General features: G+C 50.7%; 105 protein-coding genes and 1 other annotated feature (2 of these 106 running past the window's edge). Of the genes, 20 read left to right on the forward strand and 85 right to left on the reverse strand.

Features of this window, described 5'->3' with window-relative positions; translation table 11 throughout:
- The 5 genes from MKY59_RS22350 to MKY59_RS22370 form a co-directional block, all read right to left on the reverse strand.
- Positions 1-87, reverse strand: partial view of an SbcC/MukB-like Walker B domain-containing protein gene (locus tag MKY59_RS22350; protein ID WP_339273869.1) — the 5' end (the start) only. 3,330 nt of this gene lie to the left of the window's left edge; 87 of the gene's 3,417 nt are visible here — the first part of the coding sequence; its start codon is at positions 85-87; its stop codon lies beyond the left edge, outside the window.
- Positions 84-1,268 carry an exonuclease SbcCD subunit D gene (locus MKY59_RS22355; protein ID WP_236416698.1) on the reverse strand — a complete coding sequence of 395 codons (1,185 nt, stop codon included), beginning with the start codon at positions 1,266-1,268 and terminating at the stop codon, positions 84-86. Before MKY59_RS22355 ends, MKY59_RS22350 begins: the two co-directional genes overlap by 4 nt.
- Before the next feature lie 222 nt (positions 1,269-1,490).
- Positions 1,491-5,993, reverse strand: a complete 4,503-nt coding sequence (addA, locus tag MKY59_RS22360; RefSeq protein WP_339273870.1) for a helicase-exonuclease AddAB subunit AddA — start codon at positions 5,991-5,993, stop codon at positions 1,491-1,493.
- Entirely contained in the window at positions 5,990-9,493 is a 3,504-nt protein-coding gene (gene addB / locus MKY59_RS22365; RefSeq protein WP_339273871.1) for a helicase-exonuclease AddAB subunit AddB, read from the reverse strand. Before addB ends, addA begins: the two co-directional genes overlap by 4 nt.
- Before the next feature lie 205 nt (positions 9,494-9,698).
- The gene (locus tag MKY59_RS22370; protein ID WP_236416701.1) at positions 9,699-11,078 is read right to left on the reverse strand and encodes a class I SAM-dependent rRNA methyltransferase; all 1,380 of its coding nucleotides are present in this window, start codon (positions 11,076-11,078) and stop codon (positions 9,699-9,701) included.
- A gap of 179 nt (positions 11,079-11,257) precedes the next feature.
- On the opposite strand from MKY59_RS22370, the gene MKY59_RS22375 reads away from it, so the two are divergent.
- Positions 11,258-12,259 (forward strand): Na/Pi symporter, encoded by a 1,002-nt coding sequence (locus MKY59_RS22375; protein ID WP_236416702.1) that lies wholly within the window; start codon positions 11,258-11,260, stop codon positions 12,257-12,259.
- Positions 12,260-12,316: 57 nt separating this feature from the next.
- Here the strand turns inward: MKY59_RS22375 and MKY59_RS22380 are convergent, their stop codons facing one another.
- The 18 genes from MKY59_RS22380 to gpr form a co-directional block, all read right to left on the reverse strand.
- Entirely contained in the window at positions 12,317-12,751 is a 435-nt protein-coding gene (locus MKY59_RS22380) for an NUDIX domain-containing protein (RefSeq protein ID WP_236416703.1), read from the reverse strand.
- A 116-nt stretch (positions 12,752-12,867) separates the two neighbouring features.
- Entirely contained in the window at positions 12,868-14,214 is a 1,347-nt protein-coding gene (mtaB, locus tag MKY59_RS22385) for a tRNA (N(6)-L-threonylcarbamoyladenosine(37)-C(2))-methylthiotransferase MtaB (protein ID WP_236416704.1), read from the reverse strand.
- Between the two features lie 2 nt (positions 14,215-14,216).
- Positions 14,217-14,981 carry a 16S rRNA (uracil(1498)-N(3))-methyltransferase gene (locus tag MKY59_RS22390; protein WP_236416705.1) on the reverse strand — a complete coding sequence of 255 codons (765 nt, stop codon included), beginning with the start codon at positions 14,979-14,981 and terminating at the stop codon, positions 14,217-14,219.
- Positions 14,982-15,126: 145 nt separating this feature from the next.
- Positions 15,127-15,804, reverse strand: a complete 678-nt coding sequence (locus tag MKY59_RS22395; RefSeq protein ID WP_236416707.1) for a site-2 protease family protein — start codon at positions 15,802-15,804, stop codon at positions 15,127-15,129.
- Between the two features lie 3 nt (positions 15,805-15,807).
- Positions 15,808-16,773, reverse strand: a complete 966-nt coding sequence (prmA, locus tag MKY59_RS22400) for a 50S ribosomal protein L11 methyltransferase (RefSeq protein ID WP_339273872.1) — start codon at positions 16,771-16,773, stop codon at positions 15,808-15,810.
- Positions 16,774-16,947: 174 nt separating this feature from the next.
- A complete protein-coding gene (locus MKY59_RS22405; protein ID WP_236416710.1) occupies positions 16,948-17,340 on the reverse strand; it encodes a hypothetical protein in 393 nt (130 codons plus the stop codon).
- Positions 17,333-17,512 (reverse strand): YfhD family protein, encoded by a 180-nt coding sequence (locus MKY59_RS22410; RefSeq protein WP_236416712.1) that lies wholly within the window; start codon positions 17,510-17,512, stop codon positions 17,333-17,335. The genes MKY59_RS22405 and MKY59_RS22410 overlap by 8 nt, the downstream gene beginning before the upstream one ends.
- A gap of 41 nt (positions 17,513-17,553) precedes the next feature.
- Positions 17,554-17,922 carry a hypothetical protein gene (locus MKY59_RS22415; protein ID WP_236416714.1) on the reverse strand — a complete coding sequence of 123 codons (369 nt, stop codon included), beginning with the start codon at positions 17,920-17,922 and terminating at the stop codon, positions 17,554-17,556.
- A 189-nt stretch (positions 17,923-18,111) separates the two neighbouring features.
- Positions 18,112-19,227: a molecular chaperone DnaJ gene (dnaJ, locus tag MKY59_RS22420; RefSeq protein ID WP_236416716.1), complete on the reverse strand. Its 1,116-nt coding sequence runs from the start codon at positions 19,225-19,227 to the stop codon at positions 18,112-18,114.
- Positions 19,228-19,366: 139 nt separating this feature from the next.
- A complete protein-coding gene (dnaK, locus tag MKY59_RS22425) occupies positions 19,367-21,205 on the reverse strand; it encodes a molecular chaperone DnaK (protein WP_236416718.1) in 1,839 nt (612 codons plus the stop codon).
- 152 nt (positions 21,206-21,357) lie between these two features.
- Positions 21,358-21,936, reverse strand: a complete 579-nt coding sequence (grpE, locus tag MKY59_RS22430; protein WP_236416720.1) for a nucleotide exchange factor GrpE — start codon at positions 21,934-21,936, stop codon at positions 21,358-21,360.
- Between the two features lie 51 nt (positions 21,937-21,987).
- The gene (gene hrcA, locus MKY59_RS22435) at positions 21,988-23,019 is read right to left on the reverse strand and encodes a heat-inducible transcriptional repressor HrcA (protein WP_339273873.1); all 1,032 of its coding nucleotides are present in this window, start codon (positions 23,017-23,019) and stop codon (positions 21,988-21,990) included.
- A 629-nt stretch (positions 23,020-23,648) separates the two neighbouring features.
- The gene (locus MKY59_RS22440; RefSeq protein ID WP_236416724.1) at positions 23,649-24,122 is read right to left on the reverse strand and encodes an N-acetyltransferase; all 474 of its coding nucleotides are present in this window, start codon (positions 24,120-24,122) and stop codon (positions 23,649-23,651) included.
- Between the two features lie 124 nt (positions 24,123-24,246).
- Complete coding sequence (gene hemW / locus MKY59_RS22445) at positions 24,247-25,431, reverse strand: radical SAM family heme chaperone HemW (RefSeq protein ID WP_339273874.1); 1,185 nt, start codon at positions 25,429-25,431, stop codon at positions 24,247-24,249.
- A 218-nt stretch (positions 25,432-25,649) separates the two neighbouring features.
- Entirely contained in the window at positions 25,650-27,464 is a 1,815-nt protein-coding gene (lepA, locus tag MKY59_RS22450; RefSeq protein WP_236416727.1) for a translation elongation factor 4, read from the reverse strand.
- A gap of 152 nt (positions 27,465-27,616) precedes the next feature.
- Positions 27,617-27,988, reverse strand: coding sequence for a hypothetical protein (locus MKY59_RS22455; protein ID WP_339273875.1), 372 nt, complete (start codon positions 27,986-27,988; stop codon positions 27,617-27,619).
- A gap of 34 nt (positions 27,989-28,022) precedes the next feature.
- Positions 28,023-29,330: a stage II sporulation protein P gene (locus MKY59_RS22460; RefSeq protein WP_339273876.1), complete on the reverse strand. Its 1,308-nt coding sequence runs from the start codon at positions 29,328-29,330 to the stop codon at positions 28,023-28,025.
- A gap of 227 nt (positions 29,331-29,557) precedes the next feature.
- On the reverse strand, positions 29,558-30,562 hold the full coding sequence (gene gpr / locus MKY59_RS22465; protein WP_236416731.1) for a GPR endopeptidase: 1,005 nt from the start codon (positions 30,560-30,562) through the stop codon (positions 29,558-29,560).
- Between the two features lie 176 nt (positions 30,563-30,738).
- Here gpr and rpsT point away from each other — a divergent pair, with 176 nt between their 5' ends.
- The gene (gene rpsT / locus MKY59_RS22470; protein WP_236416732.1) at positions 30,739-31,011 is read left to right on the forward strand and encodes a 30S ribosomal protein S20; all 273 of its coding nucleotides are present in this window, start codon (positions 30,739-30,741) and stop codon (positions 31,009-31,011) included.
- A gap of 88 nt (positions 31,012-31,099) precedes the next feature.
- On the opposite strand, the gene holA is transcribed toward rpsT, so the two are convergent.
- The 3 genes from holA to MKY59_RS22485 form a co-directional block, all read right to left on the reverse strand.
- Entirely contained in the window at positions 31,100-32,116 is a 1,017-nt protein-coding gene (gene holA, locus MKY59_RS22475) for a DNA polymerase III subunit delta (RefSeq protein ID WP_339273877.1), read from the reverse strand.
- Between the two features lie 263 nt (positions 32,117-32,379).
- Positions 32,380-33,654 carry a zf-HC2 domain-containing protein gene (locus MKY59_RS22480; protein ID WP_339273878.1) on the reverse strand — a complete coding sequence of 425 codons (1,275 nt, stop codon included), beginning with the start codon at positions 33,652-33,654 and terminating at the stop codon, positions 32,380-32,382.
- Complete coding sequence (locus tag MKY59_RS22485; RefSeq protein WP_236421296.1) at positions 33,651-34,199, reverse strand: sigma-70 family RNA polymerase sigma factor; 549 nt, start codon at positions 34,197-34,199, stop codon at positions 33,651-33,653. Before MKY59_RS22485 ends, MKY59_RS22480 begins: the two co-directional genes overlap by 4 nt.
- Positions 34,200-34,670: 471 nt before the next feature.
- On the opposite strand from MKY59_RS22485, the gene MKY59_RS22490 reads away from it, so the two are divergent.
- Complete coding sequence (locus tag MKY59_RS22490; protein ID WP_236421295.1) at positions 34,671-34,973, forward strand: hypothetical protein; 303 nt, start codon at positions 34,671-34,673, stop codon at positions 34,971-34,973.
- 113 nt (positions 34,974-35,086) lie between these two features.
- Here MKY59_RS22490 and MKY59_RS22495 read toward each other — a convergent pair whose 3' ends face one another.
- Both MKY59_RS22495 and MKY59_RS22500 read right to left on the reverse strand, forming a co-directional pair.
- Positions 35,087-37,126, reverse strand: coding sequence for a copper amine oxidase N-terminal domain-containing protein (locus MKY59_RS22495; protein ID WP_339273879.1), 2,040 nt, complete (start codon positions 37,124-37,126; stop codon positions 35,087-35,089).
- Positions 37,127-37,214: 88 nt separating this feature from the next.
- Positions 37,215-37,844 carry a copper amine oxidase N-terminal domain-containing protein gene (locus MKY59_RS22500; RefSeq protein ID WP_339273880.1) on the reverse strand — a complete coding sequence of 210 codons (630 nt, stop codon included), beginning with the start codon at positions 37,842-37,844 and terminating at the stop codon, positions 37,215-37,217.
- Positions 37,845-38,175: 331 nt separating this feature from the next.
- Here MKY59_RS22500 and MKY59_RS22505 point away from each other — a divergent pair, with 331 nt between their 5' ends.
- On the forward strand, positions 38,176-38,964 hold the full coding sequence (locus MKY59_RS22505; RefSeq protein WP_339273881.1) for a DeoR/GlpR family DNA-binding transcription regulator: 789 nt from the start codon (positions 38,176-38,178) through the stop codon (positions 38,962-38,964).
- A 200-nt stretch (positions 38,965-39,164) separates the two neighbouring features.
- Here the strand turns inward: MKY59_RS22505 and MKY59_RS22510 are convergent, their stop codons facing one another.
- Positions 39,165-39,542: a VOC family protein gene (locus tag MKY59_RS22510; RefSeq protein WP_339273882.1), complete on the reverse strand. Its 378-nt coding sequence runs from the start codon at positions 39,540-39,542 to the stop codon at positions 39,165-39,167.
- 64 nt (positions 39,543-39,606) lie between these two features.
- Complete coding sequence (locus MKY59_RS22515) at positions 39,607-40,449, reverse strand: helix-turn-helix transcriptional regulator (protein WP_339273883.1); 843 nt, start codon at positions 40,447-40,449, stop codon at positions 39,607-39,609.
- A gap of 462 nt (positions 40,450-40,911) precedes the next feature.
- Here MKY59_RS22515 and MKY59_RS22520 point away from each other — a divergent pair, with 462 nt between their 5' ends.
- A complete protein-coding gene (locus MKY59_RS22520) occupies positions 40,912-41,274 on the forward strand; it encodes a DUF3221 domain-containing protein (protein ID WP_339273884.1) in 363 nt (120 codons plus the stop codon).
- Positions 41,275-41,474: 200 nt separating this feature from the next.
- On the opposite strand, the gene MKY59_RS22525 is transcribed toward MKY59_RS22520, so the two are convergent.
- From MKY59_RS22525 to MKY59_RS22535, 3 genes are all read right to left on the reverse strand, one after another.
- Positions 41,475-44,399 (reverse strand): ComEC/Rec2 family competence protein, encoded by a 2,925-nt coding sequence (locus MKY59_RS22525; protein ID WP_339273885.1) that lies wholly within the window; start codon positions 44,397-44,399, stop codon positions 41,475-41,477.
- Positions 44,400-44,524: 125 nt separating this feature from the next.
- Positions 44,525-45,046: a dCMP deaminase family protein gene (locus MKY59_RS22530; protein WP_236421287.1), complete on the reverse strand. Its 522-nt coding sequence runs from the start codon at positions 45,044-45,046 to the stop codon at positions 44,525-44,527.
- A gap of 41 nt (positions 45,047-45,087) precedes the next feature.
- Positions 45,088-45,675 (reverse strand): helix-hairpin-helix domain-containing protein, encoded by a 588-nt coding sequence (locus MKY59_RS22535; protein WP_339273886.1) that lies wholly within the window; start codon positions 45,673-45,675, stop codon positions 45,088-45,090.
- Between the two features lie 181 nt (positions 45,676-45,856).
- Here MKY59_RS22535 and comER point away from each other — a divergent pair, with 181 nt between their 5' ends.
- The gene (gene comER, locus MKY59_RS22540; protein WP_339273887.1) at positions 45,857-46,702 is read left to right on the forward strand and encodes a late competence protein ComER; all 846 of its coding nucleotides are present in this window, start codon (positions 45,857-45,859) and stop codon (positions 46,700-46,702) included.
- On the opposite strand, the gene leuS is transcribed toward comER, so the two are convergent.
- From leuS to MKY59_RS22560, 4 genes are all read right to left on the reverse strand, one after another.
- Positions 46,683-49,127, reverse strand: a complete 2,445-nt coding sequence (gene leuS, locus MKY59_RS22545) for a leucine--tRNA ligase (protein WP_339273888.1) — start codon at positions 49,125-49,127, stop codon at positions 46,683-46,685. The genes comER and leuS overlap by 20 nt on opposite strands.
- Positions 49,128-49,197: 70 nt before the next feature.
- Positions 49,198-49,464, reverse strand: a binding site (T-box leader).
- 75 nt (positions 49,465-49,539) lie between these two features.
- Entirely contained in the window at positions 49,540-50,496 is a 957-nt protein-coding gene (locus MKY59_RS22550; protein WP_339273889.1) for an aminoglycoside phosphotransferase family protein, read from the reverse strand.
- Positions 50,497-50,596: 100 nt separating this feature from the next.
- Positions 50,597-51,907 carry a HAMP domain-containing sensor histidine kinase gene (locus MKY59_RS22555; protein WP_236421282.1) on the reverse strand — a complete coding sequence of 437 codons (1,311 nt, stop codon included), beginning with the start codon at positions 51,905-51,907 and terminating at the stop codon, positions 50,597-50,599.
- A gap of 122 nt (positions 51,908-52,029) precedes the next feature.
- On the reverse strand, positions 52,030-52,722 hold the full coding sequence (locus tag MKY59_RS22560) for a response regulator transcription factor (RefSeq protein WP_236421281.1): 693 nt from the start codon (positions 52,720-52,722) through the stop codon (positions 52,030-52,032).
- A gap of 205 nt (positions 52,723-52,927) precedes the next feature.
- On the opposite strand from MKY59_RS22560, the gene MKY59_RS22565 reads away from it, so the two are divergent.
- Entirely contained in the window at positions 52,928-53,677 is a 750-nt protein-coding gene (locus MKY59_RS22565; protein WP_236421280.1) for an ABC transporter ATP-binding protein, read from the forward strand.
- A 68-nt stretch (positions 53,678-53,745) separates the two neighbouring features.
- Complete coding sequence (locus tag MKY59_RS22570; protein ID WP_339278456.1) at positions 53,746-56,226, forward strand: FtsX-like permease family protein; 2,481 nt, start codon at positions 53,746-53,748, stop codon at positions 56,224-56,226.
- A gap of 47 nt (positions 56,227-56,273) precedes the next feature.
- Here the strand turns inward: MKY59_RS22570 and MKY59_RS22575 are convergent, their stop codons facing one another.
- The 16 genes from MKY59_RS22575 to MKY59_RS22650 all read right to left on the reverse strand — a co-directional run bounded on the left by MKY59_RS22575 (position 56,274) and on the right by MKY59_RS22650 (position 69,537).
- Positions 56,274-57,044 (reverse strand): class I SAM-dependent methyltransferase, encoded by a 771-nt coding sequence (locus tag MKY59_RS22575; protein ID WP_236421279.1) that lies wholly within the window; start codon positions 57,042-57,044, stop codon positions 56,274-56,276.
- Between the two features lie 212 nt (positions 57,045-57,256).
- A complete protein-coding gene (locus MKY59_RS22580) occupies positions 57,257-58,162 on the reverse strand; it encodes a S1-like domain-containing RNA-binding protein (RefSeq protein WP_339273890.1) in 906 nt (301 codons plus the stop codon).
- On the reverse strand, positions 58,159-58,506 hold the full coding sequence (gene rsfS, locus MKY59_RS22585; protein WP_236421277.1) for a ribosome silencing factor: 348 nt from the start codon (positions 58,504-58,506) through the stop codon (positions 58,159-58,161). The genes MKY59_RS22580 and rsfS overlap by 4 nt, the downstream gene beginning before the upstream one ends.
- A complete protein-coding gene (gene yqeK, locus MKY59_RS22590; protein WP_236421276.1) occupies positions 58,503-59,090 on the reverse strand; it encodes a bis(5'-nucleosyl)-tetraphosphatase (symmetrical) YqeK in 588 nt (195 codons plus the stop codon). The genes rsfS and yqeK overlap by 4 nt, the downstream gene beginning before the upstream one ends.
- On the reverse strand, positions 59,074-59,664 hold the full coding sequence (locus MKY59_RS22595; RefSeq protein WP_339273891.1) for a nicotinate-nucleotide adenylyltransferase: 591 nt from the start codon (positions 59,662-59,664) through the stop codon (positions 59,074-59,076). The genes yqeK and MKY59_RS22595 overlap by 17 nt, the downstream gene beginning before the upstream one ends.
- Positions 59,665-59,676: 12 nt before the next feature.
- A complete protein-coding gene (yhbY, locus tag MKY59_RS22600) occupies positions 59,677-59,967 on the reverse strand; it encodes a ribosome assembly RNA-binding protein YhbY (protein ID WP_236421274.1) in 291 nt (96 codons plus the stop codon).
- Between the two features lie 87 nt (positions 59,968-60,054).
- Positions 60,055-60,933, reverse strand: a complete 879-nt coding sequence (gene aroE, locus MKY59_RS22605) for a shikimate dehydrogenase (RefSeq protein ID WP_339273892.1) — start codon at positions 60,931-60,933, stop codon at positions 60,055-60,057.
- 45 nt (positions 60,934-60,978) lie between these two features.
- Positions 60,979-62,106: a ribosome biogenesis GTPase YqeH gene (gene yqeH / locus MKY59_RS22610; RefSeq protein ID WP_236421272.1), complete on the reverse strand. Its 1,128-nt coding sequence runs from the start codon at positions 62,104-62,106 to the stop codon at positions 60,979-60,981.
- Positions 62,103-62,630 (reverse strand): YqeG family HAD IIIA-type phosphatase, encoded by a 528-nt coding sequence (locus MKY59_RS22615; RefSeq protein ID WP_236421271.1) that lies wholly within the window; start codon positions 62,628-62,630, stop codon positions 62,103-62,105. Before MKY59_RS22615 ends, yqeH begins: the two co-directional genes overlap by 4 nt.
- Before the next feature lie 110 nt (positions 62,631-62,740).
- Positions 62,741-64,954 (reverse strand): transglutaminaseTgpA domain-containing protein, encoded by a 2,214-nt coding sequence (locus MKY59_RS22620; protein ID WP_339273893.1) that lies wholly within the window; start codon positions 64,952-64,954, stop codon positions 62,741-62,743.
- Positions 64,951-66,186, reverse strand: coding sequence for a DUF58 domain-containing protein (locus tag MKY59_RS22625; protein ID WP_236421300.1), 1,236 nt, complete (start codon positions 66,184-66,186; stop codon positions 64,951-64,953). The genes MKY59_RS22620 and MKY59_RS22625 overlap by 4 nt, the downstream gene beginning before the upstream one ends.
- 16 nt (positions 66,187-66,202) lie before the next feature.
- Entirely contained in the window at positions 66,203-67,159 is a 957-nt protein-coding gene (locus tag MKY59_RS22630; protein ID WP_236421269.1) for a MoxR family ATPase, read from the reverse strand.
- Between the two features lie 195 nt (positions 67,160-67,354).
- The gene (spoVAE, locus tag MKY59_RS22635) at positions 67,355-67,705 is read right to left on the reverse strand and encodes a stage V sporulation protein AE (protein ID WP_236421268.1); all 351 of its coding nucleotides are present in this window, start codon (positions 67,703-67,705) and stop codon (positions 67,355-67,357) included.
- Between the two features lie 3 nt (positions 67,706-67,708).
- Positions 67,709-68,725 carry a stage V sporulation protein AD gene (gene spoVAD / locus MKY59_RS22640; RefSeq protein ID WP_236421267.1) on the reverse strand — a complete coding sequence of 339 codons (1,017 nt, stop codon included), beginning with the start codon at positions 68,723-68,725 and terminating at the stop codon, positions 67,709-67,711.
- Positions 68,722-69,228, reverse strand: coding sequence for a stage V sporulation protein AC (gene spoVAC, locus MKY59_RS22645; protein ID WP_236421266.1), 507 nt, complete (start codon positions 69,226-69,228; stop codon positions 68,722-68,724). Before spoVAC ends, spoVAD begins: the two co-directional genes overlap by 4 nt.
- A 171-nt stretch (positions 69,229-69,399) precedes the next feature.
- Positions 69,400-69,537, reverse strand: a complete 138-nt coding sequence (locus MKY59_RS22650; RefSeq protein ID WP_339273894.1) for a hypothetical protein — start codon at positions 69,535-69,537, stop codon at positions 69,400-69,402.
- Between the two features lie 234 nt (positions 69,538-69,771).
- Between MKY59_RS22650 and MKY59_RS22655 the strand changes: the two genes are divergently transcribed.
- From MKY59_RS22655 to MKY59_RS22665, 3 genes are all read left to right on the forward strand, one after another.
- Positions 69,772-70,845 carry a M42 family metallopeptidase gene (locus tag MKY59_RS22655; RefSeq protein ID WP_236421264.1) on the forward strand — a complete coding sequence of 358 codons (1,074 nt, stop codon included), beginning with the start codon at positions 69,772-69,774 and terminating at the stop codon, positions 70,843-70,845.
- Between the two features lie 156 nt (positions 70,846-71,001).
- Positions 71,002-71,331: a hypothetical protein gene (locus MKY59_RS22660; protein WP_236421263.1), complete on the forward strand. Its 330-nt coding sequence runs from the start codon at positions 71,002-71,004 to the stop codon at positions 71,329-71,331.
- Between the two features lie 28 nt (positions 71,332-71,359).
- Positions 71,360-71,485 carry a hypothetical protein gene (locus tag MKY59_RS22665; RefSeq protein ID WP_290371509.1) on the forward strand — a complete coding sequence of 42 codons (126 nt, stop codon included), beginning with the start codon at positions 71,360-71,362 and terminating at the stop codon, positions 71,483-71,485.
- A gap of 122 nt (positions 71,486-71,607) precedes the next feature.
- Here the strand turns inward: MKY59_RS22665 and MKY59_RS22670 are convergent, their stop codons facing one another.
- A complete protein-coding gene (locus tag MKY59_RS22670; RefSeq protein ID WP_236421262.1) occupies positions 71,608-72,318 on the reverse strand; it encodes a metal-dependent hydrolase in 711 nt (236 codons plus the stop codon).
- 331 nt (positions 72,319-72,649) lie between these two features.
- On the opposite strand from MKY59_RS22670, the gene nirB reads away from it, so the two are divergent.
- The 4 genes from nirB to MKY59_RS22690 all read left to right on the forward strand — a co-directional run bounded on the left by nirB (position 72,650) and on the right by MKY59_RS22690 (position 77,210).
- Positions 72,650-75,079 carry a nitrite reductase large subunit NirB gene (nirB, locus tag MKY59_RS22675; protein ID WP_339273895.1) on the forward strand — a complete coding sequence of 810 codons (2,430 nt, stop codon included), beginning with the start codon at positions 72,650-72,652 and terminating at the stop codon, positions 75,077-75,079.
- A gap of 73 nt (positions 75,080-75,152) precedes the next feature.
- Positions 75,153-75,479: a nitrite reductase small subunit NirD gene (gene nirD, locus MKY59_RS22680; RefSeq protein WP_236421260.1), complete on the forward strand. Its 327-nt coding sequence runs from the start codon at positions 75,153-75,155 to the stop codon at positions 75,477-75,479.
- Positions 75,480-75,545: 66 nt separating this feature from the next.
- Positions 75,546-76,334: a formate/nitrite transporter family protein gene (locus MKY59_RS22685; RefSeq protein WP_339273896.1), complete on the forward strand. Its 789-nt coding sequence runs from the start codon at positions 75,546-75,548 to the stop codon at positions 76,332-76,334.
- 246 nt (positions 76,335-76,580) lie between these two features.
- Entirely contained in the window at positions 76,581-77,210 is a 630-nt protein-coding gene (locus MKY59_RS22690) for a YfbR-like 5'-deoxynucleotidase (protein ID WP_236421258.1), read from the forward strand.
- 12 nt (positions 77,211-77,222) lie between these two features.
- Here MKY59_RS22690 and MKY59_RS22695 read toward each other — a convergent pair whose 3' ends face one another.
- Entirely contained in the window at positions 77,223-78,023 is an 801-nt protein-coding gene (locus tag MKY59_RS22695) for a response regulator (RefSeq protein WP_236421257.1), read from the reverse strand.
- A gap of 2 nt (positions 78,024-78,025) precedes the next feature.
- Complete coding sequence (locus MKY59_RS22700) at positions 78,026-79,909, reverse strand: histidine kinase (protein ID WP_339273897.1); 1,884 nt, start codon at positions 79,907-79,909, stop codon at positions 78,026-78,028.
- Positions 79,910-80,088: 179 nt separating this feature from the next.
- Here MKY59_RS22700 and MKY59_RS22705 point away from each other — a divergent pair, with 179 nt between their 5' ends.
- The 3 genes from MKY59_RS22705 (at position 80,089) to MKY59_RS22715 (ending at position 83,157) form a co-directional block, all read left to right on the forward strand.
- Positions 80,089-81,390: an ABC transporter substrate-binding protein gene (locus MKY59_RS22705; protein WP_339273898.1), complete on the forward strand. Its 1,302-nt coding sequence runs from the start codon at positions 80,089-80,091 to the stop codon at positions 81,388-81,390.
- A 69-nt stretch (positions 81,391-81,459) separates the two neighbouring features.
- Entirely contained in the window at positions 81,460-82,332 is an 873-nt protein-coding gene (locus MKY59_RS22710; RefSeq protein WP_236421254.1) for a sugar ABC transporter permease, read from the forward strand.
- Positions 82,333-83,157, forward strand: a complete 825-nt coding sequence (locus MKY59_RS22715) for a carbohydrate ABC transporter permease (protein WP_236421253.1) — start codon at positions 82,333-82,335, stop codon at positions 83,155-83,157.
- A gap of 430 nt (positions 83,158-83,587) precedes the next feature.
- On the opposite strand, the gene MKY59_RS22720 is transcribed toward MKY59_RS22715, so the two are convergent.
- Together MKY59_RS22720 and MKY59_RS22725 are read right to left on the reverse strand one after the other, a co-directional pair.
- The gene (locus tag MKY59_RS22720; protein WP_339273899.1) at positions 83,588-84,871 is read right to left on the reverse strand and encodes an MFS transporter; all 1,284 of its coding nucleotides are present in this window, start codon (positions 84,869-84,871) and stop codon (positions 83,588-83,590) included.
- Positions 84,872-84,898: 27 nt separating this feature from the next.
- A complete protein-coding gene (locus MKY59_RS22725; RefSeq protein WP_339273900.1) occupies positions 84,899-85,117 on the reverse strand; it encodes a hypothetical protein in 219 nt (72 codons plus the stop codon).
- A gap of 420 nt (positions 85,118-85,537) precedes the next feature.
- On the opposite strand from MKY59_RS22725, the gene MKY59_RS22730 reads away from it, so the two are divergent.
- Both MKY59_RS22730 and MKY59_RS22735 read left to right on the forward strand, forming a co-directional pair.
- Entirely contained in the window at positions 85,538-85,963 is a 426-nt protein-coding gene (locus MKY59_RS22730; protein ID WP_339273901.1) for an Rrf2 family transcriptional regulator, read from the forward strand.
- A 110-nt stretch (positions 85,964-86,073) separates the two neighbouring features.
- Positions 86,074-86,928: an SDR family oxidoreductase gene (locus MKY59_RS22735; RefSeq protein WP_339273902.1), complete on the forward strand. Its 855-nt coding sequence runs from the start codon at positions 86,074-86,076 to the stop codon at positions 86,926-86,928.
- Between the two features lie 126 nt (positions 86,929-87,054).
- Here MKY59_RS22735 and MKY59_RS22740 read toward each other — a convergent pair whose 3' ends face one another.
- From MKY59_RS22740 to MKY59_RS22870, 27 genes are all read right to left on the reverse strand, one after another.
- Positions 87,055-87,594: an RNA 2'-phosphotransferase gene (locus MKY59_RS22740; RefSeq protein ID WP_339273903.1), complete on the reverse strand. Its 540-nt coding sequence runs from the start codon at positions 87,592-87,594 to the stop codon at positions 87,055-87,057.
- A gap of 54 nt (positions 87,595-87,648) precedes the next feature.
- Positions 87,649-88,089, reverse strand: coding sequence for an Imm48 family immunity protein (imm48, locus tag MKY59_RS22745; protein WP_339273904.1), 441 nt, complete (start codon positions 88,087-88,089; stop codon positions 87,649-87,651).
- A 153-nt stretch (positions 88,090-88,242) separates the two neighbouring features.
- Complete coding sequence (locus tag MKY59_RS22750; protein ID WP_339273905.1) at positions 88,243-89,142, reverse strand: nucleotidyl transferase AbiEii/AbiGii toxin family protein; 900 nt, start codon at positions 89,140-89,142, stop codon at positions 88,243-88,245.
- A gap of 33 nt (positions 89,143-89,175) precedes the next feature.
- Positions 89,176-89,775 carry a hypothetical protein gene (locus MKY59_RS22755; RefSeq protein ID WP_339273906.1) on the reverse strand — a complete coding sequence of 200 codons (600 nt, stop codon included), beginning with the start codon at positions 89,773-89,775 and terminating at the stop codon, positions 89,176-89,178.
- Positions 89,776-89,880: 105 nt separating this feature from the next.
- On the reverse strand, positions 89,881-90,426 hold the full coding sequence (locus tag MKY59_RS22760; RefSeq protein WP_339273907.1) for an SUKH-4 family immunity protein: 546 nt from the start codon (positions 90,424-90,426) through the stop codon (positions 89,881-89,883).
- 45 nt (positions 90,427-90,471) lie between these two features.
- Positions 90,472-90,909, reverse strand: a complete 438-nt coding sequence (locus MKY59_RS22765) for a hypothetical protein (protein WP_339273908.1) — start codon at positions 90,907-90,909, stop codon at positions 90,472-90,474.
- Between the two features lie 286 nt (positions 90,910-91,195).
- Positions 91,196-91,729, reverse strand: a complete 534-nt coding sequence (locus tag MKY59_RS22770) for a SecY-interacting protein Syd (RefSeq protein WP_339273909.1) — start codon at positions 91,727-91,729, stop codon at positions 91,196-91,198.
- A 186-nt stretch (positions 91,730-91,915) separates the two neighbouring features.
- Positions 91,916-92,356 (reverse strand): hypothetical protein, encoded by a 441-nt coding sequence (locus tag MKY59_RS22775; protein WP_339273910.1) that lies wholly within the window; start codon positions 92,354-92,356, stop codon positions 91,916-91,918.
- A 54-nt stretch (positions 92,357-92,410) separates the two neighbouring features.
- The gene (locus tag MKY59_RS22780) at positions 92,411-92,848 is read right to left on the reverse strand and encodes a hypothetical protein (protein WP_339273911.1); all 438 of its coding nucleotides are present in this window, start codon (positions 92,846-92,848) and stop codon (positions 92,411-92,413) included.
- A gap of 58 nt (positions 92,849-92,906) precedes the next feature.
- On the reverse strand, positions 92,907-93,446 hold the full coding sequence (locus MKY59_RS22785) for a SecY-interacting protein Syd (RefSeq protein WP_339273912.1): 540 nt from the start codon (positions 93,444-93,446) through the stop codon (positions 92,907-92,909).
- 124 nt (positions 93,447-93,570) lie between these two features.
- On the reverse strand, positions 93,571-94,083 hold the full coding sequence (locus MKY59_RS22790) for a hypothetical protein (RefSeq protein ID WP_339273913.1): 513 nt from the start codon (positions 94,081-94,083) through the stop codon (positions 93,571-93,573).
- A gap of 68 nt (positions 94,084-94,151) precedes the next feature.
- Positions 94,152-94,640 carry a hypothetical protein gene (locus MKY59_RS22795; protein WP_339273914.1) on the reverse strand — a complete coding sequence of 163 codons (489 nt, stop codon included), beginning with the start codon at positions 94,638-94,640 and terminating at the stop codon, positions 94,152-94,154.
- A gap of 270 nt (positions 94,641-94,910) precedes the next feature.
- Positions 94,911-95,405 carry a hypothetical protein gene (locus tag MKY59_RS22800; protein WP_339273915.1) on the reverse strand — a complete coding sequence of 165 codons (495 nt, stop codon included), beginning with the start codon at positions 95,403-95,405 and terminating at the stop codon, positions 94,911-94,913.
- 234 nt (positions 95,406-95,639) lie between these two features.
- Positions 95,640-95,978 carry a hypothetical protein gene (locus tag MKY59_RS22805; RefSeq protein ID WP_339273916.1) on the reverse strand — a complete coding sequence of 113 codons (339 nt, stop codon included), beginning with the start codon at positions 95,976-95,978 and terminating at the stop codon, positions 95,640-95,642.
- Between the two features lie 32 nt (positions 95,979-96,010).
- On the reverse strand, positions 96,011-96,838 hold the full coding sequence (locus MKY59_RS22810) for an RHS repeat-associated core domain-containing protein (RefSeq protein ID WP_339273917.1): 828 nt from the start codon (positions 96,836-96,838) through the stop codon (positions 96,011-96,013).
- A 270-nt stretch (positions 96,839-97,108) separates the two neighbouring features.
- The gene (locus MKY59_RS22815) at positions 97,109-97,588 is read right to left on the reverse strand and encodes a hypothetical protein (RefSeq protein ID WP_339273918.1); all 480 of its coding nucleotides are present in this window, start codon (positions 97,586-97,588) and stop codon (positions 97,109-97,111) included.
- Positions 97,589-97,601: 13 nt separating this feature from the next.
- Positions 97,602-105,047, reverse strand: coding sequence for an RHS repeat-associated core domain-containing protein (locus MKY59_RS22820; RefSeq protein WP_339278457.1), 7,446 nt, complete (start codon positions 105,045-105,047; stop codon positions 97,602-97,604).
- Positions 105,048-105,093: 46 nt separating this feature from the next.
- Positions 105,094-105,570 (reverse strand): DUF4280 domain-containing protein, encoded by a 477-nt coding sequence (locus MKY59_RS22825; RefSeq protein ID WP_339273919.1) that lies wholly within the window; start codon positions 105,568-105,570, stop codon positions 105,094-105,096.
- On the reverse strand, positions 105,563-106,102 hold the full coding sequence (locus MKY59_RS22830; RefSeq protein WP_339273920.1) for a DUF1629 domain-containing protein: 540 nt from the start codon (positions 106,100-106,102) through the stop codon (positions 105,563-105,565). The genes MKY59_RS22825 and MKY59_RS22830 overlap by 8 nt, the downstream gene beginning before the upstream one ends.
- Positions 106,103-106,140: 38 nt before the next feature.
- On the reverse strand, positions 106,141-107,274 hold the full coding sequence (locus MKY59_RS22835) for a pentapeptide repeat-containing protein (RefSeq protein WP_339273921.1): 1,134 nt from the start codon (positions 107,272-107,274) through the stop codon (positions 106,141-106,143).
- A gap of 44 nt (positions 107,275-107,318) precedes the next feature.
- Positions 107,319-108,845, reverse strand: a complete 1,527-nt coding sequence (locus MKY59_RS22840; protein WP_339273922.1) for a contractile injection system protein, VgrG/Pvc8 family — start codon at positions 108,843-108,845, stop codon at positions 107,319-107,321.
- Positions 108,842-109,468 carry a hypothetical protein gene (locus MKY59_RS22845; RefSeq protein ID WP_339273923.1) on the reverse strand — a complete coding sequence of 209 codons (627 nt, stop codon included), beginning with the start codon at positions 109,466-109,468 and terminating at the stop codon, positions 108,842-108,844. The genes MKY59_RS22840 and MKY59_RS22845 overlap by 4 nt, the downstream gene beginning before the upstream one ends.
- A gap of 22 nt (positions 109,469-109,490) precedes the next feature.
- On the reverse strand, positions 109,491-110,267 hold the full coding sequence (locus MKY59_RS22850) for a DNA and RNA helicase (protein WP_339273924.1): 777 nt from the start codon (positions 110,265-110,267) through the stop codon (positions 109,491-109,493).
- Between the two features lie 38 nt (positions 110,268-110,305).
- On the reverse strand, positions 110,306-112,951 hold the full coding sequence (locus MKY59_RS22855) for a molecular chaperone (RefSeq protein WP_339273925.1): 2,646 nt from the start codon (positions 112,949-112,951) through the stop codon (positions 110,306-110,308).
- A gap of 47 nt (positions 112,952-112,998) precedes the next feature.
- Positions 112,999-113,688, reverse strand: a complete 690-nt coding sequence (locus MKY59_RS22860; protein WP_339273926.1) for an iron-dependent peroxidase — start codon at positions 113,686-113,688, stop codon at positions 112,999-113,001.
- A complete protein-coding gene (locus MKY59_RS22865) occupies positions 113,685-114,941 on the reverse strand; it encodes a normocyte-binding protein (protein ID WP_339273927.1) in 1,257 nt (418 codons plus the stop codon). The genes MKY59_RS22860 and MKY59_RS22865 overlap by 4 nt, the downstream gene beginning before the upstream one ends.
- 96 nt (positions 114,942-115,037) lie before the next feature.
- Positions 115,038-115,343 carry the end of a serine/threonine protein phosphatase gene (locus tag MKY59_RS22870; protein ID WP_339273928.1) on the reverse strand. It continues 1,548 nt past the right edge of the window, so the window shows 306 of its 1,854 coding nt (coding positions 1,549-1,854); its start codon lies off the right edge, out of view; its stop codon occupies positions 115,038-115,040.

A 115,343-nucleotide genomic window follows, 5' to 3' on the forward strand; every position in this document is an offset into this window, starting at 1 on the left:
TCCCGTCTCCGTCAGCACCGTGAAATCGATCTCCTGCGGCTCTCGGTAGCTCTGCAGACCCGCCACTTTCAACCAAATCGGTTTCATCTTGCTTCGACCTCCTCACGAACGCCGGGCTCGTCCTCGTCCACGAGCTCCAAAAACAGCTGGACCAGCCGGTCCTCAGGCTGCGCCCCTCCGGTCTGCCGCTGGTAAAACTTGCGGAACAGCTCATGCACAGGCAATTCCGCGCGCTGCTCCAGCAAGCCCGCCGCCTCCATCTCCGGATATACCGGACGAATGTGAATGATGCCGTCATGCGCCCGCCGCAGCGTCTGGATCTCTTTGAGCGACATCGCGTCGTCCAGCCATACTTCCAGATCCACGAAAGCCTGCGCATCCCTGCCCTCGTCCAGCCAGCGCTGAATTTCGGCCAACCCGCCGCGCGCTTTCCAGCGCACCAGCGGCCGTCCGCAGGACAGCAGCACTTCTTCAACTTGAGCAGGTTGTCCTGGTACGACGTCCACCATAGTGACCGACTTGCTCTGTCCCGCCTCCGAAAAGCTATATGCAAGCGGTGACCCGCTATAACGAATGATCCCGTCACCTTTCACTGCCTGGGCCCGGTGAAGATGGCCCAGCGCTGTATATTGCGCGCCAACAGCCAATGCGGACGGGTCTACGGTGTATGCACCCCCCACCTGAATCGGACGCTCCGAATCTGTCTCCACGCCGCCGAGCACGTAAATATGGCTCATCGCCAGATTGACCGTATCCGGGCGGAAAGAAGCTGCAAGCCGCTGCATCAGCATGCCGACGCGGCGGCTGTATGCCTGGCGAAGCACGCGTTCATCGCTATCCGCGCTGAGCAATTCATTCAGTCGTGATTCGGAAGGATAAGGCAGCGCCGCAATATGCGCCGTCTCTCCGGTCCGCTTGGCATGGATGGTTACCGTCTCGGCGGTCGGCGTTCCGATCAACGTAATCCCATGCCTGTTCACCAGCGGCGTGACCGACGATACCCGCTCAGGCTGATCGTGATTGCCTGCAATGACGATCAGCGGCCTGCCCTTTTCCGTCAGTCTGGCCGCAGCCTCATAGAACAGCTGTTCCGCAGCCGCCGGCGGATTGACGGAGTCGTACACGTCCCCTGCCATCAGCACCGCATCGGCCTGTTGCTCGTCGGCTAACCTGACGAGCTCGTCCACAAAATCCTCCTGCTCCCGAAGTCGGCTCCGACCCTCCAGCGTTTTTCCGAAATGCCAATCTCCCGTGTGCAACATACGCATCGCCCGTTCATCCCCTCTCCATGGAAACCCTCGCGGCCGCGAGGAGAAAAATGCTCTGTACAAACCTGCTTTCCCCGTACGCTACCCTCGTCCCGTCCACCCGGGTTTCCTTTGTGTTTCTGCATTCATCTATTGCTGAGCCCTCGTGATCAAGGCACTCATACAGGCAGCACTGCCTCTTTTATCTTTCGTGGACCGCCTCCCGCACTCGGCCGTGGTGGCCTATAAGCGAACGGCATGCCCGCCATCAAAGAAATACAACCATTTCCGCGAAACCTTCCGGCCCAATATATCTTCGATGGCCTGAGCATACAGGTTCAGTTGGAAGCTGTAATTCGCTACCAGCGCATCGACGCCGCCCCGATGTTCAAGCACGCGGTCCGTCTTGTAATCGAGCAGAACCAACTCTCCGTCCACCTCATAAAGACAATCGATGATCCCCTGAACCAGCACCGTTTCTTGTTCCAGAACCGCGCTCTGTTTCGCGTCAAAGTCCACCGTTCCCTCTCCGGCGTTTGCAGTACGATCGTTCACCCACCGCGCGGGCGTAAGATTCGCCGGAAGCCCGTAAACAAACGGAATCTCCCGTTGAACACGATCGGCACGCAGCAGCTCGGAGCCGGGCTCCGTCTCGAAGAACGCCATAAGCTCCGCAGCTTCAACGACGTCCGCCTGCTGCTGGGTCAGCAATTGCCGCTGAACGAGATTGGCGACCGTTTGTTCCAGGACGGCAACGTCAATCACGGTACCATCAAACGGTACATGCTGCATCACCGTATGATACACCGTTCCTCGCTCAGCCCCTGTCAATTGCTTCTCTTCCATGAATTTCGGACGACGAAGATGAAGCTTGAACGAGGCATCTGCGGCATGGCCGCCTCCGTTATCGGCATTCCGGACCGGAACATTTCTGCGGATTTCATCGCTTTTCCTGCCATTGCGCAAATCCGGCGCCTGACCGGCGCCTTGTCGGGCGTGGACCGGTTTTCCGTCGCCCGCTTCTGCCGTCTCGTCACCCGATCCCGGGTTTTCCGTGTCCACTTGCCCTGCTTCTCCGTCAGGCTTGTATCGATTCCGCACAAACAGCTCCTCCATCACCTGCAGGGATTCGTCCCCAAGGGAGAAAAAACGGCTTTTCAGTTCGGATACGGATGTGCTCGCAGCAACTCGCGTGGCTGCCTCATGAGCATAAGACCATGACAGCCGCCGATCCACTTCCTGCATCAGATTGCTGCTTGCCTGGTCGTCGATCTGCACTAATCCGTCTCGATCATCAGTTCGCTGCTCCGGCAGTTCCAACGCTTCCTCCGTTTCGATCCGATCATCCATGCGCAGTTTGGGCCGCAAAGATACCGGTTGTTTCGCCGCCAAGGCAGACATCCGTTCCTCACGGATCAGCGACAACCCTTCCTGGTTCTCTTGCGCCGAACCAACCATGACCTCCTTGGATATGCGGTCAGCGTTTACTACCGCAATATTCCAGCGTGATTCATCATCGGTCAGGCATGCAGCGTAAGCATCGCTTCCACCCGCAAGCTGCCGCAGCAGGGTCGCATCCGGATGACGGACCAGCGAAGGTCCGATCCAGTCGAGATAACTTCTGCCGGCGGCGAGCAGGTAATCCGGGAGATTCAGTTCGGGACTGTCCTTGACCTGTGCCCAGGCAGCCGCTTTTTTGGCCGCGTCTTTCACCGTGCCGACCAAAATCATTTTTTCCTTCGGCCGTGTCAGTGCCACATACAGCACGCGCATCTCCTCCGCGAGGAGTTCGAAACGGGCGCGGCGGCGAATGGCCAGATTGGCCAGCGTCGGATAGGTTACCCGATTGTCGCGATCCACGAACCGCGGGCCGAATCCAAGCTCCTTGTGCATCAGAAACGGTGCGTTCAGGTCCTGCTGGTTGAACATTTTGGATATGCCTGCCACGAACACGACCGGAAACTCCAACCCTTTACTTCGATGAATGGTCATGATGCGCACCGCGTTATCCTGCTCCCCGGACGCGCTCATCGCCCCCAAATCCCCGCCATTTTCCCGAAGTCTGGACACGTATGTCAGGAAACGGAACAATCCGCGGTTCGCGGTCGCTTCTTCATATTGCCGTGCACGATCGTACAATGCCTTAAGATTGCTCTGTCTCTGCATGCCTCCGGGAAGGCCGCGCACCCAATCCAAATATCCCGTTTCGCGGTATATACGCCAGATCAATTCGCTCAAGCTTCCTTGACGCGCTTCCCGTCTCCACTGCTGCAGCTGGCGCAAAAAACGCGCCAGTTTTTGCCGCAACAAATCCGCTTCATCACTTTCATGCTGAACGAAATGCTCCTGATGTCCGTTGGATAGACCGGCATAGAACTGACCATCTGCATGACCCTCTGCTCCAACGAAGCTTTGATCGGGATCGTCGTTTTCCAAAACCGGTTCAGGCAGTTCAAGCTCCGCCGTCGCCGCGGTTTCCCCCAGCGCCTGTTCCAGCTCGCTCCATGCCTCGGACCATTCCACCTGAGTGGGGTCGTCTTTCCCTTTCCCCATCGAATCTGCTAAACGAATCGAAGGTTCCTCAAGACTACCAGCAGCCATTATCACTGCATCATAGAAGGATTGTCTCTGATCGCCAAGGCGTATGAGCGCAAGTTCCTCTTCATCCAGTCCCACGATCGGGGAACGAAGCACCGAAGCAAGCGGGATGTCCTGACGCGGATTGTCCACGATCTGCAGCAAGGATAACATCACTTCGACCTCGGTCGCCTGAAAATAACCCTTGCTCTGTTCCCCGCCAGCCGGAATGCCCTGCTGCCTGAATTCTTCGATCATGAGCGGAGCCCACATCGCCGCGGAACGAAGCAGAATGACGATATCGCCGTAACGCGCCGGGCGCATCGTTTTGAGCGCTTTGTCGTATACCTGCAGCGCAGGTTTGTCCCCGTCACCCAAAAGCTCGCGAATCCGTCCTGCGATCGCCCGTGCTTCCAATTGGGCCGTCTCCAGCTCTGCGCTCTCCAATTCCGCGAGCGGTTGGCCTTCTCCCGTCTCGCTTTCGGCATCCGCCCAATCCGCGCCGTCGCCCTGGCGGTCGATCAGCAGCAGTTCAGGCGTGTAGGACGCCGTGCCCAGCGATTCTTCCGGAAAAGTCGCGCCATAGGCAAGCTGTGCTCGCTCGTCATACGCGATTTCGGCAACACTTTCGTTCATGATTTGGCGAAACAGCATGTTCACGGCATGCACGACTTCGGAACGGCTGCGGAAATTGCGCGCAAGGTCGATCCGTTTCCCTGCCCGAAGCGGCAGCGCTTGATCTTCCCTATCGCCCGCGTCCGTCCGATACTGTCGGTATTTGCTCAAGAACAATCCAGGCTCCGCAAGACGGAAACGATAGATGCTTTGCTTCACGTCCCCGACCATGAAGCGGTTCCCCGGGGCTTCCCTCGAAATCAACCGCACGATGTCTTCCTGCACCGTATTGGTATCCTGGTATTCGTCCAGCAGCACTTCATCAAAGCGCTCCCGGTATTCCATCGCAGCATCGGAAGGCAACGCCTGGTCCGGCGTGGAATCCTCATGCCGCAAAATCTGCAAGCAGTAATGCTCCAAGTCGTTAAAATCGACCTGTCCGCGCTCCTGCTTTGCGCTGCGGTACAGCTCGGCGAACTCGCTGACCAGACGGGACAGCTCTTGCATGAGCGGAGCAGCCTGCTGCAGCTCCTGCCAAAAGGAAAATGCGCTTCTGCCGAACAGCGAAGCTTTCAGATCCGAGACCGCTTTTTTCGCAGCCTCGCGCAATTCCTTGACCTGCTCCTGCAAATCGGGATCGGTCTGGTCCTTCTTGCACGGTTTCAGCTTGCCGAAAGCCACCGTTTGAAAAGCCTCCGGCTGGCGCTCCCATGGCACGACCTGCACCGCGGACAACAACTCTTCGACCATGGCAAGGTCTGCTTTCAATGTATCGGCGTATGGGGCCGGTCCTCCCGGCTGCAGCGCAATCGCGATCCCCTGGCGCAGCAATCCGGCTGCCCCGCTCAATGTCAGTGCCGCATCTTGCAAAATGCTTCGCACCCAAGGCGATTGTCCCAAAGCTTCCACGCTTTCGACCTGAAATGCGTCTGCCATCTGGGCAAGCCAATGCTCCGGCCAGGAATGGCTGCGCGAAAAATCGTACAGCCGCTGGACCAGCCTGTGCATCGCATCATCGCTGCGTTCGCCGCTGAACCAGTCGACCAGTTCGCGGAACGTGCTGCCTTCCCCCTCTTGGCCATACTTTTCTTCGAACAGCTGCTCGAGCAGCTCCTGACGCATCAGTTCCGCTTCGTTTTCGTTCAGGATGCGGAACGCTGGATTCAGCGGAATAAGCTGATAATAACGGCGAATGACTTCCATGCAGAAGGAATGCAGCGTCGTGATCGACGCCCGCCCGAGCAGCGAAAGCTGCGTGCGCAGATGCTCTTCCTCCGGATTCTGTTCCAGCGCCTGTTCCAGCGCTTCCCGAATCCGCTGCTTCATTTCGGAAGCTGCCGCCTTCGTAAACGTGGCCACGAGCAGGCGATCCACGCTGAACCCCAGGGAAGGATCGGCAATTTTGCGAATGATGCGTTCCACCAGCACCGCCGTTTTCCCGGACCCGGCCGCAGCCGCCACCAGAATGTCTTCCCCGCTTTGCGAGATGGCGCTCCACTGGTCATCGCTCCAGAAACTTCCCTCCGGTTTGGGTATGCTATGCAACTTCGTCATGTCGTCTCCCCTCCCTTGTGATGGGATAACAGGTCCCACATTTGCTGTTTGCCCGGTTTGGGCAGCAGCTTGTATTCGTTGCCTTCGATATTTTCGTCAAACTGGCAGACCGGCTTGTACGGGCAAAACGTGCAGGCCACCTCCTGCTGGATGCGGTAAGGCTCGATGGCCACATCGCCCTCGGTAATGCGCGTTCCAATCTCGCGAATGTTATGGCGCACGGATGACAGCAGCGTATCCCATTGCTCCGGCGTCGCCACGGCCGCACTGCTGTAGAAGCTTCCATCCGCCTTCAGCGCAACCGGAATTATGGCCGAATGACCCTTATCGAGGGTGTGGTCCATCTGAGCAATCGCATCCCGATCCGCAAGCAGCAGCCCTTTCATCTTGAATTTCTTCAACAGCTCCTGCCCCGCCTGCTCGGGAGTCATGCCGTTGGAGGATTGCAACAGCGGGTTATGCACGTGGAAATACAATGTTCCGCCAGGCAATGCAGGTTCTCCAAGCCATTCTTCGGCAGCGCTCAGCAGCACTTCAAGGTAAGTGAGCATCTGCAAAGAAAGGCCATAATACACTTCATGCAGCTTGAGATCCGTCTGGCTTGATTTGTAGTCGATGACGCGCAGCAGCAATCCGTTCTCGCCTTCTGCAACGTCAACGCGGTCGATCCGGCCCACGATTTCCAGCACGCAGCCGTTCTCCAGCTCGAAACGCAGCGGCGGCAGCGGTTTGTCGGGGCCAAAGTCCAGCTCCAGCCCGATCGGCTCGAAGCTCCCCCGCCGCGATTGCTCGCCGAGGATGACCGAGGCACGGCCGACGACTTCTTTCAACTTGCGGAAAATGTATCCGTACCGCTTCGTGCTGAGCAAAATTTCGCCCTGAAGCTGCGGAGCGATCTGCTCTACCGTATGCTCGGCTTCCTGCCTGCACTCGTCGGGCGAAAGGCTTCCCCAGCTTCGGTTTTGCTCGCGCAGCCGAATCGCAAGCTGGCTGAGCGCAGCGTGGAACAATTGTCCGATGTCAGGCGCCTGCAAGCGATACGTCTGACGTTCTTTCAGGCGCAGCCCATGGGAGGCAAAATGCGAGAAAGGACATGCCACAAAGCGTTCCATGCGCGAGACGCTGGTCCTGACTTGCGTTCCGTACAATTTGCGGCTTGTCGACGTACGCAGGGGCAGTGCGCGATTCTGATAAAACACCGACCCGAGCAGGCGTTCCAGCGGAAGCCTTGTCTCCATGCGGGACAGATGCCAATTGTATACCGCCCACCACAGTTCAGGTATTTCTTCTCCCCGCCGCCATCTGCGCAGCTGCGCGATCAGGCTGGACAGGCTTTGTCCGGAATGAAGCACATGGGCCCAATGGCTCTGCTCGTCGTCCACGTTTTGCGGCTCCGCGAGCAGCGGTGAAATTTCAAGACCGAACATTTTGCGCACATGCCTTACGATTTCCGAGGGCAGCAGCGTTTTGCCTTCTTCATCGGCAACCGGATAACTGAGCCATAACCGGTGACTCGCCGAGGTGAGCGCAGTATAGATCAGGAAGCGTTCATCCAACATTTTACGGGTGGCATTCGGTCCGAGGGAAAGGCCGCGATCCGTCAGCCAGAGCCGCTCCTGCTCCGTCAATACGCCGTCGTCCTGAGGAACGGCAGGCAGTTCTCCATCCACGGCGCCCAGCACGAACACGTAACGGATATCCCTTAGACGGGTCCGGTCCATGGAGCCGAAGAGGACCTGATCCAGCGCCGGGGGAATCAGGCCGAGCTGCAGCTCGGCCAGTCCGGTCTCGACCATGCCTGCAAACAGGTCGAGCTCCAACCGTTCGCTGCCGAGCATGTCCACCGTCTGGTCCAGCAAATCCAGCACGGCGCCCCAGATCTGGCGATGCTCGCGCGATCGTTCCGGATCGCCTTCAGCCTCCGCACGGGCCGACATGGCATCCAGCTTCCACGGAACTTCCGCGTCCTCCAACAGCTGGTACAGAGCAACGCAGCGTTCCTTGGCGGTCTTGGCTTTGTTCATTCGTTTCTCGAATGCGCCCAGCGGGCCTGTAATCGTCGATCTGCACGTCTCCATCAGGGCCAACATCTGCTCACGCCCCAGGTTGCGGCGCTCCTGGCCCGGATCTTCCAGCGACAGGCTTGGCGCAGCCCGCCATGGCTTGCCGTCCGTCCAACGATATCCGTGAATGCCGCTGGCAAGCACGTAATTTTCAAGCTGATCCATGTCTTCGCGCGTAACGGAGCCGTCCCGGGGAAGCAGCAAATCCGTTTTGACGCAGCGAAATACGTCCTCGTACCTCCACCGACGGCGAACGATGTCCAAGGCGGAACGAACGAATTCCGCAAGCGGGTGATGCAATTCGTTTCTTCTTCGGTCAAGGAACACAGGCACGTCGTAATCCCGGAAAAGCGGTTCGGCCATATCGGCATAGGCATCGAGATTGCGGACGAGCACGGCCATGTCCCGATAGCGCACGCCTTCTTCCTGTGCCAGGCGACGCATTTCCCGGAGCGCGCCTTCCAATTCGGTACGGCGGTTCTCCGCCGCGTACAGCCGAATGCCCGGATCTCGGCCATCGCTTCTCCAGCGGACGCGCCGATCGAATCCCGCTTCCAGATGAGCCAGCCCCGGACTGTTCACGAAGCGAGGCAAGACGTCCGCATGAAGCACCTGCGTTTCGGTTGCCACGCCTCTCTCGTCGGCCATGCCTTTTAACTTGGCATACGCTCCCGCCGTAGGGAAGAACAGATCCAGTTCCCCAGGCAGTGCGCCTTGATCGTAAGGACGGTCAAGCGTCAGTCCGATGGTGACGGACTCCGCCCGAGACATCAATCCTCCGATCACGCCAAGCTCCAGCGGTGTAAAACTTTGAAAACCGTCGATCCAGACCTGCGCGCCATTCAGCAGCTCGCTCTCCGGCATGCGTTCCGAAAGCTCGGACAGCGTGTCTTCATCGTCAATGTACAAACCGCTCAATTCCTGTTCGAAATCGCGGTATACGAGAAGCAGGTCATGCAGCTTGTCGCCCAGAATCGGAGCCGACGAAGATGCATCCCATGCGGCTAGGCCCTCCTCCAACGAAGCCGGAGCCAGCTCATGGCGCTTGAACTCGCCGTACAGGTCATTCAAGTGGCCAATGAATCCCAACTGGCTGCCTGACGCGCCGAACAGCTTCAACTCTTCATGCCGACGCTGCAGCACTTTGTAGAGCAGCATTTTTTTGCCTTCGCTGCCGATGGGCGTGCGCGCGGAACCGCCGATTTCCTGCATGACCCGGTGGGCCAAACGACGGAAGCCGTACACTTCTGCGCGCATCGCGCCTTTGACGCCCCCGTACGCAAACAACGCCTGTCCGGCACGGAACGAGCTTTGTTCGGGAACCAGCATGATCAGCGGCTTGCCTTGCGGGTCCTGCTGAAGCAGGGAAGCCATCTCCCGGGTGAACAGCGTACTTTTGCCGCTGCCTGCCCGGCCTATCACAAAACGTACGGACATGTTCCTTCCTCCAAACATCACGATCAAGATTTTAATTTCCAGTATACCATACCGGGAGCGCTTCGGAACATACGTTTGCCACAATCCGGCAAAGTGCCGCTTCCATATCCATACATGGCAAAAAGCCCGCAGCTTTCCCAGCATTGGGCTTTTTGCAAATACGTTTCGTTATATCCATCATCACCCGGCGATTCACAATTCCGAATTACTTCGTTTTGCTGCGCACCTCAAAGATCGCAAATTTCAAATAGTGCCCTTCATCCACGCCAAGAATTTGCGGGTGGTCCTTGCCTGCCGCCTTCCACTCGATCAAACGCAGCACTTTGCCTGCATCTTTCGCGGCATCGGCGATCGTTTCGAGGAACAAGTCGGGACGCATGTGGTACGAACAGCTTGCCGTTACGAGGTACCCTCCCTCGTTCACCAGCTTCATGCCGTGCAGGTTGATGTCCTTGTAGCCGCGGCAGGCCCCTTTGACGGCCGACTTTGTTTTGGCGAACGCCGGAGGGTCCAGAATGACGACGTCAAATGTTTTTCCGCCTCCGGCGGCCAGCGCCTTGGACGTATCCACTTTTTCTTCCCCGGCACGGGAGCGTGCCGCCCGTTCATCCAATCCTTTGACTTGGTCACGCAAATATTGAAAAGCGTCTGCAACGACAAACTCCACCCGGTCCGTGAAACCGTTCAGTTCCACATTGGTGCGCGCGCTTTCGATCGCATGCTCGGAAATGTCCAGGCAAGTTACCTTTTTCGCGCCGTATTTGCATGCATTCAGCGTAAAGCTGCCGGTGTGGGAGAAGCATTCGAGCACGGTTGCTCCGTCCCAATACGGGAATGTGACCACCTTGCCGCTTTTGTTGACCGGAAGCATTTGCTTCTCGCCATCCTGATCAACCTCTTCCAGCCTAATGCCGCTTTTGTAACCCCAGCCCTTCATAAGCGGCGCAATGGCGGCACGATTCTCGCGCTGATCGAAGAAATAACCGGTTTTCTGCCCTTCCACGATGTCCACTTTGATCAACAGACCGTTCTCGGTCACCGTCACATGTCTTGGACAATCGCCGTAAAGCGGCCCTTTGGTTTGCTCCAGGCCTTCGAGCTCGCGAATCGGCACGTCGCTGCGTTCGTAGATGCCCTCAGGCTGCAGCACTTCGATCAATGCCTGCACGATCGCCTCGCGGCAGCGGTCCATGCCGAGCGTCAGCAACTGCACCACCAGGATGCTGCCGAAGCGGTCCACGATCAGTCCGGGCAGGAAATCGGCTTCACCGTAGACGAGTCGATACGCCTCGCCATCCTGGATGAACCGCTCCCGATGACGCAAACAGTCACGGAACCGGTCTGCGAAAAAGGCGATATCCATTTGGTTGTATTCCAGCGGTTCGTAAGATACGACCCTTACCGTAATTTGTGAAGCCGGGTTATAATACCCGGTCGCCAAATACCGGCCCTGATGATTCAGCACCTGAACCAGGTCGCCTGGCTCGGGATTGCCGTCCACCGAAGCAATTTCATTGTTGTAAATCCACGGGTGGGATTGTTCGAGCCGCTTTTTGCGGCTGCGTTCCAGTGTAACCGATGGCAAGTCAATGCACTTCCTTTTTTGGTATTTTATATTTCGCTTGTCCATACAAACATGCTGTGCCCCGTTCCGTTCCTGTCGCCACGACGTTTTTCATGCTCCATCTCTTGTGCTTGTCATGGTTGTCCGCCGTCGTTCATAAGATGAATGAAGGAAAGGTACGGAAGGAATGATGCAGAACGATGTTTAGGGATGTTCTATTTCCGCTCCTGTATGGATTGCTTATTTTTTTGGCCGGCATGAAATGGATGGAGACGGCATTGCAGCGCATGGCCGGTCCATCGCTCGCCACTTGGCTGGGGCGAGCCACGTCCGCTCCCTGGAAAGGCATGGCTTTTAGTGCAGGAGCAACGGCATTGCTCCAAAGCAGCACTGCCGTCACCGTCCTCACGATCGGCCTTGCCAATGCGCGCCTGATCACATACGGGCGTACCCTTGGCATTATTTTGGGAACCAATATCGGGACATGCCTGACCACCGAGCTGGTCGGATTGCAGCTTGGCCGCTTCGGCCTGCCTTTGCTTATGCTGTCATTGCTCGGCTGGGCCCTCTTCGTTGTTCTAAGCGAGCTCAATCCATTCGCACCGACGCGTACGCGAAACATATTGCTGGGTGCACAATACGGCTTTCTTGCCGTCGCCGGTTTCGCACTGATCATGATCGGCATCCAGGTCATGCAATCGATTGCCGTTCCACTGCGCAGCATGGGGGTGTTCCAGTGGTTTCTGGACCGGGCGGCGGACAGCCTCTGGTGGGGGTTCCTCGCCGGTGCCTGTCTGACGGCGCTCATTCACAGCAGCGCCGCCGTGATCAGCATGGCGATCACGCTTGCGGCCACGGGGGTTCTGCCCGTGGAAATCGGCATCGCCATCGTGATCGGGTCCAACGTCGGGACCTGCATCACCGCCGTGATTGCAGCCGCGGGCGGAGCATCGGCCGGCAAGTTCGTCGCCGCCTCGCACGTTGTGCTCAACGTGGCAGGCGCGCTGCTGTTCATGCCGCTGATCAGCCTGCTTCAGGCCGCCTCGGCCTGGATATCAGCGGACCTCGGGGCACAGATTGCACATGCCCAGACCCTTTTTAACGTGATCAGTTCCCTGCTTGCCCTGCCCTTCTGTTATTTGCCCATCTGGCACAAAAGGCCACCGGCGTCCCGCCCATCGGCGAAATCACCTGCGGCCTGATATGATGTCTGCACACGGCTTTGCTGGTACATCATCCCGGGCTGACACCAATTACGGTTAAACGTCAATGCCAAGCTTGTTCAGTGCCGTACGCAAAATGCTGTCATTGTTGTCGTATCCGCTCTGCTGCTGTCTCGTCCAGGCTTCCTCCGGGGTGTACCAATCCACCCCTTTGATTTCCTCGATCTGGGGTTGCAGATCACCGCTTTCGGCTTCGACCAAATAATAATGTACCTCTTTGTCCACCGGACCAAACTCTGCATGCTGGTACGTATACGCAATAATGTCCACAGGCTCGACGATGCGGCCCACCATGCCGGTTTCCTCCAAAATTTCGCGCAGCGCGGTTTGTTCCACCGTTTCGCCCGGCTCCATTTTGCCTTTGGCCAACGTTGTTTTTCCATAGCGGTCCACGATCAGCTGAATTTGCAATTGACCGCCCTCTCCCGTGCGATAAACAACACCGCCTGCCGAAATTTCCTTTTTGTTCATCCCGATTTCCCCCAGTTCACGATAATGATCCCGCCTGTATTAGCAAAAGAAGGATTTCAATTTCCCCGGACACGGATGTGCCCAGGGTCTTGAAATCCTTGATCCCTGCCGCCCGATTACATCGCTGCGGATTTCAGATTTTCTTCCAGCACGCGGACAAGCGTCCCTTGGCTCTCGTTTACGCCGGCTTCCGTCAATTTGACGCGGCATACTTTGCCGATCATGTCCGGCGTTCCGTCAAAGACAAGCTGAATGTAGTTGTCGCTGTAGCCATGCAGCTTGCCGCTGCCTTCGCGGCCTTTCGCTTCGCCTTCAGGAATGACTTCCAGCACTTGTCCCACGAATTTTTGCGCATACTCCAGCTGCATTTTTTCGGATAAATCGATCAGCTCGTGCACGCGGGCATTTTTCACGTCCTCGTCCACCTGGTCTTCCATGCGCGCAGCCGGCGTTCCGGTCCGTTTGGAATAAGGGAACACATGCATTTCGGAGAAGCCGATTTTTTGCATCAGCTCATAGCCGTTGCGGAACATTTCGTCCGTTTCGCCCGGGAAACCAACAATGACGTCGGTCGTAATGGCCACGTCCGGCATCGCCTCGCGAATGCGGAGCATTTTGTTGTAGAATTCTTCGGTCGTGTACTTGCGGCGCATCCGTTTGAGCACCGTGTCGTCACCGGCCTGAAGCGGAATGTGGAAATGACGCACGAGTTTGTCCGAACGTTTGATCACGTCCAGCATGCGGTCGTCAATCTGGCTTGCTTCGATGGAACTGATGCGGATCCGTTCCAGTCCTTCCACTTTGTCCAGATCCCACAGCAGGTCGGTCAGGTCGTAATTCTCCATGTCGTCGCCGTATCCGCCGGTATGGATGCCCGTCAGGACGATTTCCTTGTACCCGGCATGCACCAGCTGTTTCGCCTGCTGGATGATGCTGCTTGCTTCCCGGCTGCGGGACAATCCGCGCGACCACGGAATGATGCAGAACGTGCAGAAGTTGTTGCAGCCATCCTGGATTTTCAGGAAAGCGCGGGTACGGTCCGCGAAATCCGGCACGTCCATTTCTTCGAACACGCGTGTTTTCATAATGTTGCGCACCGCGTTCACCGGCTGACGGGATTCCTGGATTTCCTTGACGTAAGGCAGGATTTTATCCCGGTCCTGCGTACCGATGACGAGATCGACGCCCGGAATGTCCATGATTTCGGCCGGGGACGTCTGTGCATAACATCCGGTTACTGCCACGATCGCGTCCGGGTTGCGGCGGATGGCACGGCGAATGATCTGGCGGCTTTTTTTGTCGCCCGTATTCGTCACTGTACATGTATTGATCAAATAAACGTCTGCGGTCTGTTCATCGAAGTCGACCTGGTCGTAGCCTTCGTTTTTGAACAGCTGCCAGATCGCCTCCGTATCGTAAAAGTTCACTTTACATCCCAAGGTGTAAAACGCCACGGATGGCATAATTACATTCCTCCCATTTCTCCGGATTCATATAAAATGCAGGTCAGCGCCGCCATGCCAGCGGTCTCGGCACGCAAAATGCGTTTGCCCAGACCAACGGATACGGCTCCCGCCTGCTCGGCCTCCAGCGCCTCCTTTTCGGAGAAGCCGCCTTCCGGCCCAACGACTACCAACACGTCCGCAGCCGCCTCAGGGGCAAGCTGCTCCACAAACGGCTTGACTGCATCCCTTAGCTGCAAGCCGTCTTCTTTCTCATAACAATAGCATACCAGACCATAGCCCTCAAAAGAAGACAGCAGCCCTTTCCAGGAAAGCGGCTGCTCGATGGATGGAATGCGGTTGCGGTGGCTCTGCTCGGCGGCTTCCTTGGCGATTTTGCGCCACCGTTCAAGACGTTTGCCCTCTTTTTTGCCGTCGTACTGCACGATCGTGCGCTCTGACTCGAAAGGGACAAATGCCACCGCCCCGATCTCGGTGCATTTCTGAATGACTGTTTCCATCTTGTCGCCCTTCGGCAAGCTTTGGGCCACCGTTACGCGTATACGCGCCTCGTGATCCATGGCCAGGGATTCCACGATATGTGCCGTCACCTGACCGGCCTCTATGCTTTCAATTTCCACCAGAGCTTCCCTTGCTTGTCCGTCACTGACGATCACCTGATCTCCAGGCTTGCCTCGCATCACTTTGCCGATATGGCGGGCATCGTCACCCTGAATCACGACAGAATGCTCGGTAAATTGTTCCGTGGATACGAAATATCGCTGCATGGGTCCATCCACCATTCTTTCCTGTTATGATCGGCATTCATCCCGCCTGCCGGCAGGCATGAACCCAATCGCCACAGATGATCATACAACTTTTATGTCCTTCTGACCAGTATTTCAATCCAAAAAACGTGCAGTGGTACCGATTCTAGAAAAAGGACAGGATCAATTTGGCCAGATCAACGTACATGTTTTGCGCCAGCTCATAGAGCGGTTGGATCGTGACGTTCCTAAGTGCTGGAATGACCAGAATCAAAAGGAAAATAAAAATGGACCATTGCTCCACGCCCCGCAGCTTGCTGCTTACGGAAGGCGGCAGTACATCTTCCAAAATACGATACCCGTCCAATGGCGGCAGGGGAATCAAGTTAAACAGGAACAAGAAAAAGTTCGTTAGGTTAAACATAACGAAGAACATTTGCACCGCCGTCAATAACCGTTCGTTTTCGATCCCACCCAACGTTCCTGAACCGACCAGGACCGCATATATGATCGTGCCCACGATCGCAAGCAGCAGGTTGCTGAGCGGTCCGGCAAGAGATACAATGGCGCCCATCAGCCTCGGCTTGGCGAAGTTGGCGCGATTGACAGGCACGGGACGAGCCCAGCCGAAGCCTGCAATGAGCAGCAGAAGCACGCCGAGAAAATCGAAGTGCACGACCGGATTCAACGTCACCCGGCCAAGCAGTTTGGCCGTGGGGTCGCCGAATTTGTTCGCGAAATAGGCGTGGGCAAATTCATGCACCGTGAACGCGATGATGATCGTCAGCAGAAAAAAAGGCAGCTGATCGAGCGGATAACGAAAAAACGAATTCAGAAAGTCCATGCGTTACCTCTTTCTGGCCACATACGCCAGCCAGTCCTCGTCGCGGTGCACCGCTTCAATTTCAAAACCGGCCGCCAGGAGTGCATCATGCACGACCTGCTCCTTGTTTTTCCAGATGCCCGATGCGATATATACACCATCGGCTTCTAGAGCGTTGTAGACATCATCAATGAACAGCAAAATGATCTCCGCCAAAATGTTGGCCACGATCACTTTGACCGGCAGGGCAACTCCGAGAGCCGGATCCTTGCTGCCGAGCACGGACAACAGATCGCTTTCTTTCACGGTAATGCGCTGCTCCAATCCGTTCAGACGCACGTTCTCGGTTGCACTCGATACGGCTACCGGATCGAGGTCGAGGGCCAGCACATGCTTCGCGCCAAGCCGAACGGCACCGATGGCGAGAATGCCGGACCCTGTACCCACGTCAATCACTTCCTCGCCGCCTTGAATGACGGTTTCCAGCGTGCGCAGGCAAAGTGAGGTCGTCGGGTGCGTGCCCGTGCCAAACGCCATGCCCGGATCGAGTTCAATAATTTTTTCATCTGAACTTTCCGGCGTATACTCTTCCCATGTCGGCTTGATCGTCAAACGTTCCGAAACGCGCACCGGCTTGAAGTATTGCTTCCATGCATTCGCCCAGTCATCTTCGTCGACCGTGCGCACCTCATATCGAAGCTCTCCTGCTTCGATGTCAAACTCGGAGAGCTGTTCGATTCTTGGAGCGATTTCCGATTGCAAGGCTTCCATATCCGTACCTTCCGAGAAGTATCCCTTGATCACGGCCTGGCCTTCGGGAATGTCGTTAAGCGGCAGTTCGTACCATTGGCCGTAAGAGGTGTCACGCTCTTTATTCAATGTGCCGGACTCTTCGATGGAAACCCCGCCGGCGCCCGCCTCATGCAAAAAGTTCGAAATCATCTCCACAGCTTCCTCTGTGGTATGTATCGTCAATTCATGCCATAACATACTTGATTTATCCTCCTCATATTCACACATCCCAACTATTGTACTACACATGCCGTCCCAAGCACAAAGGCAGAGGTATGAAAACAACGGCAAAAAGCAGGATACCCACGCCCTGCGTGTAAATATCCCGCTTCTTCCTGTACACCTTTTCTCGCCTTGGGTTCATACGTCTGTTCAACGTATCGTTCCGCCGTTGCGAATGATCATTTCTTCCGCTTGAGCGAGTGAAGGCTCGGATACGGAAACGGACAGCAGTACACCTTGGCGTTGCCCGGAAGTTGCGGGAACGGCAGGCGCATCGAACACTTCTCCTCCGGAGAGCATTTCCGGCTCATCGCTGATCAAGGAGAGCACGTTCAATTCACCGCTGAATCCGCCAAACCAAACCGTCGGCGCATTGCCGTTGCGATCCGCTGCCATCGATTGCGACAACGCTGTTCCTTCACTCAGGCTCTCAAGCCGGCATTGTCCGGGATTCAACAGCTCCAAAGACCTTCGGGCCGATTCGGCAGCCGTCCAGCTGCCAAATACCGCTTCAACGGTGACCGCCGAACGATCCTCAGTCATTCAGCTCGCGTCCCTGACGGCGGTCTGCCGCTTCGCTTCGGCGCAATGCCTCCACATCGTCATGGTCGGCAAGCTCTGCACTGAATTCCACGTCTTCATTTTTGGCCGACTGGAGCTGTTTCATTTTTTCGGTCTTGGTTAAAACGTCGCTGGAATGTCTGTGATTTGCCATGGTTTAAATGCCTCCTTGATGTACGGATTAGGATTGGTGCGTCAAATCATTCCGCCCGCTTGTTCAATAATGGACATTGCACGGTGATGCAAATTTTCGTCCACAACGACAGTAAGCAGGATATCCCTGCCCGTCGGACCGCCCTGACCGCCATCGCTCATGCCGCTGGCCGATGGGTCGGCCGCGGCCAGAATGCCGGATGAGGAATTGGTCCCCATCGTGTCCGGCACCCAGGATGAAAAACTGCCAGTGACGCCAGGGGTATATGAAGCCCCACTGGGTCCATCGCCGGCGTAACGACTGAAGCGATCGATGGACATATCTTCCACGCGCAGCGCTTGCAGCTTTTTGGCCGCGCCTTCCGCTTGTTCGGGGCTGTGAAAATACGCCAAAATGTTTTTCTCGGTCATCCGTTTCACCTGCTTCCTGAAATCTCTACGCGAGGGATACCCCACGTCAAACTTGTCTCGTCTGCTATCCTTCCGCAACCCTCCCGTAAATATGCAGAACTTTGGCCATAAAAAAAGCACCGCGCCGATTGGGACGCGATGCCTTCTGTTGTATATCATATGTTGACGATTCAGAAACGTTCATGCAGCTCAATCGCCGCGGAACGCCCGTTTCACCCGGTCGAAGAACGATTGCTCATGCTCATGCGTCTGTTCTCCGCTCAAAGCGCCGAATTGGCGCAGCAGGTCTTTCTGTTCCTCGCTCAGCTTGCTAGGCGTAACGACGACCACCTTCACATGCTGGTCGCCCTGTCCCATGCCGCGAAGGCGCGGAACCCCTTTTCCTTTCAAGCGGAAATAGGTGCCCGTTTGTGTACCTGCGGGTATTTTGAGCTTCACTTTTTCCGTGAGCGTAGGGATTTCGATCTCGTCTCCCAGTGCTGCCTGGGCAAAAGTAAGCGGAACTTCGCAGTAAATATCATCACCTTCGCGCTCGAAGAAGTCATGCGATTTCACGCGAATGACGATATACAAATCTCCTGCAGGACCCCCGCGTAACCCGCCTTCGCCTTCGCCTGTCATGCGCAGCTGGGCACCGTCATCCACACCCGCCGGAATGCGCACATGGATTTGGCGCTGCTTGCGGACTTTGCCGCTGCCGCTGCATGTCGAGCATTTTTCCTTGATGATTTGGCCGGTACCGCTGCAGTTGGAGCAGGCACGGCGGTTGACCATGCGCCCAAACGGCGTATTCTGCACGACTTCCTGCTGGCCGCTGCCGTGGCAGACGGAACACGTTTCCGGTCTTGTTCCAGGTTTCGCTCCGGAACCATGACAGGTATCGCAGCTTTCGGTGCGCGGAATGGTAATGTCGGTTTCCTTGCCGAACACCGCTTCCTTGAATTCGATCGTCATTGTGTATTGCAGGTCGTTCCCCCGCTGCGGCGCATTCGGATCGCGTCTGCCGCCACCGCCAAAGAACATATCAAAGATGTCACCGAAACCGCCGCCGCCGAAATCGGCTCCGCCAAATCCGCCTTGATTCGGGTCTATATGGCCAAATTGGTCATATTGGGCACGCTTCTGACTATCGCTGATGACATCGTAAGCTTCTTTGACTTCCTTGAATTTGGCTTCCGCATCCGGCGCTTTGTTTACGTCAGGGTGATACTGACGCGCCAGCTTGCGATACGCCTTTTTGATCTCGTCGTCGTTTGCGTTTTTGCTGACGCCGAGCACCTCATAATAATCACGCTTTTCAGCCACTCTTCCACCCCCATGTCATACACCATACCGTACATCGTGACAAAAGGAAAGCCAAAGCACGGGAGCCCCGGCTATGACTTTCCCTTTGATCCGAACGTCACCGATGTTTCAATGTCCAATCCTTATTCGTGAATTGGTGTTATTTTTTGTCTTCGTCCACAACTTCGTAATCGGCATCCACGACGTTGTCGCGTTTAGCGGAACCCGCTTGCTCCGCGCCGCCTTGTTCTGCCTGAGCTTGAGCTTGGGCCTGCTCATACAGTTTTACGGACAGTTGCTGCACGATTTCGGTCAATTCCTCGGTAGCCGCTTTGATATCTTCCAGGTTGTCGGAAGCAAGCACGCCCTGCAGTTTTTCTTTCGCGGCATTTGCTTTTTCGACTTCGCCTGCATCTGCTTTTTCGCCGAGATCTTTGATCGTTTTGTCCACAGAGTAGATCAGCTGATCCGCGTTGTTTTTCGCCTCAACCAGCTCTTTGCGTTTTCTGTCCTCTTCGGCATGCAGCTCGGCATCCTTCATCATTTGTTCCACTTCGGCATCGCTCAGGCCGCTGGAAGAAGTGATGGTGATTTTTTGCGTTTTGTTCGTTCCTTTGTCTGTTGCAGACACGTTGACGATCCCGTTCGCATCGATGTCAAAAGTAACTTCGATTTGCGGTACGCCGCGCGGTGCTGGAGGAATGTCTCCGAGCATGAAACGTCCCAGCGTTTTGTTGCCTGCAGCCATTTCGCGCTCACCTTGCAGGACGTGAATCTCAACGCTAGGCTGATTGTCTGCATATGTGGAGAACACTTGGGATTTGCTTGTAGGGATCGTTGTGTTGCGCTCGATCATTTTTGTGAATACGCCGCCTGCGGTCTCGATACCGAGGGACAGTGGAGTCACGTCAAGCAATACCACGTCTTTTACGTCGCCAGTCAATACGCCGGCTTGAACGGCAGCACCCAGCGCTACAACCTCATCCGGGTTAACGCCTTTGTGCGGCTCTTTGCCTGTCAGCTTTTTGATCGCTTCCTGAACGGCAGGAATACGCGTGGAACCACCAACGAGTACGATTTTGTCGATATCGTTAGCTGTCATGCCTGCATCGCTCAATGCTTGGCGAGTTGGTCCAAGCGTGCGCTCTACCAAACCTGCGGACAATTCTTCGAATTTCGCGCGGGACAGGTTGAGCTCCAAGTGCTGAGGAACGCCGTCAGCAACAGTGATGAATGGCAGAGAAATGGTTGTAGTCAATACGCCGGAAAGCTCTTTTTTCGCTTTCTCCGCAGCGTCTTTCAGACGTTGCACGGCTGCTTTATCTTTGCTCAGGTCAATACCTTGATCTTTTTTGAACTCGCTCACGAGATAGTCGATGATCACTTGGTCGAAGTCGTCGCCACCCAGTTGGTTGTCGCCGCTCGTCGCTTTAACTTCGAAGAATCCGTCGCCCAGTTCAAGGATGGATACGTCGAATGTACCGCCGCCAAGGTCATAAACGAGGATCGTTTGATCTTCGGCTTTTTCCAAACCGTATGCCAATGCAGCAGCCGTCGGCTCGTTGACGATCCGCAGCACTTCAAGGCCGGCGATTTTACCTGCGTCTTTGGTTGCTTGACGTTGGCTGTCGTTGAAGTAAGCCGGTACGGTAATTACCGCTTGGGATACGCTTTGGCCGAGATATGCTTCTGCATCAGCTTTCAGCTTTTGCAGGATGATTGCCGAAATTTCTTGCGGCGAGTAGTCTTTGCCGTCAATGTTTTCCTTGTGGGAAGTACCCATATGACGTTTAATGGAAATGATCGTGCGGTCCGGGTTGGTGATCGCCTGGCGTTTTGCCGTTTCACCGACAACGCGCTCCCCGTCTTTTTTGAAGCCGACAACGGATGGTGTCGTGCGCGCGCCTTCCGGGTTAGGGATAACGACGGCTTCGCCGCCTTCCATTACCGCTACGCAAGAGTTGGTTGTTCCTAAGTCGATACCGATTACTTTGCTCATCGGAAAATTTCCTCCCTCAACATTGGTTATGGACTTGCCATTTGTATGGCACAATCCGGTTCGTGCCGCTGCTCTATGTGTATTATGTCATTCTATATGAAGCTTCGCCAGAGTACCTGCTCTTTCATCAGCCTGCTCGGTTCCTTCCGGAATTATGAGCTGACTTTGACCATGGCCGGACGAAGAACCTTATCTTTCAACATGTACCCTTTTTGGACTTCCTCGACAACGATTCCTTCTTCGTGCTCGTCGCTCTCCACCTGCATGATCGCTTGGTGGAATTCGGGATTGAACGGTTGTCCAACCGTTTCCATCGCAGTCAGACCTTCATTGCCCAGAACGGTTTCGAGCTGGCGGAAGATCATTTGAATGCCTTTGGCAAAAGATTCGGTTTCCGGGCCTTCAGGCACGGTCGCCATGGCACGCTCGAAGTTATCGATAACCGGTATCAGTTCCGTAACCAGCTTCATCGAAGCGTATTTGCCCAGCTCCTCTTTCTCCTTTTGCGTACGGCGACGGAAGTTGTCGAAATCAGCCTGTGCACGCAGCAAACGTGTCTGGCTTTCTTCGGCTTCCGCTTTCAAACGGGCAAGCTCACCTTGCTCCTGTTCTGCCATCTCGTCTGCCTGCGCTTCAGCAGCGCCTGCTTCATTGACGAGCTCCTGCTCTTCTTCAACCGTTGCTGTTTGTTCCTGCTGCTCTTCTGCTGCGAATGATTGTTCCTCTTTCAAGATGTTCACCTCCTTAAAATAATGAACGCAGCCATCGCTGCCGCATCAGCCTTATTTAAACCGATGCGTCAGCATAGCCGTCAAATCCGTAGATAATGCATGCAATATATGAATGACGCGTGCATAATCCATTCGCGTCGGCCCTAATATGCCTATGGAACCCAATGCTTCTCCGTCCAAGCAATAACTTGCCGTAATCAAACTGCAATTCGCGAATGCCTCATGATCGTTTTCGGTGCCGATCCGGACCTGAATCCCCGATCCGCCCGGCACTGGCATCATCAACTTCATGAGTGTCGGCGTTTCATCAAGCAGATCAAGAATATCCTTCACTTTCTCGACATCCTTGAACTCAGGCTGAGTCAGCATATTGGTCGCTCCGCTAAGGAACAACCGATTGTCATGTTCGTTGTCGAACGCACTGTTCAGTACCTGCATCACTTCTTCGTATCTTGAAATGTGCCGTTCCAATTCCTGCCCCAGCTCCGAATACAGTCGGGATTTCAACTTGTAGATCGGCACGCCGACCAGCTTGCTGTTGAGCAGATTCACCACTTTCTCCATTTCGGACACCGAAATTTCAGGCGGGATCTGAACGGTTTTGTTCTCTACCTGTCCGGTGTTTGTCACGATAATGGCTACGGCCGTACTGTCAGTAAGCGGCAGCAGCTGAAAATGGCGCAGCGAAGTATGGAACACCTCGGGACCGAGCATGATCGACGTATAATTCGTCATGTGAGACAAAATGACCGAAGCATGCTGGATGACCTGTTCCATGGCGTTCAGCTTTTCCGCGAAAAACGATTTGAGATCATCCAGTTCCCCCGGATTCACCTGATTCCATGGCACAAGATGATCGACGTAATATCGATAGCCTTTATGTGAAGGAATGCGGCCTGCCGATGTATGCGGCTGCTCCAAAAATCCCATTTCTTCAAGGTCTGCCATCTCATTGCGGATGGTCGCCGGACTATATCCGACGTCGCCTCTTTTGGAAATGCTGCGGGACCCTACGGGTTCAGCAGAGCGGATATAATCATCCACTATGGCGTTCAGTATCATTCGTTGACGCTCGGTTAACATGGTGAGTATTCCCTCCTTCTGACTGTACTGTCCCATGTCGTTAGCACTCCGGTTAGACGAGTGCTAAGCGGTACTACAAAAATACCAAACAGGCGTTAGCATTGTCAAGTCGGTTTATATGTCCATCCCTTATATATAGTGTAGACGATTATTGCCGAAAGATAACCATCTCGAACATGATCTTTACAAGATATGCATTTCAAACTCTGACGGCTGCAAAGGATTTCGAAATAATGCGTTCATCCTTAATATCGGCATATCCTCGTCGGAAATTCATGAAAAATGGCCTCATTTATTTCTTATGCATGTTTATACAGGCGTGCTGCCATCATTCCTTAATACAAGCTCTTCATCCAGTTCCATCGCTCAGTGCTAAGGAAGCCCCGCCCCCCATACATAGAAACTCACTGCACCAGGTCCTATTCCCTTAATAAAGTCTCCCTTGGCACTAAGCGTTTGCCGAGAGCTGAAAGCTGCGCACATTATTGATTTACGATCATCAACGACCGCAGCGCCGCAAGACGTTGCAACAAAAAGAACCGCACAGATCCGGAATGCACCGTTTCCCGCCATGCGATTCTTTTCATTGTTGTGTAAGGCAATGTTCTTAAAAAACATAATCTTTCTATTTATGCGGACATGAAATCCAGTTCTTTCACTACCGCAATCTCGTCGCAGCAGTCCTGTTTGCTGCAATGAATGCAGTCCGTCCACACCTTTTCGGGAAAAATCTCTTTATCCACGATAACAAACCCATTCTTCTCGAAAAACGACACTTCGTACGTCAATGCCATGACTTTCGGAATGCGTTGTCTGCGAGCCTCTTCGACCAGTCTGTCCAGCAGCAGGGAACCGATCCCCATCCCTTTATGGCCTTCGGATATACCAAGCGACCTGACCTCTACCAAATCTTCGCCCAATTTGCAAAGGGAACCACAACCAACAACCTCGCCATGCACTTCGGCAACGACGAAATGTTCCAGTTGTCTATGCAGCACTTCGCGCGAGCGCGGCAGCATAATGCCGCGCTCGGCATATCCCTTTATCATTTGATATAATGGCTCAACGTCTTCCGGTACGGCCTTTCTGCACACTGCCGACATCCTGCTCTCTCCTCCTATTGCAGCCTTCCGAATGAAAGCTAACTCCGTAGTTGTCAATGACGAAAATTACACGCCCTGTAAAATCAATATGAATAAATATACAACAGAGCGTATACAATTTCAACTACGAATTCAGAGAAATCGAGCCTATAAATTCGGCAAAAACATCGTTGCCGAACAAAATTCCCTGCTCGCTCAGACGGAAGCCGTCTTCCGTCCGTTCAAGCAGCCCGGCATTCAGCAATTTGGTTAACTGTATGGCAAACACTTCTTCCATTGGTATGCCGAATTGCTCTTGAAAACGCGATGCAGACGCCCCTTCCAGCATTCTCAGCCCCACCATCAGGAAATCCTCCATCGCTTCCTCGCGACTGATCTCTGCATGATCCAGACGGGGCAAGCCTGTTTTGGCAGCCTCCACATACGGGTTGATGCCTTTGATATTCATATGACGCTGACGGCCAACGTAACCATGCGCCCCCGCTCCGAGGCCATAATAATCTTCGTTGCGCCAGTATGTTTTGTTATGCCGGCTTTCGAAGCCGGGTTTCGCAAAGTTGCTGATTTCGTATTGCACGTAGCCGGCTTCCTTCATCCGTTTCATCAACAACAGATACATTTGCAATTCATCATCTTCATGCGGCAGCGGCAGCTGGTTTTTTTGATACAGCGTGTGGAACAACGTATTCTCTTCCACTTTCAGGCTGTAGATCGAGTAGTGCGGCAAATGGAGCTCCAGCGCCCGGTCAATGCTCTCGTTCAGCATTTCCACCGTCTGGTTCGGGAGACCGAACATCAGGTCGATGGACAGATTGTGCAGCCCTGCGGCGCGCGCGTTTTCGAGACTGCGGTACACGTCATCCGTGTTGTGAATCCGGCCGATGCCTGTCAACAAATCGTTCTGGAACGCTTGAACGCCAAAGCTGACGCGATTCACGCCGCCTTCTTTCATGACGGCCAGCTTCTCGGCATCCGTTGTTCCCGGGTTGGCCTCCATGGAAAATTCGATGTCCTCCGCCCAATTCGGGAAATACGTTTTGACAGACTTCAGGAAAAAGGCCATTTCGTCCGGCTTGAGCACGGTTGGCGTCCCCCCGCCTACAAAGATCGTTTTGATCTCTCCGGGCGGCGTGGCTTTGACGGTATATTCCATCTCCCGCTCGAGTGCATGCAAATAATCCATGACGGGCTGGTCCTTCAGGACGTAGGAATTGAAATCACAGTAAAAACATTTGTTGGTGCAAAACGGAATATGCAGGTATACCGCTTGAGGCGCGCCTGCGTTCCGTGTATGTGCTGCCAAGGTCATGGCGAGTCCTCCTCTATTTGAAAAAGGAAAGCCTTTCGGCTTCCCCTTCAGCTCAGTCATATTCATACTGAATGTTGGTCGTACGGATACACACAGCCGTGTTGTACCCTGAATTCTTTAATTCAATTTGGATACACACAGCCGTGTTGTACCCAAAATTGAATTGTTACTAATCTAATTCAGGTACACACATCCGTGCTGTACCCCGAATTAGAGTGTTACTCATCGATTTTCAGCACCGCCATAAACGCTTCCTGCGGCACCTCCACGTTACCCACCTGCTTCATCCGCTTCTTACCTTCCTTCTGCTTCTCAAGCAGTTTCCGTTTCCGCGAGATGTCGCCGCCGTAACATTTGGCAAGCACGTTTTTGCGCATCGCCTTCACCGTTTCGCGGGCAACGACCTTCGTTCCGACCGATGCCTGGATCGGCACCTCGAACATCTGGCGCGGAATCAGCTCGCGCAGCTTCTCGCAGATAATGCGACCGCGGTTGTATGCACGATCGCGGTGAACGATGAAGGACAATGCATCGACTTGCTCTCCGTTGAGCAGAATGTCCATTTTGACCAGGTTGGACTGGCGGTAGCCGGACAGCTCATAATCGAAGGATGCATATCCTTTGGTGCTGGATTTCAATTGATCAAAGAAATCGTATACGATTTCGGACAACGGAATGTCATACGTAATCGTTACGCGGTTGCTGTCAAGGTATTCCATGTTAATGTACTCGCCGCGTTTGTTTTGGCACAGTTCCATAATTGTACCTACATAATCGTTGGGCACAATAATGGATGCTTTCACGTAAGGCTCCTCGACATAATCGATTCTTCCCACCTCTGGATAGTTGGACGGGTTATCGATTTTGAGAACTTCGCCATTCGTTAGTGTCACGTGATAGATAACGCTTGGCGCGGTTGTGATCAAAGGAATGTTGAATTCCCGTTCAATCCGCTCCTGAATAACGTCCATATGCAGCAATCCAAGGAATCCGCAACGGAACCCGAATCCAAGCGCGCTTGAAGTTTCCGGTTCGAAGCTGAGCGAAGCATCGTTCAGCTGCAATTTTTCCAGCGCTTCGCGCAGATCGGTGTAATCCGACGTTTCGATCGGGTACAGACCGCAGTATACCATCGGATTGATTTTGCGGTAACCCGGCAGCGGTTCGGCCGTAGGATTTTTGGCATCCGTCACCGTGTCACCGACGCGTGTATCGCCGACATGGCGAATACCTGCCACGATGAAGCCAACGTCGCCCACGTTCAGCTCGTCGACGATCGTCATGCGTGGTTTGAAGGCTCCAACCTCGATAACCTCAAAGGATTTGCCCGTAGCCATCATTTTGATTTTGGAACCGGATTTGATTTTGCCGTCAATGACGCGCACATATACGATAACGCCTTTGTACGGATCATAGTGAGAGTCGAAAATCAATGCTTTCAAAGGCTCGTCCGGATCGCCTGACGGCGCGGGAACCTTCTGCACGACCTGTTCCAGAATCTCTTTGATGCCGATGCCCGCTTTGGCCGAGGCCAGTACGGCTTCGCTCGCATCAAGGCCGATCACGTCCTCGACTTCCTGCTTCACCCGGTCGGGATCGGCGCTCGGAAGGTCGATTTTGTTGATCACCGGCAAAATCTCCAGATTGTTGTCGAGGGCCAAGTACACGTTGGCCAGCGTCTGCGCTTCAATCCCCTGAGCAGCGTCCACCACAAGCAATGCGCCTTCGCATGCCGCAAGGCTTCGAGAAACCTCATACGTGAAATCGACGTGTCCCGGTGTATCGATCAAGTTGAGCAGGTATTCTTCGCCGTCGTCTGCCTTGTAAGACAGGGCGACTGCCTGCAATTTAATCGTAATTCCGCGTTCACGTTCGAGATCCATCTGGTCGAGCACCTGCTCCTGCATTTCCCGCGAGGTGAGAGCACCCGTGTACTCCAAGATCCGGTCCGCCAATGTCGATTTCCCGTGATCTATATGTGCAATAATTGAAAAGTTGCGAATTTTACGTTGTCTTTCCCGAATGTCAGTCATTCCTTACCCCCAGAAACAGCCTAGTGTCAATCGCTTCATTATACCAGTAGATGAAGGGAGCATCAATCCCGCTTTGCCTCAACTTTGACATTCAGGAGATGATTAGGAGGCTCCCCCGGTTCCTTCCTAGTGTCCCATGAGGGTAAGGGTTTCTATTCGGCTACACCGCTGAACAAGGAAACGACCCACTTGATTCCGCTATGAGACAAGTTCTGCAGCAATCCCGCCGTTTTCTCGGCGAGCACGTCCACCGTAGCTTTGTCCTGTTCTGCACCCAGAACCTGACTTGGCGTCTGGACAGGCACGAACGACCGCTCGTTCACCTCCTGTTGTTCGGGCTGGGCGGGCTGTTCAGGCTCCAGTCGAGTCGCCGGTACCGCCGGCTCTGTGCCGGCGACCGTTGATGTGTTCTGCGATGGAGTCGTATTGATCTGCAACCCTCCCCCGGCTAACTGCATGCCGAGAAGAATGCCGATCAGCATAAGCACAACGATGGACAGCAACCTTTTTCCGAATCTGGACACACCCTACGCCCCCTTATTTTAAAGACTTGCGTCATCAACTTCCTTTAGATTTGGTTCCGGCACTCGCTTTATCCACCTGTTGGTCTTCCCAATAGACCTCGGCGATCATGTCCGCGAGCACCTTGGACGTGCTCTCCAGTTCTTTGGCCGTATTGTCGATCCCGCCGATCTCGATCAGGATGCTGTGGGGAGACAGCGTCTGGTTGTATTCGCCGTTATTGGCACCGCCGCCATCCTTGCCCCATACGCCGCGGGAAACGCCGGGATACTTCGCCTCCAGTTTTTTATGGATTCTGGCCGCAAAGGCTTCGTTCTTGCGCCAATTTGGATTTTCGTGCCCGATGATGAAATACACCTTGGCATAACCGACTCCATCAATCGTCGTCGTCGTTTTGCTGTGGCGCTGCGAGTCCCGGTGGATGTCGATCAGATATGTCAAGTCATCGTTTTGGGCCAGCGCAGCTTTTACAGTCTGCCGTGAATATTTATAAGAATAATTCCAGTTGTAGTCCTTTACGACAGAAGGGTAGTCATCCTTAGCATGCTCCACGCCGACGCCCAGCTTCTCCAGACTGTCAGCCAAATAGGTTCCCACTTGAAAAACATTTCCCGTCGGCTTCGCCGAAGAAGGATTGTCGCTTTTGGTGCCAAGCAACGGATTGTAGCCCTCCCGAGGGTGAGAGTGATAAACGAGAATGGATTTTTTCTCCGGTTTCGATGCTTGGCCTCCCTGTTTGCCTCCATTATGTTTCCCTCCATCGCTGACAGGCGGGTCGTTCCCAGCCTCCCCCTTGCCCGGAGCTTCCTGTGAAGGAGAAGTATTGTCCTGTTCCGGCGGCTCGTGCAAACCGGCATCGGGTTCCTCGCCATCTGCCGAAGCCGAATCGGTAACGCCCGGATCGGGTTGATAATCCTCCGGCGCCTCCGCACGTTCGTTTCCCGATCCGTGCCTCAGCAGTACAGGCTGATTGGCGCCCATGCCAGGCATTTCCCTGGCGATCAAGCTTTTAGGGTCCTGCGGATTTACGTTCGTCAACATTTGAAACACAAAGTTCGTCAAATTTTCGCCTGAAAACGCGGACTGCTGGTCATCCCCCTTTAAATGGGGCATCTCCATGCCTAACATATCAAGAAAAAAATGACTGGAAACGGCACTTGCGAACCCTTTCATCGAAGCCACCGGAGAATTATTCAATCGTTTTTCGGCCATGCCCCCAAGTCCAAGAATGACGAAGAATAACGCCGAAATGATCATCAGCAGCAGCAATGTCCGACCCATGGCCAGCACATGCAGGCATCTTTTTTTCCATTTTCCGATATTCCACGATATGATTTTGTTCATCGCTTCTGTCTCCTTCCCTGCTGGACAACTCTTATATTTCAACTCTATGAGCCTGTCCGGTTTGCTAGAACAAAAAGAAGAAGATTTCCCCCAGAATTTCTGTGAGATAAGCCGAACGGACCAAAACCTCCACGCAGCTAAAAAAAGAAACGCCAAAAAAGAGAGACCCGATAGATTCGGATGCTCTCTTTGCGAAATTCCATATTTTTTGATATGACCAATTAAGCTTAATGCGTATATGCTGCTACATTTTCGGCCTTTACCGCTTCATGAAGCGCAGCATTCAAGCCCGTCGCGACAATGTTCGCGATGTCCTCGATAAATTCATCGATTTCCTTCGGCGTCACGATCAAATCATGGCCCAGGGGCTCCAGCACCTCTTTTACCAAGCTAAGGCGATCATTCTCGCTGATTTCGTCAAGCATTCCCATGATTTGTTTCGTCTGCTCCGTTTCCTGGCGAAAATGGGAGCGCATCATCTCGATGGCGTTGTTCACGATGGTGGAGGCATAACAAACCGTGGGAACGCCGATTGCAATACACGGCACGCCCAAAATTTCACGCGTCAACCCGCGCCGTTTGTTGCCGATGCCCGAACCGGGGTGAATGCCGATATCCGCCACTTGAATCGTTGTGTTGACGCGTTCAAGGGAACGGGAAGCGAGCGAATCGATCGCGATGATGGCATCCGGCTTTGTGCGTTCCACGATACCCTGTACGATGTCGCTCGACTCGATGCCTGTTGTGCCCAGCACGCCGGGAGCGATTGCGCTAACCTCGCGATAACCGGGAGCAACCTGATCCGGCATAAGTTCGAAATATTGGCGGGTCACCATCAGGTTCTCTACCACCAGCGGACCGAGCGCATCGGGCGTTACGTTCAGGTTGCCAAGCCCTACCACCAACACCTTGGACGTTTTGTTGATCCCGGCCTTGGTCAAGAAATCCTCCATTTCACGCGTGAATGCCGCTGCCACACGTTCCTGCAATTCGGTGTCGCCATTGCGCAGCGACGGTACCTCAAGCGTGACGTAATGCCCTTTGACCCGCCCGATTTTCTGCGATGCCGCTTCGTTCAGAACATCGATCCGCGTAATCGTGATGCCGTCCTTTTCCTCCACGTCTTCTTGCAAACCGGGAATACCCGTGTTTGGCTCGGCATGTTGAACCATCTCCCTCGATTCGATCGCAAGGTCGGTACGAACCGCGTACTTTCGCAAATCCAATGTCATGTATTCCTGCCTCCCTTACCGCATTTGAACATATTGTGTGGGAAAAAGAAGGGCTTTATGCAATGCCACGGAACGAAAAAGGAATATTTGTTGCAATTTACATGTTAGCATGCTAGAATATTTTAAGTTGTGAAACGTTTGTATTCATGCGATATGCCTTACAGGAGGTGAATGTAATGCCAAACATCAAATCCGCTGTTAAACGCGTAAAAACTAGCGACAAGCGCCGTGCACTCAACGCTTCCCAAAAGTCCGCACTCCGTACAGCTGTTAAAGCTGCCGATGCTGCTCTGGTAAGCACAGAAGTTGAAACTGCAAAAGCTGCGATTCAAGCTGCTTCCAAAAAGCTGGATAAGGCTGTAACTAAAGGTCTGATTCATAAAAATGCAGCTGCTCGCAAAAAGTCCCGCTTGGCTAAAAAACTGAACGCTCTTTCCGCACAAGCGTAATAAGCGTTACTTATACGATGCATTGGAAAATCCTGAACAGCTTATGCTTTCAGGATTTTTTAGCATTCAACCGAAAAAAGGGGCGCATCTACGCCCCAAGTCTCAGCAAAAACATTTCAAGCCCCAGCACTTTGTCAATCGCGCCCGTCTTCATCTGATAATCCAGTTCCCCGAGGTGGCTCAATATAAGCCGCAAACGCTCGGTCTGGAATTTCCGCGCCTGCTCCCCGGCAATTTTGACAGCATATGGATGCAAGCCGAGCTGGCTCGCAATCTGCTGTTGAGAGTAGCTTTGCTGCCCAAGCTCCTTGACTTGGATCATGATCCGAAATTGGCGGGCAATCAGCGCGGCGATTTTGATCGGCTCTTCCCGCTGCTTCAGCAGCTCGTAGAATAGCGCCAGCGCCTTTTCCAAACGCAGGTTGGCAAGCTCCTCTACCAAGGCAAACACGTTTTGTTCCGTGCTGCGGGCCACCAAACGTTCAATGTCTGCGCGCGTGATCGTCCCGCCTTTGCCTGCAAAAAGACAAAGCTTGTCTACTTCGGCGGATAAGGTCTGCAGGCTTGTGCCGGCATAACTTACAAGCGTATCTGCCGCTCCCTGCTCGAAAGCTACCTCGTTCTGCTTCGCCAGCTTCACAATCCAGTTCAGCAGCTCATCTCCGCTAAGCGGGGCAAAAGCAAGCACGACCGCCTGTTTTTTCGCCGCTTTCACCAGCTTTTTCCGCTCATCCAACTTGTCTGCCTGAACGAGAAACACGATGGTGCTATATTCGGCAGGATTGTCCATGTATGCCAGCAAACGATCGACGTGGTGTTCGATTTTGGAATCCTTGCCGGCCGCAAGCAAATGCGCATCCCGTACAAAAATCAATTTTCGAGGCACGAGAAAAGGTACCGTCTCCGCTTCTTCCACCACCACTTCAATCGGCGTTTCGGAAAGGTCATAGGGAACGACCGCAAAATCGCGATGCTCTTCTTCAATGATCGTTTCTTTTAGCAAATCCGCAAATTGCTGTATTTGATATTTCTCCGACCCATACAGCACGTATACAGGGGCGGTATCCCCATTGCGTATGGCTTTCGCCGCACTCTTTACATCCATTCTCACGGTGCCTCCTTATCATCCCCTTTATCCTACCAGAAAATCGACCGAACAACAAAGGGACCTCCATCCGCGCGCGAATGAAGGTCCCTGGTCCTACATCTATATAAACGCTGACGACGACCGTCCTAGAAACGGTCAGCGAAGCGGTCATACGACGTCAGTTATGTCAACTGAATTAGGACGTTATGTTACTTTCAGTATACTGCAGGCAGACTCAAAACGTTCAGCCATTTTGCTAGAAAAGGCTTGTCACCTTCCATTCATTTCGCGGAAGTTTCTCCCGATGCGGGGGATACGGCGAAATATTTCTTGACGGTCGTCCCGTTCTGTTCTGTCGAGTAATTAAATGTTGTTCCATCCGACGTCCAGCCCGCTGATGTCAGCGTGCCTTCCAACTCCCGTTGCTCCACCAGGTTCAATGCGGCCGGATCATCCGCCGACCGGGCATACAGGCTCAATTGATTGTCAGTCTGCATAACCGTGTATGCTCCATCCGGGGAACTCCATTCTTTGGGAACAGATGTGGAAGCAATCCCTTGATTCGGTCCAACCAGTCCCATCGCTCCGTCGGACGCTTTGGTTCCGTCCTGAACCTCGGGAGCCGTGATCCCTTTTTGGACGTCTCCTTCTTTCATCTCAGGCGTCTCGCTATCGGTCGCAAAGTTCTCGGGATCCACACTGTTCGCAGCCGATTCCGTTTCATCCGGAGTCGCCGGCGGCAAAGCCGAATCGGAACTTTCCGTTTTCTGCTCTACGCCGGGAGAGGCTTCGCCGACCGAGCTTTGGGGTGAATCAGCCTGGTTCGTGCTTGACGGCGCATCCTTCGAAGTTTGATCCTGGCTTGTCGTTGGTTCAGATGTCGACTCCGTTGGTCCTTCGGTCGAATCCGGTTCCGAAACAGGCAGTTTCTCCTGCTCCCCGGCACTGTCCTGGGCTTCCGGGTTTTCCGACGTTTCAGGGGCCAGCCGTGTCTCGCCGGAATTTACAGCATCGCTTTCATGCCGCTTGGCTGCAGACGTATCATTACCGTTGACGTCGGTGCTGAGCGCATTTGGATCCGAGGCCTGGCTTTCCGCTGATCCACCGCTGCTCATCATCATTACATCGGCATTTTCAAGCTTTTCAGGCTGATATCCCCAGATGGCAAAGCCCAAAACGACAACAGCCGCCGCGGCTCCCACGGACATGCGCCCTACCATGGTATTTAACCATTGCTGCTTCGGCTTGCGTTCGCCGGACCGTTGCAGACTTTCGGTTGCAGCAGGGACAGGACTCATTTCCTGTATCGTGCTGCTTTGTTCTTTCCTTGCTTCATCAATGGCATCCAGCTGTGGCATAATGGCATCCACCAAGCTGAATTTCGGGGTCACTTGCGGCAAATCCTCCAGTTCTCTGGATAGAGCTCTGAGCAAACTAAAATTTTCGGCGCAATCCGGACATGTGGCTACATGCTGCAGCAATTGCTCGGTTTCCGCCTCTCCCAGATCATGATCCAGATACCGGTGCATCCATTCCACCACCTCATCGCATTTCATCCTGTCACACCACCCTTCTGATACTCCTGTAATAGATTCTGCAATTGCTGCCTTGCACGGAACAAATAGGATTTGACCGTATTGAGCGGAAGGTCGAGGCAATCCGCAATTTCGTTATATGACAAGTCCTGCAAATATCTTAGAACGATCACGGTGCGATGATGCTCGGGAAGCTTGTTGATCGCATCCTGAATATCCTTGGCCACATAGGTCGACATGACTTCCGATTCCACGTTCTGATTGTCCTGGAACACCATCTCATGTTCCTCGATGGACACCGACGGCTTGGCCCTCCGGAACTTGTCGATGCAAATATTCGTAACGATGCGTTGTACCCATGTTTTGAATTGTGCCTTTTCCTCGTATGAGTTAATTTTGGTATAAATTCGGATTAATGCCTCCTGTGCGGCATCCATCGCATCCTGTTCATTATTTAGAATGTAGTATGCGGTTCGGTATACATGCTGTTCAATATTCCGCAATAGGGTAATTAGAGCGTCGCGATCGCCCGATTGAGCGGCTCTGATGAGTTCCGGCTCTACCACAAAGGATCCCCCTCTCCCTGCAACCTTACAGACGTGACCATCAATAAAATTGTTGCAAAGTTAAGATTTTTTTTATTTTGCAAACCGCACGCTGCATGATTCGATCCCGAATGGATACGGGTACAAGATGACGAGATGGATCTCGCGCCTTTCTACCCCAGCCGGGAGCAGCCGTTTCGTATGCATGCAGACATGCTTCCACAACAAAATAACGGCGTATGTATCGTAAAGCCGCAGAAACTTATCTTAGAATAACAGAAATTGCATAATGCGTCACCAAGCGCTTTCAAAAGTCATATCCAGTACTTACACGACTTAATTCGAATGCAATAACATAAATTATAATTGCGATGCTTTCCGTGCTCAAAAAATATAAAAGTCAAAAATTGTACAAATTTTCAGCCGTTTTTAATGTAATTTTCATGAAAATAGTGTATTGTAAATTTACATTCATAACGCGAGGTGATGAGCATGCCTGCTCAAGCAAAAATCCAATTATTAAAAGAACAGCTCCCTAAGGAGTATCAAAGCATCACCCATTTTGTGGAACATGCGATGCAATCCTTGGACACATTGGTCGAAGAACATCGTAAATATACGGCTGCACAGGCATTATACGGCGAAAAAATCGTCGGGTCGGAAGAACGCCTGTATCATGACACCGTGATCGATGTCCGGGAACAGCTGCTGAAGACGCTGGAAAAAACCGTGGAAGACATTCTCCACAAAGGTGATAAACATTGGACCAAACATTTCAAGGACGGCGTTGAATAATGATTTAGTTCCTCTTTGAATGCTAAAAAAAACCGCTTGAGGAGCTTCCTTACGGAAAAGCCATCAGGCGGTTCTTTTATGTTCAACTATTTTAGATGATTTAGTGGATGGTATTAATAGTAACTAAAGAGCTTGCCTCCAACAAACGTAAGGGCTCGGATATTCTCAAGCGAGTCGATGTACATCCAAACTTCGATCTTGCCTTGTTTACTCATCTCTTGCGAGATGCTTCGCGGCTCTCCCCAAGCCAGGCGGGCTTGCGTTGTATTCATGCCGATTGCAACTTTACCAGCAATTATGTTGTTCCACATAGCTTGGGACCATTTGTATTTTTGATATGGATTATAAGACAAGAAAAGATCCTCTTCGTTCAGCCAATCCGTTACATCTGAGCTTTTGTTCCCCCCATACACGGATAACATTTTGCCTTTAGCATTTTTAAAGATGATTGTATAATTCTTGATCCCCGAGGGATCCGTCTCCATCCGAATATCCGAAATCGTTACTTTACTGAATCGTTGGCCAAGTTCTGGATAGTAATTAATCCAATATGATTTACCAAGCAAACGGGCAAGACCGCCCAGCTCTTTTTGTTTGACCAATTTGGCTGTCTCCGCAGAATCCACGCTAATCACGGAGGCTCCCACGATCAACTTGGCACGCTTGAATTCTGTTTCCCATTGAACTTTCACACCGGAAATCTGAGAAAGGAGCGCTGCAGGAAAGACCGTTTGTCCATTTATGGTTTGCAGTTTCCCTTTTAGTTTGAGGGTCTTGCCGTTCCATTTTGCATCCTGGCTTCCTTTTTGAAGCAACAGTTCATCATCACCCCATTGAATCATGAAGTTTGTTCCCTTTACTTGCACCGTTGCGCCAAGTGCCTTGAACACGGACTGAACCGGTAGATAGATACTTCCATTGACCATGGAAGAGCCTATCAAGTTTTGTTGAATGCCCGCATTCAATTGAACGCTGGAATCCAGCTCACCTTTTTTAAATGTAATCCGGGTACTTCCAGCCCCCTTGACTTGCAACTGTCCTTCACCTTTGTAGACAGCGACTTGCGGTTTTTCTACCGTAATCTCCCCGCTATTGGGTTGACGCTTCGTTTTGTACCCGTTTGAATATAATTCCTCCACCGAAAGGGCAAGGATATCCCCAACGCTCGCCTCTTTGGCCGAAGCTGCCAACGTCACTTTTTTCAGTGTCGGTCCGTTCAAGGGCTGCAGTGTTCCATCTTTATAAATCCCCCATGAACCGTCAGTATGCTGTACATAAAGTTCTTCCAGATCAACGGAATACTCCAGTTTCTCGACCCCACTCAATCCCTGGAGCTGTTTACCCTCGTAAGTAACAGGTCGACGATGCCCCCGCTCATAGCTCCATACGCTTCCGTCGTCTTTGACTGCCAAAAACATACCGGAATTCAACCAGATCACAGATTTCACATGATCCGTCACTTCAATCGGCTGTTCCTGGACCATCATGTCGACCACAACGACCGAATTATCTTCCCTAAGTACGGCCGCATATGCACTACTTGTCGCAATCTGCTTTCCTCCGGGTACATTCCCCATCTTTCTGGAGATATTCCGTTGGTCAGCAATGTAATACACATCACCATTGGATGTTAAAGCGCCGTAAGAATGGTAGCTGGATCCCAGATATGTACCTACATCAATGACGGATTCCAGCCCTTTAATGGTCTCCCCCTTATAATCGCGAAGTGTCCCATCCTTCAACAAAGCCACACCATTGCCGTATACCTTAACTAGTCCGTTATACTGAGTGATTACCGGTTTTTCATCCCTGTTTCCTTCCCAATAATAAACGCGTCCGTCTGTCGTCCATCCGAAAAGACTGCCTTGCGCAGCAGACACACCTGCCACATCCGTCGTTTGGGTCCATATGCCTTCCGTTGAATCCTTGGACCACACCGTCCCGTCATTCATGAGATAGGTATTCCGGTCAACAAGAGAGACAATAGAATTCGTTCCGTTTCCCGAAGCCGCATTTACTTTCATAGGTACTACGACGATGCTTGCCATCAGAATAACCATGAACCATAACGGAAGATATCGCATTATTTCTCCAATCTTGAACCCATTGGGCCCTTCCCATCTCCTACTCTCTTTGTCCTGAACGTTATCCATTGTTCGTATCCCCTCTGCTTCTGTGTGATGAAAGACATGCTGGTTATAAACCTTCTAAACATTCGGCAAATATCTAATTCTATTAAATTTATATTTCAATATTTAATGTGTTTTTACTCGAATTTAATTCAAGGGCTGCTCCTAATCCTTTAATGGATTGTACTGGAATGTACGTAATTCCGTTTATCACTTTTGGAGCTGCACTTAATGAAGCAGATTTGCCGTTATAAAATACGGTTTTGCTCCCAAGAGTGAGTGTTACCTTGAATTTATCTTTGGTTAGACCTATCGTTGCACGATCCGGATCGTATGTAAACGCTGCATCCAATGCTTCTGCAATGTCTCGTAATGGAAGCAAATTACTTCCTTGATATTCTACCGGCTTATTGGCGAAATTAATTTTTTGATCATTAACATATACTACTAAAGAAGATTGCGTATACTGAGGTTTAGTTTCTTTCGGTTTTGTTGGTGTAGTTTTTTTTGTAGATGAAGAAGAACTGCTGGATGAAGAACCACTGGATGATTTAGTACTTGAAGAAGAACTACCACCATTATGATAATGATATTCCCCGTACTCCAATCCCCATTTGGCACAATTTGTCCAACACGTATGACCTCCATTGGAATCTGTTCGCCCGGGATGAGCAAATGCACTTGTTGCACTGGATAAAAGGAATAGAGACAATACGGAAGTAACGAGTACCCTTTTGTTCATTTTAAACACTCTCCTACTGGTTCTATTTTCCTATGAATCATAACATACAAATATATGATGAAGAAATATATTCCTTCCATTAAGAAATGTCCGAGATAGCGCGAAGCGATGGCATACATTGTATTGAAATAAGCCTCAGGAAACTCTATGTTTTGAGCAGCCAAAAGCTCCCTGTATGCTTTAAATGTCTGACAAAAAAGAAAGTAATGAAATGCGCACGAAACATGAACAAAGCGGAAGAAACACGAATACAAATGGTTGACAAAACAGCACAAACATGAATATAATCGAACCATCACTTGGTGATAATTTCCATTAGGAGGCGATTTTATTGTTCTCTGATGAACGTCGGGACAAAATTCTGGAGCTGCTTCAAAAAAACGGGCGTGTTCTTGCCAAGGAACTGGCTGATATGTTTGAATTATCCATCGATTCAATTAGAAGAGATCTTACAATTATGGAGGAGAAGGGTCTTCTAAAACGTACACATGGCGGAGCAATTCCAAGTTCTAAAGTTCGCAGCACTCCTCTCCCACCTGAATTACGTTACCAGGATGGAGCGCCACATCAAAATGCAATTTCTAAATTGGCCGCATCCTTCATTCAGGAGAAAGATACCGTCTTTATAGGCAGTGCTGGGATCCACTATGGCATGCTCAAGTATCTTCCTGAAATCCCTTTTACCGTTGTAACCAATTCAATTAAGGTCGCAGATACATTGAAAGATCGTAAAACAACAGATGTTTACCTTATCGGCGGTAAAGTAAAAAGTTCCGGCAGCATAACGGATGCCTTAGCAAACGAATTTTTGAGACAATTCACTTTAGATATTTGTTTTGTTACTGGAGGTGGAATTTCTAAAAATGGTGTAAGTACAGCCACTCCTGAAGTAGCAATGTTGGGTAGAGCAGCTGTTGAAATATCCAGGAGAAAGATTTGTCTGGCCCCTCACGAAAAATTGGGAATTGATTTCTTTGCAAAAGAAGGTCCAATTACTGACATTGACCTTCTGATAACGGATGAAGAAGCTAGCATTGAAGCCATCGCAGAAATTGAAAATAAAGGTGTCAAGGTTTGTATTGCAAGAGTGACCGAGGAATCCCTATTAAAAAAGGAATAGATCATATCCATTGGCCCGGATGATCTATCCCCTTCTTCTAAGGAGTTGCTGCTTAGCAGCTCCTTTTTCATTATAACGGATTATGATCGCTATGAAACCATTCATTCTCCTCATCCCAACTGGTTATTGAACAAAACTACCCGTTAACTGAGAAAACGGCAGCCAACCTTTGTGTGCGGCTGCCGTAATTTTAAACAGAATCAAGCGACCAAACTGATCAAATTGCCGTCAGGGTCCTTTATGATCGCATAACGCTCGCCCCAAGGGGTATCGTTTGGTTCAAAATGCCCTTCATATCCTTGTACTGTCAATCGGCTATACGATTCATCCAGCGCTTCCTTACTGTCAAACTGAAAAGCGATCTCCATTCGATAACCGGCCGGCTTCGGCTGGTCGCCTAGAATCGTCTGCGCCGATTCCCAAGTATCAAAGGAAAGAATAATATCGTTGTATGGTACTTCGAAATGATGTTCTTCATTTGCCTTTTCCGGTATTTCCAAGCCCAATGCCCGATAAAAATCCAGGGACTTCTTCATCTCTTTGACGTAAATCGATAATCTTTTTAACTTCACTGCCATGCTTCACAACTCCTATCCATTGGTATGATAAATCTCACCTCCATTGTATTGATCTTATAGACTGTCAAATAGGAAAAATCGGACTCCTTCGTTTCTTACTTATCAAGCTTCTAAGAGACAAGCCATAATATTGCTTAAATGTGTTGGCAAAATGGGACTCATCGTAATAGCCGTATTTGAGCGCAAGATCCGCTAAACTGGAATAACCCCCCCGAAAAAAATCCTGCAGTGTGCTTTGAAATCGGATTATCCCAAGCATCTCCTTCGGACCTAAGCCCAGCTCCTGATTAAATACCCTTCTAAGATGTCGTTCACTAAAGTGGACTTGATTGGCCAAATTCGTTACGGATAAATTCCCTTTTCGGCCATAAATAATCTGCAAGCTTTCATACACAAGTGGGTTCATTGCTATATCGCTATCCGCCAGCATTCGGACCAAATGATACTCGGCAACCGCAACAATTTCGGAGATCGTAGTGGCTGATAGTATCTCTTCTACCCAGTACATTTCTTTGAAACCCAAAACATCTTCCAAGTAGATACGCTGTCCCGTAAACGCCGAAAGAGGTATCTTTAGAATAGAACGAGCTGATTCTGAATATATCCGAATGCCAAATAATGATCGAGCTTCAGAGAACTGCAGCACTTCTGATCGAGTTGTAAGACCCACAATATAGGCAGCCTTTCGGCTGGATGGAGAAAGAAGATCCACGACAATATCGATACAGCCATCCGGTATAACTCGATGCGAAGGTTTGCCTGGAACAGGACGAAAATCCATGGTCCAAAAAGAAGCCACATGTGATTCCAAGCGAGGATTAGATGGATATTCCCGGAAATTATACCATGGCTGTTGCAGCTCCGGTTGCAATTTGGGAGAATGAACGGGATGGAATGAATGAGTCATCTCAATCCCTCCTTAATCAAGTTTAACCATATAAACCGCAATAACAAATCCCACTAGTGCACTGCGAGCGCTTTTTTTGCAGTTTATATAGTTCCAATTGTTAGCATAATGGGAATGAAAGCCGAACTTCTGGACGACTGTGGACGTAATATTTTTGAAATATCGTTACCCGTGAGAAATCCTGTAAACCGAATATAACTGGGGGTTTGAATAAATAATGAGGCCTCGAGACGATGGGGTTACACATAAGGTCATTACGTCAAAAAGCCCACCCAGAAGGTTGCTTTATGTAGTTTAAAGCTCAGGACAAGCAAAATCAACGTATTGAAAATATCTCTCCATCTCACCTTGTTATTGCGTAGATATCGCTCAGGAAACATACGTCGCTCGCGCAGTAGTTTCCGTGGCCTTCCGTTGGGATCGCCGCTTTTTTTGCCAGTTTAACAACATAGGAGGTTCATTATGAAAAAAGTAATGCTGTTCATCTTAATCAGTATGATTATACTTCCTGGCTGTTTTAACAAGGATGAGAAAGAGCATTATCCAGTTTACGAGGGAACTGTAGTATTTAAAACAGATGAAGATGACAAGTACAAATTTCTTGTTCTTCAAAATATAAGTAAGAAAGATTTAGAGAAAGGTAATCTTGAACTTTTTATAGAACTAGCACAAGACCAACCGGAAGCCTCGTATTATTTTGTCGATAAAGAGGCTTATGAATCAATTGATGTAGGGCAAAGAGTAAATATCACTGCTGACTTTAACCAACAAGAATCCTTGCCACCCATTAGGACGGTTGTGAATATTGAAAAAATCAATGAATAAGCTAAGCCGATGTTCATTTTCATGATGAGAACACATTCTATACTCACATAAACGAAATGTTGCTTGTTTAAATTAAAAGCAGCCCGTCGGGCTGCTTCACATACACCATAATACTTGGTTTTATTCCCTTCCAATGATAGATTAAAATGCAGTTTTAATTGATCTAACCTATCAGTTAACCTAATTAGGCACCGAGAGCCTTAATCTGATTCAAGTTTATGTCTGATTTCGATGTGTCCAGCTTTGATCCTCATTTGCACTTCCCCCATTTGATCCGTCCGATAGATGGCCGATCCCGACTGCTCAAGCCGCTCCACCACCCCCGCATTGGGATGCCCATACAAATTGTTGACCCCGGCGGAAATAACGGCTGAACTGGCGTTCCAGTAGTGAAGCCAACCTTCGGCGGAAGAGGTTTTGCTTCCGTGATGCGCGACTTTCAAGACATCCACCCGGTGATTCATCATACTCATCGTCATGTTGTCGACGGCATCGTCCACTCCGGGATTCTGGGTTGCCTGTTCAGACCGAAGAAATAGCGGAAGCTGTGCTTGGAGAGCTGCACTCGGTTTCTCATTTCCCCGCAGTGCCTCTTGGGCAAACGCCTCCGCAAGCGAGCCGTCTTGAATACGAAATAATACATCCTGTTCCGCCGCCGCGTCCATGTCCCCCGTAAAGAGCAGAGAAGCCCCTGCCATCTCCAGCAAAAAGACGACCGAATGATGATTTTGCTCCTCGTCCACAGGCATGCCGCCCAAACGATCGGTAGAGAGACTCAGATCCGGCGAAAGAAAATACAATTTCGTTTGGTCATCAGCCTTATATGTCATGCCCTGCCTGACGGCATACAGCGGGATTTGCCTGTCCGCAGCAGTCTGGAGCAGTTTGTCAAAATTGTCCTTGCCGCTGGTCGTACCGTTAAAAATCAGACGTTTTACCGGGATTTGTTCCAGTACAGCCTGAAGCCCGCCGGCATGATCCTGATCGGCATGAGTAACAATAATGGCATCCAGCTCATGAATCCCCCGTTTTTTCAAGAGGGGAACAACGACCTTTGCACCAACCTCGTAAGGATCTCTGCGAACCCTCCAGCCCTCGTCCGGCTTGGCGAAACTGACCGTCCCCCCTCCATCCACTAATATGTGCTTGCCGCCGGGCGTTGATATCAACGCGCTATCTCCTTGCCCCACATCCAGAAATTGTACCACTCCCGTGCCGGAAGGATACGGTGACTGATATCCCCACCATAAGCCAGCGATAAGCGAAATCGCAATCAAACCACATATCCAGCCGTGATAAGGAGACCTTTTCTCGCCATCATAAAATCCGGCACCGCGCGAAGTGAAAGCTCCCGAATATTCAGGCCATGCAATACTCGCAGAAAGCAAAGCTACGGACTGCCCCGACACATCGGAAACGCAAGGGACTTGATCCGAATACCCAGGCTGCGGCATGCGGCCCACATCATACGAAGTCCTGTCCGCACTTGATAGAATAACGCCAGGGCGTCGTGAGAGCGGGGCCGTATCGTCCTGCAGCTGCGGGAACGGCAACGCTTTTTTCCCTAAGTTTCCCTTCTGCAGGAGCCTCAGCAAACTATAAAGTCCAATATAGTAGGCCGCAATCCACCAGATGGGCGGCGTTGGCCAAATCAATACAAAACCGGGGAAACGGTTCATCCATTCCACGGTCGCAAAAGTCAAATCATTCAGCACAATCGTGATCCAAGCCAATAGTTTGGCTGCGGGAAACCACACAAATCCGATGATCAGCGCAACCGTTCCAAGCGGAAGCACAATCACGCTGATGAAGGAAACCAGCAAAAAGTTGGCGACGAACGACAAGATCGAAAACTGGTTGAAATAAAGAATGGTTACCGGAAAAGAAATCAGTTGAGCCGTCACCGTTACTGAAGCCGTGGCTGCAAGCGCCTTGGGCCAGCGATCAAACAGACGATGAATCAGCGGCATATAAATCATCAGCCCGGCCGTAACCAGAAAAGATAGTTGGAAACTTACGTTTACCATGAAGTAGGGATTCCACCACATCATGAGCAAAGCCGCGGCGCTGATGATATGCAGACCATCCCTCGGCAATCCTTTCCTTGCCATCGTTAAACCGATCATGGACATGATTCCCGCCCTGACGACGGATGGGGAGCCCCCGGATAACATGACATAGAAGGGCACCAGCAGCAGAACGATCGTCAATGACGTTTCCCGTGTCAATCGCAGCAAGGACATCAGCAGCAGCAGGGAAGACACATAAACGGCAACATGCGTACCCGATATGGCCAAAATATGCGTCAGACCCAGCTGCGAAAACCCGCCGTACGTATCCGGATCAATATCTTTGGCCATGCCGATGATTAACCCTTTCATATATCCGCCGTGCGGCTCCGGAAACAGCCGATCGACAGCTGCCCCCAGCTTGCTCCTTGCCTGGTCGTTTAGGCGAAATAGGTTGAAAGCCTTCCAACCCTCGGCCGGAACGGCTTCTACCGCGATGGCCCCCTTCACTTTGAACAGCCAGTGTATTTCAAGCGTCCGGAGGTACGCCCTGTAATCAAAGCCATCATAGTTCCGTGCTTCACCAGGCAGGGCCAGCGTGCCTTCGAGCGTAACGGTATCGCCCCTCTGCCAAGCCGCCGCCGTCTGCAGCTCTTCCTCTTTGGCCAGCCTGACCTGCACCATGAACTTCTCTTTCCGGTGATCCAGAGTCAGAGGTTGGAAGCCACCGTTGGCCGAAGCACCAGGATCAATTTGAACGGAACTAACCTGCAGCTCAAAATCGGCCCGGTCCCCGTCAATGCGTACTTCGGAGTCCAACCTGCCTTGAACCGTGGCCTCCACTCCGTCAAGTTCGTCGCTTGCCATACCCGTCAGTTCGGCCAGATGGCTGACATTCCTCGTATCGTTCCATTCCCAATGAACGGCTCCGGAGGCAAAAGCTGCTGCAAACAAAATAACGATCCACCCGCGCAGGCCCAGCCATCGCAGCCATAGCGGGGCACAAGCAAGAACCCCAACCATTCCCCATAACAAATTCCAGCCGCTTAACGCAACCGCCATTCCGCTGCCGCATAGCCAACAAACGGTAAAACCAAGCAGTGGCCTGCCCTTCATCCTTCCCCCTCCTAATCCCGTAGCCAGAACGCAAAAAAACCTCTGGCAGCCGTTACGGCAACCAGAGGTTTTTCCTCATGGATCGTTCTTTCTGTATGAATCTTTGTACATGCAGCATGCAAAATTCAATCACTCACGGTCATTATTGTCTCGCGCGGCGGTTGATACTGCTCCAACTTGCGAAACGTAATCCCCTGCTGCTCCATCATTCGTCTGACTTTGCCCGTATCTTTCGGATATGGGCGATGGAACACGATTTCGGTAATCCCGCTGTTGGCGAGCATGTTGGCACATGTCCAACACGGCTCATCCGTGACATATACGGAAGAGCCTTCCCGGTCGATCCGATCCGTAAACAAAAGCAAATTCTGCTCCGCATGGATCGTACGGATGCAGCGCTGTTTTTTGACCATCTCTTCCCGGCCGTCGGTAATGACCAACTCATATTCTTCCGAGATCATGCAACCTGCTTCAGAACAATCGGGAACCCCCATCGGTGCTCCGTTATATGCCGTTCCCAGCAATTTTTTGCCTTGAACAAGCACTGCACCCACATGGCGCCTAGGACAACGCGAACGAGTGGATACCATGTAAGCAATATCCATAAAGTATGTGTCCCAGTCTTTGCGTGCATCTGTTGCGCTCATGCCGTTTCCCCTTCCGTTGTCATATTATCGAAAATAGTGCATTAGCGGATCTGCACATAAGGTGCCATCTTCTCCAACATTTTCATACCTATGCCTTTGACTTTCGTCAAATCGCTGACTTTGCCAAACGGACCGTGGTTATTCCGATAATCGATGATGGCTTGAGCTTTCTTCTCCCCGATGCCCGGCAGCTCCATAAGCTTGGCCAGCGGCGCAGTATTGACGTCGATTTTCCCGTTGTCCGGCTCCTGCGTTGCCGCAAGATGATCCTGCACCTCTTCAGCATGGCCAACGTTAGCGGGATCTGGCTGGGCAGAATGGATGAACGCCTGCTGTTCCGTTGTCGTTCCGGCGGTGTCATGTCCGCTCTCCACCTTAGCTTCATCCTGATTTCCAGCCATTGCCGCACCCTGCCTGGTTTCCGGAACGGAAGCCGGCACTTGATTCGCATCGGCTGGACCCGAAACAGCCGACGGAACGGCAGCAGTTTCCTGAGCCGTCGTCGGCATTTCAGTACCGGGCTGAACGGCAGTCCATCCCGAAGGCGGCTGCTCGCTTTTGCCCGACCACAATATCAGTATGCTTCCCATCACTGCCGCAGCAATAATCAATCCTTGTTTCCACTTCATTCTTTCACACACTCCCGTCTCCCATTGGATTAATGAACACGGGCGGTGCTTCCGAACCGTAAACCGGACGTTGCGTCCAAAATGATTGATTTTCATGTCATGCCGGCAAGGGCATGACGCATAGACTAGAAGGAACATACTGCGCGCCAGTACCGTAAAGCATGAAAGGAGGCCTGAAACAATGAAGGTTGGATTTATCGGAACCGGCAGCATGGGCAGCCTGCTGATCTATGCCATGATCCAATCCGGAGCATTGGAGCCCAGGCAGATCGCCGCGAGCAATCGGACCCCTTCCAAAGTACGTCAGTTAACCCTCCGTTATCCCGGCCTGCATGAGTCCCAGAGCAATCGAGAAACGGTCATTCGAAGCAAGATCGTATTTCTGTGCGTCAAACCGCTTGAATTCAAGCATGTCATCGATGAAATTTTGCCTGTTCTGCAACCCGAGCAGATTATCGTCTCCATCACGAGCCCAGTGCAATTACGCCATCTGGAAGCATCGCTTCCTTGCAAGGTGTCCAAAGTGATTCCCAGCGTGACCCACCAGGTCGGCAGCGGTGCCTCCCTCTGCATTCATGGCGAACGAATGACAGAGGAGGACCGTGCCGTGCTGGAAGGCTTGCTCAGCCATTTCAGCAGACCCTACCAGGTCGACGAGCAATGCACCCGAATCACTTCCGATTTTACCAGCTGCGGACCTGCCTTCATCTCGTTTTTCCTGGAGCAGTGGATCGACAGCGCAGTCAAGCTTACAGGGATCAAACACGCGGATGCCTGCGCCCTTGCCGGCGAAATGCTCCTAGGAACAGGCAAGCTGCTCACCGAAGGAGGTTACACGCCGCAGGAGCTTCAGGCACGCGTTGCCGTGCCCGGCGGTATTACCGCACAGGCACTTGCGCTATTGAAAGCCAATCTGGATGGTGTTTTCGACAGCCTCATTCAAACCACCCACGACAAATACGAGGAAGATTTGATCAAGCTGGATGAACTGTTCAGAGCCAATGAGATTAACCGGCAACAATATTGACCAGCTTGCCTGGAACGGCAATGACCTTGCGAACGGTCTTGCCTTCCAGCGCCTGTTTGACAGCGTCCATTTCCAAGGTCAGGTCCTGCAGCCCCTGTGCGTCAAGATCTTTCGCAACCGTTGCGCGAGTTACGATTTTGCCGTTGATCTGAACGACGATTTCAACCTCGGCATCGACCGTCATCGCTTCGTCATATACAGGCCAAGCTACATAACTAATTCCGCCTTCATGTCCGAGACGGCTCCACAGCTCCTCTGCCATATGCGGTGCGAGCGGTGACAGCAGCTGCACGAAGTTCTCCATCGAAGCCAGCGGCAGGCTCTCGGCTTTGTAAGCATCGTTGATAAAGATCATCAGCTGGCTGATCGCCGTGTTGAAACGCAGGTTCTCCAGATCGTCCGTCACTTTCTTGATCGTTTTGTGCGTTGTGCGCTTGAACTCTTCCGTTCCGCCGTCAACCGTAATTTTATCGTTGATGGCACCGGTATCCTCGTTGATGAACAAACGCCATACACGGGACAGGAAGCGGTGCATTCCCTCAACGCCGCTTGTGTTCCATGGTTTGGTTGCTTCCAAAGGCCCCATGAACATTTCGTACAGGCGCAACGTATCCGCACCGAACTCGCCCACGATTTCGTCCGGGTTAATGACATTGCCGCGGGATTTACTCATTTTTTCGTTGTTCGTCCCGAGAATCATGCCTTGGTTCACCAGCTTGTGGAACGGTTCCTTCGTGCTGACCACGCCCAGGTCGTAAAGAACCTTGTGCCAGAAACGCGCATACAGCAAGTGAAGGACCGCATGCTCGGCGCCGCCGATGTACAAGTCAACCGGCAGCCACTGTTGTTGTTTTTCTTGCGAAATCAGTTCCTTGTCGTTGTGCGGATCGATGAAACGCAGGTAGTACCAGCAGCTTCCCGCCCATTGAGGCATCGTGTTGGTCTCGCGACGCGCTTTCATGCCAGTTTCCGGATCTACCGTGTTGACCCATTCCGTCACATTGGCCAGCGGAGACTCGCCCGTGCCCGATGGTTTGATCTGGTCGATATCCGGCAGCAGCAGCGGCAGCTCCTCTTCCGGCACGGTTTTCATCGTTCCGTCCTCCAGATGGAGAATCGGAATCGGCTCACCCCAATAGCGTTGACGGCTGAACAACCAGTCGCGCAGACGATATGTCGTTTTGCCTTGCCCTTTGCCGTTCTCTTCCAACCAGGCGATCATTTTGGCGATCGCTTCTTCGTTGTTCAGGCCATTCAGGAATTCGGAGTTCACATGGGCTCCATCTCCGCTGTACGCCTCTTCCTCCACGTTTCCGCCCTCAACAACTTCAATGATATTCAGGCCGAATTGTTTGGCAAATTCCCAGTCGCGGGCATCATGTCCCGGCACGGCCATAATGGCTCCCGTTCCATAACCGGCAAGCACATAATCGGCAATCCACACAGGCACTTTAGCGCCGTTTACCGGATTGATGGCATAAGCACCCGTGAATACGCCCGTTTTGTCTTTCGCCAAATCCGTGCGCTCCAGGTCGCTCTTGCGAGCCGCCTGTTCCTGGTAGGCTGCGACCGCTTCGCGTTGGTCGGCCGTCGTGATGGCATCCACCAATTCATGCTCCGGTGCCAGCACCGCATAACTCGCGCCAAACAGCGTATCCGGACGAGTCGTGAACACTTTGATGACTTCCTCGCGTCCTTCGATGGCAAAAGTCACTTCCGCGCCCGTCGATTTGCCGATCCAGTTGCGCTGCATATCCTTGATGCTCTCGGACCAATCCAGCTCCTCCAGGTCCTCAAGCAAACGCTCGGCGTATTCCGTGATCTTCAGTACCCACTGGCGCATCGGTTTGCGCACGACCGGATGCCCGCCGCGCTCGCTCTTGCCGTCGATGACCTCTTCGTTGGCAAGCACCGTGCCCAATGCTTCACACCAGTTAACCGGCACTTCGTCTACATATGCCAGTCCTTTTTTGTACAACTGGATGAAGATCCATTGCGTCCATTTGTAATATTCAGGGTCTGTCGTGCTGATCTCGCGGTCCCAGTCATAGGAAAAACCGAGCGACTTGATCTGGCGGCGGAAATTGTCGATGTTGCGGAACGTGATGTCCCGTGGATGTTCGCCCGTATCCAAGGCGTGCTGCTCTGCCGGAAGGCCGAAAGCGTCCCATCCCATCGGATGCAATACGTTATAACCGCGCATGCGCTTGTAGCGGGAAACGATATCCGTTGCCGTATATCCTTCCGGATGGCCTACGTGAAGACCGGAACCGGATGGATACGGGAACATATCCAATGCATAAAATTTAGGCTTGGACGGGTCCTCCCCCGTCTTAAACGTTTTGTTTTCATCCCAGAACTGCTGCCACTTTTTCTCCATGGTTTGCGGCTGATAGCCATGCTTTGGCTGATGATGTTCACTCATCTGTATTTCCTCCTCTGATCATTCCATCTATTGCAACAAAAAAACCTCAGCATCCCGTAGCGTTTGCAGCGCTAGGGACGAGAGGTTGTTTTCCCGTGGTACCACCCTAGTTAGCGGACGAACGTGCTTCGTTGTCCACTCCCTTTGGACCTGTAACGGCGGTGAACCGATGCGGATTTTCCATTCCCCGAAGGGCAAGATCCTTACAGGCATCAAAATGGTGTAATCACCGCATTTCTCCAAGGTGAGTTCGCGATATACTGCCAATCGGCTTGCACCAACCGCCGACTCTCTGTCATGTGCAGGACTCGCTACTGATCCTTATCATCGAAATATGTATTCGCTTTGATCGGAAACATTATATTAAAAAGCGGCATTAAAGTCAATATTACTGCCCTTGTGTGTACACGAATCAGGATAACCGAAAACGCTCGATGCCCTCCTCAAGATTGCGGGTCGCCCATGCCACGTGTTCCTTGTTATCGAACTGCCGATACACACATTCTATCCGGAGCACCAGATCAAAATACAGGTCGTAAAGGCTCCTTCTCTGCCGTTCGCTGGCCGTTGCAGCCGCTCTTCCATAACCTTTGACAAATCCGGGCGTATTGTTAAAATGACTGAAATAGTGCTCCATCAAAGGGTCAGCCCATAGCGAACGCTCAAAATCAATGATGGCCGTAATTTTGCCCTGTTCCACAAAAACATTGCCATCCCACAAATCCCAGTGGACCAGTACAGGTTCTTTTACATCAACTAGGACATCCGATTTCTCTCGAATTAAACGTTCGAGCTCTTCATAACCGATCGAAAATTCCACTTCAGCCTCTTTCCCATCTGCGAGCATATCATCCATCAGGTTCAGGAAAGCTTCTTTCCAGGTAGCATATTGTGTTTTTCGCTCGGAAAAGTAGCCGAATTTTTCGCCCTTGATTTCATTGATTCTCCGATTGTAAGCGCCCAGCTGCTGTTCGATGGCTTGCTGCTCTTCCACACTGTATTGGTCTTTGACCTTGTTATAAGGCTTGCCTGGCATGTATTCCATAATAAAATACTCTGCAGGGACAAAGCTCCGCGAAAGATCATGGGCGAGCACACGGGGAACGGGAACATCCTGGAGATCCGCGGCGAGACGAAGTGCCTGCACCTCCGCAACCATCACATCCTGTTCACAGCGCATTCGTTTAATTCCGGAGGAAGGTGCAATTTTGAGTACAACTTTCTGTCCGTCATCCAACGTAATACAATAGGCATGGTTCGCCCATCCATCCGTCATCTCCTTGTATTCTCTGACACCTGTCCTGAAATGATGTTGAGTAATCCGGTTCAACTGTTCTGAAGTCAGCCTCGTTTTATAATTACTTTCCACTTTGCACCTCATTTACCTTATTCGTTAAGGGGATGACAATGTAAAGAAATATTTCCATACCCATTATGTCCGGCCCTCTCTACGCTTGCAAGACCTTTGATCACCTTCCAACATTTAAAGGCAAACTCACCGTAAAAACAGAGCCTCCTTCTGGTCTGTTCCCGGCCTGGACCCTTCCTCCCAGAATCTCAGTAATTTTCCATACAATGGACAGACCCAGGCCAGCACCACCCGTTTTGCGGTTTCTGGATTGCTCGCCTCTGTACAACGGCTTGAACAAATGCTGCAGGTCAGAACTGGCAATTCCAGGGCCTGTATCTTGAACAGCTATGGCCCATATGCCGTTATCACACGTTGCCTTCACTTCAATGCTTCCGCCTTCTGGAGTATAACGCAAGGCATTATCCAGAAGATTTCCGAACGCCCTTTGCAGCAGATATGGATCCGTCATGATTTCAGCTCCCTGCTCCGGCAATGACAGCGCAAGACGGATCTGTTTGCGATTCGCTTCTTCCTGATACCCCAGGATCAACTCGTTCAGTAATCCGTCCATTCGTGTGCTTGCAAGCGTTGGTTTGTCTTCAAACCAGTCGAGCTTGGTATATGTAAGCAGGTCGGTGACCAAGTGATTCAGAACATCTGCTTTAATACGGCAATTTCGGATATACCTTTGAGTTTTTTCGGGAGTGAAGGCAACGCCATTCTCCAGCCCTTCCAGATAACCACGGATGGCAAAAACGGGTGTTCTTATATCATGGACGATGGAAGCGATGAACAGCCGCCGCTCTTCTTCCATGGCCTGCTGCCGAATTAGGGAATGTTCCAGTTCGGCCCGCATTTTTTTGAAGCCTGCCGAAACCTCATGTACTTCTTTCACTCGGGAAGACGGAAGATCCACACAAAATTCACTTCTGGAAATCCCCTGTGCTGCCTGTCCCAGTTTCTTCAATGGTTTCAGCACCTGCTTGTTCAGGAACCAGGCACCTGTAAGCAAAATGATGGCAAGCAAACATCCCCAAATCACAAATCCGCCGTATTCCATAATCATTTTTTCAGCCAAGCTGCCATAGCTCCGCAATACCGGACCCTGATCCTGAATATAAACCATTCCGGTCAGCGTGTTCGTCGATGAATATACATAAAACTCATTTAATACGTTCCACTCCGAAAAGTCACCGACATTCTCCTTGGGCGTTATGTCTCCCCCTTCTTCAAGAATATATCCTCCTTCATCATATATGTTCGAGAAAATCTCCCGACGTTCTCTGTCCAGCAGCCGTATCCCAACATTCATTTTTTTGGAATCCTGCTCCAGCTTGATTTGCCACTCTTCGCTTTCCCACTGATCCCGCTGAGCCAAAATTCTCTGCTGCACCCATTCAATGCTGTATCCATCGTCGGTCGTTGCCATATTTGAATACCAATTCCCTGTTAATTTCACAACCGAAATTGGAACAAGCACTGTACACAAGATGATAATCAACAGCCACTGTTTTAATGATAACCGGCTTTTCATTAAAGATTGGAACCCCTTCATGACAACGGCTCTCCCGTAAATTTATATCCCGTTCCCCATACGGTCTGTATGTATTCGTTTCCCGTACTTCCCCTCTCAATCTTGTCCCTGATCCGGGCTATAAACACTCTTACCGAATGCTGATCTCCGTAGTGTTCTCCCCAGATTCGGTCGATGATCTGATCATGCGTAAACACCTGATTGCGATGTTTGGCCAGCAAAGCCAGCAAGTCAAATTCCTTGGTTGTGAGCGTAACCTTTTCACCATTCACCTCGACCTCACGTGCGGAGTAATCAATGCTCAAACCTTTGAATAAGCCGATTGCCAACGAAGTGGATTCCTCTTTGCCAAACCGCCGCCTCACCGCTTTGATTCTGGCAATAATCTCTCCCGGTGTGGCGGACTTAACGATGTAGTCATCCCCTCCGACGCCCAATCCTCTGATTTTATCGGTAGATTCCTCCCTGGCACTCAGAAACAAGACGGGAACATCCGAATATTCCCGAATGGCACGGCAGATTGTAAAACCCGACTCGCCGGGCATCATCACATCGAGCAGCACACAATCCACCCGATTTTGATTCATGATCCGCATGGCCGCTTCCCCGTTCTCCGCAGTAAGGACAGCATACCCCTCCATTTCGAGAAAATCACGCATAAGCTCTATAATTTCAATGTCATCATCCACAATCAAGATTACTTCCTGCATACTGTATCTCCCTTTCTCATCTGCTGTCCCATTATTATGGAGCATTCCTGTTGTTGATGGAACCTCCTAAACAGCGATTAGATAAAAGTACTATATTTTATTGATACATTATTGATCTTTTTCCCACAAAAAGGTGAGACATCTTCTGCATAATGATATCGATCAAAGCGATTCAGCAGATTTCCGTGAAAAGGAGAAAAGAGAAATGAGTAAACCCGTTTTACAAACCCACAATCTAAGCAAAGTCTACGGGGAAGGCAATCAAAGTGTTCCTGCCCTCGATGCTGTTGACCTGGCGATCCATCAAGGAGAGTTTGTTGCCATCATGGGACCCAGTGGTTCCGGCAAGTCCACATTGCTTCATCTGTTATCAGGTTTGGACAGGCCGACCCGTGGTAAAGTCATGCTGGACGGACAAGATTTATACGCCGGCACGGAATCCGCAATCACACTCACCCGCAGAGACAAGATCGGTTTTATTTTTCAGATGTTCAACCTGATTCAGGTACTAACGGCTCAGGAGAATGTAGCTTTGCCATTTCTGCTTGCTGGCAAGACTGACAGTAAAGTTAATAGCATGGCGTTGGATATGCTCAAAAAAGTAGGCATTGGGCATCTGGCAGCTTCATATCCATCCCAGATGTCAGGTGGACAGCAGCAACGGGTAGCCATCGCCAGAGCATTGATTACACAACCCCGCATCATGATGGCCGATGAACCTACGGGCAGTCTGGACTCCAAAACAGGGAAAGACATTCTGACGGTTTTGCGAAGCTTCTGTGATACAGGCAATCATTGCCTGGTTATGGTGACCCATGATGCAAGCGTCGCCTCTTATGCGCACAGAGTTCTTTTTATGAAAGATGGGAAATTGGTAGAAAACCTGAACCTGCAGCAGGACCCAAAAGTGAACCTGAGTCAGATCACATCCAGAATTGAGGGAATGCTGATATGAAGTGGATGTTAGCCCGTCTGGCTTGGCGTTTCTTGATTGCACGTAAAATAAGAGCCTTCTTTGCCATAATGGGAATAAGCCTGGGAGTTCTTCTTCTTGTATCGTCTCAGACGATGATGAGCACTTTGCAGCATTCCACTGAAGTTTCAGCGCGGGAGAGGTTCGGTGATTTTGATCTGATAGCAGGATATAACGAAGGGCAAAGGCTGCTTTCTTCCAAAGATATAACATGGATTAACAACCTCGAAGGGGTGCAGGAGACCACTCCGATCTTGCTGCCCTACACAGCAGGACACATGCCCGAAAATGTTGCTGTTCAACCCTTTTATTACAGCTTCAAAGCAGACCGTCTGGCCGCTGAGCATGAACTGCTTTCTCTGCAAACGGGATCATTTCCTGAAGATGCGCAAGTACTGATTTCCTCCAAATATGCCAAGGAGGCGGGGCTGGGGATCGGTTCGACCTTGACATTGCCTTTCCCGCCCGCCGAAGATCAGACCGTAACGGTCTCGGGAATTCTAAAAGAAAGCGAAAGCTTGTCCCGTCTTTTTATTTTCAATTATGATTGGATCAGCAAGCTGACAGATCATACCGGACAGGCTAGTGCGCTGATCCTGAAGCTGGATAACGGGAATGTAAAGAGTGAGGTCATCGAGCAATTGAATGACCATTTCGACGGACTTACTATTGATCGCCGCAGCGCAAAGGAAGAGGAACAAAAAAATTTGGGTGGGCTTCGGCCGCTAGTAACCGGACTGTCCGTTATTGTTCTGCTTGGGAGTATTTTGATCGTCATTAGTACTTTGCAAATGTCCGTCCAAGAGAGACAGAAGGAACTGGCGGTTCTCCGGCTTTTGGGAGGCACACGGAGACAATTGTTCGAGATGGTCATTTGGGAAGCCTTGTGGATCAGTATTCTGTCCTCATTCATAGGATCCGCGGGGGGGATTATGCTGTGTTATGCTACTTCTGGGTTGCTTGAAAAATGGATGGGATATCGTGTGGATTCAGTTGTGGTATCCTATCCGGTGATTGCCGCTGTCATGCTCGGAAGTATTCTCGTTACACTGTTTGCTTCCTTCATCCCGGCTTATTCCTCCAGCAGAATGTCTCCACTTGCTGCCCACCGTCAACAGCCGGCACGTCTTACACAGCACTCTTTGTGGAAGCATATCGTCGTGTATTCCCTATTTGTTGGACTTATTGCACTTTCCATTCTGATCCCTGGGGGCAAGGAAACGTCCAAAACCGCGGTCATTATCGTCGGTGTACTGTTTGTTCTCCTATGTTTTTTGTGCATTTCCTTCCTGCTTAAGCCATTAATCAAAGGGATTGCACTGTGCCTGAAGCCTTTATATGCCATGGAAGGGACCATCGCTGGCAGAAATGCACTTAGCCGCATCGGACGAAGCAAACAAATCACCCGGGTAATCATGCTCTCCGTTATTGTCGGATTCGTAGGGTTCAGCGTTCTTGATAGCATAGTGAAGGAAACAGAAAAAAATATGGCCAATCAATTCCCCCTGGATTATATTATCCAGTCTGCCGAAGCTTCATATGAACCTGGATTCTCACCCGAACTGAGCAATCAGCTGAACCGCCTGAAAGGAATAGACAGTATTACAATAAGTTCAAGTCTCCTCGTAGATATCCCGGTTAATCAAATGTCACCGGATTGGAACGGTTCTGTGTTTAAAATTGATAACAAGGATCACGTGTTGGCAAGCCTGCAATCGATGGATTTGATCAAAGCTCAGCAGTTTTCTTCTTATCAGGTCGTTGAGGGTAAGATTCAGGATCTGCAAAAGAACCAGATTGTAGTCACGAAGGATTTCTGTCGTTACTTCGGGTACTCTATTGGGGATACACTGGAACTAAAGATGGATGAAGTCAGCGAGGCAGCTGGCGCTGCTCCCTTACAGATGAATATTGTGGGTGTTATCGATCAAAATCCATTGTTTCCGGGAGACGAAATGACCATGTATACTTCCGTTGACGCCGTTAACAGCTACCGGGAAGCCAAGGTGGAACAAATTCTGTTCAATATCACGGACAAGAATCAGCAGGAAGCCATAAAAGCACAGGTTCAGTCCCTACTTGAACAGCCCGAATATCAAAATACTGTATTTTATGACCGCATGGCGGAACTGGAGACGTTCTATCAGCAATACAAACAGCGTACGGCTTTTTTAACGGCCTCCATACTGCTTTTGACGCTTATTATCCTTGCCGGACTAATGAACATTATGTCCAGCAATCTAAGAGAAAGTCAAAAAGAGTTTGCCACGATGCGCTCCATCGGAAGCAAACCCTGGCAGGTCATCCGTTTAGCCTGGTTCGAAGGAATAATGATAGCGGTATCCGGGACTGTCATGGGACTCATTGCTGGCGTACTGTTACGTTATCAATTTTTGAGTGCTCTCGATGCCCAAAGCCCTGCTCCATACGGAATGATATTCATCATCCTGGCGATCAGTCCCATTATAGGCATTGCCTCTGCTCTGCCATCAACGTACTGGTTGTCCAAAATCCAATACAATCGGGATTAAAAAAAGAGCTGCCATTGCATAACATGCAGGCAGCTCTTTTACTCACTTTATTTTACAGCAACGTAGAACAGGCGCTGCGCCTCCGGCCCGGCTTCATCCCACTCAAAGTCTGCATAGACACCGACTTCCCTGAATCCTGCCTTAAGCAGCTCAAGCTTCATCCATTCCGGATCGTAGGCCCGCTGTACGTGCACTTCCTCGAAGCGCTGATACATGTCCTTGCCGGCTTCCTTCATGCGTGCAAAGATGCTCAAATGATGTTCGATTTCGCACCGCTCCCGGTCCATGTCGCATGTCCAGATATAGGACACGGCGCGTTCGTCCAATACAAAAGGCTGTTCGTCATCATATCGAATCAGGGTATTCGGATGATGCACGTCGAACATAAACGTGCCTTCCTCCTTCAGCATCGCGTACGTCCGCTGGAACGTGCGAACGACATCCTCTTTTTCGAGCAAATAATTGATGCAGTCGCAGAACGAAATGACCGAATCTACCGGCTCGGGAACGCTCCAGTCCCGCATGTCCTGCTGCACCCACCGCACGCTGCCTCCACGGTACATGCGATGGCCCTGCGGCGTGGCATCCATTTTGTTTCTTGCCACGGACAGCATGTCCGCTGACAAATCGATCCCGATCACTTCAAAACCCGAATTGACCAAAGGAATCGTGATGGAGCCCGTCCCGCAGCCCAACTCGACCACGCTTTTCGGCATGCCGTGCCGTTCCCAGGCCGTCCGCGCAAATCGGATCCAATCGGGATAGGGCATATCCTCCATTAATTCATCGTATACGTAGGCAAATCTACGGTAAGACATGTCAGACACCGCACTTTCGAATTCAATTTAAAGCTTTTCCAAAAAGAAAGCAGGGCATCCGGCTTTCGTCCAGTTTACCCTGCCATCTTTATTCGGCATTCAGCTTTATTCCGAGAGGTGGCCAGCCGTCGGATCGAGCCAGACCCAAGCCCGTAGGGTGCTGATCTGCATATATCCTGTCGCAAGCCCGTCAAGGAATGGAAGCGAAGCGCCTATTTAGGTTGATCGTCGTCCGCAGGAACCGCGTCCGCGAGATATGTCCAGCTTTCTTTTTGCTTCACGAGCCCTTCTTTCATCAGTTTGCCAAGGCCCCTCTTAAACGCGGATTTGCTGATGCCGAACCGTTTCTTGATGATGTCCGGCGGCGTGCTATCGGAATAGGGCATGCCGCCTGTCGGACGTTCCTTGAGGAACGCAAGCAGCATGTCCGCGTCCTCATTGCGTCCAACTTCCTTGCGAGGCGACATCGCAAGATTTACGCGTCCATCCTCGCGAACGAGCGTTACCCGGCATTTCACCTTTTCGCCAAGGCGCAGCATCCGGTTCCGTTCGGAAGAATGAATCATGCCGATGGCCCCGAAACCGAGCACTCCGCCTTCGACGAGCACGAATGTACCCATTTGCAGCGGCTTGTACACAAGGACGTCGACCCATTGATTCAGCCAGGTCGTCGGTACATGGAACGCCAGCGGAGCAAGCTCCCGTTCGCCAGCCAGCTTGGCCCGCAAACGCCCTTGCTTATCATGCTCCATGATCACGAACACTTCATCGCCAACCTGCGGGTGAAGCTCAGGCAGCTCGGGCAATTCGCGAATCGGGAGCAGCAGCTGCCGTCCAAGTCCCATCTCGAGGAAACAGCCTAAACGAGGATGAACATCAGCCACGACGAGGCGGCCCATTTCCCCCAGCGTCAGCAGCGGCTTTTTCATCGTAGCCGCGAGACGGTCCTCGGTATCAAAAAACAGAAATACTTCCAACGTTTCGCCAATCTTGATTTCTCTAGTCAGTTCCGTGTAATGGAGCAATACATCCTCCGTGCCTGTCGTCAGGAAGTAGCCGTACGGCGACACTTCGCGTGCAACGGGCAAAGAAACGATCGTACCCGCAATCAAACTCATACCGTCTCCACCACTTTGGCGTCAGACCACAGACGCTCGATGTTGTAGTATTCGCGTTCATCCCGATGGAATACGTGAACGACCACGTCTCCAAGGTCCATCAGTACCCAACGCGCCGAATCCATGCCTTCGATGCCGCGGATATTGACGCCGGCAGCGTGTGCCTGTTTGCGAATTTCCGTGGCGATCGACTGCACCTGCGTATCGGAATTCCCGTGACAGATCACGAAGTAATCCGCTACAAGGGAAATGCCTTTCAGATCCAAGGCAACGATGTTGGACGCTTTTTTATCGTCGGCGGCAGTAACCGCCATATTCATAAGTTCTTTCGATGATATTGTCATGAACCAACCTCCATGTTCGATAGTTGTAAAATCAAATCATTCCGGGCCAACATCGTCAGCGGATAAATGACGCGCCGCTGGGAAATCAGCAGGCTGATCGTCGAATCAAAACCGGCAATGAGCCCCGCCTCCAGGCTTTTCTCGGCCTGTTCGCGGATCAGATCCACGCCGGGAAAATCCCTGCCCGGTTCAATATAGTCGGCAAGACATACCACTTTATCAAGCAGGCTCATCCCCACTCTCCCTGAGGTATGCCACTGAATGGCATTAAGGATTTCGGGGTCGTCAATGCCGTAATCGCGCCGGGCAACGAATGCGCCGACCTCGGAGTGCCACAATTGTTTGTCATGCCGCAGCAGTTCCTCGTTCAATCCGTTATTGCGAATGACGGCCTCCATCTCCGAGACGGGCCAATATTTGGCCACATCGTGCAGAATCGCCGCCAAGTCGGCTTTTACCGGATCAGCGCCATACTTTTCGGCAAGGCGCACGGCCGAATCCATGACGCCTTGCGTATGCTTCCATCGCTTTTCGGGCATCTGTCCGGAAACGGCGCGGATTAATTCATCACGGCTTAGCTCCATATAAACCGCTCCTTACAATGTATTCGTAAACCGAATCGGGAACCATGAAGCGGACGGAATGGCCGCTTGCCAATCGTCTGCGTATGGCTGTCGAGGAGATGTCCACCAGCGGCATCTCGGCCAGCAGCACTCGGCCTTGCAGCTCGTCAGGAAGATCATCCAGATGCAGCTGGAATCCGGGTCGCCCTACGCCGATGAAAGTAAGACGGGCTGCCAGCTCTTCGATCTGTTCCCATTTGGGCAAATAGTTCACCATGTCCGCTCCGATAATGAAATAAAAATCATGCTCCGGGTAGCGTCTCCAGAGCTCTCGCATCGTATCGATCGTATACGAGACACCGCCCAGCTCCATTTCGATATCCAGCACTTCGTACTGCTGCACATCCTTCACGGCAGCCGTCGTCATGTCCAGTCGCTGCCGGCCCGAAGCTCCAGCCCCGCGTTTGTGCGGCGGCACATGCGATGGCATGAACCAGACTTCGTCGAGCGCATGCGAATCCCGGGCCGCCTCGGCCGCGAGCAGATGCCCCATATGGATCGGGTCGAACGTTCCACCCATGATGCCGATCTTCACCCGCTTCACCGCCTAAGGGAGTTCAATTTGCTTGTTGTCGCGCGATTCCTTGTACAGAACGATCGTGCTGCCGATCACCTGAACGAGTTCGCTGCCCGTCTCGCGCGCCAGCTCTGCGGCGATTTCGTTTTTGTCGTCCAGGCAGTTGTTGAGCACCTGCACTTTCATCAATTCACGTTTCTCGATCGCTTCCTCGATGTGACGGAACAAATGCTCGTTGGTTCCTCCTTTGCCGATTTGGAATACAGGGGTCAAATGATGTGCTTGCGAGCGCAAAAAGCGCTTTTGTTTTCCGGTTAACATAAATCCTTCATAACTCCTTATGCGAGCAGGTCACGGAAAAAACAAAAATAACCTCGTTCAATGTCATTTCCGAACCTGAGCGTTCAATTATATTTTTAACAGGTTAAAACTGTTCAATACCGCGCGCCGCATCGTTTCTACCGGCGCAGGTACGCCGAGCCAGTGCTCGAAAGCCACCGCTCCTTGATACACAAACATGCCCAAGCCGCCGTGCACGATGCAGCCGCGCTTCTTCGCTTCCTGCAGCAGGCGGGTTTCCAGCGGGTTATAGATCAGGTCGCTTACGGCCGCCCCCTCCCGAATAAATGCAGGATCTACGGGAACATCGTCCACATAGGGATGCATGCCCGCGGACGTTGTGTTGATGACGATATCCGCTTCGGCCAATATCGATTCGGCTTGTTCCATGCCGCTGCCCACGATTTGTCCGAGACCATGGCTGCTCAGATCCGCAGCCAATGCAACAGCCCGGGCCGCAGTGCGGTTCAAAATGCTGATCCGTTCGGGCATTTCGAGTGCCAAAGCGTAAATGACGCCCCTGGCCGCTCCTCCGGCACCAAGAACGGCGATGTTCTTGCCTTTGAGATCAGGCACAGCTTCTTCCTTAAGGGACCGGACATATCCGATCCCGTCCGTGTTGTAGCCCGTCAGCCTGCCGTTTCTATTGACGATGGTGTTCACGGCCCCGATGAGCCGCGCGCTCTCGTCGATATGGTCGAGATACTGCATAACCTGTTCCTTGTGCGGAATGGTGACGTTAACGCCAAGATAACCAAGGGCAGCAATGCCTCGAACAGCCGCCTCCAGCTGCCCTGGCAGTACATGCAGCGGCATGTACATGCCGCTCACGCCTGCCGCCTGCAGGGCCGCATTATGCATGGCCGGGGATTTGGAGTGCGCGATAGGATCGCCCATTACCCCAAGCAGGACAGGAAGCGCAGCATGCTCTTTCTTCGATTCCGTCATTCGATTCGCCTCCGATCGGCCGGGATGCTCGCCGCAACCGTCATTTTAAATCAAGGATGGGCGGAGAAGCACGCGGATGCCTTTTGGCGCATGCACCGCGACCAGTGCCCCGTTCTCTCCGTTCGCCTTGATCCAGCCCAGACCGGAAATAAAAATGTCGGACTGGCTGCCGCGTTTGATGCGGAACTCGTGCCGGGTCCATTCAGGCATGTCCGCCGCGTTCTCGCGCGTCGGCGGCGACAGCAGCTCCCCGGCATGGTCGCGGTACAATTCGTCTGCACGCTCCAGCTTCGTGCGGTGAATGCCTAATGCGTTGCTGATATAACACGTAAAGGATTGGCGGTCTCCCTCGATGAAATCGAAGCGAGCCATGCCGCCAAAGAACAACGTCTGGCCTGCATTCAATTGGTATACCGCCGGTTTAAGCGGCTTTTCCGGCATGATCGCGCCCAGATCCTTGCGGGACACGATCTCGCTGAATCGCCATGGATACATGATTCCGGGCGTATCGATGATATGTTTGCCATCGTCCAGCGGAATGTTCACCATGTCCAGCGTCGTTCCCGGATAACGGGATGTGGTCAGTTCCTGCTCCAGGTCGCTGTAGTCGCGGATCAGCCGGTTGATCAGGGTCGATTTGCCGACATTGGTTCCGCCCACGACATATACGTCGCGGTCCCCGCGGTACTCGGACACCAGTTCAAGCAAACGATCGAAGCCCTGATTCTGCTTGGCGCTGCACAGCACCACGTCCACGGTGCGCAGCCCTTGCTCCTTGGCCTGTTTCTGCACCCAATTGCGGACTTTGTTCCAATTCGTTACTTTGGGCAGAAGGTCCGTTTTGTTGACGACCAGCAGCACCGGATTGTTGCCGACGAAGCGCTGCAGTCCGGAAATGATGCTGCCGTCAAAGTCGAACAGATCCACGATATGGATGACGAGCGCGTCCTTATTCCCGATTTTGCTGAGCAGCGCCAGGAATTCGTCCTGGTCTACCGTAACGGAAGAGGATTCGTTATAGTTTTTAATGCGAAAACAGCGCTGGCAAATGACCGGTTCGCGATCCAGCGCTTTCTCGGGGATGAAGCCGGGTTTTTCCGTATTTTCCGTCTGCAGATGCGCACCGCATCCGCTGCATTTCACGGCAAGTTGGCCGTTATGCGTTTCTGTCATTTCTTTTTATCCTCCTCAAGCCATAAGCCTTTCTTGCTCAAACGGGTAACGGCTATTCGCTCCACGCGCCGATTGAACCGGGTCATGAAGCCTTCGTCATCGATGGAGATGGGCAACACCAGCACCGTGTACAGTCCGAGGCGGTTGCCGCCAAACACATCCGTAAGCATCTGATCGCCAACGACCATCGTTTGTTCCGGCGTCAGGCCCATCATGTTCATCGCTTTGCGGAACGGCACGTTCGACGGTTTGCGCGCGCTGTGCACGTACTGGATGTCCAGCGGCGTCGCAAATACCGATACGCGGTTCAAATTGTTATTGGATACGATGATCAGCTTGAAGCCGACCTCTTTCACGCGCGCAAACCATTCGATCAGCTCCGGCGTGGCGTCGGGCGCTTTGGCTCCGACGAGCGTATTGTCCAGGTCCGTAATAATCCCGCGATAGCCTTGGGCATACAGTCCTTCCAAATCAATATCATAAACCGTGTCCACCCGAAGTTTGGGCATCAGCATTTTAAACAAAAAAAGTCACCTCAGTTTCATACGACACACTATATCACAAATCCATCTTCCCTGAAAATGCATCCAGCCCTGCCGGACAAGAAAAAGGAAAAAACGGGACAGGCCGAGGCTCAGGCCTGTTCCGCTTTCAGTTCCTTGCGCAGCCTCTGGGCTGTCTCATAAACCTTCTTCCAGTCATCGGCATGAACGGTCGCCGGACTATATCTGGCCTGCTCGAACGTGCGGAGCAGCTCCCCGAAGGTCCCCGCCGCCGCCGGTTTCGCCTGGCTCCAACGAACCACCGATTCCCGCAGCGTTTCGTCGCCGCTCCGCTTCAGCCCTTTTCGCTGCGCGTAACGAAGCCAGCGCTCCGTTTCCGCAATCACTTTTTGCTCTGGCGTCAGCGGGCCGCCGCTCCGAAGCCGGAGCAGCAGGAAACGAAGCGACAACCGGCTGCGCCAAAACATATATCCGATCCACAGCACAAGGATTGCACTGGCTACCCAGATCACGAAAGACGGAAGCGCAGACTTGGCCTGCTCCGGTGCCGCTGCCTGCTCCTCTTCTTCCTGCACCTGCTCTTCTTCCGGTTGCTCTTCCGGCTCGTCCGCAGGCTGCACCTCCGGCAATTCGGTCAACAGCGGCATGTCAAAGCCCGGCGTCGCTTCAACCGGAATCCATCCGTATTCGCCGAAGTAGATTTCGGCCCAGGAGTGGGCATCCGCATTCGTTACGGTATACGTCGTTTCGATATCGGCACCCGGCTGGCGCGGAGCCTGCATGTCCGAGTTCAGGGACAGCTGCCCGGGAGCATATCCTTTAACCCAGCGTGCCGGAATGCCCTCGGAACGGGCCATCATGACAAGCGCCGTAGAGAAATAGTCGCAATAGCCCTCCATCACTTCGAACAAAAAACCATCGACAAAGTCATCGCTGACTTTCCGGGACAAGTCCGGGTTGTTCGTGTAACTAAAGTTTTGCTGCAAATAGTTTTGCAGTAATGCCACCTTTTCATACGGCGTGCTTGCGGCCCCCGTAATTTCGCTGGCGAGATCTTTAACCCGCTGCGGAAATTTGGAAGGCATCTGCAAATACATGTCGTCGGCCGGATGACTATCGTACAAATCGTCGTACGTTTTGGTTCGTAGCTCATCCACCACGATGACCGGGGCCTCGGATACCACTGTATATGTTTTGGGATATTGGGGCTGATTGCGGTTCGTCACCACATGCAGTTCGGCCTGGTCGGCGTTCCAAAGCATGCGGTTCGACTGCTGCTCGCCTTCCACCGAGCTTACCTCGGAGATCGAATAGGCACCGAACAAAATGGGATAAACGTTGTCGTTCAGCATCGTGACTTTCTGCGTAACCTGCTTCGTTTTCCCGCTGCCCGCATCGTTGTTCTCCAATGCCTCGCCAGGCTGCACGGCCTCGGCCGATACTCTGCGGTTGTCGTCCCAGCCCGTACCGGTATATTCTTCCCGCGTTTCCCCGCGCCAATAACTGCGCTCACTGGTCGTGACCGACATGACGGGAGTATAGTCAAAATTGAATCCTCCGCCCAACTGGTTGTCTTCCCGGCTGTACCCGGACTCGGTGGAGGTTGGGATGTCCAGCGTACCGTTTCCCGCCTCGATCGAACCGCTTCCGGTATAGTTCCGCCATGCCGTATACGGGTCCGTCAGGGTTGGCGGAACCTCGGGCATATTTACGCTCGCCACGATGATCAATGAAAAAATGATGGCAATGTTGGCGATAATTTTGTACGGATACCGAATCAGCCGTTTCCACCCTTGCGGATATTGCAATTGGAAGCTGCGGAAATGCTGGCATACCAGCCACCCCATCCCCGCAAACATGACCCAAGCCACTTCGGTCCAGAGCGGAATTCGGGTGAACGAATCCAAAATGCCCATGGACACGATGTTGATCCCTAAAAAGACAAGAATGCGCCGTTTCGTTGTCACCAGCCGGTGCGCCGCCTCCAGCATGGCCCATGCACACAGCGAAAACCAGACATAAGGAACCATGTGCAGCAGAAATTGCTCCGTTCGCTCCGTAAACGTTCCGTAAGGGATATATACGGAGTAATCCACTAAGGTTTTATGCAAAATAAAAAAGATAGCGATGACTTTGATGACCGTTCGATACAACAGTTTAAGCGGCAATATAATCTCCAAAACGCATACCGCCGCCATCGTCCAAAGCACCAGCGACGTCGTCTCGGTGTACCAGGATTCCTCGGTAAACGAGATCCACTGCAGCCCGATCAGGAAAATCCAAAGCAGGGATGCCGCATGGTACCAGGACCGTTTGCCTCTCGACAAATCTATAGGTGCGCTCATGCGGCTCCTCCTCCCATCACGGTCGGAAGCTCCTGCAGGCTGGAAACCGTAAACGCCCTCGTTCCCCGGCTTCGCAGCAGGGCAGTCCATTCTGCGCTTTGCCGCTCTTCCTTGATATCTACTAAAATGTGGCACGGCGTCATGCCGCGCTGATCTGCCCAACGCAGCAATTCAAGCACCTTCTCATCCTTCTGGGGAGAAACGACGACAAAATAGGCTCCTTGCGGCAGCTGGCGTGCCAATCTTTCCACACCAGGCAGCAAGCGTGCATCCCGACCGTCATGTTGAACGTCCACCAGATGATGAATCATCCTTTGCCGATCCAGCAAGCTCTCGCTGGGCGGAATCAGGGAAGGCTCGTCCGACAGCGTCATGAGTCCCATCCCCATTCTCTCCCGCGTGCCATACTCCAGCAGCGAGGCTACGGTGGATACGGCCAGTTCAAACGCCTCCGATCCCGCGTAGCTGGCGGCAAGCGCATCGAGTACAAGCACCGTTTTGGGAATGGATTCGTGTTCGAACTCCTTCGATTTCCACGTTCCCGTCCTTGCGGTTGCGTTCCAATGGATTCGGGATAACCGGTCACCGTATACGTAATCCCGCACCCCGTTGATTTGGGTCGTTTCGCGCCGCGAACGCGTCATCGCCGTCTGCGGCCCTGCCAATCTCGACTTGCGGTCATACAGCTGCCAAAACGGAATGAACACGGTTCGGGGGAGAACCCTGAATTCGCTATGCGCCTTGAAGGTGCCTTTGTGCTGAACGAGACCGAATATATCCTCGCTGGTGCACTCGGTATCCAGAAACGCATATTTCCCTCTTTCCAACGGAGGCGTCTGAAAGGTCAGTTCCCCCGTCCCCCGCATATTCGGCAGCAGGCTTTCCCGGAAAGACCAGGATTCGCCGTTATGGCGTCGCAGCATTTCCTTTACGACGACATAAGGAAGAGGCAGAAATCCTGGAATGCTCAATCGCAACCGAACCTGGACCTGGTCTCCCGCGTGCAGAAGCTCCTCGTGATCCTGACCCGACGAAAGGAAACGTTCCCCTCTGGCGCGCCTAACCCCGCCCAAACCCGCAATGACGAGATACACGCACAACAAGGTTACCATCGACAACAGCATAATGGACGTTTTGCCTCCCTGAAACAAAACGTAAGCCAGACAGCACAGCCACACTGCCGCGATGCTCCACGCGCGGGGATGGCGTAGCTTTTTTCTGACCGAACCCATGATCTGTTTCATGATTTTATTGCCCCATCGTGACAGGCACGCGGACCTGATGCAGGATGGAAGCAAGCGCGGCTCCTGAACTCATGCTGTCCAGCCGTGCTTCCGGACGGAGCACGATTCGATGCGCTAGAGCGTAAGGAGCCATCGTTTTCACGTCGTCCGGAAGCACGTAATCGCGTTCCTGCAAAAACGCGAAAGCTTTCACGGCCATCATAAACGAGATAGCTGCCCGCGGGCTGGCACCCAGCAATACCGACGGGTGGGAGCGCGTGCTGCGAACGATGTCGAGCAGATAGTCCATGACCGGCTCGCCAAGGAACACATCCTTGATTTCCTGCTGGATCACCGAGATCTGTTCCATGTTGGTCACCGACTCGAGCCGGTCGACGGGCTGTCCCGACTGGTGCTGCTTCAGCAGCGTTTTTTCAATATCCTTGTCCGGATAACCCAGACTGATCTTCAGCATAAAACGGTCCAGCTGCGCCTCGGGAAGCGTATACGTCCCTTCAAAGTCGATGGGATTTTGCGTGGCGCAAAGCATGAACGGATGTGGCAAATCGTACGTATCGCCGTCCACGGTCACGCTGCGCTCCTCCATGACTTCCAGCAGAGCGGATTGGGTTTTGGTGGTCGCCCTGTTGATTTCGTCCGCGAGCAGAATGTTGGTCATGACAGGGCCCGGACGGAAATAAAAGCGCTCGTCGCGCGGATGGAATACCGATACTCCAGTAATGTCGCTTGGCAATATATCAGGATTACATTGAATGCGGCGGTATTCGCCGCGCATCGATTTGGATAAGGCCTTGATCAGCTGCGTCTTGCCGGTTCCGGGTACGTCTTCGATCAACACGTGTCCACCTGCAAGCAATGCTGTGAGCAAAAGCTGGATTTCAAAGGATTTCCCCATAATGCACGATTCCAGATTGGAACGGACTGCCGAAATGATTTGGATCGATTCTTTGCGCACAGGCATTTGGTCTAAACCTCCTAAAAAAGCAAACAGATTTCCTTTTATTGTACATGATTGTAGGTCCTGAGTACACTCGAAGGAAATCGCAATTTGTTTCCAGCGGCCGCCTCTGCCGCAAAGTTTGTCCATTTACGACAAAAAAGCCCGGAGATTACCGGGCCATTGCCATTTTGCTTTTTGCCGCTGAACGCCCGGCGATTATCCTTTGGGACGGACGACCAATGCCGCCAGAAAGGAAAAAATAATCGCCGAGGAAATGCCCGCCGCGGTCACGTCAAAGATGCCCGTAATGACACCGAGCCATCCATCGCGTTCCAATTCGGTCAGCGCCCCATGAACCAACGAGTTGCCAAAGCTCGTAATCGGAATGGATGCCCCCGCGCCAGCGAACTTGACAAGCGGATCGTACCATCCGAACGCATCAGCCAACGCACCAGCCACGACCAGCGTACTCATCGTATGCGCAGGGGTCAGCTTGACGCCGTCCATCAAAATTTGCCCAATCACGCAGATGAGGCCCCCGATGATAAAAGCCCACAAAAACTGCATCGTTTAATCCTCCTTTTCAATGGCGACCGCATGCGCGATGCATGGAATGCTTTCACCCTGTTGGTACGATAGCGGGGACAGCAAAGCCCCTGTAGCAACGACGAGCACCCGCTTCAGTTCGCCTTCCTGCATTCGGTTCAATATGTGGCCATACGTTACAGTCGCCGAACAACCGCAGCCGCTGCCTCCTGCAACGACTTGGGGCTGCTTGTCCCGATCATAGATCATCAAACCGCAATCGTTGAACGTCGTCTGCTCCATAGAGATACCTTCCTTCTGAAGCAATTCCTTTGTGATCGGCAGTCCCACGGAAGCCAGATCGCCGGTGACGATCAGGTCGTAATAACTGGGGTCAAGCTGGGTATCCCGGAAGTGGGAGACGATGGTATCGGCTGCTGCGGGAGCCATCGCAGCGCCCATGTTGAACGGATCCTTAATGCCCATGTCCATGACTCTTCCGATGGTTGCCCTTGTAACGGCAGGGCCTTCTCCGGTACGAGCCACGACGCTGCAGCCTGAACCGGTAACGGTATATTGGGCATACGGCGGCTTCTGCGAGCCGTATTCCGTCGGATAGCGGAACTGCTTCTCCACCGTGCAATTGTGGCTCACCGTACCGGCCAACACGTAATCTCCGGCTCCGGAATCGACGATCATGGAGGCCAGCGCCAGCGTTTCCATCGATGTGGAGCACGCCCCGAACACGCCCAAATAAGGCGCTCCCAGCTGCCTTGCGGAAAAGGAGCTGCTAATGATCTGGTTCATCAGGTCACCGCCAACGAAGAAATGAAGCTCCTCCTTGGTGATATTGGCATTGATCAGCGCCAGTTGAGTCGCTTTTTCCAGCAGTTTGCGCTCCGCTTTCTCCCACGTCTTCTCGCCCATTTCAAGCGTGTCGTATACATAGTCGAAATCGGAAGCGAGCGGTCCCTGCCCCTCGTCCGGCCCTACGACCGTCGCTCGGCCGATGAGACGGGGACGGCTGTCGAACTGCCAGGTCTGACGGCCGACCCTTTTCATAAATGCCCACCCCCGAATCCGAGAAAGGCATACACGACGCCGATAATAAACGCGGCGACGACGCCAAAGACGATGACCGAGCCGGCCAGCTTGAACATGTTCGCACCGACGCCGAGGACAAGGCCCTCCGCCCGATGCTCAAGCGCGGCGGAACACATGGAGTTGGCGAACCCGGTTACAGGCACGGCCGTTCCCGCTCCGGCCCATTGGGCGATTTTGTCGTAAACGCCCAAACACGTCAAAATGACCGAAATCAAAATCATGACCGCCACGGTAGGACTTGACGCTTGCTTGGACGTCATGTCAAAGCCTGCCATAAAAGCCTGTTGGATCGCTTGTCCGATCAGGCAGATCGTGCCGCCCACAAAAAAGGCCTTAACGCAATTGCCCCAGATCGGCCGTGCCGGTTCATGTTTTTTGGCAACCTTCTTGTACTCCTGCTCGCTGATGGATATGGACGATGCTTTTTTCCCACTGCCGAATCCCTTCGTTTGAGTTGGCAAGGTGAAGACCTCCTTCGAAATGGAATCACGCTGCTCACAGCATGTTGGAGTCAATTCCTCTCTACATTGTTTGTTATTGCTCCCAAGGTTATGTATCCGGCAAATCGAGGCATTTATTTCCAAAGCAGCTCAAGCCCGCAACCGGATGTCGGAGGTTTCAATACCCTAGCGTCACAAATAAATCAGGACGATCACGAGCAGCATAAACAGTACGATGATGATGATCTCTTCTTTTCTCTGGTAATCCGGCTTCATCGTTGTCTCCATCTCCTTCAGGGGTCCGAGTCCGTTCCAGTTATGCATATTCACAAACCATGCTGCCAGACAGGGGCATGTGCGGAGATTTGCAGACCTTCTACGCGGCTGTGGGTTATTCCACCTTTCCTATACATGACGCAAACATGGACATTTGGGATAACAACGTTCATACTATGATGTGACCAGTGGTTAATTTGTCTTTCCTTTTCCGGAAAGCCATCCGTCCGGCAGCCGTTCTGCCGCGACTTCGTTTACCTTACATACAAACAGAGGAGTTGGTTATGCATGAATCAAAAAACGCTGGACATGTTTCGCACATTGACCGAATTTCCGTCCGTTTCGGGTTTTGAGCGCGAACTGCGCGCTTGGATGAAAGAACAAATGTCGGCTTACACGCAAGAATTCGTTCAGGACCGATTGGGAAGTCTTTTCGGCGTACTGCGCGGGGAAGAAACCGGACCGAAAGTCATGGTAGCCGGTCATTTTGACGAAGTGGGCTTTATGACGACAGGCATTACGGAGACCGGCATGATCAAGTTCCGTCCACTCGGCGGATGGTGGAGCCAGGCCGTGCTGTCGCAGCGATTGCAGATCATTACGCCCGATCGCCGGATTACAGGCGTAGTCGGATCGACACCTACCCATTTGCTGGACGAATCCCAACGCAGCAAACCCGTCGATCTGAACCACATGTATCTGGACATCGGAGCGGATAACCGGGAAGAAGCCGAATCATGGGGCATCCATCCAGGCATGCAAATCGTGCCGATCTGCGAGTTCACACCGCTCGCCAATCCGAAAAAAATCATGGCGAAAGCTTGGGATAACCGTTACGGGGTTGGCTTGGCGCTGGAACTTTTGGAGGAACTGCACAAGGAGCAGCTGCCGAACACGCTCTACAGCGGCGCAACCGTTCAGGAAGAACTGGGTCTACGCGGTGCTCGTACGGCAGCGAGCCTCATTCAGCCTGACATTTTCTTTGCACTCGATTGCAGTGCAGCCAATGACATGACCGGCGACAAACAATCGTTCGGACATATCGGCCAAGGCGCCCTGCTGCGAATCTTCGACCCGACCATGTTCACCCACCGCGGCATTGTGGAATACGTGCAGGATACGGCTTCCACGAATCAGATCAAAATGCAGTATTTCATCTCTCCGGGCGGCACGGACGCCGGACAGGTTCATCTGAGCGGCATCGGAGTGCCTTCTACGGTCATCGGCATTTGCGCGCGCTACATCCATACGTCTTCTTCCATTATCCATACGGATGATTACGATGCGGCGAAAGAGCTGCTCGTGAAGCTGGTCAAAGGTCTGGACCGGACCACGCTGAATACCATTATTGATAACGCCTGAGCGATCGTAATAACAGATTGGGGCTGTCCCGTAGGTCATGAAAATGACGAGGGTCAGCCCCTATTTCTTTTCAGGTCGAGAACCTTTCATCCGAAGATTTCATAAGATAGAATACATAAGCAAGTTCCAAACCGAGAAAACAGCAGGTGATCCGTGATGGCAACCGGAAGGAAAGGGAAAACAACCAGATCATCCAATAAAAATTCAAATAAAACGAACGTAGCCAACGATCTGCTGAACGGAAGCCTTTCAAGCAAAAAACTGGCTTTCATCGTCGCGGCTTTGCTTGTTAGCGGCAAATTAAGAGTTGACGCCGTTACGCTATTCCGGGGAGCAACCTTGCTGGTTACCTTGACGGGACGATATAAAACGTTGAAGGATTTTCAACCGAGCAATGCGGATCAATTGAAGGATTTTCTGGATCAGAATGGAGATATGACCATCAATGACATCATTCAGGTTTTCCAGCAGCGAATGAATTCCTGATGCAGGATGCGGAAGGTGAGGGATTGTTGTGGAATCATCCGCTTTCGATGGCGTCGGCTTTGCCGAATTGCTGATTGCTTTCATTCTTATTATGCTGTTCGTGTTCGGATCAACGGACATCGAAACTCTGTCCGGTGCACCCACCAGCGGCTAAACCATTCAACATGCGAAGCGGATTTGCTCTATGGCTGCGCATAGTTAAAAAAACGCCAGTCCCGCATCATCGGAACTGGCATTTTTGGTTCGAACGTCATTTGCGGTTGCCTGGCCGGCCATTCATAAAAACATCGGCGAAAAGGCGATCCAGGCCAAAATCAGCGTCAACACGATACATACGTTTTCAACCACGGCCCCATGCCTTGATCCGGTGCTCATCAAGTTGGCGCGGATCCGCCACTTCAATGGCGGCAACGGCTTGATGCCGCGATTCGTCAGCGAATCGGCAAGAAGATGCATGGCATAAGCCGAACCTCCGGCCAGCCAGATGGCATCCCCCTGCTGCTGCTGGGTTGTCGCATACAACAGCCCCGTCCATACGGCGGTTCCATACAGCGTATGCGTAAGTCCCCGATGCGTGAGCGTGGTGCAGAGCATGAGCAAGCTTCCCCCGATCAAGTTCCAGGGTGCAAGCGAATGGCCATAAAACACAAGGCCAAGCCCGATCGCAAACATCAACACCTTGCGCAGCGACCTGGACGGCAAAAAAGAAACGAGCGCGATCAGCGCGGCAAGCAGCAAATTCCACGGTTTGGCCGGAACGACAAAATAAACGAACACGGCCGCAGGAAGCAGAATCGTTTGAAGCAGCCGAAGCAAGCCGTTTGGCAGCGCCTTGGACACCAGCAAGGAATTCGGTTCGTCGATGTCCGGCAGCAGCGAACCGATTAACGCCGCGGCAACGGCAGGAACGGTTACAGGCACGCCCGCAAATTGAAGGACAGAAAGAGAAACGCCTGTCCCGATAATGAGGTGGGATCTTCCCATCATGATGCCATAACATCCTTTCACAGAAATAGGGGACAGGGACGGTCCGCCTTTTATCATACAATGAAAGCGAAATAAGAACAATAGTTCGCATTTATCATTTGCCTTGATCCTCCATTTTGTGGTAGTAGCGCGTATATCCCATTCATACATGAAAAACACAAATAATAAATTTTCGTTTTCGTGAGCCCCGTCACACTTTTAAATTAGTGATCGTTTTATCGTTATTAGTGAAAAATATCACATAATATGTCGGCTATGTCATGTATGATTCAAATATGGACCACTAAAATTCGTGGTAACGCACAGTGTACATCCAAGGAGGCATATACACATGAACGGGAATAGAGAAAAGTTAGTTATTATCGGAAACGGCATGGCAGGAATCAGCACGGTGGAGCAAATTCTGAAACTCAGCTCCCGCTTTGACATTACCGTCATTGGAACAGAACCTTATCCCAACTACAATCGCATCATGCTTTCTTATGTGCTGGAAGGCAGCAAAACGATCGACGACATCGTGCTGAACGATCTGCACTGGTATGAGGACTACGGCATTACCCTGCATACAGGCACAACCGCTACACGCATTGACGCGGAAACACGCGAAGTCGTAACCGACGCGGGCACAACAATTCCTTATGACAAAGTGATCATCGCCACAGGCTCCAGTTCGTTTATCCTTCCGGTTCCGGGACATGACAAACAGGGCGTCGTCGGTTTCCGGGACATCGCGGATTGCAACGAAATGCTCGAAGCGGCCAAGCAATACAAAAAAGCGGCGGTCATCGGCGGCGGACTCCTCGGCCTCGAAGCGGCTAAAGGTCTCGTACAGCTCGGCATGGACGTTAGCGTGGTGCACTTGATGCAGGACTTGATGGAACGTCAGCTTGATCCGCAAGCCGCAGCCATGCTGAAGGCGGAACTGGAGCGACAAGGCATCAAATTCAAAATGGGCGCGGAAACGAAGGAGTTGATCGGCGGCGAGCGCGTGCAGGGCCTTCGATTCGCCGACGATTCGGTGCTGGATGCGGATTTCGTCGTGATGGCGGTCGGCATCAAGCCAAACACAAGCGTGGCCCGCGAGAGCGGCATCGAAGTGAACCGCGGGATCGTGGTCAACGATTATTTGCAAACCTCGATGGAAAACGTCTATTCTGTCGGCGAGTGTACCGAGCATCGCGGCACCTGTTACGGCCTCGTTGCCCCATTGTTCGAACAGGGCATGGTTCTGGCGAAACATATTTGCGGCGTGGAAACGGCTCCGTATGAAGGCTCGGTGGTATCCACGAAACTGAAAATATCGGGCGTCGACGTGTTCTCGACAGGCGAATTCCTGGACAGTCCCGAACATACGATCATTTCGCACAAAGACGACTGGAAACGCACGTACAAAAAAATATTGCTGCGCGACAACATCATGGTCGGGGCCGTGCTGTTCGGGGACATCACCGATTCAGCCGAGCTGCAAAAATTAATCAAACAACAGGCGGTAATGACCGATGACCTGTACGCTGCACTCATGGGTACCGGCTGCGGCGGCCACAAAAAGGCTACCTCCGTGGAAACGATGCCTGAAGACGAGATCGTTTGCGGCTGTAACGGCGTTACCAAAGGGGCCATCGTGGATGCCATTACCAATCAAGGGCTGAGCAGCGTGGACGAGATCAAAGCCTGCACGGGTGCAACCCGTTCTTGCGGCGGCTGTAAACCGGTCGTGGAACAGATTTTGCAATATGTACTTGGAGACGGCTTCACAAGCGGAGCCAAACAAGGCATCTGCAGCTGTACCTCATTAAGCCGGGACGAAATCGTGGCCGAAATCCGGGAAAAAGGACTGCAAACAAGCAAAGAAGTCATGAACGTGCTTGGTTGGACCCAGCCTGAGGGATGCTCGAAATGCCGTCCAGCCATCAACTATTACCTGGGCATGATTTACCCTGACACGCATGAGGACGAGAAAGAATCTCGTTTCGTGAACGAACGCATGAACGCCAACATTCAAAAAGACGGTACGTATACCGTTGTACCGCGCATGTATGGCGGGGTAACTACGCCGGAGGAACTGAAACGCATTGCCGACATTTCGGTGAAATACGACGTCAAAGCCGTGAAAGTAACGGGCGGGCAGCGACTCGACCTGATCGGGGTTAAGAAAGAAGACCTGCCACAAGTATGGGCCGAACTGGATATGCCTTCAGGTTACGCGTACGCCAAATCGCTGCGCACGGTCAAAACATGTGTTGGATCGCAATTCTGCCGCTTCGGTACGCAGGATTCGATGGCCATGGGCGCGCTGCTGGAGCGCAAGTTCGAACGCCTTGATCTGCCTGCCAAATTCAAGATGGCCGTGAACGGCTGCCCGCGGAACTGCGCGGAATCGTGCACGAAGGATATCGGGATCGTGGGCAACGATGGCGGCTGGGAGCTGTTCATCGGCGGCAATGGCGGCATCAAAGCCCGCTTGGCCGACTCGCTCTGCAAAGTGAAAACCGACGAGGAGCTGATCGAGCTGTGCGGTGCGATCATCCAATATTACCGCGAAACAGGCAATTATCTGGAGCGGACGTCGGAGTGGGTAGAGCGCATCGGACTAGAGCAGATCCGGTCGGTCGTGGTAGACAATATCGAGGAACGCAAAGCATTGATGGCCCGAATCGAGTTCGCCTTACAGCAAGTCGAGGACCCTTGGAAAAAAGCATTGCGGAACGAACAAGGACAAAGCAAGCTCTTTCAAGGCATCGAGGTGGCAGCTCGTCCATAAACCCAGGCACCTTCCGCCCCGGCCTCGGTCGGGGTTTTCATAGATGATCATTACAGACAAAGGAGAGATTCATATGACGACCAAGCAAACGGGAACGTATTTCGCAGCGGGAGAGATTGAGGAATTTCTGCCGCGCATCGGAAGAGTGGTTGATATTGAGGGCCATGAGCTGGCCGTTTTCCGTGCTTCCGACGGGACTGTATTCGCTGTGGACAACAGCAATCCTCACCCTAAAGGCGGACCGCTGGCGGAAGGCATCGTGTCAGGACATTATTTGTACGACCCGCTCTACGATTGGAAAATCGACCTCAGCACAGGCTTGGTGCAAGCTCCCGATGAGGGTCAAGTCCGCATGTATCCGGTAAAAATCGAGGATGGCAGAGTCTGGATCTCCATATAACTCGCCAGCGCCGCCACTTCTGTATCGCACACCTTTTATTTGAGTTCCTTAATGGGGGAAAACGACATGTACACACCTAATGTTGAAGGCATTATTGAAGCCGCCGTCAAAAAGCGGGACGCGATGAACAACAGCCTGCCGCGCTATATGGTATCCGCCCTGATGGCGGGCGCTTACGTGGGTCTGGGCATCATTCTCATTTTCAGCATCGGCGCCCCGCTGCTCGCGGCCAAATCGCCCCTGCAAATGATGCTGATGGGCATGTCCTTCGGACTTGCGCTCACACTGGTCATTTTTGCCGGTTCCGAGCTGTTTACGGGCAATAATATGTTTTTTACGATGAGCACGCTCGCCGGGCGCACCACGGTGAAAGATACGCTGAAAAACTGGGGCCTCGTCTTCCTTGGCAACCTGATCGGCGCCGTGCTGCTCTGCCTGCTGATATTGGGCAGCGGTCTATTCAAAAGCGCGGCCCCGGAGCATATTATTTTTGCCGTATCGGCCAAAAAAATGGCCGCCCCCGTCACCGAGTTGTTCTTTCGCGGCATCCTGTGTAACTGGCTTGTCTGTCTCGCCATCTGGATGTCCGCCCGCTCCAAGGAAGACATCGCCAAGCTGGTGCTGATCTGGTGGTGCCTGTACGCCTTTATCGCCAGCGGATACGAGCATAGCGTGGCCAATATGACGCTGCTTTCCCTGTCCTGGCTTCTTCCGAACCATCCGGATACGATTACGCTCGCAGGCTGGTTCCATAACATGATTCCGGTTACGCTGGGCAATATCGTCGGCGGAGCGCTTTTTGTCGGCATGGCGTATTGGTACGTGTCCCCTGTACGCAAAAAAGCAAGGCCGTAAAAGCTAACACAAGAAAAAGGCAACCCTGGGAATGTTGCTCTCCCCGAATGCCTTCTCATTACAGAGGCATAATAAAACCACGGAACTCAGCAACCGCTCACATATGGAGCGGAAGAGAACTCTGTGGTTTTTGTGTTTCCAGGAAGACGCTGGTCCCGTTATTACCGAATCGTCTACGTTCGTTAATACTGCGTTGACAGATCTGGAGTATAGTCGGTTCATACTACAGCAAAGGATGATCACTCCATGGGCATTCATACGTACTTTCGATCGCTGAACGATCTGGAACGCATTATCCGTACTCCGGGCAAGTTCAAATTCGAGGAGCACAGCGTCTCGGCGCATTCCTGGAAAGTCGTGCAGTACGCCAAAACGCTGGCCGATATCGAGGAATTGAATGGCGTCGCCATTGATTGGAAGAAGCTCTACGAGATTACGAGCAGCCATGATTATGGCGAAATTTTCATCGGCGACATCAAAACCCCGGTCAAACATTATTCCCTTGAACTTCGCTCCATGCTGCAGCAAGTCGAAGAAGGCATGGTGGCCCATTTCATCGACGAGAACATCCCCGAGCAATTCCAACCCATCTTCCGCAGACAACTGCGCGAAGGCAAGGATCACAGCGTCGAAGGTTTGATCCTTGAAGTTGCCGACAAGATGGACCAGGTGTACGAAGCATTCGCTGAAATGCAGCGCGGCAATACCGAGAAAGAGTTTATCGTCATGTACCGCTACGCCCTGATCAAGATCAAAAACATCGACCTGCACTGCGTGCGTTATTTCCTCGATCACATTCTCCCCGATATCGTGCAGGAAGGACTTCTCTCCCCGATCGACATCCGCAAAATTACCGAAGAAGCGATGGCCCAGTAATAGCCCTGCCGATCAGCTCACGTCACCCTGATGCGCAGACTGGGCTTTTTTTCGTTGCGCGCACTGCTGCCGGTAATCGCTGGGGTACAGTCCCGTTTTGTTTTTGAAAATCCGGCTGAAATAGTGGGAGTCTCCGTACCCTACCGCTCTGCCCACGCTCTTGATATCCATGTCTTCATGGGCAGCCAGCATCCGCTTGGCCTCGTTCAGCCGCAGCCCGGTCAAATATTTGAGCGGCGTTTCCCCGGTGACCTTTTTGAAGCATTTCCCCAAATAATCGACGCTGAAATGCAGCTGCCCCGCCATGTCCTGCAGCGTGATCTCATGCATGTAATTTTGTTTCAGGTAAAGCTTCACCGCATCGGCGATATCCTCCGGCTGCGCCTGCTCCTCCGTCACGGCGCTGACATGGGTAAGCGAATCCGCAGCATGGCCCAGCTTGATTTCCATCGCATCCAGCAGCGCTCGCAGCTGATCTTCCCTTAGCGGCTTGAGCAGATAATCCTCCACTTTATAGCTGATCGCCTGCCGCGCGTACTCGAATTCATGATGGCCGCTCAAAATGACGATCTTCACATGCGGGTAGGCGAAATATAGATGTTTGGCCAACTCTAACCCGTTCATCACCGGCATCTGAATGTCCGTCACCACGAGATCGGGGACCGTTTGCTCCATCAATTGCAGCGCTTCACGGCCGTTCCGCGCCTCTCCGATGACTTCGAACCGGGAATCCAGCTCCCGAAATTTGCGCGACACATTGCGACGAATCAACGCCTCGTCTTCTACGATGATCGTTCGATAAGTCATTGCCATCGTTATCCCTTCTCCTTTCGAATGGAACCGCCGATCGTGATGCGCATCCCGCCGGACGGCAGATTCACGATGTGCATGCAGGCCGCGTCACCATACCATAATTTCAGCCTGATCCAACTGTTTTTGAGCCCCATGCCGTTGATCTGCATGTCGGGCATCCGCTCCCAATCGTGCGAGGATTCGATGTACTGTTCCATCGCCGCGAGCGTCTCCGGCTCCATGCCTGGGCCGTTGTCTTCCACTGTCATGCTCCATGTCCCCTGTTCCTCATCCTGCTCCCCCGTAATTCGCAATTTCCATGGCGGGACGTCGCTCAGCCCGTATTTCATTACGTTTTCCAGCAAAGGCTGAATGAGCAGCATTGGAACGACCTGTCCTTTCATGTCTTCTGGAATATCGAACTCATACTGCAGATCATCCTCAAACCGGATTTTCATGCATTCGAGATAACGTTCGCAGTACTCCAGCTCTTCCGCCAACGTAACGCCGTTTCTGCCGGAAGCCGATATATAACGCAGCATCGAAGCGATGTGGCCGCAAAAAGCAACAATTTCTTCGTTCATGCCTTCCTCGGCCATAATGCTGATGTTCGTGATGTTGTTGTATAGAAAATGAGGATTCATCTGCGATTGCAGCGCCAGCAGGCGAGCCTGCGTTTCTTCCGACTTGAGCGCCAGCATGTCCTGGAAGGACTGTACCAGCTGCTGGTTCAGCCGAATGAACGTATCGTTCAATTCATCCATCTCCCGAATGGAGCCTGGGTGCTCCAGCTTGAACATTTGCGCAGGGTCCTGTCCCGTTTCGAGCTGCTGAACGCCCGTTTTCTGAATGATGCGCTGCAGGCGATGCAGCGGCAAAGTGACCCTCTTCGAGATCAGATAGGATAAAAGAAGAATTAGCATAAGCGTGCCCACGGTCACCCCGATGATCAACAGCGCCATCCGGTTCAGGCCGGCAAACAGCGATGATTTCGATTGCGTCAAAATGACCGTCCATCCCGTCTCCCCGGACATCGCGTAAGTCATCATCTGCTTCGCCCCTCCGTCAAATGCGGCTACTTCCTGCATCGTTTCGGGTGCATAACCGCCACTGCGAATCATTTCTTCGTAATAATTGGCTACCGCCGCCGAGGAACCATCTCCGTCCGCGGAGAACGGATACAACCGTCGGCTTTGGTCATCCAACACGTAGATATGCAGCTCCTTGTTGCTTGCCTGCAATTCGTCCAGCGAACCAAATACGTTGTGTGCATCCTGCAATATTTCGACGATGCCCTGACTGACATAATTGCCGTCTTTATACACCCGTGTTAACGAAAGGTACTGGCTCGTCGGTCGTCCCTGCCCGGTCGGCATGGGTAAGGAACCGCCCTCCAGAAGCTGCAGGACGCGCCATCCGTTTCGCTCCCACGTTTCTTCGTACCACGGACGTTTGGTCATGTCGACGGACAGCTGCCCGTTGAACGCCCCGGCGCCGATCATTTTGCCGTTTACGTCATAAATGTTCGCCTGCTGCGCCGTATTCGAGCTGCTGATGACGGCAAGAATGACATCGATGAGCGTGGTCGTATCCTTGTAAAATGCCGAGTCCGCAATGGGCCGCTGAGGATCTTCCTCCGCAGGGGACAAGTAATGGCTGAAATGCTCCTTGACCAGGTTCGAGTAGACGATGCTCATCGAAAAATTGTTCATTTTGATGATTTCCTGATCCAGATTGCTCACGATCGACATGCTTAGCTGTCTTTGCTGGTCAGCGCTGCGGCTGCGGATGTCGTTTGCGAGAAACATGTACAGCAAGCTGGCCACCAGCAGCGCAAACACGATGAACACGGCGGAGTAATACGTAAACAGGCTTTGCTGCAATGTTCTAAAACGATATCGGACCATGGTTTATCCACCCCGTCAAAATGATCATGTCTGGCGCCCGGCGAAAATGTCCACCTCAACAGAACGCTTTTGTCTATTGAGCGATGTTCCCGTTCACAGTAAAGTTATGCACATAAAGAATACGCTTACATTAAGCGTTATGCAAGACATCATATCTTATTCCATCGGGAGGTTCAATGATGAAAACGAAATTTCTAGCTACGCTCGCAGGCTTGCTGCTTCTGTCCGGCCTGCTGCTTGCCGCATGCGGCTCGGGGGACAAATCCGAAGGTTCGGGCAAGGTAACGCTGACCTTTGGCACAAGCCAGACGGGCATTCCGCGCACAGGCATCATGCAAGAAATGGCCAAGGAATACGAGAAGGAAACCGGCGTCAAAATCGACTTCCAGGTCGTTCCGGATGCCCAGTGGCGCGATCTGATCAAAGTCAAGCTGGCTTCGGGAGAAGCGCCCGACATTTTCAACGTGGACGTGGACCCGCTCAGCATGCCGGCGAACGTAAGACCGGAAGAAAATGCGATCGACCTGACGGGCGAGGAGTTCACCGGCCGCATGTCGGAAGAGATTTTGCCAACGGTCAGCCACAACGACAAAGTGTACGGGGTTTCCTTTGCCCCGACGAAAATATGGTACGTGTATTACAACAAACGCATCTTTAACGAGCTCGGCATCGAACCGCCGACCACGTACGCGGAATTTAAGGAAATCAGCCAAAAGATCAAAGAGAAAGACATCATTCCGTTCTATCAGGCTGCGGCAAGCGGCTGGTACCAGGTGCTGCCTCTGTTCGAAACCGGACCAAACTACGAGAAAAGCACGCCTGGCACCTACGACAAGCTGAACAGCAACGAAATGAAGGTCGCCGACCTGACGCAGCTCAGAACGGTATTGGAGCAGTTGAACGAATTTGCCGAGCTGGGTTACTTCGGTAAAGACTTCCTGTCCAACACGGTTGAGGCGGGCATCGAAGCCTTCGGCCAGGAAAAGGCAGCCATGCTGCTTCGCGTTCCGGGCACGGAGAAGGAAGTCGCCGAGGCCTATCCGGCCATGAAGGACAACATGGGATTCTTCGTGATGCCATGGGGCGACAACCAGACGATCGGCGTGAACCCGGGCGGTTCGGCGGCCATGTTCGGCAACAAAAACAGCAAACATCCGGAAGAAGTGTTGAAGTTTTTCCGTTGGATCACCAAACACGAGAACCTGCAAAAAGTATTTGACGGCGGCGAAGGCAATCTGACCATCTGCTGGCCGGAAATCGAGCCGAAGCTGACCCAGGATTACATCGATTACGAGAAAGCGCACGAAAAGGGCACGGTGATGCAAGCCGCAGTCAAATATATCGATCCGCAGTGGATGGATATCGGTAAAGACATCTCCGGCATGTTCGCCGGAGCAATGACGCCGGACCAGATTCTGCAGAACATCGATAAGCGCCGGGCCGAACAAGCCAAGGTATTGAAGGATGAGGCGTGGCAATAAGCCGCGTCCGGCATCGCCGCGCGCGAATGCACGCAAAGCGCGCGGCAGGAAGGAAAGGTGTTGCTTGACATGAATGCAAACAAAATTTACCCATGGTATTTCTCCTCTGGCGCGATCGTGCTGTACGTTCTCTTTATCGTCGCTCCCGCGGTGCTGGGCATCTACTATTCCTTTACCGACTGGAACAGCTATAGCCCGGAGAAAAACTTTATCGGGTTCGAACATTTCCGCACCATTCTGGCGGGAGACCCGACATACCTGCTGTTCATCAAAAACACGGTGATCTTCACGATCGTGACCGCCGTGGCCAAAACGGTCATGGGCCTGTTCCTCGCCCTGCTGCTCGTCAGCGGGGTGAAGATGGCCAACCTGCACCGCATGATCATTTTTTCGCCGCAAGTGCTGTCGTTCCTGATCATCGGCCTGGTGTTCAAAAGCTTGCTTGATCCGAACAACGGCTTCGTCAATGTGACGCTGCGTTCGCTTGGACTGGACGCATTGGCCCAAAACTGGCTCGGTTCGCTTACCTGGGCCATGCCATCCATTATGGCGGTCGATACGTGGAAAGGCATGGGGTACATCATGGTATTGTTCATCGCCGGTCTGCTCTCCATCCCGCGCGATTATTACGAAGCTGCCGCCATTGATGGAGCCGGGTTCTGGCAGCGTTTATTCAAGATTACGATCCCGATGCTGATGCCAACCATCACGATTGCCACCGTGCTGAACATTACCTACGGGCTGCGCGTGTTCGATGCGGTTTACGTACTGACCAACGGTGGACCCGGCAACGCCACCGATGTCATCAACACAGCTGTATATTCCTCGTTCGCGAAGGGATACTGGGGCCTTGGCAGCGCGCTGTCCACGATTCTGTTCGTCATTATGGCGATCATTTCGTTCTTTATCATCCGCTTGATGAGCCGAAAGGTGGAACTGTAGATGCAACTGAAAAAAAGACTCGTGTCCATCGGCCTCAACGTGGTCGCGTGGATACTCAGCCTGATCGTGCTGATTCCGTTCGTGGTCATCGTGCTGAACTCATTCAAGTCGGACGCGGAGGCCAAGGTACTGAAGCTGACGCTGCCCGAAACCTTCATTTTCGACAACTACCGCATCGTCTATGAACAAGGGCATCTCGGCGGCTCATTCTTCAACAGCCTGCTGCATTCCACGGCCTCTTCCCTGCTGCTGGTCGTCGTTGTGGCCTTCTCGGCCTTTACGCTGTCGCGCAATCATTCGAAGCTGAGCGGTTTCCTGTACTTCTTTCTCATTCTCGGCATTACGCTGCCGCTCAACTACATTCCGCTGATGGAAGTGATGAAAACGCTGGGCATGATCAATTCCCATATCGGCATGATCCTGTTATACACCGCCATGGGCATTCCGATCTCGCTGTTCATCACGTACGCATTCGTTTCGGGGATCCCGAAGGAGCTGGACGAAGCGGCCATCATGGACGGCTGCAATGCCATCAAGCTGTTCCTGAAAGTAATCATGCCGCTGCTGACTTCCGTGCTCGTCACGGTATTCGTGCTTAATTTCCTAAGCGTGTGGAATGAATTTACCGCTCCCCTCTACATGCTGAACACGGTGGAAATGTGGCCGATGACGCTGGCCGTGTACAATTTCTTCGGGCAATTCAGCGCCCAGTGGAATCTCGTCAGCGCCGATATCGTGCTCACGTCGCTGCCGGTGTTGATCGTGTTTCTGATCGGGCAAAAATACATCGTCGGCGGCCTGACGTCCGGCGCGGTGAAAGGGTAAGTCGCAGGTCTGATGAAAGCGATGTGCGCTCTACCTTTTCTAGAGGCTTGAATGCCTATATAAGTTGAACCCATAATTCTTACACGAAGTCACTACGGGGGCAGAACCATCTTCCGATCGTCATTATCCCCAGATTTTTTTGATCCCTTTTCAAAGGGAAAATCAGGTGATAAACACGAGGTGTATGCTTCCGATAGAGCTTTCTTACAGAAAGCTTTTAGCTCCGCTTCTCCGGATTCTTTCTGCCCCCTTCGTTTTTGTGTAACGGTCTAGTTCAACTTATAAAGTGCAATACGTTTTAATGACGACTGACCGCAAAAAGCTGCCCCCATTTAGCCAAACGTAATGGCTTCCAAGGGGCCGCTTTTTAATGCGTTTCTCGCCTTAATCATGCGCCAAGTCTGTTTCGCCCGAACAACTTATATGCGAATCATTGTTCCAGCGCTTTGATCGTTTTCAGACGGGACGTGATGCCTGCGATGATCACAACAAACAGGCCGGCAATGATAAACAGCAGAGCGATGCCCCTTCCTTCTCCCGTACCCGTCACCTGACCCACCGTGGATGCCAACGGGCCACCCTCCACCAGCAGCGGATTGAACACATGATCTGCCAGGAAACCAGCCAGGCTGTAGGCAATGATAAAGCCAAGCTGCGACAGGATGCCGATGATGCCCCATACCCTGCCCTGTTTTTCGTTGGAAATATTGCTGCGCACCAGCACGTCGGCGCTCATGTTGACGAACGGCAGCGAAGCCAGGAACAGGAAGCCTGCGGAGATCATCAAATACATGTTTGTAGATACACCGATCAGCGAGAATGACAGACCGCACATCACCAATCCGGTAACCAGCACGCTTGCATATTTCTTGGACATCCTAAACACGCCAATGCACAGGCTGCTGATCAGCATGCCGACGGCGCTTACCGACTGAAATGTCCCGAGCGTTTTTGCATCAGCAAAGGCGAGGATCATCGGACCGATGAGCGTCTCCAGAAATCCGATGTAAAAGGTAATCAGCGAAATAATCATGACCAGCAGCAGCACGCCTTTATTGGTGACCACTTCCGTCCAGCCTTCCCGAAGATCCGTCAGCCAATGACGGTTTCTTTCCTCCTCCATGCGTTCCACCTTCAAGCTTTTGCGGATAACCAGCACGGCCAGAATCGCCACCACGTAGGTCAATATGTTGACAACCAAAATCGTTTCAATGGTCGTTATGCTCAGAAGCATGCCTGCGATAATCGGCGAAAACAGAAACTTGGAGGATTCCGCGAGCTGTACGAGGCCGCTTCCTTTGGAGAATTGCTCTTCAGTCAGCAGATCGGTTGCCGAAGCCTTGTAAGCCGGGCTTTGCAGGGCTGAGAATACGGAGCTGAACGCTGCCCCTGCATAGATATGCCATAGCTGGATATCTCCAGTCAGCATGAACGACAAGATGAAGACCAGCCCGGCAGCCGAACCGAGATCGCCAATGATCATCATCAGGCGTCGGTCGAACCGGTCGGCCATAACGCCTCCAATCGGCCGCAGCAGAATGTTCGGCAGGAAGGTAAAGAGGGTGATCAGCGCCACGCTTGTGGCGGTATTGGTTTTCTCGAAGGCATACACGCCGAGCGAAAACGCCGTCAGCCCGATGCCGATCATCGAAATCAGTTGGCCGAACCATACCAACAGAAATTTGTGAAACGATTTTTGCACGTTTGGTTCCATTGTTCCGACTCCTTTCAGAATAACGCTTCAGGTTAATGGGACAGATACCGTTGGCTCATATAGGCAAAGCTGCCCTTCTCCGCACCAAGCACACGTCGAAGGTACCTTTGGTTTGGCAACCTCGCATGCGCGTAAAATATCGTTTACCGCTGTTTTGCCGTATTTCCGGACGATGAAGCGCGTGTCTTCTGCATCGAGAATGTCATTAAAACGCCGCCGTTCTTCCGGGTGTTCGACGACTCTCATGCGATCCTCCAATCCACTCGACCGACTGTCGGTCTATTCTAGTCATCAGAGCGCCCTTTTAGAACCCCATCTCTGCCTGCCATTGCAACAATCGCCCTCTCTCTTCCATCATATACAGGCTTACGCCCCGACCTTGCCGCTACCTCCACATCATGAAAACTGATGTCATCCATCCCGCTGATGTTGTACGAAAGCGCTGATTTGCCAAAGTCGGAAAGCCCATGCCCATCAATAATTGGATATATATGTATGAATTAAATGGATTATAGCAAGGATGACAGTAAGACAAATCGGCCTTGGGTTCGGATTCATGCTCCGCCCGGAGACCGATTCGCAACGTCTCGGATGTTCATTTGACGAAAAAGGAATTGACTTTTATTCATTTTGTAACTATTATGGTTACAACGGTGGTGATGATCGATGAAACAGATCAGCAGTCGCTTTTCCATCGCGGTGCACACCCTATCCCTGATCGCAACGATGCCGAATGAATGCACGGGAGACCTGATCGCGCAGAGCGTGAACACTAATCCCGTCATCATTCGCCGGATCATGTCGAGCCTGAAGAAGGCGGGCCTGATCGACGTAAGGCCAGGCGTGGGCGGTGCTTCCCTGCTGCGGGACCCGGCAGAGGTTACGCTGCTGGACGTGTATCGCGCCCTCGATGTCGTGGAGAACGGACAGCTGTTCAACTTCCACAAAAATCCGAACCCGGCATGCCCGGTCGGACGAATGATCGAGCATTCTTTGCGGGCCGAGCTTGACGAAGCCCAGAAAGCGATGGAACGGCGTTTGAATAGCGTAACTTTGCAGCAGATGATGGATCAGGTCGACGTCTCGGATTAAAAGCTCCTCAGGAGCTTTTTCTTCCCCCTTCGTTGTAATCACTTCTGTTATAACTATATTGATAACAACAAGCAAAACCATACAAACTACTTTTTGGAGGGACATTTATTATGAAATATCTCGTTACTGGTGCTACAGGTCATTTGGGTTCATTCGTCGTGGAGGCTTTGCTGAAAAAAGTGCCGGCCTCCGAGCTCGCTGTCAGCGTGCGCAATCCGGAAAAGGCACAGCATTTGAGCGCTCAGGGCGTAGAGGTCCGCCACGGCGATTTCGACCAGCCGGAGTCGCTGGCTGCGGCATTCGCGGGCGTGGAGCGCCTGCTGCTCATCTCCGCGGACGGCGATAATGAAACACGCATTCGCCAGCATGAAACAGCCGTACAGGCTGCCAAAAACGCCGGGGTGCAATTCATCGCCTATACCAGCGTGGCCAAAGCCGACGAGAGCACGCTCGGACTCGCCGAAGTCCATCGCGCAACCGAGAAAGCCATTCGCGATTCCGGCATTGCATACTCCCTGCTGCGCAACAACTGGTACCTCGAAAACGAAGGCGGCAGCGTTCAAGCCGCGACACAAGGCGCGCCTTGGGTGCATGCAGCAGGTTCGGCCAAAGTAGGCTGGGCTACGCGCAGCGATTATGCTTACGCGGCGGCGGCGGTACTGGCGGGCGAAGGGCACGACAACACCGTATACGAGCTTTCCGGCAAACCAATCACGCAAGCCGAGCTTGCTGCCATCGCTGGCGAGGTGCTTGACAAGGACATTCCGGTGCAAAACGTGGACAGTGCCGCGTACGCGGAAATCATGAAAGGCGCTGGCTTGCCGGACTTCGTCGTCTCCATGCTGGTGGATATGCAAAGTGCAATTGCTCAGGGCGCACTGGATGTCGAAAGCAATACGCTGGAACAGCTGCTGGGCCGTCCGGCGCAACCGCTGAGCGAAGGCATCAAAGCGCTTCTCGGTTAAGCCAAAGGAAAACGTGTACGACCGCTTACAAAAGCATGGCAAGCACAAAAGGAGCACCCAAGGCGAATCATCTTCGCTGGAGGTGCTCCTTTGCATATTGCGTTTGTATTCGTGTCGACATTCGGCCTAATCCCGGTGAATGTATTTCACGGGAACGTGGTCGGCCAACCAGATGTTCTCGTTGCCATGATAAAAGGAAAGGCCATCCGCTGCAGCCGCCTGTGCATCGATGCGCAGGATGACCGGCTTCGGGTCACGCCGGCTGCCCACCAGCGAAGCCGTCTCGACGTCGGCAGACAGATGCACGTATTGGCGCTGCCGCGGCTGCAATCCCTGTGCCATGATCGAGTCCACCGCGCGCGTCGGCGTTCCGTGATACAACCATTGCGGCGGCTGCGCAGGGGTCCGGCTTATTTTTTGCGGCGTCGAGTGTCCATATAATGCCCGTATGCGGCCGCCCGCGATCTCGTGGCGCTGCTTGTCCGAGGCCTGAATCATGCGATGCAGGTCCGCTTCCGTGACGGCCGTCCATTTCCTGCTCTCATGCAAAGCCGCCAGCAGCTGGCTGATCTCGACCCAGCCTTCGTCGTCCAGCTCCAGTTCATACTCCCAAGGCGCGTGCCGCAGCGCGTAAGACAGCTCCTTGCTTAATTTCATCAAATCCATTGGACTCCCCCCCTTTTCCATTCGCTGCTGCTATTGTTCTAAGCTCTTATTACGTTAGCTGGCAGACTGCACTGCCGCCAAAATCTCCTGCATGTTCCGCCCCAATCCTTCGTCATCGTTCTGGGTGAACTGCGCATATCCATCTATGCCCCGGTGAATAATCGTATTCATGACAGGGTGGGCATCACGGTTGGACGCAACCTTGATCAGGTCGTCCGCGAAATCAACCGCCTGCTGTTCGCTGTAACCAAACGGCTGAATCAGCATGCGAATGCTCAGGGCATGGGCCTGATGCTCAGCCAACCGATCCCGGTGCGTAATGCCGTAAACGGCTCCGAAACCAAAAGCGGCAATAACCTGGCGCTGCAGCTCGGTCGTCCGTTCCAAGGGTATCCCGATCAATTCGCATATTTTATGTACCATCTGTTCGAGCTCCGTCGCCGCCGCAGCCAGAATGGCATCGCTCAAGTCGCCGAAATTCATATCGTCTGTCATTATTATGTCATCCTTCCTTCCCACTATGGCACGCTGAATGTGCCAAATCCATGGAACCATTGTAGCGAGTTGGGGACGCAAATTCAAATCGCTTTTGTTAGGCGAGGGGGCGCCTTCAATACGCTGGTTGTCCGTAAGAACAGCTTCATCGCGCTATTTAGAGCTATTCGTCGTCGGTCCTGGCCGTTGCTCATACGCCTGTTCAGTAAAACCACGCTGGTTCATCATGTTCCGCAGCCCCGCGGCCACTTCTGCAAAATAAACGGCTGGCACGCGCTCTCCCGCGTAATCTCTCAAGTCATAATCTCTCTCCATCTGTGGATACAGATCATGCAGGTCGTCCACAAGCACCTTGCGGATCGCCTCGCTCGTAATCGACGGGTCCATGGCGCACTCATTCACAAGCGTCTGCAAGGTTCCCCGCAATGCCTGCTCATCGTAAGACGGATGGGCCAGCAAAAATGTCAAGTCGTACAGATCTTTGAATCTCGGTCTGACGATCGTCTGATGCAATTTCCAGGCAACCTGCGTAGACAGCGGGACGGTATGCGGAACAACGAATACTTCCCCAACCGACGGTTGATAGGTCAGCGGCACGGGTTCGTTTTCCAAAGGCAAATTAAACGAGATGTCGAGATACATCTCATCCGCATACATGCTCTCGCTAGTGGAAGTCCGGTAGAAACGATACGCCAAATCGGTGTTCACCGTCGGGAAGTCGTCCGCCATCGCGTAGTCGATGCATCTCCAGAACTCATTTTCCCGGAAGCTGCGGAACTGAACGCCGTCGTTCAGGTCCATTTCGGTCACCTCGATCATCCAATCCGTGAACATACGTCTGGCCTCGTTCTCGTCCCGAATCGTCTCCAGGCACAAAAAATCGATGTCGTCCGCATCGCGCACGCTCCGGTCCGCCAGATACTGCCTCGTCAACAGGCTGCCCTTCAAGGCAAACGGCCCATTCACCAATGCCGCCCTTCGCAACAACGCTTCCAGACCGATTAACAATCGTTCCTCGTAACTCATCTGATCCAAATTCATAATGCCAGCCATTTCGTGTCCTCCTTTTGTTTACATGTGAGTATCCTAACAATGACTATGCTGCGATACCCAACCTTTATCCAGCTCTTCCCGGCTATCGTGTACGCACAATTCGTGCTGCTGCTTCAGCAGCTTGATCCCGTTCAGACGCAATACCTCTTCAATGCCGGCGATCCGTTCATAGAAACGAGCGGCAGAGCCGTATTCCCGCACCGTAATGAACCTTACTTTACCATTGGCATTCAATGAATTGCGCGAGATATGCCCGCCATAGGGCTCGCACTGCTTTTTCAAGTCTGCGATATCGCCGACTTCCACCTTGCCATGCCATTCAAAATACGGCTTCGAGCCTGCAACCATCGGTTCGTGAAAATAACGTTCTTCCCGGGCGGGAATTTCGATTTTGGTACGCACCACGTTAAACCCTTGTTTCCCGAAAATCGCAGCCAGCGCATCCATGCCTTGTTTCACTTCTTCATAACGGTCGCTATGTACGATCCCCGTAAACATCGGCTGATGCACATACTCCCCTTGATCGAGCACAATCATCACCGGTTTGACCTTCTGTTCCTCGCATGTCCGGATGAACGCCTGCTTCTCCTCCAGCTTCAAATCCTCTACCGTTACGTGAAATTCAAATTCCATACTGTGAGACACGCCCTTTCTAGTTTTCTATGTAAAGTCTATATGAAGTCGGTATGAAAGTTTCTCTGATAATTCGTAATCATTTGAGTTTATAGTTTCTACTCCTCATTCAACCAATGTTTCAAATTCCGTCTTCCAAAAAGAGGAGTCGGCAAAAGCCGCGCCATCTATTTCTTTCATTTTTTTCATGGTTATAGACATCAAATGAGATGGAATGGCATTATCAATGAATGCATCTTCACCATTTATTTTGATCGCTTCAGAGATCATTTCGGAAAAGAACAACAAACATGAGGCAAGCTGGGTTACAGATGAGTTCACAAATACTTCTTTGCAAGAATTCATTTCAGAGATCAGCACTACTTCAGTACCATTCTTTATGCAAACTGGTTCGCCTGAAGCGGTTGATCCCAAATACGTATAATCAACATAGCAATTAGACATATTTAATTTGGTGGATAACGATACTAGTCTTCCTTTAGAAGAAACAAATTCAAGATAAGGAGCTGGCGTCTCCGGTAACCCCACATTTACCAGCCATTCTCTATCACTTTCTTGTATGTTTATATTTTCCAAATCGCCCCGGTTAAAAGTAATTAAAGGACCATAATGCTCGATATCCCATACCCTCTTGAATTCCTCTGCCTTCATTTTGCACCTCTTTTTTTCTCCATCTTTGTTTTCAGCTTTCATCTCTCAGACATAATACTGAATATAGCGCGCCTCATCAGGACTGTCTTCATCTCCCAATAGATCTACTTGAGTCAAGGCTTCCTCAGTGATGAACAAAGAGTAGGTGTCACTCTCCAACTCATCCTCCAAAGCCAGTTCAACATCATATTTCGATTCGTAATCCATCATGTAATCCGTGATTTCGCAGGAAAATTCACCCTTCCAATCCAGAACCAAAAATTTCTCTGTTGAAGTTCCGTATTTCAGCATGCTGAAAAATGCAATAGGCTCATCCGGATCATTCAGAATTTGCTCTGCATCCGCAGGATCTTTAAAAATTAAAGGAACCAGATCTTTTTCTTGTACGGAAAGATTGTTTTCCTTCAAAGTTGGCTCTATATTGGCTTCATTATTCTTTGTTCCTTTAAAAATGCCTTGTATGTACGATTTCCATCTACTCATGAATATTATTCCTTCATCAGACTCCAACGTTAAAAGCGATAATTCTAAGACATCTGCCCCCATTTTCCTTGGTTCTTCTTAACCCTCTTCACCCATTCTTTCACATAATATATATCGACTTCAAATGAAGAGAAAAATAGGCTTTAATCCCTTCTCAATCGTGTTGGCTACATTCTTCAGATCCCTCATTTTTCAAATACTGATCGAGCGCCTTTGATTCCCACCAATTCACCTTTGGGCCAATTCGATGTCTGACGAGGTAGCTTAATGTTCCTAACAATACACTCTAGTTACGAAAACTCAAATGTTGAATCATTTCTTCTAAGCTACATTTCAACGGTATAAATTTCTCGACTTCATAGTCTTCCAGATACACCTCTCCAGACATGTTATCCAACACAACGATAAGTCCGTTGGATTCCATTCCAATTGGAACATAAGTAGTACGGCCATCATGTGCTGTTATATAGTTACTAAATCTCTCGACAAATGTCTCTGGCTCTACATTGGGAAGTACAGGATTTAGATTTATATTATACCCCTCAACCCATCCTGCGATTTGAAAAAAATAATAGGCATTGTAGTACTGCTTAATGTCCTCATGCAGTTTCATTGTGAATAATTCTTCAACGGCATCGAAATTTGTAATATCATTCTTCATTGTCGGTAACCACTCAATATACCCTTCGTTGTCTTTTTCACCAACATACAGTCGCAGACCATCCTCACCAAACCAAGAAATTCGGGGCAATGTGCCGTTAAATTCTTTCCACATAGAAATGAATCTTTCAAAATATTGTTCCATGGATTTCTTTATCATGTTTCACCCTCTACATTGATTAATTTTGGCCAGTATAACGATCACATTACGTTTCAGGCTCCTCTGGTTCTTCAATCAACCTTTGAATCCAATACTCAGCATAGAACGAAAGTGTTAAATTATCAGAATTTACAGCCCTTCAACAATATATCCATTGGTTCTGAACTATTGATCATGATTATTGCCTCAAAAACACTTTTCAATAATCTCTCGCGTCCAGTACGGATTAATTTCATCAACCATTAAGTACACTTCAGGTAAAGCCATTTCAGAGATTTCATCGGGCATGTAAGACAAAACATCCAATACATGATAATAAATCACGCTTTTTGAGAGCTTACTTTTCAATATTTTTATAAAGTAAGGTATAAATTCCATTGAAGGATGCTCATATATTGCAATAAACCAAAGAGACTCTCTATCCCATTCGGAACTCTCCAAATTAGACTTAAGATAAGCTAATAGTTCGTTTTCGCAATGGTTAACATCTCTAATTTCTTGGTTATAATCTCGATAGTAGTTCCCAATATCGATATAACGTCTTTGTTCTACTGCCATCTTAATTAAAGGTGCATATTTATTTATGATTGGCTTAATGATACTATTCTCACTCATGGCATCGTCCATTTTAGATTCCTAACATAATTTTGAATTTTGTCTTTCAGGTATGTCGCCCTTTACCTACCAATGAGTGACGATATAGCTATGTTCTTCAACTTCAATACAAATACAATGATTTAAATAATCAGATACTATTAATACATCAGATAATAGCTGTTTTGAACCTACCATGATTTGGTGGATAATTCGAAAGGGTACCTTGACACCACAATTCAACTGCTCCAAATGAAATAGCACTACATTTTTGTCTGTCAGATTTGAACAATAGACCTCAAACATGCTTTTCACCTGGCTGAAATCTGTGACGACTGTACCCTCCTGTTTAAATACTTTTTCATATCCTGCTTTCTTTAATCGGATGGACTCCATTTCGTTCAAAAACATGCTGTCCACGATTTGAATTTGGTATAGTTCCTTATAAAGTTCTTTTAATTTTTCTTTCTCGGCATTTCTGGCTCTTTCCCGGAATAGCCGGGAAAGTTTCGTTGGATCACTCATTTTCCTCACCAAAGTTCGATAATTTGAAGGTTTATAAATCCATTCTCCTGTGGAATAATTACTCCATAATACGAAGACTGTCGATCAACGCTGCCAGGGAGGAAGAAACAAACATCCGTTCATCCGTCTCATAATCTTCTTTGAAGATTTCACCAGTTCTATTATCCAATAACAAAGCTTGATCATCGGGAGAGAAATACCCTATAAGAAAATAATTCAGTTCTTCTCCTGTGCTTTCTATAAAACTCTTTTGATTCGTAAAGAATGCACGAATGTCTTTGTTTGGAGCTACTTCTTCTAATGTGATTCGATGTGGTCCGTAAAAGCCTTCCAGACTTAAAAACCAATAAGAATCAAAATACGCTTTCATGGAGTTGTGCAATTTCATCCCGATCTCTTGTTCTATCGATAGAAAACCTTCTTTGGATGTTTTCAGTTTTGGCTCCCATTGCACACGTTCTTCCTCATCAGGCACCCCAATATACATCCAGTTTTCGATATCTTCTTCAAAAGAGATCGTAGGAAAAGTTGAATATTGTGCCTCCCAAAAAACCAAAAGTTTATCAAAATAGTTCTCTAACGCTTCCGCAACTTCCATTTGAAAATCCCCCGTTCTAGTCAGTTTCGATCTTTAACCTACATCTGAAACAAATCCCCAAGGGTGTCCATCAGAATCCCCCTCTTATAAAATTATTGATCATCGATTTGTGTATTTGGTGTCATTAAAAAAGTAATTGATGATTTTCCAAAAATCGAAACCATTCATCTTCTGTTGATCCAAGTGTGTTTTTGCTTTGTCCGGATTCAACAAATTTTAACCCAAGCTCTGTGTAACGTCTCCCCATGAAATAATTCAATAAAAAGGTGTTGATATCGCCATACGTCTCAAGAACATAACTTTGCTCTAACGGCTCTCCATACAGACCACTAATACTCCCATCGAACCTGTTAATGAATAACGGATATTTTTCGATTTTTCCAATACATATCCATTCCCCGTCAAAGTCAGTCATTTCATGGACCTGAGATTGTATCGTACTCGCATTTCGAGGTCCAAAAACGGTCACTACTCCTCCATTCAATATTTCAAATTGATTAAGTATGTGCCACCAGTCTTCCAATATTGGATCATCATGTTTCACGGTTTGCTCAGGAGTTTTCTGAACAATTTCAGCAAAAGTAAAACTTAACGGATCATTGGCCAACATCAATTGAACTTGTTTTAATTTCATCATTACCTGTTCTCTCATTTTCCCTCACCGATCGGTTTTCTGGTATATTGTGATTGTGTTAAGGTTTTCCGTTATTTATATCTTTTTTTGTATGTTATATAACTTGTGGTCGCATGCTTTCTTTCAAGCACTCTCCCTGCCTCATATTCACTACAATTCTTTTCGATAACCATTTTATCTTGTAAAAATAACACCAGTAAAGACCGAGAAGCACTGTCATTCGCCAAATAGAAGCCCAATAATTCATTGTAATCGGTGGCAAAAAATAGAAATACAAGCTGTACTCTAATTTCAAATTTTTCTTTGCGTTCAATGAGGCCTTCTTCATAACTGGCATATAAATTGAAATCATCTAAATCGTCAATTCTATGACCTGAAATCAATGGATTCATACCACGTATGTATAGACCTACAACATCCCCATTTGCTTCTTCAAGAAAAAGGACATGATCTAATCGCTCATCATCTGCCTCATCATGCAAATAAATAATATTCGAAACTTCTTTATGACCGAAATAATGATCAAACTTTTTGACAAAAGACATCCTATAGTTATTCATGACCACCCTCATCTCTCGTCACTGCGATAAGTTTAATATATTCGAAAAGTTCATTTATCTTCTGATCATCCATTAGCGTATCAAAATAAGCAGGACAATCTTTTCCTAGCCAATTTCCCCATCATCATTAGGTTTACCTTGATAAAGCATCGAAAGAACGTTGTTATCATACTCGGTTGTAAATAGAAAAAGAACTCCTTCATTAAAACACTGAAGTCTGTGTTCAAAATAATGATTCATCGATTCCCGAATTTCTTTCAATAGATTCACCTACTCCAATGTCGGTACGCCTAAATGCTTTATTTTCGGCATTTCAATTAACGGATGAAAATATAAATGAATTTCCTGACGATCACCACGGATTCGTGATTTCGGTAGATTACTGAATACAGTAATATGATAGTAACCATTATCAAGTACAACAATTTGTTCGACTGGTAATTCGGAGGTCCATTCCATCAAATCATACAAGTCTCGAATGCATAATTGACGATCCCGAACTTCCACTGCCAGCCTCAAAACAAAGTCAGAACGATCAAGAATGTGCTCATCAGGATAACCATCCCTGATTTTAAGGATGTATTTTCCGGATGACCCTGTTGAAAGCCCAACAATCGTTCCTCGGTTGACATGATCTGCGACTTGTTGCGCGGTCATATATTTTTGCGTTAGATAGTCCTCATCTTCATCTATATGGGCCACTGCAAAAGGTGAATAAAGAATGATTCCGATGCCATCTATTTGTATTGGTATATCTTTTTCCATATCACACCTCCATATATTTGATCTAAGGCCGTTTTTCCAAATGTCATGAAACAGATCTACTTTTACAAATAAAATCCAAAACCTAGCTCCCATATATATCGGCTATTCCAATTAGATTTTGTAATAATCCGGATATAATTGATAAATTGACCACCTGAAAAGCTTCATACGAAGTCTGCACGCAAAAAAGCCTTGATTAAAATTCAATCAAGGCCCAAACTCTTTACTCAAAAATTATAAAGGTTCAAACAATTCTTTATAAATATTATTTATAAAACCTTTTTTGTCTAATATATCATCACACGGTGAGTACATTTGAAATAGTTCTTCTATTTCTTTTTCGCTCAAATCCATGCACATTCCGAGTACGTGTCTAAACTTGTCAAGCTCAAAATCATTGTACTGAGCATTGATTCCTATGACGATCAATCTTCTTATGATTTCTATTTGATCTTCTTCAATATTATAATCGAAGTCTTCAATTTTATCATAGTCTTCTTTTGTCATATATTCGGTATCAATAAACTTTAATAGACTCCCCATATATTTAAACTCTGGATCAAATTTTTTCACAAACTTTTTCTCCTCTTGAAGTTTTCCGTGGTTTATCTTCCCCAAATTGGGAATGAGGTAGTTGGCTGGTTATTACGATTTAAATATACTTGACCAGTTTTTGAAACCCCATATTCTAATGACCTACGTTGGAAGCCTTCCCCTATTGGATATTTAAACTCTATTGGATTTTGGGCCCATGTTACATTTCCAGTTGTTTCAAAGATATGCTGAGACCGTTGTATAGTCGTCAGTTGGTCCCTATGAGAGAGGAATCTTGTTGCCGCCGCAAGTAACACTACTCTTCCTCGTCTTGTTTCGATTACACCCGTGGTCGGATATATTCCCTGATCCGCTCGATTCAATTGAGCTTGCAACGTCGTTTGGGCACCATGCTTCTCAACAAAATGTGCTCCTGGTATTGAATTTTCCATTTGTAACAGAATACGATATGCATTATCCTCTGCGAGTGCATTCATACTTGCAGTACGCTTACTTGGCGATAAATGCTTGTACTTATCTCTTAAGATTTCGCCAGGAGATTTATATACATTCCCCTTATCCTCACACATATACCCACTCGGGTCTACATATCGGATCGGGTTGTTGGCAACATAGGCATACAGGTTCAGACCGTCTCCACGGTACGTGTCTTCTTGCGTAAATCGCGCGATGATCGGATTGTAAAACCGGGCGCGCAGGTAGTAATGTCCTGTCAACGCATCTTGCATTTCTCCCGTATAACGGAACGGATTCACACGCTGTTCTTTCGAGGATAGCATGTTTCCGAAGGCATCATACGTGTACGCATTCAGGATCTGGCCCTGTGGTCCGGTCAGGTAAGTCACAACACCATGGATATTATTTACATAATAAGCCACATTGCCCTAATCGTCCAGTTGCGAAAGCCATTCATGACCACGGATATAGGAAGCCTGTACCCGCTCTGTTTCATCCAGTTCGTTGACGACATGCCAGCCATCATGCACAAAATGGCGTACGGTTCCATCATCAAAACAGGCCTATTCCCAAATAGGAATAGACCTAAATCATGTGTATACTGGACTGTCAACATTCTATTAGTTGTCGCACTTTGAAATCCCACATATTATGGATAATTTTCGGGCCAATTGAGAGGAAATTCAAAATTTTCACAACTCTTTCAGTATCTGATACCACTTGTCATCATCAACATCTGGAATGATAGTCTCATATTTTTCTCCAAAAACATACTCATTTAAAAAGACATTAAAAGAACCATAGCACTCCCCTTGCTCTAGAGGAGTTCCTTCATAAAATTGATAAACTAATCCACTTATTTTATTCAAGATTATTGGGTCATATAAACATTGACCTACATAAACCCAATCACGTACATCATATTGTCCTTCATCCAAAAATTCTAAGTAATATTGACTTTCTAGCATCGTCTCATAGGAGAATATATCTATCGCGCCACATCTTGCCCCGTTGCTTATAACTAAAAAACTATAGTATTCAGTAACCCCATTTTCTAATCTTTGCAAATTTATGGCTTTTCCACTTCTTAACTTTCCGATAACCGGACCATCCGGATTGTTTTCCAAAACAGACCTCATCTTTTGTATTTTATTGTATAGCTTATCAATCAAAAAGTTTCACTCCCTAATATTCTATTTTTATTTTTATTTTCGTTCCAACTGGTAACCCTTTTATTTGAGGCCAGATCTGCCTCATTCCAATATCTTCATTTGTGAATGAATCTAAAAATTTCAAATTACTAGGAACATCAGGACCACTCAACTGCAGTTCCCATACATGATCAGGTTGCATTTTTCTGTGATCAGTAATTTGATCAATTAATTTATTTGCGAAATCTTTATTTGTTTGTCCATATTGGCTCCAAATTCGCTGAATTAAATCTTGACGATATGCTTTTGTCACTGACCTATCCCTTTTGACTGGATTAGCAGCTTTAACCAAAACCCCCAATTCACCTAGTTGTTGGAGGGCTTCAGCCTTTCTTTTAAACTGATACTTGGGCATCCCCTGTTTATATGTTATTGTTATCTCGGTAAAATCGCCAGTGTTGTTTGGATTCCAAGTCTCACCTTTATTCACACAAGAAGCCGGGGTTCCTCCGCTTGCCGCTTTCGCATACCCACTCGGGTCCACATATCGGATCGGGTTGTTGGCAACATAGGCGTACAGGTTCAGACCGTCTCCACGGTACGTGTCTTCCTGTGTAAATCGCGCGATGATCGGATTGTAAAACCGGGCGCGCAGATAGTAATGTCCTGTCAACGCATCTTGCATTTCTCCCGCATAACGGAACGGATTCACACGCTGTTCTCTCGAGGACAGCATGTTTCCGAAGGCATCATACGTGTACGCGTTCAGGATCTGGCCCTGTGATCCGGTCAGGTGAGTCACATCACCGTGGATATTATTTACATAATAAGCCACATCGCCCTGATCGTCCAGTTGCGTTAGCCATTCATGACCACGGATATAGGAAGCCTGTACCCGCTCTGTTTCATCCAACTCGTTGACGACATGCCAGCTATCATGCACAAAATGGCGTACGGTTCCGTCTGTGTCCAGCCTGCTTCGCAAACCCTCCGGGTCGTAGCCGTGCTGCACGATTCGTCCATCCGCTTGTTCGACTCGAATGGTACGGTTGAATGCATCATAAGCATAGCTTGTCGTCTGCTCCCCTTGATGCTCTTGGATTAGATTACCTTGTGCATCGTAAGTGTAATGGATGTGTTTCCCGCTTGCTTGCCCATTCGATTTGCTCTGCTCCCCACTCTCTTCCTGCAATGCTTCCTCAATCAGGCTGAGCAGACGGTTCCTTGTATCATACGTATAGCTTGTCCGTTGTCCGTTCCAGACACGGGAAATTCGGTTGCCTGCCGCGTCATACGCCAGTTGCTCCGTGCCATATCCGGCATACCGGGCTTCCACCAACCGATCCAGTGCATCGTATCGATACTCGGCCTGATCCTGTGTGCCATAACAGCCGATCGTATTCCCGCTCCGGTCATAGGTATAGCGGTTGTCCAGCAGGACCGTTCCATCGGCTGCCCGGGTGTAGAGCCGCGATACCTGCCCTTCAGGCGTGTATTCATACGCCGTTTGCACGCCGTTGCCGTACAGCATGGACGCGATTCGGTTGCCCGCTGCATAGGTGTACCGGGCCAATTCGTTCTCGCCCTGCCGAATGGCAACCACCCGGCCCAACGGATCATGCGCATACTCGACGCGTGTTCCGCCAGCATCCGTGCGGGCTACCGTCCGCCCTTCAACATCATACTCGTAGCGCAGTACGGGACGTGGCGCTGCATCCGTTGTCCGTTCGCCAAATCTGCTCTGATATTTGGCCGTGAGCAGACCCTCTTCGTTATAGTCATAGTCGTAACGCACTTCGTTATTCGCGGACGAAGTCAACAGGCCGTCTTCGCGGTAGGTGTACGTCTCTTCCTCGCCGCTGGACAGCTCCCGTCTGCGAACGAGCTGATCATTGAAATTGTACGCCAGGTCCAGTACCCGCTGGTTCCGGTCCTGCTGCCGGGCCAGGCGGCCTTCGCGGTCATATTGGTACGTGATCGGCAGTCCGTCGGGGCCCGTAATCGCAGACACTTGCCCCAGGGAATTATACGTATACTGTGTCGCATGTCCCTTCGCATCCGTGGAACGAATCAGATGGCCCGCCACGTCATAATCGTACTGCTCCGTCGTGGCGTCCGGCCGCGTCAGCGCCGTGATGTTCCCCCATCCGTCCAACGTATGGCGCGTTACCCGGCCTTCTCCATCTCGAATGCCCACGATGTGTCCCGCGGCATCATACTCGTATTCCTGCCGCAACATCGGCGTGCATTCCGGACCGTTGCCCCATACTTGACGCACTTGGCCAGCCAAGGTATAGGTATATCTCGTCTCGACGCCGTTTTCCGTGACAGCTTCCTGCTCCCCGTACCGGTTAAAAGCATGCTGCTGAATGATCTCCCCCAGCGGGTTGCGAATGTGGGTCAAGCGGTTCAACACGTCATACGTGTATTCGGTTCCGATCCCATCATCGCTCGCTGCATCGTACAATCCCGGGGTGACCTTCTTCGCCAGTTTCCCTTCGGTATTGTAGAACAGCCTTGTAACTCCCCCACGCTTGCCCACAGATCGGATCGGACGGTTCCTTACATCGTAGGCATAATGCACCCGGTGCCCCATCGTATCCGTTTCTTCGATCACATTGCCGCTGCGGTCATACTTCAGGTACATGGAGCTGGCCTTCGCTCCCGCATGCTCCCGGCGACTGATCTGTACGATCCGGTCTGCGCCATCGTAGCTGATTTCGGTCTCGTATCCTTCAGGCGAACGGATATAGGTGATATTGCCATTACGGTCATACCGATATCTCGTCTCTGCCGTGACCGTCTTCCGCCCTTCATCGCGCAGGTCTTCTCCGTCAATGACGTCTAGCTGGCGCACCAGCCTGCCCGCCTTGTCATATTCGTAACGGATATGCCGCTCCTTGCCTTCGTTCAGCTTGTAACGTTCGGATGTCCGCTGGTTCAGGCAATCATACGTGTATCGAATATCTGCTCCCGTATCGTCGGTGATGCGTATGACACGGTGATTACGATCATAGGCGTACGTGATGCCATGATACGTCGCCGGGCTCCCTTCCCGTGCAACCAACTCCGACGTTCGTTGTTCCCTCACCAGGTTTCCGGCAAGGTCATATTCATAACGGGACAAACGGTACAACACACGCTCCCTTTCAGAAGAAACTTCTTCCTGAACAGGTTCTCGTTTCTCGACTAACCATCCTGCCTTGTTGTATACATACAACGTCCCAAATCGTTCATCATCATGGTTCGCACGATCTACCGCTTTGCCGTCCATTTCTTTGACGATTCGTCCTGCGGAATCATACACGTACCGCCGTTCGATGTACCCTTCGGCATTGGTGATCTGCACGAGACGATCCATAGCATCATAGGCATATTCTGTTCCCGGACCGTCGTCGGTTGCCGGATCGTATTGCCCGGGACGAATGGACTTCACGAGATTCCCGGCCGCATCATATTTGAAACGCTGAATCCCTCCATCCGGGAACATCGTCCGTATCCGATTGCCGCGATGATCGTAGACATGCTCCGTTCCCGGACCATCATCCAGTACCGGATCGTATTGATTCGGTTCCACCTCTTTGAGCAGATGGTCATACATGTCATAGTGGTATCTTTGAGTTTGATGAAGCGGATCGGTGATGCGGATCAGGTGATCCAATGCATCATAGCGATACTCCGTTCCTTTTCCGTTATCGATTCGCTCCACGTAATCATTCGGCTGCACCCGCTTGATCATGTTGCCCATCTTGTCGTAAAACATCAGCGTGGTATTGCCTTCCGCATCCACGATCCGGGTTCTTTTGTTGAGATCGTTATACTCGAATTCAACGGATCCATAGGCCGTCGTTATGCTGGTGACCCGAGCCGCATCATCGAATGCGTAACGGTATTCCTGGCCTTCGGCATCCTTGACATACGATGGTGAATTCGAATGAAAAACTTCATAGGCGTATGTGGTTACATAACCAAGCGCATCCCGACGGGTAAGGACCCTTCCCTGTGCGTCATACGTATAGGCCGTGATCGCTTGGCGTTCGGCATCGATGGCTGCCGACTCTTCCAGTACGCGTCCGAACCTGTCATAGGCATACGTCTTTTCCACAACATGATTCACCGATACAGAGATGCGATTGAGGTGCTCATCGTAGACATGGCTATGCCTTGTACCATCCGCTGCGATCTCCGTCAACAGCTGCCCATGGATACCATACTCCCAGCGAGTGGTCCGGCCCCCCGTATCGGTATGAGCACACTTGAATTGATAGGCATCATACTCGAAAGACTCCCATGTCCCATCCTGATAAACGATTTCCGTTACGAGATCATCGTCATTATAACGATACTTCTCCACGATATCATTGGCCCGGAACATAAAGATCGTCTCTTTCCCGACGTCATTATATTCGATATCCGTAATTTGACCGTAAGCGTCCCGTTGCTGAACGACTCTACCCCTGGCATCATACGTATTGGTTACATAGGTGTTCCCGTTCTGGTCGGTTATGCTCTGAAGATAACCTTGCTCTGTATACGTATAATGAATCATTCCCTGGTTGGGGTAGGTTACGCGAACAAGGAGATCGCCATCGTATTCGTACACTACGGTTCGACCGATATTGTCGGTCATCCGCATTAACAAACCATCCCGGCACTCCATTGAGACTGACTTCCCGCCCGGTGCGGTCAGACGACAAATACCGTTGTCGTTGTAATCCAGCTGCGTCCGGTTTCCGGACGGATCAGCAATACTCCGCAGACGTCCCGTATCATCATACTCACACGTTGTCCGGTCCGGTCCAATAAGCACATACCCTGCAGAATCCTCACGTTCGATTAAACGATAGTCCTGCTTGCCCCCGATCTCATTGACCCAATGTCCTTCACGTAACGTAAATCTCTCGTAATGGCTGTCCGGACAAATGATGTAAATCCGATTGCCCTCCCGCTTGAGGTAGGATTCATACGTAAAAATAAACCCTCGCCCCGTCAGTCCCCTGACCGGATAAAGTGAATTATAGTTCCGTACCATCTCAATCGGAGAACCGATATCGAGCAAGATCATGTCTTTCGCAAAATAATGAAAGCCGCCTCTCGTGACATCCACGGGGTCGCCGGTCTTAACCATGGTAGCAAGGCTGGCAACCGCCACTTTCTTCAAGGTATCCCATGTCAGAGACTGGTTGACATTTCCGTTCCTCCAGAGGTCCTCTGCCATAGCTCCTCCCATACCGCCCGCCACGGAGGAAGCATAATCAGTGAGTCTGTTTTTGCCGGTAAACGCAAAGAGTCCTCCCACTACATTGGCTGCCAGATTCGAGGTTAAACTTGTGCTGCCTGTGTTCATCATGTCCTGCGTCATGCCGCTTATGGTGCCGCCTGCTACCGAGCGGCCATAAATATTGGCGAAGTTGCTAAAGCCAGTACCACATTTGATGCCCGACATGAATTTCCCCATCATGGCACCACTTAAAAATCCGTTCTGGAAGCTTTTTAAATAGTGGCCGATTAACGTTTCACCAGGTTGTACCACAGGATCAAAAATCGCGGTGATGGCAACGTTCACCCCGCCACCGATGGAAGGAAGGATTAAGGCTGAGGCTCCGCCGCCCGTTAATACGGAAATCCCCCCAACCGAGACGATAACAGACCCATATTTTACCGTATCATATAGTTCGGCATTTCCCTGAAGCACCGTATCCCGCATAAAATTGTATGACTCGGACAAATCGCCTTTCCGTGCCTTGGCTATATCCTCGCTGCCCTCATACATCTCACTGCCTGCCACAACCATTGTAGTGGCACCTGCGACCAATGTTGTGCCTGCCGCAATAACCAAGGGCGCTGCCGCCCCTCCCGTAAGAACGACTGCAGCGACACCCACAGCGGCAGCGCCGATCAGCATGGCAATTTTACCAAATCCGATTTTGCTTTTTCCCGCTTCCATTTTGCTAACCAGAGCCTGTCGATATAGAAGAGCATTCCCATTGATCTCTGCCATCGCGGCAGCATCTTGGGCAAGGAGTTCGGAATCGTCAAAGGGATCTGCAGGCGGCTTGCCCGGAGTCCCTTCATAATAAATGGTGGCTGCCTGGACATCCGTAAGATCGGCAATGTAAATGTAATGATCCGGATTGATGCCTTCCATCGGGCTTCTTGAAATGGCCACCATCTCACCGGCAGTCATTTCAATCATTTTGGGGGCAGGCATATCCCCCTTAACGTCGATGAGGAAATCCTCCAGAGCGGCAATGGAAATATCCGTATTTGCCAAAATCTTGATCGAACCGTCCCCGGCCAATTGTAGTTTGACGGTTTCTGCCGCATCCGCGGCAAACACGATATCCTCGCCCGTCAGTTTCATCTCCTGGTCTGAATCGTTCGTCAGCGACTTGATCGCAGGATTCGCCGATTTCTGGCTGTATTTGCTCTGTTCAGCCCCCCGACGAACCGAGCTCGTCGCAATGGCGCTTTTCTCGGATGGTTTGGGAAAGTGCAATTTCACCGGCGAGCCGGGCTTGGGCATCATGTACGCACTCTGGTTATCCATCCCTGTCGAGAATGGGAACCAACAGGCGTTATCCGGTTCGGCTTCTTTATCGATATCCAGATGCAATTGGACTTTGTTGCGGGATATTTTCGTGATTTTACCTTCAAGGGACAATCCTTGTATGCCATAAGGCAAAATTTTAGTTAATTTTGCTTCAGACTTGGATAGCAGCGTATACGAATGAAGCAATTCCCCATGGACGACGCGCGACTCCATCTCATAGATCACAAAAGGACGACGTTGAATCTCCATTTGATTTCCAAGCCGATAGACCCGTCTGCTCTGAATCTGATAGCGAATTTCCTGTGTTTCCCGCTGAGGAACATAACGAGTTTGCATCGTATACGACTCAAAGGCCAGTTCATTCTTTGCCATTTCCTGTGGAATTCCCAAGGCTATGGCAGGTGCATCATCGACAATGGGTACGATTACCGTACCGAGGCGGGAAGCAAGGCGTAGAATGAATTCCCAGTCGGTTTCCTGATATTGCAGCAACATTTGTCCTGTCGTGGTATCCGGCATCGCATTGGTTAATGAGGCACCTGCATAAGGTTCCAGCACCTTACGAATGACCTCTGCATACGTCTTCTGCTGATTTTGATATGAGCGCTTTCTCCATTCAGTGTCCAGCTTATACGTATGTGATACGGCTACCATGTCCACATAAAAAATGCCCTGAACGTGCTCAACAGTTGCTTGCAGAACGATCCCGGCAAACAAGCAGGTTTCCTTTTCCAGACCATCTTCGGATGCGATGTATACCTTGACCTTGTCGTTTGTGGTAAGCTCTTGTGCCCCATCGACACCCTTCTCATGAATGACAGCCCTGATTCGTATGGAAGAATGCTCATTCATTCGATGCATGATCTGCAAATCCTCAATACGGACCAGATTGCACGGCACATCCATAATTAATCCTGCATAAGCCATTTCCAAGATGGTTTCTCCTCCTTCCCATGACCATCACGTAATCCGACTATTCTCTCTGACCGTTATGAACAATGGTGATATCCCCACGACCGCATATACAAAAATTGTTGCATGTGTTAAGCAAGGCATCTCCCGAACTCACCTTTACGTCATCTTTGCCGTCCAACCACGGAGCAATGATCTGAGGTGTGCACATAGCCACGCACTCGGGTGGTGGCAGCTCTTCCAGCGGAATATCCTCTTCCTTCGTGAAGAGCGAATTAAACCAGCCAATATCTTGTTTTGGAGGTGGAGCAGCTTCCTCGATGGCCTTCATTTCAGCCTGCACCGCCGGATTATTCAGACTGGTGCACAATCCGAACGGTCGAACATTGGCCATCGACAAAAAGTCGTTCACGTTTAATTGCGGTTGTTCATGAATGTATTCCCCGTGGCTCGCCGGGATGACCAGTCTCGCAGGCCGTGTCCCATATGTACATTGAGCATACGCTCCGTGGACCACAAAACTTTTGCCATCACTCATGTTTTTCTTCCTCCTTCGTCTCCAGCGGTTCCAGAACGATTCCCCACAAATCCCGCCTCAGGATGCTCTCGGCGACGTCCAAATTGATAACGAGCCGAGGATCATCGATGCCCGCGATGCGGAATATGGCGTGTCCCTTGGCCTTGTTCCGATCAAGGACGATTCGGCTCGGTCTTCCCCAAGGGTCATATTCCGTGAGGTCTGACAGACAATCCAGGCGATCCACCAGCAGCAACCAGTAGGTCTGCTGCATTTCTTCCGCAGGATGGGCAAGCACCGTGCATTTAAAAAGCGCTTCGTCATCGTACATTTCAATGACCTTTTTTAAAGGATCGGACATGAGAACGACCGGACGGTCAATCAAATCCGGGATCACCTTTTCCTTTCCTTCGACATATACAACGGTGAAATCTTTGATCTCCTGGTCTCGGTCTCTCGAAACCTCCAACGTTCTGTAGGCAGATCTTAACCCATCAAACGTGATCATATGTTCATCAAGAAGTCGATCCTGCGTCATGATAAAATAATCCATATATGCCCCCCACTCGCAAATTAAACAACCATTCTCGTTTAGGAGTATATCTTCAGGCTTTCTCGCTGTGCTGAACTCAATTGCAATGTTGAAAGATCCTTTTCATAGAAGTGAGCTCCATCCAGGCGGCTCTGCTCAAAGGTTGTACCATCGAATACAGCCCCTCTGAAATCACTCCCCCTAAGATCCGCGTTCGCAAAGACCGCTCCGCTTAGATTAGCGCCTTCAAAACGGGTAGGCATGAACGGAGGAATATGAAATTGTTCATTCGTTGGTGCGACATAGCTTGCCTGAACTTCCTCGAACTGCGCTCCCGATAAGTCGGCCCCGCCAAAATCTGCACCGTGAATGAGACTGTGACCGAAATTGGCTTGCGGCAGGATCGCGTTCCGAAAATCCGCTCCAATCAGCGGGCAGCCGACGAGTAAGCTGCCCGTTAAGTTCGTACCCGTAAAGTAGGCATAACATAGATTTACAAGTTTGAAGTACATGCCGCTCAAATCCACATGACTGAAGTTGCCATGCACATATTCGTCATGCTCGTTTGGGATAAGTTTTTGCCTTATATCCTCCGTATTCAGAATCCGGGAGTCATACTTGTAGATCAATTCATTGAAATCCTTATGTTCGCCTGACCGGACATACAGCTCCTCTTCCTTTTCCAACTGCTTAAATGCCTCTTGCTCCACAGCAACCTTCATGACATGCCTGAACAGATTGGTGATATAGTGCATATAGAACGAAGCTTCCTGTCTCATGATGAGCTGCAAGTCTGCGTCCAATATTTTTCCGATATACTTTTTGCTCTCCAGCAAAGCCGACTCACTGAATTTCATGAGGTACTGAAACGCCCAGCCAGCATCATATTCCACATAGCACTCTGCTGGATCGGCATAGAAATCTTGTCCATACCAGTAAATGCGGCATCGAAAATCTTTTCGAATAAGGCGGTTTCTGAAAAAGGTAATATGAATATGTCCAATCTTTCCTTTTCGGCCCATCTTCTGCATCTTCAATGCCTTGGCGCATCCATCCGTAAACGTACGCAGTGCCTGTTTTTGCAAATCCTGCAAATGCATTCCCAAACTATCGTGCAGCTCTCCGACACAAACGGCTCTTTGCTGCGGAATCCATTGCTCGCGAAGCTCGTTTAATGCTGCGATCCTCTTCATGGTGCAACAACTCCTTATATAGCATAAGGTCTGAAATTCCATCACTAACTATTGGTGAACACCTCTGTACCCGCCACTGTGGCATTTCCAGACTCATCCAGCGTGATTTTCCCGCCTTTATCGCTGCTAATGACAACCTGTTCCTGAGCCGTCAATAACAGCGTCTTTTCGGCCCGGATACGAACATTTTCCTGGGAGTGGAGCGACACTTCCTTTTGCCCCATAATGGTTACGGCACCGCTAGCCTCCAGTAAAATGATGGATTGTCCGTTGTTAGCAGATATCTGGACATTTTCTGGCGTCAGCTTGACTTCCATGCCCGCAGGATTCCGAAAATACCTCACGTTTGGATCGGACATCCGGTCTCCCGAAGAGGATGCCCCTGATCCACCTCCGCTCCCTGCAGCAATCATCATCCCGCCTTGCTGCCCGCTGCTGGATGACGCCGACTGGGTTAACGCGGCTTCCTCCGAATAGGTATTGACGGAACTGATTGCATAGGCCTCCTCTTCCCGAGAACTTGGGAAATGGACGCGAACGCTGTCCCCTTTTTCCGGCATACAATACCATCCGCTTCCGTCTTCGGAAGCATAAGAGGTCGAATACGGAAAAGAGTAGGCTGTGCCCTCTTGGCTTTGTTCATCAATTTCAAGATGAACCTTAACGGTATCACGTTGAATGGCCAGAACACGTCCCCCTACGGAAGCACCGCGAATGCTGTCGTTGTAACGAGGCGCCTTGTTCATTCCTTTACGGCTTGTCACCGTATAACGATGTACCAGAAGGCCTTTTTCCATGGTGGATATGCACCTTTGAATGCAATAGGGCCGTCCTTTGAACCGGATGACGTCTCCCAGATTCAAAACACGATGCGTTGTCACTTCATAACTTACAAAATCGGATTCATGAACTGGGGACTGACTGTTGCGGGATTGATAGAGAAAGGAGGATAGATCTTTTTTGACGACATAGTTGTAATTCTCTAGCTGCTCGTCCGTATCGTCATCGGGCACGCCAAAGTAGATCTTCACACTGTCTTGATGCGCTGCTGGCAGGATGACTGTATTCATACGGGCCGCCATTCGTTTCAAGAAGGTCCAGTCCGATTCATAATATTGAAGGACAAACTTACCGATGCTGCTGTCATGCCCGACAGCATAAATCACATCATATCCCTTATAAGCTTTGCCAACCTCTTTGGCCAATGCATTATAATTGAGCGAGGGATTCTGAAATGAGCGGGTGTTGCGTTTGAGATCCAGCATATATGAATACGTATGAGCTTCAGCCTGCAAATAATAGACGTCCTGTACCTTGCGCATTTCTAACATGGTAATCAATCCGCAGAACAACTTTTTGGGATTCCCATTTTCCGTAATTTGCAATACATTGACAGGGGTTAGCGATTGGACGGACTGCATGTACTCATCGTGCTGCTCTTTAGTGATCGTTCCGGACAGTGACAGTTTGCCATGCTCGTTTACCATCTGCTCGATCGAAAACTGTTCCAGCCTCATTTGATCAAACGGGGTGATTTTTATGTTCTCGTAAGTCAAAGCTTCTGCGCTCATGAAGCTGTCACCTCCAGCGAAGATATCATTCCGGTAATAACCGGTTTCCAGTGGTCCCATCGTTTCAGATTACCGTTCACATTAAAGATGAGCTGATAATCCTCTTTATCTATGAAAGCCTGGTAGTTGAACACCTGTCCATTGGCGACGGAACTGCTAAAAACACAGTATCTGGTTTGTAAACTGCACGGGACAACCACTCCATCTTCAATCCAACTCATACCCAGTTCCATAGTCCGAAACTGCTGCTGCATGATCTCCTTGAATTGTGCGATTGACATCGCTTGCACCGGCTTGATCCATTGCATGATCAAATTCAATTCCAGCTTCTCATGGCTATATACCAGATGTTCTGAAGTTTCCAAGGTCATTACAAAATCTCGGGGCAAAAACATGCGAATGCCCGTTTCCATAATGTTTGTTTTTTCAAAAGCTACTTCCGTGCCTTCAATGGCAAGCACACCTTTGGCAAGTCCTTCCATAATTTCTTGCAGGGAAGGACCTCCTTCAACTTCTGATTCCTGCCTCAAATTCTGATGGAACGACTTACCTTCCTGTTTCTCTCGCGCTTCTTGTCTTCGCTGCTTTTCAAGCTTGGCTATTTCCTCGTCCAAATAAGACAAATTTGTCGCCTCCCTTCCAAAATCAGTCCACGATCATTCTTCCTTTACGACTATTAGCCCATGGAGCTGCCGTTTTCGTACTTCGACCTGCTTCTTCCAAAATGTCGGAAAGTTGTCTGTGCAGCTGAACATTCGAAACATTCGTGCAATTTATTCCGGTTTTGAGATGGATATACTGCTCAATGGCCTCACGTGAAATCCTTTCCGAATTTAAACATGTGAACGAAAAAGCATGATCCAGCATGTCTCCCGAACGAAATCGCAACATCTCACGAGCAAAAAAATGCATAATATCCGGCCTAAGCGTTGAGGCCGAAATGGCAGAGTAAGGGGCCTGCAAATCACACCAGGTATTATATTCCGTAGCCATATCCGCAAAATCCTGATAATCGGACCGAAGTACAGCACCTGGCTTTAACTTGAATCGTCCCAGCTCCACCTCATCAAGTCCCAGTGACTCTTCGCCCTCTAGTACGATTTCCGCGTGATGTGCCGTAAAATCGGGTCTGCGAGTCGGCTCAAGAAAAATCATTTTCAGTACGGCCATTCGTCCAGTCGCCGCATATGGGACGGTAAAGTCATCCTCCAGCAAATATAAGCGGCCAGCATGTTTGAGAATGCCTTTACTCACAACGAGAGCTTGATCTTCCACTCGCACTTTTAGTCCAGTCACTATGCCTTCCGAATATTTTTCGAAACGGACATCCAGAAATGTCCGGGGAAAATCCCTGAGATTCTCCAACATTTCGGTACGCAGAATGCGTCCCTTTTCAAATCGGGGAACGATGTGGACTAGCACAGGCCATTCCTCCTTTTTTCCTTTGCATCAAACAAAATTCATTTCGTACCATCGAAGAAATCGAGTTCGGAGGACTCCTGTTCGAAAGGGAAAAACTTCTTGGGACCCAAATAGAGTTGCTCATCTTGTCGCGATACGGGAACGACGGCAAATCCCCAACGTTGTTCCCCGGCAAATACAAAAAATCTGGTTTCGCCATTACGAATCGAGTCGGTGTCGTCCTGCAAAATATATCTCCCAAATTCGACTGAAATCTCTTCATAAGACTTGGCCTCATATGCATTGGGGCGGTTATGATAGATATATCTTCCCTTTTGTTTACCGTCGACAGCAGTAAGATAAAATTCGATTTCTGTCACATGTGCGGGCCTCGATATGAATCCCGTCTTTTTCTGTTCGTTCAAGCCCTCAATGAGATTTTTTTCGAGCCCTGAATGCGTTAATGAACTGACCGTATAGGGTATAACCGGCGGTTGATGCGTAATCCGGGGATCGATCATCCCCATCTTCTTCGAATTTAGATAACGAATGGCTCCCTTAAGGCAAGCCATTTTTAATTCAGGCGTTTTCTGGTTCACTTCAGCCTTTTGTTTAAATTCAATGCTCTTTCCTGGCACAAATTCCTTGAGCGCCTCTCGAAACAGATCGATTCTGCACGACTGTCCTGTAAGTTTGATGATGGAATAGTCTTGCAGACGTCCGCTGTGATAGAACTCATCCAGGAATTTACGAACGATGTTATAGATGTCCGCTTTCAGCAACTGATGAATCTCCCTAATATTGAACACGACGTCTGGGAGGTGGTGCTCGTCCCTAAAACGACCGCTTTCCACAACGGATATCAGCCAGCGATCCATGACTTCAATATTTAAATCCGTTTCCGTATCCGTGCTACGCTCGGTTTCGAATTTGCTGCGCAATATGCCGGTTCGATGAAAAAACTCCTTTTTCATGTTTTCGGCAGCTCCCCATAGGAGATGGAAATTATTCAATACTCTTTGATACTCTTCGCGTGTTGCACTCTCATAGTTTTTGAATGCCGTCGGCAGAATTTGCCCAGCTTCCAAGTACCTTTTTTCTAATTTCTCGTACACCGCGTCTATGCCGAATTCGTCTACATGCCGATACAAGTCGCCTCCCGGTATACCGATTAACATATCAATATCCGTGTCGGAGTACCGTCCACCCGTCGCATAATATTCCGCAAACACAACTTTCATGAATTGCATAATGCGGTAAGTAAGGTTATTGCCGCCAAAGTTCATATCCCCATTCTCAAAATTCGTATGGATATCAAGCTTGTAGGCTATGCGCCCATCCTCAATTCGGAAACGGCATGAAGAAAGGTCCGTTGTTCCTCCCCCACAATCCATGACGAGTGCCTGATATTCCTCACCATCTGCGAAGGCGCCTCGATCCATCTGATCAGCCAGCGTATTATACAAAACAGCCAGGCCTTCATCCAGCATTTGATCTTCAATGATTGTAAATTCGGGGAGAACATGTTTGAACATCTCAATGAATTGTGTCTGCAGTTTGGCCGGAGCCGTAAAATGAAGGTTCTTGAACCGACATTTGAACTGCTGTTCCGCCGTGCCGATCACATACCGCAGAAAGCCACCGAGTATTTCGCTCCGGTCAACTACGGCTGTGTTACCTTCAGCATCGATGATTTCTTCTTGGATTTCATAGTTGTTAATCCACCGCTTGATTCCCCTGAAAACACTCGCCCTTGTCCCTCCAAATTCTTGATCTCCTAAAGCTTCTTCACCGTAAGCATAAACAACGTGCTGCGGAGTGGAGCAATCTACAACACGAACTGCTGTTGGCAGTACTTCAGCCCATTCCCGCCCTCTGCGCTGAGGGAACGAAACATAGTTGATCGAATTAATTTGGATCGAAGAATGATGGCCTGTTTCCGGTCGCGTAACATATTCATGATCCAGATAAGCTCCCGCCGTTGTGTTGGATGTTCCAAAATCAATGGCCAACACGGCCTCTGTCGTTTCGGTATCCCTGATGACCAATTCGGAGACAGGTATGCAAGCCGCCTGAAGTTTCAATGGAAGCATAGGGCGATCACTGTAATACGCATGATAGAAATAATCCGAATCCTGTTTTCTCAAAAACAACAAACGATAATCTCGGTTGGATGTTTCTCTTAGATCGGTATCTTCGTCGCGGGAGAGATAGAAGCATCCCTGAAGATTCTCATCTTTGAGAATATTCAGGATACCGCACAACTGACCGCTTCCATTTACCAATAAAACATTGGAAGTGCTGATCCATAATTCATCGGACTGGATCAGATAACGATCATTCTGGCCCGTTCGGACGCCTTGATATAACGTAATTCTGGCTGGAACACGAATCGTTGCTTCCTTTGGCCGTTGATTCGTCCAATACTTTCTCAAAATGGTTTCGATTCTTTCGAAACCGCCCTCTTGATAACGCGTAATCAAAAAGTGCTCTTCAGCACTCCTAAATCTTAAAATCAGGTTGATGAGCGAATTCCGATCCAGACGGTTGGCCAAACCTTCCACAAGGCGCTGCTTGAAACATATTTCTTTCAACTGGAAAGTGGTCATTTGTTCAAGCTCCACTCTTGTATATCTGGTCCCAAATGGACTACCTTCATGATTTGTGTCCGGTTGATGCAACCTATACGTATAAGGTCCGTTCATCATTCACGTTTCCTTTCATCCAGTGGGTACTCCTGTAATCACCCCACTTAGTAAAGAGCTATTCCTTCCATTCTCATGGTAGCTTCCTCTTCTAGAATGCCAAAATGATGACTCCAATAGATCTCGATCGTGAAATGAAGTGGGAGAAATAATTCTAAAATCAATTCCACCTTTGAATTGGCGTGTTCTGTTTTTTCCTGACCCATGTAGATCAGCAATTCGTTTTTTTCTTCACAGTTGGCATAAATAATAGATTTTTTGAAGATCTTGCTCATGGTCTGCTTCAGAAAATGGATCAATTCTCCCGTTTCGTAGACCATCAACAACCCTTCGCAGATCTTATCCTGCTCCTGTCTGTCAAGATCATTGAAACTGGAGGCGATCCTGTCTCCGAAGACGCCATTACGTATATCTCTGCTCAAAAAGCGAATATAATACTCTCGTTTGTTCATTCCCTGATACAAATCGATCGTCCCTAAAAAATGAATAAGGATATCAAAAAGATTCTCCCTTAGCTCGTAATCTTCTTCGTCATCCGGCAGGAAGAGCTCCTTGAATATGGAGTAGAAACGATAATACGGATTTACCTCGACAATCTGTTCGATCTCACGCTGGTTCAAATCTTCCAAACTGAGCTCCATGTAAGGAGAGTAGTCCTCAGCCGGGACGAACCTGATCCCGTTCGGGTCGATGCCCTTCAACTTTGAACTTAACATGACATCCCATATATAGTTCACAGGTATGCACCTTCACATCTGTAGTCAGGGAAATATGTCTGTATTTCGGCAACGATATAACTTAACACGTCAGCCTCCAAAAACTTTGGCAATTTCCTATTCCCGTTTGTTTCCAATCTAAAGGCCAGATTCATGACAGGTTTCCCATAATTAGTCCGTATGCCTTCACTGACAAATGGATTCAACGGATAGGTCATCGAAGAAGAAGCACTCAACATTTCACTATTTTTTGAAGGTTCCCGAATTTCAATGTCGACTAATTCAATGCCTTCGCTGGCTTCAAGCGAATGAACAATCCGTAGAATCTCTGCCTTAGAGCGGATAATCCGCCCCCTATTTTCAGCCAGACGAACGGTGAATTGTTCATTGCGCCGATTGGAAAATACCGGATATGGGAAATGTGTCAGGTTTGTCATCGAAGGTTTAATGATTTTCACAAGTCCCCATTCACCGGATTCATTGCGAGGAGTCACAATCACTAAACGATCCTCCGATCGCAAAATGTACCTCACATCAGCTTCGCTGGCATCGACCAAATACCCGTGTTGAGCGCCTTCTTGTCGCAAAGAAAGCGTATGTTCGAAATTAATTCGGTCTATGGCCGGCATCGGGAATCCTGTATTTCGTTGGCTTATTCGTTCCAGGTTCCATAAAGGGATAACGCCTGATCGCTTAAATACGTCATACTCTTCCAGCGACACAACAATTTCTTTGATCTCTTCATGCAGTGCAGGCTCGCCTTCGCCTCCAACCAGGACACAATCTACAAATTTATAAATGTACGGAAGATTGACCGTTCTCCAATTCTTCCCATTCAGCATAAATGATTGATAAAGCTTCTCTATTTCGTTTACGTAGGATAGATTTTGCTTTAATTTAAAAAATAGCGGATACGTGCCTGCATTCGTAACCATGGTTCCCTTGAATATTCGCTGGCTTGATATCAATTCCCAAATCTGTTTGGTTTCCATCTCCAAGAACAAAGAGAATAACGGAATCTCTCCCCCGTTACGCACCAGTTCTGCAACACCAGTGATATCAAGCATCTGGTTGTTCAAATCCGAGTACAGCATCGGTCGAAGAAATTCATGGATGGGGTCATAATCTTCCCGGTCAATTAAGGTGATGTGAAGTTCATATTTTGCCTCCTGATTCTCCACCTCGTCGAACACGCGCTGCTCAATCTGCCGGTTCAACTCTTCCTGGTATTCGACCAGGTTCAGGAACACGCCGGTCATCAGGTTTTTCAACACTCGGCGCTGCTCCAAGTCTTCCATCTTGTTCAGCCGGTCACGGATAATGTCCTTCATCCTGTCTCTCCCCTCCCGGGTTAATGATCGTATTGATTATTACTGCTCCTTGTTCGTGCTGACCGCTCCCGATCGGGCTTCCCCAACCTCTGATGGTAAATCGCTCTCGCCCTCATGATCAGAGGAGCCGGACGAGCTGGTGCCGGTTGCGCCTGTACCCGCTGACTGGCCCGAACCCGCCGCGCCGCTTCCGTTCGAACTCGTCGTGCCTGAAGACGTCGCGGGCCCCGAAGAACCGGCCGGGCTGGTGCCCGTTGGTTCCGCTGCGCCGGACAGATTGGACGACAGGCCCGCGGAATCCAGGCCAAGACCTGCATCCAGTCCGCCGTCCAGCAGCGGATCGGT

It is taken from the genome of Paenibacillus sp. FSL W8-0426 (genome assembly GCF_037969725.1).
In the GTDB taxonomy this organism is placed as follows: Bacteria; Bacillota; Bacilli; order Paenibacillales; family Paenibacillaceae; genus Paenibacillus; species Paenibacillus hubeiensis.

Excerpts from the sequence above, each read along its gene's own strand:
- MKY59_RS22355 (WP_236416698.1), bottom strand. The coding sequence starts at position 1,268 with ATGCGTATGTTGCACACGGGAGATTGGCATTTCGGAAAAACGCTGGAG.
- addA (WP_339273870.1), bottom strand. The coding sequence starts at position 5,993 with ATGACGAAGTTGCATAGCATACCCAAACCGGAGGGAAGTTTCTGGAGC.
- addB (WP_339273871.1), bottom strand. The coding sequence starts at position 9,493 with ATGTCCGTACGTTTTGTGATAGGCCGGGCAGGCAGCGGCAAAAGTACG.
- MKY59_RS22375 (WP_236416702.1), top strand. The coding sequence starts at position 11,258 with ATGTTTAGGGATGTTCTATTTCCGCTCCTGTATGGATTGCTTATTTTT.
- MKY59_RS22380 (WP_236416703.1), bottom strand. The coding sequence starts at position 12,751 with ATGAACAAAAAGGAAATTTCGGCAGGCGGTGTTGTTTATCGCACGGGA.
- mtaB (WP_236416704.1), bottom strand. The coding sequence starts at position 14,214 with ATGCCATCCGTGGCGTTTTACACCTTGGGATGTAAAGTGAACTTTTAC.
- MKY59_RS22390 (WP_236416705.1), bottom strand. The coding sequence starts at position 14,981 with ATGCAGCGATATTTCGTATCCACGGAACAATTTACCGAGCATTCTGTC.
- MKY59_RS22395 (WP_236416707.1), bottom strand. The coding sequence starts at position 15,804 with ATGGACTTTCTGAATTCGTTTTTTCGTTATCCGCTCGATCAGCTGCCT.
- prmA (WP_339273872.1), bottom strand. The coding sequence starts at position 16,773 with ATGTTATGGCATGAATTGACGATACATACCACAGAGGAAGCTGTGGAG.
- MKY59_RS22405 (WP_236416710.1), bottom strand. The coding sequence starts at position 17,340 with ATGACTGAGGATCGTTCGGCGGTCACCGTTGAAGCGGTATTTGGCAGC.
- MKY59_RS22410 (WP_236416712.1), bottom strand. The coding sequence starts at position 17,512 with ATGGCAAATCACAGACATTCCAGCGACGTTTTAACCAAGACCGAAAAA.
- MKY59_RS22415 (WP_236416714.1), bottom strand. The coding sequence starts at position 17,922 with ATGACCGAGAAAAACATTTTGGCGTATTTTCACAGCCCCGAACAAGCG.
- dnaK (WP_236416718.1), bottom strand. The coding sequence starts at position 21,205 with ATGAGCAAAGTAATCGGTATCGACTTAGGAACAACCAACTCTTGCGTA.
- hrcA (WP_339273873.1), bottom strand. The coding sequence starts at position 23,019 with ATGTTAACCGAGCGTCAACGAATGATACTGAACGCCATAGTGGATGAT.
- MKY59_RS22440 (WP_236416724.1), bottom strand. The coding sequence starts at position 24,122 with ATGTCGGCAGTGTGCAGAAAGGCCGTACCGGAAGACGTTGAGCCATTA.
- hemW (WP_339273874.1), bottom strand. The coding sequence starts at position 25,431 with ATGACCTTGGCAGCACATACACGGAACGCAGGCGCGCCTCAAGCGGTA.
- lepA (WP_236416727.1), bottom strand. The coding sequence starts at position 27,464 with ATGACTGACATTCGGGAAAGACAACGTAAAATTCGCAACTTTTCAATT.
- MKY59_RS22460 (WP_339273876.1), bottom strand. The coding sequence starts at position 29,330 with ATGAACAAAATCATATCGTGGAATATCGGAAAATGGAAAAAAAGATGC.
- gpr (WP_236416731.1), bottom strand. The coding sequence starts at position 30,562 with ATGACATTGGATTTGCGAAAGTACGCGGTTCGTACCGACCTTGCGATC.
- rpsT (WP_236416732.1), top strand. The coding sequence starts at position 30,739 with ATGCCAAACATCAAATCCGCTGTTAAACGCGTAAAAACTAGCGACAAG.
- holA (WP_339273877.1), bottom strand. The coding sequence starts at position 32,116 with ATGGATGTAAAGAGTGCGGCGAAAGCCATACGCAATGGGGATACCGCC.
- MKY59_RS22480 (WP_339273878.1), bottom strand. The coding sequence starts at position 33,654 with ATGAAATGCGATGAGGTGGTGGAATGGATGCACCGGTATCTGGATCAT.
- MKY59_RS22490 (WP_236421295.1), top strand. The coding sequence starts at position 34,671 with ATGCCTGCTCAAGCAAAAATCCAATTATTAAAAGAACAGCTCCCTAAG.
- MKY59_RS22495 (WP_339273879.1), bottom strand. The coding sequence starts at position 37,126 with ATGGATAACGTTCAGGACAAAGAGAGTAGGAGATGGGAAGGGCCCAAT.
- MKY59_RS22500 (WP_339273880.1), bottom strand. The coding sequence starts at position 37,844 with ATGAACAAAAGGGTACTCGTTACTTCCGTATTGTCTCTATTCCTTTTA.
- MKY59_RS22510 (WP_339273882.1), bottom strand. The coding sequence starts at position 39,542 with ATGGCAGTGAAGTTAAAAAGATTATCGATTTACGTCAAAGAGATGAAG.
- MKY59_RS22515 (WP_339273883.1), bottom strand. The coding sequence starts at position 40,449 with ATGACTCATTCATTCCATCCCGTTCATTCTCCCAAATTGCAACCGGAG.
- MKY59_RS22520 (WP_339273884.1), top strand. The coding sequence starts at position 40,912 with ATGAAAAAAGTAATGCTGTTCATCTTAATCAGTATGATTATACTTCCT.
- MKY59_RS22525 (WP_339273885.1), bottom strand. The coding sequence starts at position 44,399 with ATGAAGGGCAGGCCACTGCTTGGTTTTACCGTTTGTTGGCTATGCGGC.
- MKY59_RS22530 (WP_236421287.1), bottom strand. The coding sequence starts at position 45,046 with ATGAGCGCAACAGATGCACGCAAAGACTGGGACACATACTTTATGGAT.
- MKY59_RS22535 (WP_339273886.1), bottom strand. The coding sequence starts at position 45,675 with ATGAAGTGGAAACAAGGATTGATTATTGCTGCGGCAGTGATGGGAAGC.
- comER (WP_339273887.1), top strand. The coding sequence starts at position 45,857 with ATGAAGGTTGGATTTATCGGAACCGGCAGCATGGGCAGCCTGCTGATC.
- leuS (WP_339273888.1), bottom strand. The coding sequence starts at position 49,127 with ATGAGTGAACATCATCAGCCAAAGCATGGCTATCAGCCGCAAACCATG.
- MKY59_RS22555 (WP_236421282.1), bottom strand. The coding sequence starts at position 51,907 with ATGGCAACGACCGACGATGGATACAGCATTGAATGGGTGCAGCAGAGA.
- MKY59_RS22560 (WP_236421281.1), bottom strand. The coding sequence starts at position 52,722 with ATGCAGGAAGTAATCTTGATTGTGGATGATGACATTGAAATTATAGAG.
- MKY59_RS22565 (WP_236421280.1), top strand. The coding sequence starts at position 52,928 with ATGAGTAAACCCGTTTTACAAACCCACAATCTAAGCAAAGTCTACGGG.
- MKY59_RS22570 (WP_339278456.1), top strand. The coding sequence starts at position 53,746 with ATGGGAATAAGCCTGGGAGTTCTTCTTCTTGTATCGTCTCAGACGATG.
- MKY59_RS22575 (WP_236421279.1), bottom strand. The coding sequence starts at position 57,044 with ATGTCTTACCGTAGATTTGCCTACGTATACGATGAATTAATGGAGGAT.
- MKY59_RS22580 (WP_339273890.1), bottom strand. The coding sequence starts at position 58,162 with ATGAGTTTGATTGCGGGTACGATCGTTTCTTTGCCCGTTGCACGCGAA.
- rsfS (WP_236421277.1), bottom strand. The coding sequence starts at position 58,506 with ATGACAATATCATCGAAAGAACTTATGAATATGGCGGTTACTGCCGCC.
- yqeK (WP_236421276.1), bottom strand. The coding sequence starts at position 59,090 with ATGGAGCTAAGCCGTGATGAATTAATCCGCGCCGTTTCCGGACAGATG.
- yhbY (WP_236421274.1), bottom strand. The coding sequence starts at position 59,967 with ATGTTAACCGGAAAACAAAAGCGCTTTTTGCGCTCGCAAGCACATCAT.
- aroE (WP_339273892.1), bottom strand. The coding sequence starts at position 60,933 with ATGACGGAATCGAAGAAAGAGCATGCTGCGCTTCCTGTCCTGCTTGGG.
- yqeH (WP_236421272.1), bottom strand. The coding sequence starts at position 62,106 with ATGACAGAAACGCATAACGGCCAACTTGCCGTGAAATGCAGCGGATGC.
- MKY59_RS22620 (WP_339273893.1), bottom strand. The coding sequence starts at position 64,954 with ATGAGCGCACCTATAGATTTGTCGAGAGGCAAACGGTCCTGGTACCAT.
- MKY59_RS22625 (WP_236421300.1), bottom strand. The coding sequence starts at position 66,186 with ATGGGTTCGGTCAGAAAAAAGCTACGCCATCCCCGCGCGTGGAGCATC.
- MKY59_RS22630 (WP_236421269.1), bottom strand. The coding sequence starts at position 67,159 with ATGCCTGTGCGCAAAGAATCGATCCAAATCATTTCGGCAGTCCGTTCC.
- spoVAE (WP_236421268.1), bottom strand. The coding sequence starts at position 67,705 with ATGCAGTTTTTGTGGGCTTTTATCATCGGGGGCCTCATCTGCGTGATT.
- spoVAD (WP_236421267.1), bottom strand. The coding sequence starts at position 68,725 with ATGAAAAGGGTCGGCCGTCAGACCTGGCAGTTCGACAGCCGTCCCCGT.
- MKY59_RS22655 (WP_236421264.1), top strand. The coding sequence starts at position 69,772 with ATGAATCAAAAAACGCTGGACATGTTTCGCACATTGACCGAATTTCCG.
- MKY59_RS22660 (WP_236421263.1), top strand. The coding sequence starts at position 71,002 with ATGGCAACCGGAAGGAAAGGGAAAACAACCAGATCATCCAATAAAAAT.
- MKY59_RS22670 (WP_236421262.1), bottom strand. The coding sequence starts at position 72,318 with ATGATGGGAAGATCCCACCTCATTATCGGGACAGGCGTTTCTCTTTCT.
- nirB (WP_339273895.1), top strand. The coding sequence starts at position 72,650 with ATGAACGGGAATAGAGAAAAGTTAGTTATTATCGGAAACGGCATGGCA.
- nirD (WP_236421260.1), top strand. The coding sequence starts at position 75,153 with ATGACGACCAAGCAAACGGGAACGTATTTCGCAGCGGGAGAGATTGAG.
- MKY59_RS22685 (WP_339273896.1), top strand. The coding sequence starts at position 75,546 with ATGTACACACCTAATGTTGAAGGCATTATTGAAGCCGCCGTCAAAAAG.
- MKY59_RS22690 (WP_236421258.1), top strand. The coding sequence starts at position 76,581 with ATGGGCATTCATACGTACTTTCGATCGCTGAACGATCTGGAACGCATT.
- MKY59_RS22695 (WP_236421257.1), bottom strand. The coding sequence starts at position 78,023 with ATGGCAATGACTTATCGAACGATCATCGTAGAAGACGAGGCGTTGATT.
- MKY59_RS22700 (WP_339273897.1), bottom strand. The coding sequence starts at position 79,909 with ATGGTCCGATATCGTTTTAGAACATTGCAGCAAAGCCTGTTTACGTAT.
- MKY59_RS22705 (WP_339273898.1), top strand. The coding sequence starts at position 80,089 with ATGAAAACGAAATTTCTAGCTACGCTCGCAGGCTTGCTGCTTCTGTCC.
- MKY59_RS22710 (WP_236421254.1), top strand. The coding sequence starts at position 81,460 with ATGAATGCAAACAAAATTTACCCATGGTATTTCTCCTCTGGCGCGATC.
- MKY59_RS22715 (WP_236421253.1), top strand. The coding sequence starts at position 82,333 with ATGCAACTGAAAAAAAGACTCGTGTCCATCGGCCTCAACGTGGTCGCG.
- MKY59_RS22720 (WP_339273899.1), bottom strand. The coding sequence starts at position 84,871 with ATGGAACCAAACGTGCAAAAATCGTTTCACAAATTTCTGTTGGTATGG.
- MKY59_RS22725 (WP_339273900.1), bottom strand. The coding sequence starts at position 85,117 with ATGAGAGTCGTCGAACACCCGGAAGAACGGCGGCGTTTTAATGACATT.
- MKY59_RS22730 (WP_339273901.1), top strand. The coding sequence starts at position 85,538 with ATGAAACAGATCAGCAGTCGCTTTTCCATCGCGGTGCACACCCTATCC.
- MKY59_RS22735 (WP_339273902.1), top strand. The coding sequence starts at position 86,074 with ATGAAATATCTCGTTACTGGTGCTACAGGTCATTTGGGTTCATTCGTC.
- MKY59_RS22740 (WP_339273903.1), bottom strand. The coding sequence starts at position 87,594 with ATGGATTTGATGAAATTAAGCAAGGAGCTGTCTTACGCGCTGCGGCAC.
- imm48 (WP_339273904.1), bottom strand. The coding sequence starts at position 88,089 with ATGACAGACGATATGAATTTCGGCGACTTGAGCGATGCCATTCTGGCT.
- MKY59_RS22750 (WP_339273905.1), bottom strand. The coding sequence starts at position 89,142 with ATGGCTGGCATTATGAATTTGGATCAGATGAGTTACGAGGAACGATTG.
- MKY59_RS22755 (WP_339273906.1), bottom strand. The coding sequence starts at position 89,775 with ATGGAATTTGAATTTCACGTAACGGTAGAGGATTTGAAGCTGGAGGAG.
- MKY59_RS22760 (WP_339273907.1), bottom strand. The coding sequence starts at position 90,426 with ATGAAGGCAGAGGAATTCAAGAGGGTATGGGATATCGAGCATTATGGT.
- MKY59_RS22765 (WP_339273908.1), bottom strand. The coding sequence starts at position 90,909 with ATGAGTAGATGGAAATCGTACATACAAGGCATTTTTAAAGGAACAAAG.
- MKY59_RS22770 (WP_339273909.1), bottom strand. The coding sequence starts at position 91,729 with ATGATAAAGAAATCCATGGAACAATATTTTGAAAGATTCATTTCTATG.
- MKY59_RS22775 (WP_339273910.1), bottom strand. The coding sequence starts at position 92,356 with ATGGACGATGCCATGAGTGAGAATAGTATCATTAAGCCAATCATAAAT.
- MKY59_RS22780 (WP_339273911.1), bottom strand. The coding sequence starts at position 92,848 with ATGAGTGATCCAACGAAACTTTCCCGGCTATTCCGGGAAAGAGCCAGA.
- MKY59_RS22785 (WP_339273912.1), bottom strand. The coding sequence starts at position 93,446 with ATGGAAGTTGCGGAAGCGTTAGAGAACTATTTTGATAAACTTTTGGTT.
- MKY59_RS22790 (WP_339273913.1), bottom strand. The coding sequence starts at position 94,083 with ATGATGAAATTAAAACAAGTTCAATTGATGTTGGCCAATGATCCGTTA.
- MKY59_RS22795 (WP_339273914.1), bottom strand. The coding sequence starts at position 94,640 with ATGAATAACTATAGGATGTCTTTTGTCAAAAAGTTTGATCATTATTTC.
- MKY59_RS22800 (WP_339273915.1), bottom strand. The coding sequence starts at position 95,405 with ATGGAAAAAGATATACCAATACAAATAGATGGCATCGGAATCATTCTT.
- MKY59_RS22820 (WP_339278457.1), bottom strand. The coding sequence starts at position 105,047 with ATGGCTTATGCAGGATTAATTATGGATGTGCCGTGCAATCTGGTCCGT.
- MKY59_RS22825 (WP_339273919.1), bottom strand. The coding sequence starts at position 105,570 with ATGAGTGATGGCAAAAGTTTTGTGGTCCACGGAGCGTATGCTCAATGT.
- MKY59_RS22830 (WP_339273920.1), bottom strand. The coding sequence starts at position 106,102 with ATGGATTATTTTATCATGACGCAGGATCGACTTCTTGATGAACATATG.
- MKY59_RS22835 (WP_339273921.1), bottom strand. The coding sequence starts at position 107,274 with ATGAAGAGGATCGCAGCATTAAACGAGCTTCGCGAGCAATGGATTCCG.
- MKY59_RS22840 (WP_339273922.1), bottom strand. The coding sequence starts at position 108,845 with ATGAGCGCAGAAGCTTTGACTTACGAGAACATAAAAATCACCCCGTTT.
- MKY59_RS22855 (WP_339273925.1), bottom strand. The coding sequence starts at position 112,951 with ATGAACGGACCTTATACGTATAGGTTGCATCAACCGGACACAAATCAT.